Source organism: Paucidesulfovibrio longus DSM 6739 (genome assembly GCF_000420485.1).
Lineage (GTDB): Bacteria > Desulfobacterota > Desulfovibrionia > Desulfovibrionales > Desulfovibrionaceae > Paucidesulfovibrio > Paucidesulfovibrio longus.
This window is the reverse complement of record NZ_ATVA01000012.1, coordinates 282931-398273: the sequence shown is the minus strand read 5'-3', so window position 1 is coordinate 398273 and position 115343 is coordinate 282931. Positions and strand designations below refer to the sequence as shown.

Below are 115343 nucleotides of genomic sequence, written 5' to 3'. Positions count from 1 at the left end.
AAAGGATCGCGGCCAGGGAAAGGGTGCCCAGTCCGTTGTAGACCAGCATCATGCCGATCACGAAGGCCAGGCCGCCCAGGCTGTTCATCCACAGAGCGCGGGTGGCGTTCTTCGTGGCGATCTCCGTGCCGTCGTGCCCGATGAGCATGAAGGAGCAGAAGGTGGTCGCCTCGAAGAAGAAGTAGAGCCAGAGCACGTTGTTGGCCAGGACCAGCCCGTTCATGGCGCCCAGGAAGAGCACCAGGAAGAAGAAGAACTGAGGCTGCTTGGATTTTTCAAGATGCAGATGTTCCTCATGGCTCTTCATGTAGGGCAGGGCGAAAATGCAGATCAGGGAGCCGATGATGGAAATGATCAGCACCATGATCAGTGAAAGGTTGTCCGCCGCAAAGGCGGGGGTCGCGGCGTGCTCGACCATCACGAACTCGAACACCGCCAGCAGCACGATCTGCGCCAGGGTGAAGAGCTGGATGAGCACGTTCTTGAGTTTGAGACCGTAGAAGAAAATCACTCCGAGCAGCGCGAAGTCGAGCACGGTGATGATCAGGTCCCAGCTCAGGCCGAAGAGCGCGCCCGGAGACCACGGTTCGATCGGTCCCTGCATGAGCAGGGCCACCGACGCCGCGGCGAGCACGCCGCCCGTGACGGGCACGACCAGCCGCCTGACGGCGCTCGCGCGCACGACGAAGCAGGCCAGTGCGGCAAGCACGGGCAGGAGGATGAGGATCAAAAGCAGGTTGGACATGGACACCTCGCTTCAGGATGAATGCCTGGGTGCGCGTCCCCTCGGCGACCGTAGCCGATGTTGCGCGCACGTAGCCTCAGCCGTCGTCATTATTCCGTTGCCGTTCGGGGAGTTGGGCCAAGAATGGCCGCGTCTTGCAGTTGCTTCGGGCCTTCAACCGGAGGCGAAAGAGACCTGCCGCCTGCCCCCCGCAGACGGTTCTGGAAACCCTTGCGGCTTTACGTTGTTCCTTTTTTTTTGGCAAGCAAATTGTGAAAATTAGAACAGTGTGGAGACGACATTGTAACACTTCTTCATGCTTGCCGAATTCGATATAAAAAAGTGCGTTCGACTCGTCCTTCCGACTTCCGGAAGGGCCTCTCACCCCCTTTTCCCGCCGCTCGGCTTTCCAAATCAGCGGATTGACAAAGCGCCTTGATCGTGCGTGCCCGTTTCGGCCGCACATCACGAACCCGCCATTGACAGCTGCACGGCTTTGAGGGATGTGCACTGCATGGACCGCCCAGAAAGCTTTCCCATCCTGCCGCCCCACGGCCGCGCCCGGACCGAACACGGCCACCCCGCCTACCCCTGCGGGAACGGCCAGGCCCCGGACCTTCAAAAACTCACCCGCACGCGCACCCCGGCCATGCAGGAGGTCTTCGCCAAGGCGGGACGGGTCGCACCCACGCGGACCACGGTGCTGCTCACCGGCGAGACGGGCGTGGGCAAGAGCACGGTGGCCCGCCTGATCCACGCCCTTTCCAATCGCGCGGGAAAGCCCTTCGTCTCCATCCACTGCGGAGCCATCCCCGAAAATCTCGTGGAGAGCGAGCTCTTCGGCCATGAGAAAGGAGCCTTCACCGGGGCCGTGCGCCAGAAGCCCGGAAAATTCGAGGTCGCGGACGGCGGCACGGTCTTCCTGGACGAGGTGGGCACCCTGCCTCCCTCCTCGCAGATCAAGCTCCTCGAGGTGCTCCAGAGCCGCACCTTCCAGCGCGTGGGCGGCACCCGCGACATCGAGGTGGACATCCGCATCGTGGCCGCCACCAACGACGACCTGGACGCGCTCTGCCGCGAAGGCCGATTCCGCAAGGATCTCTTCTACCGCATCAACGTCTTCACCCTGGACATTCCGCCCCTGCGCGAGCGCCAGGCGGACATGCCCGCCCTGGTGGAGTCGCTGCTGCTCCGGCTCCAGCCGGGCGAAGCCGAGCCCATTCTCGAAGTGGAGCCCGACGTGCTCGAAGCGCTGAGCAGGTACGACTGGCCGGGCAACGTGCGCGAGCTGGAAAACCTGCTGGAGCGCGCCCTGATCCTGGAGACCGGGACGAGCCTGAGCAGCGACAGCTTTCCCGCCGAGATGTTCCAGGCCGAAGGCATGGTACCCGTGGCCCTGCTGGACAGCGACCTGCCCCTGGAGGAGGTTCGCCGCCGGGCCGTGGAAGAGGTGGAACTCGCCTACCTGCGCCAGATTCTGGAGCGCTACAGCGGCCGCATCGACCACAGCGCCACGCACGCGGGCATCACCACCCGCCAGCTGCACAAGCTCATGACCAAGCACGGACTGCACAAGGAAGAATTCAAGGACCGGCGCGAACCAAAGCGCTGAGCCCGGCATCCTACCCATCTTGCGCCGTTGCGCACGATTTTCGTTTTTTCCGCGATTTGACACCATCCGGCTCCAAGGAATGCTCAAGGGCCACGCCCGGTTGTCACGCGCTTAAAGAATTCCGGATTCCTGTTTCCACCCCTTCGGAACCTCCTGTTCCGATCTTGCATCCTTTTGATTTTTCATACTTTATTCTCTAGACTTTTCCGCACGCTTTCCGCCCTTTTCGGTTTCGGAACTCCGCGTTCCGACCCATCTTTTCCCGGCATCGCGGCAACATCTTGAAATAAAGAACTTTTTCAGCATGGCACGCCGTATGCCTTAAGAGGGCAACGATCAAAACAAACGGCGGGACTTCCCGCCAGGGAGTGGTCATGGCTGAAAGCAAAAAGACCGTCACGGTCACGGGCATTCTCTACCCCGTTTACGACGGCGACTATGAGAACATCAGCGGAGTCGTGCTCTCCGGCATCGACGAGAGCGAGTATCTGGTCGTCTCGGACAAGTACATCGACGACCTCGTGAACCTCTGCCAGGAGGAGGTCTCCCTGCGCGGCAAGGTCGGCAGCCAGAACGGCATGAAGACCATCGAGGTGCAGGAATACCGCATCGTCAGCCGCTACTACGACGACGTGGTCGGGGGCGAGGACGACGAATACATGACCTACCTGGATTAGCCGGGGGCGGACATGAAACGCACCCTCGCAGGTCTTGCCGGAGGATTATGCCTCCTGCTGCTGCTCTGCGGCCCGGCCGCGGCCGAACTGGCCACGGCCAGCGGACAGCTCACGGAGCTGGACGGCCGCTACCTGCTCATGGACAAGGCCAAGGGCGCGGTGGAGCTGCGCGGCGAGGCCCTGGAAGACATGGTCGGCAAGCGGATCTGGGTTTCGGGCGACATGGAAGACGGCGAAAAAGGGCTTCCCGTCCTGACGGTGGAAGACATCGAAGTGATCCAGTCCCAGGAATAAGGAACGAACGTCCCTCAACGGGTCGAGACAAGAGCAACTTTCATCACCCGGTACGCGGCGATGGCCGCGCCGGAACCGAGAACGGAGAGAAAACATGAGCAAAACGCACCTGGATCTTGAGGAATCCGTCCCTCCCGACCCTGGAGTAGCTTCCCTGATCGCGCCCACGCTGGCCGGTCCCTGCGACGCGCCCCTGGTCGAAGGCCCCACCCGCCGCCGGCACGTCGTCCCCATCCGCCACGGTGACGTGGCTTCTTTTATGCGCAGGCATTTTCCCGGCGCGGGCCTGAGCCAGTGGAACGACTGGCGCTGGCAGCTCGCCAACCGGATTTCCTCGCCGGAGCGCATCGCCGAAATACTCAATCTTTCCCTGGAGGAACGGCTGGCCCTCTCCGGGCAGGGCGGAGCGCTGCCCTTTGCCGTGACCCCCTACTACGCCTCGCTGCTCGACCCGAACGACGCGGGCCAGGCCCTGCGCCGCTGCGTGATCCCCACCCGGGCCGAGTCGCGCATGTCCGTCGGCGAGTGCGCCGACCCCCTGGGCGAGGACCACGACATGCCCGTGCCGGGCGTGGTGCACCGCTACCCGGACCGGACCCTGTTCCTGGTCACGGACTTCTGCTCCACCTACTGCCGCTACTGCACGCGCTCGCGCGCCGTGGGCCGCAGGGAGGCCAACCAGACCACGCCCCGCCGCTGGCAGGCGGGCCTGGACTACATCGCCGCGACCCCGGCCATCCGCGACGTGCTCCTCTCCGGCGGCGACCCGCTGACCCTGGAGGACTCCGCCCTGGAGTGGCTGCTCTCCCGTCTGCGCGACATCCCGCACGTGGAGATGATCCGCATCGGCACCAAGGTTCCCGCGGTCCTGCCCCAGCGCGTGACCCCGGCCCTGGTGCGCATGCTCAAGCGCTACCACCCGCTCTGGATGAGCCTGCATTTCGCGCATCCGGACGAGCTGACCCCGGAATCGGCCCGCGCCTGCGCGCGCCTGGCCGACGCGGGCATCCCCCTCGGCAGCCAGACCGTGCTGCTCAAGGACGTCAACGACGAGCCCGCCGTGATGACCAAGCTCTTCCAGGGGCTGCTCAAGCAGCGCGTGCGCCCCTATTACCTCTACCAGTGCGACCCGGTTCCGGGTTCGGGCCACTTCCGCACGCCCGTGTCCAAGGGGCTGGAGATCATCGCGGGCCTGCGCGGCCACACTTCGGGCTATGCCGTGCCCCAGTTCGTCATCGACGCGCCCGGCGGCGGCGGCAAGATTCCCCTGCTGCCCGAATACGTGACCGGCAGGGAAGGCGACGACCTGATCCTGACCAACTATCAGGGCCGGACCTTCCGCTATCCCGACTCCGCCTCCAAAGGCGGCCCGACCCAATGAGGAAGAGCGACATGCGCATCGGCATCACCTACGATCTGCGCGACGACTACCTGGCCATGGGCATTTCCCATGAGGATTCGGCGGAGTTCGACTCGCCCGAAACCATCCAGGCCCTGCGCACCACCATCGAGGAACTCGGCCACCAGGCCGAGCTGATCGGCAACGCCCAGCGGCTGGTCCAGCGACTCGCCGCCGGGGAGCGCTGGGACATGGTCTTCAACATCGCCGAAGGCCTCTACGGCAACGGCCGCGAGGCTTTGGTGCCCGCGCTGCTCGACGCCTACGGCGTGCCCTACACCTTCTCGGACCCGCTGGTCATGTGCCTGACCCTGAACAAGGGCATGGCCAAGCACGTCTTCCGCGACCAGGGCGTGCCCACGCCGGACTTCGCCGTGGTGGAGCGCCCCGCGGACCTGGAAGGGCTGGACATGGCCTACCCGCTCTTTGCCAAGCCCATCAGCGAAGGCACGGGCAAGGGCATCGACGGCAAGTCCGTGATCCGCTCCCGCGCCGAGCTGGAGGAGGTCTGCGGCAGGCTGCTGGAGCGCTTCCGCCAGCCCGTGCTCGTGGAAACCTACCTGCCGGGACGCGAGTTCACCGTGGGCATCACCGGGACCGGCGACAAGGCCGAATCCTGCGGCGTCATGGAAGTTCTCCTGCGCGGCGAAGCCGAGCCCGGCGTCTACTCCTTCGTGAACAAGGAAGGCTGGGAGTCGCGCGTGGACTACTTCCTGCGCGACGACGAGGACGCCCGCGCGGCCGAGGCCGTGGCCCTGGCCGCCTGGCGCGGCATCGGCTGCCGGGACGGCGGCCGGGTGGACGTGCGCCTGGACGAAAACGGCGTGGCCAACATCATCGAAATCAACCCACTGGCCGGGCTGCATCCGGGATATTCGGACCTGCCCATCCTCGCGGAAATGAACGGCATATCCTTCAAGGAGCTTATCGGGCGCATCCTGGCCTCGGCCCGCGAGCGCGTCCGGAAGGCCCCGGCGCGCAACGACGCGCTCTGGAGATGCGCATGATCGTCGAGGTGCTCCACGACCTCCTGCCCTCCGGCCCCGGCAACGGGGACGCGCGCGAGGACGAGCTGGACAACCTCGTCCAGGCGCGCGCCGTGGGCGCGGCCCTGCGCTCCCTGGGGCACGAGGTCCGCGAGACGCCTCTGGGCCTGGACCTGGACGCCGTGGCCGAGAGCCTGCGCAGCGCTCCGCCGGATCTGGTCTTCAATCTGGTGGAGTCCTGCGGCGGCCAGGCCCGGCTGGCCCATCTGGCCCCTTCCCTGCTGGAGGCGCTCGGCCTCCCGCTCACGGGCTGCGGCAGCTACCCGGTCTTCGTCGCCGCGGACAAGCTGCGCGTCAAGGAGCTGCTGCGCATCGCGGGCGTGCCCTCCCCGCCCTGGTACACGGCCCGGCGCCTGACCCGCGAGGAGCGCGAGGTCTGCGGCACGTTCATCGTCAAACCCATCTACGAGCACGGCTCGGTGGGCCTGAACGAAGACGCGGTCGTGGAAATCCGCAGCCGGGCGGAGCTGCTGAACCTCCTGCGCCAGCGGCGCAAGGCCTCCGGCCTGGAATACTTCGCCGAAGGGTTCGTCGAAGGGCGGGAATTCAACGTGGCCCTGCTGGAAACGGACGGCCGCCCGCGCGTGCTGCCCCCGGCGGAGATCCTCTTCGAGGGCTTCGCCCCCGGACAGCAGCGCATCCTGGGCTACGAAGCCAAGTGGGACAAGGATTCCTTCGCCTACGGACACACGCCCCGGACCTTCGAGTTCGGCGAGGGGGACGCCGTGCTCCTGCGCGACATCAAGTCCCTGGCCATGGCCTGCTGGGTGCTTTTCGAGATGCGCGGCTATGCGCGCGTCGATCTGCGCGTGGATGCGGGAGGAAGGCCCTTTGTCATCGACGTGAACCCCAATCCCTGCATCGCGCCGGACGCGGGCCTCGCCGCAGCGGCGGAGAGGGTCGGCATGGACTACGAAACCCTGGTGGGCGCCGTGGTCCGGGCCGCGATCCAAGATCCGGCCTGAGCCGGCGGCAAGCGAGAGAACATGAACGAAGCAACGGTTCCCTGTCGGCCCATCGTGGGCCTGACCTTCCGATACGAACCCCGCGAGGCCGACTGCGTTTCCGTGCGCGCGCTCCTGGAGGCCACGGGGGTCTTCACCGCCGAGGAAGTGGGCGTGGGCGTGTCCCTGGTGCGGGAGCGCCTGGAGCGCGGCCTGGAGAGCGGGTATTATTTTCTGTTTGCGGATTCGCCGGAAGGCTTGGTGGGTCTGGGCTGCTACGGTCCCATCGGCTGCGCGCCGGGCCGCTTCGACATCTACTGGGTCGCGGTGACTCCCGAATTTCACGGGCTGGGCATCGGCAGGGAGCTGCTGCGCACCTGCGAGGCCAACATCCGCAGGCTCGGCGGGGTGCGCGCCTATGTCGAAACCTCCTCGCGGGACGAATACGCCCCGGCCAGGGCGCTCTACGAACACAACGGCTACGCCGTGGACGCGCTGCAAAGGGACTTCTACGCGGACGGCGACAACAAGGTCACGCTGGTAAAAGTCCTGATCTAACCGAATCTTTTCGCCATCTACCCAAACCCGACCCGTGCCGAAAGGCACCGGCCCGGTTCCGTCCCTCCGCCGCGAACGGCATTGCCGCAGACGTTGACATCGGGACGGAACCGGGCCAAACCCGTTTCATGCCGAACCCCACCGTTTCTCCACAGGCCCGCGCCGTGATCTTCGACTGCGACGGAGTGCTCATCGACTCCTGGAACGCGGCCCTGCATTTCTTCAACAGCATGCGCCGCGCCGTGGACCTCGGTCCCCTGAATCCGGACGAAGAGCGCGCCTGCTTCGTGCGGACCATCCCGGAAAGCCTGGACCTGATCATTCCCGCGCCGCTGCGGGCCGAGGCGCAGCGCGCCTGGGACGATTTCGACCTGGAGGAAATCCTGGAGCTGGTCCGGCCCCAGCCGGGCATAGGCAGGCTGCTGGAGCGGCTGCGCGCCGCAGGGCGCGGGCTCGCGGTCTGCACCAACGGCGGGGCCGAGCAGCATCCCATCCTGGAACATCTCGACCTGCGCGACCATTTCGACCACATCGTCACGGCCGAGGACACGCCGCGCGGCAAGCCCTGGCCCGACGGCTCCCGCGACATCCTGCGCCGCTTCGGGCTCGGTCCGGAAGAAGCGCTCTTCGTGGGCGACTCCCATGTGGACGAGGAGACCGCGCGCAACGCGGGCATCCCCTTCTGGGCCTACCGCAATCCCGCGCTGAACGCGCAGACGCACGTGCGCGACTTCGACGAGGTCGTGATCCTCGAGCGCGCCTAGCCTTCGCCCAGGGGATCGGCCTTGGTCACCGTGGTGAAGAAGAATTCCTTGTCAAAGGGGCCGACGTGGCCCATCTCGGCCATGTTGGTGAAGTATTCCAGCCGGGAATAGCGGCGCAGCGCCGCCTCGCGCACATGGTTGGCCGCGTAGTACGTTTCGCGGTCGATGGGCCGCCGGGATTCGGTCAGGTCGAAGACGTGGCCCTCCAGCTCGGCCCAGCCGTGCGCGTACCATTCCGTGCCGTTGAAAAGCCAGCCGTGCACCGCCTCGGCGGTTTCGTTCTCGCTGACCACCTCCAGCAGCGCCTCGAAGCTCGCGGGACGGTAATGCTTGTGTCCCTCGTCGCGGTCGTGATGGTCGCGGTCGTGATGGTCGTGGTCGTGATGGTCGTGGCCGTGGCCGCCGCAGCCGCAGTCCGGGCCATGTTCATGATGCCCGGCATGGCCGTGTTCGTGGCCGCCGCAGCCGCACCCGCAGTCCGGGCCGTGCCCGTCGTGTTCGCCAGTGTTGTCGTGATGCCGCGTCATGCGCCCTCCTTGATGTTCCGGACGGCTCGCGCCGCCACCAGTGCCGCGCCGCAGGCGTTGCCCACGGCGTATTCCTCGGGGAAAACCACCTCCGTGCCCAGGCGCTCGGCCAGCCCGGCCAGCAGTGCGGGAGCCGCCGCGCCCAGCGCCACCACCGGGACCGCGGGCCGGATGTCCAGCCGCAGCAGCCGCAGCTCCTTCCGGCGGCGGATCAGCCCCGCCATGTCGTGGCCCAGCTCGCAGCGCAAAAGATGCTCCACCAGGGCCTCCTCCACGCCGTCCAGGACCGTCCCCAGCACGGCCCGGCAAAAATCCTCCACGCCCGTTCCCAGCCGCGCGGCCAGCAGCCGGGCTCCGCGCAGGGAGGCTTCCGCGTCCCCGAAATCGGCCCTGCCGAGCGCGTGCAGGGCGTCCGACGGGGTGAACCCCGCCTCCACGAGCAGCCGCTCCCGCGACAGCTCGGCCAGACGCCGCTCCAGGTCGATCATGTTGCGGCCCAGGGCGCGGGCCAGTTCTTCTGCGGTGGACGGCCCCCGCTCCAGCAACAGGGAGAGCAGCGCGCTGCTTCCGGCCCTTTCCCTCGCCCGCTGCGCGGCGCCGGGAGCCGCGAAGACCACGCGGTCCGCGCCGCCCGCGAAGAAATGCTCCAAAGCCCGGCCGGACGCCCCCGCGTTTTCCCGATCCAGCGCGGCCAGGGCCAAAGGCCGCACCCGGCGCGGTCCGACCCGCAAGGCCAGGGACGACCCGCGCTCCACGCGCACATGGCTGTCTCCGCCGATTCCGACCGTGCGCAGTTCCACGGTGCGGACGTGGGTTTCCCAGCCGCCGATGACCGCCCCGCCGGCACGCACCGGGGCTTCGCCGTCCCGCACGGTAATCAGGTCCGTGGTGGTTCCGCCCATGTCCAGGACCACGGCGTCGGCCGTTCCCCGCAGCGCGGCCTCCCGCGCGCCGTAAAGCGCCGAGGCCGCCGGGCCTGCGGCAAAGGTCGAAAGCGGCTTTTGCCGGGCCTCGTCCGGGGTCAGCGCCCCGCCGCCGCCGCAGACCACGCGCACCGGGGCGGTCACGCCCAGCCGCGCCAGCCCGGCCTGGAGACGCTCCACGAAATATTCCATGACCGGGAGCAGCCCGGCGTTCAGCGCCACGGTGGCCAGCCGTTCCTCGTGGGAAGGCAGCTCGCTGACCTGGTGGGCGCAGGACACGGGCAGCGGGTCGAGCATGGCGATGGCCTTCTGCGCCACCAGCTCGTGCGCGGGGTTGAAGCAGCTCCCGGACGCGGCCACGGCGTAGGAATCCACCCGCCCCTTGAAGCGGCCCACCCCGCCCATCAGGGCCGGAATGTCCAGGGGCGCGTCCTCTGCGCCGCCGACCCCGTGGCCGCCCTGCACGAACTCCACGGACACCACGGGCAGGCGCACGGGCTTGCGCACGCCGATCTGAAAGAGGCCCACGCGGGCGCCGCGTCCCTCCACGACGGAATTGGTGGCCAGGGTGGTGGAAACCCCCACGCAGGCGAGGTCGCCCCCGGACACGCCCGCCGCGGAAAGGGCCGCGCCCAGGGCCTCGACGATTCCCGCCTCCAGGTCGTCGTGGCGCGTGGGCCGCTTGGCCGAGGCCGCAACGCCCCCGTCCGGACCGAGGATCACGGCGTCCGTGAAGGTGCCGCCCGTGTCCACGCCCGCGACGTATCCCTGCTTCAAGACCATGTACCGGAACTCCTGTTCTCCGCCGGACAGTCGGCGGCTGGCAGGAAAATGCGGACTCCTCGGCGCGATGTCAAGAAACCTCCGCACCCGCCCCGCATTGACATTCTATACGCTCTTTGAGATATGCTGATTGAGGATTCCTATATGTTTTCCGACCAGGAGGGATCATGCGCCTTTCCGAATCCGTCCAAAGCCTGACCAGCGCAGTGCCGACACCCTCGCCCGCCCCGGTAGGCGTTTCGACCAGGAGCGCCCCATGAGCGCGGGACTGCCGCAAGACCTATTTGTCCTGATGCACATCCTGTCCGGCCTGAACGACCGCGAACGCATTATTGGAAGCTTTTGCGCCAGCATGGGCGAAATCTTCCCGGAACTCCGGTTCCGCTATCATCCCCCGGAATCCGAACCGCCCGAATGCACCTGGTTTCCGCTGCGCACCGTAAGCGGCGAATACGGCTGCATGGCGGTGGACGGGCCGGTGGAAGAGGCCGTGGCCGAGGAGGAGCTTCCCCTCGTGCGCAACAGCATGGACTTTCTGGCCGTGCTGCTCGAACGCGAGGAGCAGGCGCTGCTCCTGGCCTCGCACAAGGCCGGAACCCTTCTGGAGGAGGAAGCGCGCAACCGCAGCCTCTTCCAGGCCCACGAAAGAATGCAGAAGACCCTCGACGCCCTGGACAGCCACCTCTACGTGGCCGACGCCGACACCCACGAGGTGCTGTTCGTCAACGAGTGCATGGCCCGCGAACTCGGCCCGGACCTGCTGGGCCGCAAATGCTGGGAAGCGGTCGCGAACCGCGAAACAGCCTGTCCCGACTGTCCGCTCCAGCGGGAGGACATCAAGGAAAAGGGTTCCGTGGCCTGGGAAGCGCAAAGCGAGCAGGACGGACGCTGGTATCAGAATCAGGCCCGCTTCCTGGATTGGGGAGACGGCCGCCGCGTGCACATGACCCTGTCCACGGACATTTCCCAGCGCAAGCAATCCGAAAGCGAGCTCAAGCGCTGGGGCCAGATTTTCGAGCATACGGGCTGGGGGGTCGCCGTGAGCAGCAACGGCTTCGAGCTTTCCATGGTCAACCCCGCCTATGCCTCCATGCACGGCTACAAGCCGGAAGAACTCCAGGGCAAGCCCCTGGACGCGGTCTACCCGCCGGGCTACCGCCAGACCCTGGAGGAACACCTCAAGGCGATGGAGAAAAACGACCGCTACGTCTTCGAGATGCCGCACCTGCGCAAGGACGGAAGCATCTTCCCGGCGCAGATCGATGTGACCAACATCCGGGACGACAACGGAGACGTGCTTTACCGGGTGGCCAACGTGCTGGACGTCACCGAGCGCAAGGAACAGGAACAGCAGATTATCGCGGCCAAGGAGCGCGCCGAGCAGGCCAGCAAGGCCAAGGATGAATTCCTGGCGAACATGAGCCACGAAATCCGCACGCCGCTCAACGGCATTTTCGGCATGCTCCAGCTCGCCCAGACCGCCGAACTGGAGCCGGAACTGTCGGAATACGTGACCACGGCCATGTCCACGGCCCGCAATCTCAAGGCCATCCTCGACGACCTGCTCGACCTCTCCCGCATGGAAGCGGGCAAGATTCGCCTGCGCAGCGCCCCCTTCGATCTGCGCGACAGCCTGCGCACCGTGCTCGGAAACTTCTCGGTGCAGGCCCAGATCAAGAACCTGCGCCTCGACTCCGTCGTGAGCCAGGACGTGCCGCCCATCCTCATGGGCGACGACGCGCGCATCCGGCAGGTGCTCTTCAACCTGGTCGGCAACGCCGTGAAATTCACCCCCGAGGGAGAGGTGGAAGTCTCGGCCAAGACGTTGCCCTTCTCCTCCTCTCCCGAGCAGGTCAACGTCCTGATCACGATCCGGGACACGGGCATCGGCATCCCGGAAGAAGAGGTCGGGCGCATCTTCGAGAACTTCACCCAGATGGACGGCTCCATGACCCGGCATTACGGCGGAGCGGGCCTGGGCCTGGGCATTGTCCGGCGCATCGTGAAGATGATGGGCGGCAAGATCGCCGTGGAATCCGAAGTGGGCAAGGGCACCAGCATCCACCTCTCCCTGCCGCTGCTGCGCGAGAAAAAGGACTGCGACATGGGGGAGGAACTCTGCAAGCTGGTCAAGGAAACGCCGCTGCGCATTCTCCTGGCCGAAGACGACAGGGTCAGCGGGCTGGCCATGAAGCGCTTCCTGCGAAAGCTCGGCCACATGCCCCTTTCCGCCTCCAACGGACGCGAGGCGCTGGAGATGCTCCGGAAGCAGCGCTTCGACGCCGTGCTCATGGACATCCAGATGCCCCTGCTCAACGGTTTGGAACTGACGCGGCTGATCCGCGAGGGCCGGGCCGGGAAAAACCAGCAAACCCACATCATCGCCCTCACGGCCCACGCCATGCAGGGCGACAGGGAGGTATTCCTGGACGCGGGCATGGACGACTATCTCGCCAAGCCCGTGGACATGGACAGTCTCTGCTACGCGCTGCTCAAGGCCATGCCCCGGCACTAGCCCCGAACGCGGGGCCGCGCTCCGCAGGTGCTTGCCATCGGGCCGAGGGCCGGGCATAACCCGCGCATGTTCGACGCCTTGCTCGCCAGCATGGCCGCGGGCGGCGTGCTCGGCCTTTCCGCCGGAGCCGCGCCCGGACCGCTCCTGACCCTCGTGATCACCGAGACGCTGACCTCGGGACCACGGGCCGGAATCCGCGTGGCCCTCGCGCCGCTGCTCTCGGATCCGCCCATCATCCTGCTCTGCTCCCTGCTGCTGGCGGAGCTGAGCCGCTTCAGCGCGGTGCTCTCCGCAGTCTCTCTGGTGGGCGGGCTCGTGGTGCTCGGACTGGCCGCCGACACATGGAAAGCCACGGCCCCGCTGCCGGGCGCGAAGCCTGTGCGCAGCTTCTCCCTGCGCAAGGGAGTCGTCACCAACCTGCTCAATCCGCACCCCTACCTCTTCTGGCTCGGCGTTGGCGCGCCCCTGCTCGTGCGCGGCTGGAGGCAGAACGGTCCGGCCGATCCCGCGCTCTTCCTGCTCTGCTTTTATGTCTGCCTCGTGGGCGCCAAGGTGGCCATCGCCCTGCTCACGGCCCGCTCGCGCTCGTTCCTGCGGGGCAGGGCCTATGCCGCGCTGCTCAAATTCCTGGCCGTGGCCCTGGCCGGGTTCGGGCTGCTGCTCCTGCGCGACGCCTGGCGCATCTTCCTGCACGGAGCGCCCTGAATCGCACGGCTCCGCCGTTTTTTCGCCGCCCGCCACTTTCCACGCCGTATCCGCTGTGCTAGATTGAATACATCGCTTTTATTCAGCACAGGAGCGGCATGCGCAACGACGACAATCCCGGCACGGGCTCCCAGGAGGCCCTCCAAAAGCGGCTGAACGAACTGGAACGGGAAAACAGCCTGCTCCGAAAGCGGCTGGACAATTCCCGCGAGTACTTCAAGCTGCTCTTCGAGCGCGCGCCCCTGGGCTACCAGTCCCTCGACGAGGAGGGTCGCTTCCTGGAGGTCAACGAGGCCTGGCTGAAAACCCTCGGCTACGAGCGCCACGAGGTGCTCGGCATGTGGTTCGGCGATTTCCTGGACCCGGAATTCCTGAAAACCTTCGCGACCAATTTTCCGAACTTCAAGGAAGCCGGGGAAGTCCACGGCGTGGAATTCCTCATGCGCCGCAAGGACGGCACCCCGATTCTGGTCTCCTTCGAGGGCAGGATCGGGCTGGACGAGGAAGGCAATTTCCAGCAGACGCACTGCATCCTGCACGACATCACCGAACGCCGGGCCACCGAAGAGCAACTGCGCAAAAGCGAACAGAGCTACCGCGCCTTTTTCGAGCAAAGCCCCAACGGCATCTATTTCTACCGGCTGGAACAGGACGGACGGCTTCTGCTCGTGGACGGCAACGCCGCGGCCGAGGCCGTCACGAAAATCCCGGTCAGCCGCCTCGCGGGACGCACCTTCGACGAAGCCTTTCCCGGCCTGGACGACATCCGCCAACGGCTCGCGGAAGTGGCCCGTTCCGGAAAACCCTGGCGCATGGACCGGCTCGAGTACAAGGGGGCCGACTTTCAGGGGATCTTCTTCGTGGCCGCCTTCCAGACCGCGCCGGACAGCATCGCCGTGATCTTCCACGACGTATCGGACAAGCACCTCCTGGAAGAACGGCTGCGGCATTCCAACGAAATGCTCGGCCACATCATGGACTGCTTCCCTGCGGACGTGTTCGTTTCCGACCTGGAAACGAACGAAATCCTCTTCGTGAACAAGCGCATGCGCGAGCGCTTCGGACAAGACCTGGAAGGCCGCGCCTGCTGGGAGGTCTTCAGGAACGAATCGCGCCCATGCTCCGAGTGTCCCACGCAAAAGCTCCTGCAGGAAGACGGGCCGGAAATCTGCACGTGGGAAAACGTCAACCCGGTCACAGGCCGCCGTCTCCTGAACCTGGACACCCTGATCCAATGGATCGACGGGCGGCGGGCCAAGCTCCAGGTGGCCACGGACATCACGGACCTGCGGCACACGCAGCAGGCCCTGGCCGCTGCGGAGCAGCGCTACCAGCGGCTTTTCGAAACCGCCGTGGTCGGCGTCTTCCGCAGCACGCCCGACGGCCGGTTTCTCAGCGCGAACCCGGCGCTGGCGACCATTCTCGGCTACGCCTCCGCGCACGAACTGATCCAAAACGTCACGGACATCGGATCGCAGCTCTACATCGACCCGGAGCAGCGCAGGAAGTTCAGCTCCCTGGCCATCCTGGAAAAGGACGTCGCCGAGCAGGAAACCCGTATGCGCCGCAAGGACGGCAAGGTCATCTGGGTCAGCGAGGCCATGCGGGCCGCCAAGGAGCCGCCGGACGGACAGATCGTCTTCGAAGGGTTCATCACGGACATCACCGAGCGGCGCAACATGTACCAGCGGCTTGCCCAGGCCAAGGAAAGGGCGGAACAGGCCAGCCGGTCCAAGAGCGAATTCCTGGCCAACATGAGCCACGAGATACGCACGCCCCTGAACGGCGTGCTCGGCATGCTCCAGCTCATCCAGGCCACTCCCCTGGACGGCGAGCAGGCCGAAATGGTGGACGTGGCCCTGGGATCGGGCCGCAGTCTGCTCGCCCTGCTCAACGACATCCTCAACCTCTCCCAGGTGGAGGCCGGGCGGCTGATCCTGCGCGAGGAGGATTTCGACGTGCGCGAGGTCGTCGCCATGGTGGTGGAATCGCTCCGCCCCCAGACCGAGTCCAAGGGATTAACCCTCTCCAGCGACGTGGACGACTCCGTGCCCTGCCAGGTTCGCGCGGACATGGGCCGCCTGCGCCAGGTGCTTTTCAATCTGGTGGGCAACGCCATCAAGTTCACGGACGCCGGCTTCATCCGCGTGCATGCATCGCTGAAGCAGGACGACGACGAGCAGCACCTGCATGTCGAAGTCGAGGACACGGGCATCGGCATTCCGAAAGACCAGCTCGAAAACATCTTCGAGAGCTTCACCCAGGTGGACGGCTCGCACACGCGCCGCTACCAGGGCGCGGGACTGGGCCTGTCCATCGTGCGGCGTCTCGTGCGGCTCATGGGCGGCGACGTCTCCATGGAAAGCGAGCTGGGCCTGGGCACGCAGGCCAGATTCCATGTGGCCGTCAAGCCCGCGGCGGGAGACGACGCCCCCCAAAACGGCGTGTGCCCGCGCCCGGCTCTTTCCGCGAACACGAAAAAGCTCCGCATCCTCCTCGCGGAAGACGACCGCGTGAACAAAATCACGGCCATGCGCCTGCTGGAACGCCTGGGCCACTCGGCGCGCTGCGTGGAAACAGGCCGCGAGGCGCTCCAAGCCCTGGACGAGGAACATTTCGACTGCGTGCTCATGGACGTGCAGATGCCGGAGATGGACGGCGTGGAAACCACGCGCAGGATTCGATCGGGCCAGCGCGGAAAGAACGACGCGAACATTCCGATCATCGCGCTGACCGCGCACGCCATGGAAGGGGACCGGGAGAACTTTTTGAGGGCGGGAATGAACGACTACCTCGCCAAGCCCGTGGAGCTCCAGGAACTGAAGCTGACGCTGCTGCAATCGTGCGGGCTGGAGCCCGATTAAAAATTGGTGATTTCCCGAACCGTGCCGCGCAGCCCGTGGCGCTTGCGCAGCTCCTGGTACTTCTCCAGGCATTCGGTGACGGTGCCGGCCATGGCCTTGTCCAGCCTGGCCCAGTCCGCCTGCCGGGAGCGCGCTTCCAGCCGCGTTCCGTCGCTCAGGACGAGGCATACCGTATAGCGGGCTTCCTTGGGCGCGGCCGCTCCGTAGATTTCTTCCGCGACCTGCCGATTGCTGTCCACGTAAAGTTCCGCGCTGCTCAGGTGCCGGGCCTGCTCGTCAAGGGCCTGCCGGGTCCGCTGCATCTGCTTCAGCTCAAGCGGCTCGCCGCCGGGCCGGACAGCGGGCGCGGTCCATTTCACGCGAATCTGGTTGCCGCTGGAACCCAAGGAGCCGAAATCAAAGCCCCATTTGTAGGTCAGCAGACCCGCCGCGAGCAAAACGCCCCCAAGCAGCAACGCGTAAAACAGTTTCATTTCACATCTACCATCTAGAAAGAGTTATCATCTTCATACGTCAGCATCATGGGGCTGTAAATAGGAATCCTCCCTATACAAAAACCTCTCGGTCCAGAGGTGCAGCGCCTCGTATGCTTCTGCTAACTATCGGTTTGGTAACGGATTGTTCGTAGAGGTTTTTGGAAGTGAATGCCTACATTCCCTACCGTGCGTGTGCTCGAAAGCCGCGCGTCCGGTTGCGTTTCAAGAAAAATGAGGTATCATTTCGGAAAATCCGTCCAACCGCTTGTCGTGGCCGGAACGAATCGGCCCATCAACCCCGGAGCAAACATGAGCGATCCCCGAAAACAACCTGCGAAGACCCCGCCGGAGCAGGGCAAGGACGAGTGGTTCCTGCCCGAAGAGGCCCGCACCCGACTCAAGGAACTGTTCAAGAGCCTCGTGAACGACGTCGAGGTGGCTGTTTTCACCGCGCCCGGCCTGAACGATCCCTACAACGAATACGTGACCAAGCTCGTCTCCGACCTCGCCCGCCTGGACGAGCGCATCCAGCCGAGCTTCCACGGCCTGGACGGCGAGGCCGCCAAGAAGCACGGCGTGGCCGCCTCACCCACGGTGCTGCTCGCGCCGGACAAATACAAGATCCGCTTCAGCGGCGCGCCCGTGGGCGAAGAAGGGCGCTCCTTCCTCTCGGCCATCCTGCACGCCTCGGCCGGGAACAGCGGCCTTTCCGACGTGTCCCGCCAGATTCTCGAAAAGCTCGACCAGCCGCGCAAGGCCCAGGTCTTCGTCACCCCCACCTGCCCCTATTGCCCCGGCCAAGTGCTCAACGCCGTGCGCTGCGCCGTGGAAAAGCCAGGCCTGGTGGCCGCCGAATGCGTGGAAACCGACGAAAATCCCGACCTCGCCGCCGAATACAACGTCGGGTCCGTGCCGCACACGGTCTTCAACGACGGCGCGCACGAGCAGCTCGGACTGATGCCGGAGGAACGATTCGCCCTGGAGCTGTTCGCGCTCAAGGACGCCGAAGAGGTGCTGGGAAGCGGGCAGGCCGACCTGCCCAAGGCCGAACCCGGCGAATACGATCTCGTCATCGCCGGAGCCGGTCCGGCCGGACTCACCGCCGCCATCTACGCCGTGCGCAGCGGCCTGAAAACCGTGGTGCTCGAAAAAAGCGTCATCGGCGGGCAGGTCACGCTCACTCCCGTGGTGGAAAACTACCCCGGCTTCAAGACCGTGCCCGGCAAGGCGCTCATGGAAATCATGACCGACCATGCCCGGCGCTACGCCCCCATCCAGGAAGGCGAAGGCGTGGAATCCGTCACCCGCGAAGGCGACCGCCTGCTCTGCACCACCCCGCGCGGAGCCTACAGAGCCAAGGCCGTGATCCTCTCCACCGGAGCCACCTACCGCAAGCTGGGCATCCCCGGCGAAGAGGAATACTTCGGCGCGGGCGTGAACTACTGCGCCTCCTGCGACGGCTATCTCTACAAAAGCAAGAAGGTCGCGATCGTCGGCGGCGGAAACACCGCCCTCACCGACGCCCTGCACCTCAAGAACCTGGGCATCGAAGTGACCGTGATCCACCGCCGGGATTCCTTCCGCGCCCAGAAGCACCTTCAGGATTCGCTGGAACGCGAAGGCATCCCAGTGATCTGGAATACGGAAGTCACCGAGGTGCGCGGCGAAAACGGCCGCGCCACAGGCATCGCCCTGCGCAACGTCGAATCAGGCGAGACAAGCGAACTGCAGCTCGACGGCATGTTCATCGCCATCGGATACACCCCGCACAACGAGCTGGCCAAGGCGCTCGGCCTGGAGCTTGATGAGGCCGGATTCGTCAAGGTGGACAAGAATATGCGCACCAGCCAGAGACTCGTCTACGCCTGCGGCGACATCACAGGCGGCGTGCAGCAGATCGTCACCGCCATCGGCGAAGGGTCAGTGGCCGCCATCACCGCGTTCGAGGATATCTCGCACCCGTATTGGGTAGAATAAAAGAAGAGAAGGCATGCCTCCGGCGGCCAGAGGGCCCGCGGCCCTCTGGACTCCCACTCTGCGCCGAAGCTCGATGCTTCGCATCCGAGCTTCGGCGCGAAAGGGGCTTCCGATGCCTGGCAGGTCTTCCGACTGTGGTTCTTGCTTTGGTATCCCCTTTCGCGCGGGGGGCGGACGCGCAGCGCCCGCCCCCCGCGCCAAATGGGGTTCCAAGGGGTCGCGGACCCCTTGGCCGCCGGAGGCCCTGGCTTTCTGCCGTTATTCGGCGTCGATGGCCAGCCGCACGCCCAGGCCCACGAGGGCCACGCCGCAGAAGGCGTCCAGGCTGCGGCGCACCGCGCTTTTGGTCAATTGCTTGCGGGCCAGTTCCACGCCCCAGGAGATGAACACGAGCCAGCTCAGGCCCATGCACCAATGTATGCCTGCCAGGAGGATGGACTTGGCGATCACGGGGTCGCCGGGACCGATGAACTGGGGCAGGAAGGCGAGATAGAAGATCACGACCTTGGGGTTGAGCACGTTGCAGAGAAAGCCTTCGAGCAGGCGGCGGCGCACCGAGAGTCCGGGCCGGGAGGCGCATGCGCCGTCGTGGTTTTCGGCTCCGGCGGCCTCGATCTTGCCAGCGCCCCGGACCGCGTCGCGCAGGGCCTGGACGCCCAGCCAGACGATATAGGCCGCGCCCGCCCATTTCACGATGTGGAAAAGTTCGGCGGAATGCATCAGGATCAGTGAAAGTCCCAGGGCCGAGAGCGTGGCGTGCACGAAAAGTCCGGCGCAGATGCCGAACGAGGTGACCATGCCGTCCCGGCTGCCGCCCCGGATGGCGTTGCGCAGAACGAGGATGGTGTCGTTGCCCGGCGTGATGGTCAGGACCAGGGCCACGGCGGCGAAGGCGGCGGTATTGGCGTCGAAAAGCATGGGCGTTCTCCTTGGAATCGTGAAGGCCGCATCATGCTCCGGGCTGAAATCCTTGTCCAGCGCAGAGTTTTCTGGAGTGGCGGGAGACATTGCCTTTCCCTGTCTCATAAGGTATTTTTTGGATATGAAGACATTGAAACAATCTGCCAACGCGACCGGATTCTCCCGTATCAAAGACATGCGCCGTCGCCTTGAATTCGCCAAGGCATCTCTGGCCATCGAAGGAATGCCGTTGACGCACGAGGAAACGGTTGTCTTCAGGACAATGGTGCGTGCCGGATGCGATCTGGAGCAGATGGACGCCTACATCCGAGCCAAGCTGCGGCAGGACGCTCATGCCGGGCCGCTACGCGGATAGCGATCCCTACACATATCAGGACAGCTCGATCCTCATCAACATCCCGGATCTTCGGGCGGAAGAGGAACTCGTCCGCTTTGAACGCATACAAGTCACCAAGCGCTCCTTGACGGACCCTCCTCCTGGCAACTTCGACTACGCGCACTTCAAAACACTGCATCGACATCTCTTTCAGGATGTCTACACCTGGGCTGGAGAGGAACGCAGCGTTCCCATCAGCAAGGGAGGTCATCTATTTGCCACTCCCGCCTTCATCGCCCGCAATGCGGAAAAACTGTTTCAGCAACTGCACGACGAAAATCTGCTTCGCACGCTCGACGCCGCGAGCTTTGCCGAGCGTGCCGCCCATTACGTCACGGAACTCAACGTGCTGCACCCCTTCCGGGATGGAAACGGACGCACGTTGCGATACTTTCTCATGCTGCTCGCCGAGCAGGCGGGATATGATCTCGACCCGGCAGTTCTGCAACGGGGGTGGATGACCGCCTGCGTCAGTGGTTTTGATGGCGAAGAGACCCCCATGCGCCTCCTCCTCTTCGAGGCGCTACGCCCCTTGGCGTTGGCTCCCTAGCCCCTTTCCAGCCTCTTCTCCAGCTCGGCCACGGCCAGGGTGGTCTTGATGACCGTGTCCGGGTTCAGGGACATGGTCTGGATGCCGCACTCGACCACGAACTCCGCGAATTCGGGATAATCGGACGGAGCCTGGCCGCAGATGCCGATGTACTTGCCCTTGCGGTTGGCCACGTCGATGACCTGCCGGACCATGCGCTTCACGGCCTCGTTGCGCTCGTCGTAGACGTGGGCCACGAGGCTGGAATCGCGGTCCACGCCGAGCACGAGCTGGGTCAGGTCGTTGGTGCCGATGGAAAAGCCGTCGAAGACCTCCAGAAACTCCTCGGCCAGGATCACGTTGGCCGGGATTTCGGCCATGCCGATGACCTTGAGCCCGTTCTCGCCCTGCTTGAGTCCGTAGGCCGCCATGGTGTCGATGACCTTCTTGGATTCCTCCACAGTGCGCGGGAAGGGGATCATGATTTCCAGGTTCTCCAGGCCCATGTCCTCGCGGATCTTGCGCATGGCCCGGCATTCCAGGCCGAAGGCTTCGCGGTAGTCTTCGGAATAGTAGCGCGAGGCACCGCGCCAGCCGATCATGGGGTTTTCCTCGTGCGGCTCGAACAGCGCTCCGCCGATGAGGTTGGCGTATTCGTTGGTCTTGAAATCCGAGAGCCGGACGATGACGGGCTTGGGCCAGAACGCGGCCACGAGCATGCCCACGCCTTCGGCCAGCTTGTCCACGAAGTATTCGCCCTTGTCCGCATAGCCGTGGGTCATGTCCGCGATGCGGGTCTTGAGCTGCTCGTCCTCCAGCTCGTCGAAGCGCAGCAGGGCCAGCGGGTGGATCTTGATGTACGAGTTGATGATGAACTCTTCGCGCGCCAGCCCCACTCCGTCGTTGGGGATGAAGCTCTTTTCGAAGGCCTGTTCCGGGCTGGCCAGGTTCATCATGATCTTGGTGCGCGGCCGGGGAATGGAGCCCAGGTCCGTCTCCTCCACCTCGAAGTTGAGCAGCCCGTCGTAGACGAAGCCCGTGCTGCCGGAAGAGCAGTCCACCGTGACCTTGTCTCCGGTGGCGAGCTTTTCCGTGGCGTTGCCCGCGCCCACGATGCAGGGGATGCCCAGCTCACGGCTGACGATGGCCGCATGGCAGGTGCGGCCGCCCCGGTTGGTGACGATGGCCCCGGCGATCTTCATGATCGGCTCCCAGTCCGGGTCGGTCATGTCCGTGACCAGCACCTGCCCGGCCTTGAACTGGGCGATCATGGCCGCGGACTTGATCATGTTCACCTTGCCCTGGCCGATCATCTCGCCCACGGCTTGGCCGCGCACGAGCACCGGCCCCTTCTCGCGCAGCACGTGCTTGCGCAGCACGGCCTGGTCCTTCATGGCGTGCACGGTTTCGGGCCGGGCCTGGACGATGTAGAGCTTTCCGGTCTCCCCGTCCTTGGCCCATTCGATGTCCATGGGCCGCTGCTGTCCCGCCTTTGCCGAGTAGTGGTCCTCGATGGTCGCGGCCATGCGCGCCAGCGCGATGACCTCGTCGTCGTCCAGCACGAGGCGGCGGCGGTCCTCGTCCGGCACGGCCACGTTCTTGGTCGGACTCTTGGAGTCGCGGGTGTAGATCATCTTGATGGCCTTGCCCCCGACCTTCTTCATGATGATGGGCCGGAAGCCCTTGCGCAGCGTGGGCTTGAACACGTACCACTCGTCCGGATTGACCGCGCCCTGGACCACGTTCTCGCCCAGGCCCCAGGCTCCGGTGATGAACACGGCCCCCCGGAAGCCGGATTCCGTGTCGATGGAGAACATGACCCCGGAGGAAGCGAGGTCGGAGCGGACCATCTTCTGCACGCCGATGGAAAGCGCGATGGAGAAGTGGTCGAAGCCCTTGTCGTGGCGGTAGGAAATGGCCCGGTTGGTGAAAAGCGAGGCGAAGCAGCGCTGGCAGGCTTCCAAGAGGTCTTCCAGCCCGCGGATGTTCAGGTAGGTTTCCTGCTGGCCCGCAAAGCTGGCGTCCGGCAGATCCTCGGCCGTGGCCGAGCTGCGCACGGCCACGTCGCAGCCTTCGCCGTACTCCTGTTCCAGCCGCTTGTAGGCTTCGCCGATGGCCTCGCGCAGATCCTGCGGGAACTCCAGCCCGCGAATCAAGCGCCGCACGCGCGCCCCGCGTTCCGAAAGATTGTCCATGTCGTGCGTGTCCAGCCCGGACAGCATCTCGCGGATGCGCTCCATGGCCCCGTGCTCGGCCAGCAGGTGGCGATAGCCTTCGGCCGTGACGGCGAAGCCGTTGGGAATGGTCACGCCCTTGGGCGTCAGGTTGCCGTACATCTCCCCCAGGCTGGCGTTCTTCCCGCCCACATACGGCACGTCGTCGATGCCGAGTTCCTCGAACCAGAGGATATACGCCTTGTCCTTGCCTGCGGCCGCTGTTCCGCTCATGCCCGCCCCCTTGCGCTTGCCGGGGCCGCTCGCGCCTGCACGCGCGACCTCCCCGGATTGTCGGAGATGGCCGCAAGGGTACGCCCGCGCGAGATTCGGCGCAAGGTGGGACAAAAAAATATCACGTTCCCCGACGGGTGGGTACCGACGCGCGCCAAGCAGTCGTGTTACGTATTCCGATTACTTGACACCGTAGGCAAATGAAAATACGTTCCTTCATCGTCGAATCAACCAACGAGGTACGCATGCACATTGCCGAAGGAGTCCTGCCCTGGCCCATCCTGGCCGCAGGAGGAGCCCTGACCGTCGCGGGAACCGCCATCGGGCTGAAAAGCGTCGATTACGACCGGATCATGACCGTGGCCATGCTCTCCGCCGCTTTTTTCGTGGGCTCCCTGGTGCACGTGCCCGTGATGGGCACCAGCGCGCACCTCGTGCTCGGCGGCCTGCTCGGCATCATTCTGGGCTGGGCGGCGTTTCCGGCCATACTCGTGGCCCTGCTGCTCCAGGCCGTGCTCTTCCAGTTCGGCGGGCTGACCACCCTCGGCGTGAACACCTTCAACATGGCCGCGCCCGCCGTGCTTTGCCACTACCTCTTCCGGCCCCTGCTCGCGAGCGAAAGCCCCAAGGTCCGCAATGTCTCGGCCTTTGCCTTCGGCTTTCTGGCCCTGCTGCTCTCGGCCCTGCTCACCGCCGGTTCCCTCGCGCTGACAGAGGGCTTCCTGACCGCTGCGGCGGCCCTGCTCGTCAGCCATGTCGCCGTCATGGTCGTGGAAGGATTCGTGACCATGTTCGCCTTCGGCTTCCTGGCGCGCGTCAAGCCCGAAGTGATCCAGGCCGTCTATCGAACCCAACATTCCTGAGGAGGCATTCATGTTTCGCCCGAACCGTCCGTCCCGCGTCCTGCCCCTGGCGGGACTGATCGTCCTGGCCGCGCTCTGCCTGGCCTCCGCGGCCCAGGCCCACCGCGTCAAGGTCTTCGCCTACAGCGACACCGAGACCATCTACACCGAAAGCAACTTCAGCAAGGCCTCGCCCGCCATGGGCGCGGAAATCGTGGCCACGGACGCCGAGGGCAAGAAAGTCTTCGAAGGCAAGACCGACGACCAGGGCAAGTGCGACTTTCCCGTGCCCAAGGACGCCGAGGGCGACCTGAAGATCGAGGTCATCGCGGGCGAGGGGCACCAGGGCGACTGGGTTCTGACCGAAGCCGAATACAAGTAGAGGAGCCGGACGATGCTGCGCAAGACTCTTTCCGCCATCGCGCTGGGCGCGGCCTTGCTGCTGCCCTGCGCCTTTTCCCCGGCTGCGGCCTTCTCCGCCACCCTGGACCAGGACGACCTCGCGGCCATCGAGCAGATCGTGGAAAAAGGCGTGGCCAAGCGGCTCGCTCCGGTGAACCGGACCCTGGCCATGATGCAGGACGAAGGCGTCACCCCCACGGAAGTGGCGGGCGGCATCGGCTACATCGTGGGCATCGGCGGCCTGCTCGCCTGGGGCGCGAGCCGCCGGAAGCGCGACTAGCCGCCGAAAGGTCCGGACCTGGGCCGGGCGATGTGGCCGGGCGTTCCGGACGGCGTTCAGGATGGTGTTCTGGTCGGGCCGGGCATCGCCAACGCCAAAAGAAAAGCCCCTCGTGCGAGGGGCTTTTTCATTCCGGGCCGCCGGAACGGCCGGGCTAGGTCGTGCGCTAGATGGAGCGGACCATCAGCTTGGACCCGTTGCGGAAGAGCACTTCCATCTTGTCCGGCGCCACGAGCTTCTGAACCACGCCGACTCCGAACTTGGGGTGGTCGATGAGCCCGCCTTCCACTGCGGAATCCGCAGAGCCGAAAGGCTTGGCCGCGCCCATGTCCTTTCCGTTGAGCGCGCCTTCCCATTCTTGGACCTGTTCGGCGGCGCTCTTGAGCGCCTTCACGGTCTTGGCCACGGCGCGCGCGCCGCGCGGCCTTGCAACGGCAGCCTTCTTGGCTTTGGGGTGCTTGTGCAGGCTGCCGCAGGTCTTGCACTGGACCTTGACGATCTCGCCCTCGTCCATGGCCACGATGACGTGCATGCGCACGTCCTTGCAGCGGTTGCACTTGGATTCGATCGCCTCGCCCGCCTGATACGTCTTTTCCACGGTCATCCCCATTCTGATAGGCATTGCAAAAAAAAACAGGGACCGGATCCCTGCGGCTGTAAACGGGAGCCAGCAACTCGGACCGACAGAAACCCTCACGGCCGGAACCTCCCGAAAGCGGGTTCCGCTGCGCGTTTCACCGCGCGAGAAATGCGCTCTCAACAACAGCGCCGACGACGGGAGTATTCAAGTGTCGGACAGGGGCGAAGCCCTGCTGGCTGAACACGAAAGGAAACCTTATCCGCTTCCCAGCCCTCTGGCAACCCCGACTTGACAGAAAGGAACGAATGAGCAACTATTCACGCATGAGGAACGACGAATGACGCCCAATCCGGTCTGCTCGATTGACTGCGTGCACGCCCAGGCCGTGGAAACCGCCCGCCAGGGCATGCTGCCGGACCAGGAAGTGGCCCGCCTCGCGGAGCTGTTCAAGGTGCTGGCCGACCCGACCCGCGTGCGGCTCCTGCGTGCGCTTTTTCCGGGCGAGCTGTGCGTCTGCGACCTGGCCGCCCTGCTGGAGATGACCCCTTCCGCGGTGTCCCACCAGCTCCGGGTGCTGCGGACCTCCCGGCTGGTGCGCTTCCGCAAGCAGGGCAAGGTGGTCTTCTACAGCCTGGACGACGATCACGTGCGCGGGCTCATTGCCGAAGGTCTGGACCACGTGCGCCACGGCTAGCCCTTTTTTTGGGCCTTATTGCATGAACATTTGCTCACACGTAAGAAGGTAAACGTGCCCGACATCATCCTGAACATCCTTGCGGCTTCGTGGGACGTATTTCTGGAATCCGCGCCGTACATGCTCTTCGGCTTCCTGGCCGCGGGGCTTTTGCGGGCGTTTCTGCCCGCCGACCTGGTTTCCCGCCACCTGGGCGGCTCCCGGCTTTCCGGAGTGCTCAAGGCCTCGCTGCTCGGCGCGCCCATCCCCCTTTGCAGCTGCGGCGTGGCTCCGGCCGCTGCGGGACTGCGCAGGCAGGGCGCGAGCCGCGGCTCCACAGCCGCGTTCCTGATCTCCACCCCGGAAACAGGCGTGGATTCCCTGGCCATCACCTGGGCCTTGCTCGACCCGGTCATGACCCTGCTGCGGCCCTTGGCCGCCCTCATCACGGCGACCGTGGCGGGCATCGGCGTGAACGCCCTGGAACGCCCCGGTTCCGGCGAATCCGCCCCGGCAGGGGACAATCCTCTTGAAGCGTCCTGCTCCGGCTGCGGTTGCGACGGTTCCTGCGCCACGGCCAAGCCGGGACTCGCCCACAAGCTGCGCAGCGGCATTCGCTACGCCTTCACGGACCTGCTTCCGGACATCGGCGGCTGGTTCGTGCTCGGCGTGCTCCTGGCCGGAGCGCTCACGGCCCTGATGCCCCCCGGGCTCATCGAACGCTACCTCGGCGACGGGCTGCTGCCGCTCCTGGCCGCGCTGGTCGTGGCCGCTCCGCTCTACGTCTGCGCGACCTCGTCCACGCCCATCGTGGCGGCGCTCGCGCTCAAGGGCCTCTCGCCCGGCGCGGCCCTGGTCTTTCTCCTGGCCGGACCGGCCACGAACCTGGCCTCCTTCGGCATGGTCTCGAAGATCATCGGCAGGCGCGCCGCCCTGGTCTACCTCGGCTCGATACTGATCTGCTCGCTCCTGCTCGGACTGGCAGCCAACGAGCTTTACGCCGCCCTGGGCTTTTCCACCACGGCCTGGGCGCGTCCCCTCCAGGCGGAAACCCAGGGACCGCTGCACTGGATCTCGGCCCTGGTCCTGGCCGCGCTGCTGGCCGCGCCCTTCGCCGGAAATCTCATCAACCGCTGCCGTCGCCGCTGCTTCGGCGGCTCAAGCACTCCCTTCGGAGGATAGACATGCGTCCCGACACCCTCATCGTACTCGTCATCGTGGCCGTAGCCGCATTCTTCGTCATCCGGCGGCTCGTGCGCCAATATCGCGCCTCCGGCTCTGCCTGCGGCTGCTCCGGCGGCTGCGAGGGCTGCAAGAGCGCCCCGACCGGACTCGGAAACTACGACCCCGGCAAGGACGCGAATTGCAGCGGCTGCCCCTCCGAACGGAAGCGCTGAGCCCGCAGCCGGGCCGCGCGCCGGAGGCGGTTTGACATTCGCCGGTTCGTGATTATCTTTTTATATAGAGCAACAAACGGAGGTGCCATATGTCGAACATCACCAAGCAATACAAGGGCTGGACCCTGGAACTGCGCCCGGAAGGCGACTATTGCGCCAGCTTTTCGCTGAAGCTGACCTCCCCCCAGGGGCGGGTCAAGCATCTGAACACCGCAGGCAACACCGAGGAAATGGCCGTGGCCCGCGGCAAGGAAATCGTGGACGCCGAGATCGAACTGGGCGCGTAGCACGGGCGGCCTTGCCCGCCGAACCACATGCCATGCAAGACCAGGGGCGCGATCGCGCCCCTTTTGCATTTCCTGCGCACCGCACAAGATTCTGTCCTCCACCCCCTGGCCTGCCACAAAATCCCGCATGACGCCGCACGATTTTTCATCTCACGGAGATGACACCCTCGCCCGTTCGGGGTATAGCCATTTTAATCGTCTATTCGACCAGCATGACGACATAGCTGATTACAATACAAAACTTCGAATCAGGAGAGGCAAATGACGAACGAGGCAGCCGCAGGGTGCTCCCGACCCGCAAGCGGCCCCACTTCAGCCAAGACCGAGGCCACGAACACCAACTCGACCGTGAACGACGCCCCCAAAGGAGGACGACCCATGATCCGTATCGGACAAAAAGCGCCTGATTTCGTGGCTCCAGCCTATCATCTCGGCAAGCTCACCACGGCGAAACTCTCCGATCATCTCGGGAAATGGGTGGTGCTTTGCTTCTATCCGGGCGACTTCACCTTTGTCTGAGCGACGGAAATCTCGGCGGTCGCCGAGAAGAACGACGAATTCGAAGCCCTTGGCGTGCAGGTGTTCTCCATGAGCACGGACAGCATCTTCGTGCACAAGATGTGGGTGGATCAGGAGCTTTCCAAGATGATCACCGCCGGAACCGTGCCCTTCCCCATGCTTTCGGACGGCGGGGGCAAAGTGGGAGAGGCTTACGGGGTCTACGATGAAAACGCCGGAGTGGACGTGCGCGGCCGTTTCCTGATCGATCCGGACGGCGTGATCCAGGGATTTGAGGTGCTCGCTCCGCCCGTGGGACGCAACGTTTCCGAAACACTGCGCCAGATTCAAGCCTTCCAGCTGGTGCGCAATACCAACGGCGGCGAGGTTGCGCCATCGGGCTGGCGGCCCGGCAAGCAGACGCTGAAGCCCGGCGTGGACCTTGTCGGCAAGGTCTGGGAAAAATGGAAGGTATCCATGGCCTTTGAATAGACCGGATCAGACGCCCTGCAAGCCGGGACCAGGCCCCTGGTCCCGGCTTTATTGTTCTTGTCCTGGAATTGCCCGGCGCTCTAAGGAGCTGTTCTTTCGCCCGGCAAGAGACTAGGCTCGATTGATACGGAGGTGACTTCATGGGCTGGAACGATCTTCTCGGACTCGGCGTAGTCCTGGCGCTCGGCGCGCTCTTTGCCTTGTCCAAGTACCTCAACGACAAGGACCGGGGCGAGGAAGCCCCTTTCGGGTGCGGCTGCTCCGACGCCGACCCCCAGGATCCCGCTGCGGGCTGCAAGGGCTGCCCCATTGCGAAAAAGGCTCAGGAAGAGAACGCGCAGTCCTGCCCTCCGGGCCAGTGCGGAAAGGATCGCGGCTAGCTCCGGGCCGGAAGCCCGGCCCACTATGCCTCCAACGCCTTGCGCAGGGTGGAGACGCCGCAGGAGTGCAGCATCTTCATGGGGATTCCCCTGGACTTGGCATGCGCCGCGACCTCGATGCGGGCCTTGTGCGAAACCTTGTTGGTGAAGACGATGACCAGCCCGCAGCTGCCGATCTGGTCGGCGACCCGGTTCTCCTTGCCCGTGAAGACCTTGAGCTTCACGCCGCCCTTCTTGGCCACGTCGATGTATTCCCTTTTGAGCCGGTCCATTCCGCCCACGAGCGCTGCACACATATCGACCTCCGGGGTTGCGGCAGAGGATCATCCCTTGCCCTTGTATTGTTGATAATGAATTTCAAAATCATTGTCAATCACAAGGTTGCCCAATCCGGTGGCCTTATGTACAAGAAATCTGACGGAGGGGGCGAAAGTCCGCGCCCGCCGTGTCTTGGGAGCCTTTCGATCGTACCGGTCCGCGAGCCGTTTTCCGGCTCCGGCGCCCCAGGCGCCGACAAGGCCGGACCGTTCGCGGAGGCAGGGCGCACACACCGACAGGAACGCATGGACAGGCTGCTGGTCACCACCTCCTCCACGGAGCAGATGGTCAACATCACGGCCCCGACCCAGGGGCTGGTCACGCAGCGCGCATGGCGCGACGGAATCCTTACGCTCTTCTGCCCCCACACCAGCGCATCCATCACCCTCTCCGAAGGGCACGACCCGGAGGTGGGCGGCGACCTGATGCGCAGCCTGAAACGGCTGCTGCCTCCGGACCAGGGCTACCTGCACGAGGGCAATCCCGACGCCCACCTCAAGTCCATCCTGACGGGAAACTCGCTCCAGATCATCGTGGAAAACGGCCAGCTCCAGCTCGGCTCGTGGCAAGGCGTGTTCTTCTGCGAGTTCGACGGCCCCCGGCCCCGCGAAGTCTGGGTCAAATTTCAAGGCTGAGGAGCAGCGCCGTGGGCAAAAAACGCATCCGCTTCATGTGCACGGCCTTCCGGGACGGGTTCCAGTCCGTCTACGGCGCGCGCGTGCTCACCAAGGATTTCCTGCCCGCGGTGCGCGCCGCTGCCGAGGCCGGGATCGACTGGTTCGAGGCGGGCGGCGGAGCGCGCTTCCAGGCGCTTTATTTTTACTGCAACGAAGACGCCTTCGCCATGATGGACGCCTTCCGCGAGGCGGCCGGGCCGGACGCGGATCTCCAGACCCTGGCGCGCGGCGTGAACGTGGTCGGCCTGGAGTCCCAGTCCTCGGACGTGGTCGAGCTGCACGCCAAGCTCTTCGCCCGCCACGGCATCACCTCCATCCGCAATTTCGACGCGCTCAACGACGTGCACAACCTGGATTTTTCCGGGCGCTGCATCAAGAAGCACGGCCTGAACCACCAGATCTGCGTGAGCATGATGGAACTGCCGCCCGGCAGCACGGGCGCGCACGACCCCGACTTCTACGAGATGGTCCTGCGCCGCATCCTGGAGGCGGGCATCCCCTTCGACTCGGTCTGCTTCAAGGACGCCTCGGGCACGTCCACGCCCGGCAAGGTCCACGAAACCATCAAGCGCGCCCGCAAGCTGCTGCCGGAATCCGCGCAGCTGCATTTCCACACCCACGAGACCGCGGGCATCTCCATCGCCTGCTACCTCGCGGCCATCGAGGCGGGCGCGGACGCCGTGGACCTCTCCCTGGCCCCGGTTTCCGGCGGCACCTGCCAGCCCGACGTGGCCACGCTCTGGCATGCGCTGCGCGGCACGGACTACGACCTGGGCGTGGACATCCAAAAGGTGCTCAAGGCCGAGGAGGTCTTCGCCGACTGCATGAGCGCCTATTTCCTGCCGCCCGAAGCCCGCGGGGTGGAGCCGACCCTGCCCTTCAGCCCCATGCCCGGCGGCGCGCTCACGGCCAACACGCAGATGCTCCGGGACAACGGCATCATGCACAAGTACCCGGAAATCATCGCGGCCATGGGCGAGGTGGTCCGCAAGGGCGGCTTCGGCACGTCCGTGACCCCGGTTTCCCAGTTCTACTTCCAGCAGGCCTTCAACAACGTCATGTTCGGCCCGTGGGCCCGCATCGCGGACGGCTACGGCAAGATGGTCCTCGGCTATTTCGGCCGCACCCCCGTCCCGCCCGACCCGGACGTGATCCGGCTGGCCTCGTCCCAGCTCGGCCTCGCGCCCACGGACAAGACCCCGCTGGAGCTGAACGACGCGGACCCGTCCAAGGGGCTGGAAGCCGCGCGCAGGCTGCTGCGCGCCGGGAACATCGCCGAGAGCGAGGAGAACCTCTTCATCGCGGCCACCTGCAAGGACAAGGGCGTGGCCTTCCTCAACGGTTCGGCCAAGCTCGGCGTGCGCTGGAAAAAGGACATGGAATGCGCGCCCGCGCCCGCTCCCAAGGACTTCGGACGGTTCAGCGTCAGCGTCAACGGCCGCGCCCACGAGGTCACGGTGCGGGACGGAATTTTCAGCGTGGACGGCAAGGCCTTCGACGTCACGGTCGCTCCGGGCGCGGCCCGCGCCTCGGACAAGGCGGCCGCCCCCGCGCAGGACGCGCCCAGGGGCCGCGCCGTGAACGCGCCCATGCCCGGCGTGGTGGTGCGCGTGCTGGCCAAGGTGGGCGAGGAGATCTCCAAGGACCAGCCCCTGCTGGTTCTGGAAGCCATGAAGATGGAGGTCGAGGTGCGCGCGCCCGAAGCGGGCAGGCTCGTCTCCCTGACGGCGGACCTGGGACGCCAGGTGGCCGAGGGCGATGAAATGGCCCGGCTGGAGAGCGGCGCATGACCCCGTCCGGCATGGAGAGCGCCCGCATGGGCCTGGACAACGTGCTCGCGTCCGGAGGGCCGTCCCTGGCCCTGGCAGGCATGAGCGTCGTGTTCCTCGCGCTGCTCTGCATCAGCCTGTTCATCGGGCTGCTGCCGAAGCTGCTGGCGGCCTGGGACGCGCTGCGTCCCGGCGCCGAAGCCGGAACGCCCCCGGCGGCGCGGGTCGAGGTGGCGGGCGAGGCGCTCGCCCCGGACGAGGAAGCGCGCGCCGCGCTCATGGCCGTGGCCGTCCTGCATCACGATCCGGGCCTGGCCGCGCTGCTCGGCCTGAACCTGAAACCCGCCCGAACCCCCGAGAACTAGCATGGACGTGCTGGCCGCGTATTTCACGTCCACCGGCTTCGCCGGAATGACCTGGGGCAACGCGGCCATGATCGCCGTGGGCGCGACCTTCATCGCCCTTTCCATCGTCAAGAACTACGAGCCGCTTCTGCTGCTGCCCATCGGCTTCGGCATGATCGTGGGCAACATTCCCACCCCTCCCGGCATGCAGCTCTCGGTCTACGAGCCCGGTTCGGTGCTCTCGTACATCTACTACGGCGTGCGCCAGGGCATCTTCCCGCCCCTGATCTTCCTGGGCATCGGGGCCATGACCGACTTCTCCACCATGCTCTCCAGCCCCAGGCTGGTGCTGCTCGGCGCGGCGGCCCAGGCGGGCATCTTCCTCACGCTGCTGGGCGCGCTCTGGCTGGGATTTCCCGCCGAGGAAGCGGCCAGCATCGCCATCATCGGCGGGGCGGACGGCCCCACGGCCATCTTCCTCTCGGCCAAGCTGGCCCCGCGGCTGCTGGGCGCCATCGCCATTTCCGCCTATTCGTACATGGCCCTGGTCCCGGTGATCCAGCCGCCCGTGATGAAGCTCCTGACCACCCGGGCCGAGCGGCGCATCCGCATGAAGCCCGCGCGCACGGTCTCCCGGCGCGAAAAGATCCTCTTCCCCGTGGGCGGGTTCCTGATCACGTCGCTCATCGCGCCCGGAGCCGTGCCGCTCATGGGCATGCTCTTCTTCGGCAACCTGCTCAAGGAGAGCCTCGTCACGGAGCGGCTCGCGGCCACGGCCCGGACCTCGCTCATCGACATCGTGACCATCCTGCTCGGTTTTTCCGTGGGCGCGAGCACCCAGGCCCAGACCTTCCTGCGGCACGAAAGCGTCCTGATCTTCGCGCTGGGCGCGGCCTCCTTCGTGGTCGCCACCGCCGCGGGGGTGCTCTTCGCAAAATTCATGAATCTTTTCCTCAAAGACAAGATCAACCCGCTCATCGGCGCGGCCGGGGTTTCCGCCGTGCCGGATTCCGCCCGGGTGGTCCAGGCGGTTGGCCGCGAAGAAGATTCGTCAAACCACTTGCTTATGCACGCCATGGCCCCGAACGTGGCCGGGGTGATCGGTTCGGCTGTCGCGGCCGGTATTCTGTGGTCAGTTTTGGCAAAATAGGATATGAGACTTCGCGCGTGGTTACGGAGTCGTAACAATAGAGAGAGAGGACCGGAAAGGAGCAGATGAATGGCGAGTAAATCCAGTTACGAATTCTACAAAGACGACATCAAGAAACTTCCCCCCCTCCGGGCCATTGCGGATACGCTGGTGCTGGACCACAAAATCCGTACGGTCAGCCCGGCCGAGGCCTATGAATTGGCCCGGCGGCAGTGGGACGTCCAGGAAACGGATCTTCCGATCTACGCCCCGGCAGCGGAACGCCTGGGACTGCCCAAGGGCGCCAAGGTGCTCAACAACTGCCACGGGAAGATCGTGGGCCGCACGGCCATGGCCCGCCGCTTCTGGCACGCGCTGAACGCGCCGGAACGCAAGAAGGTGCTCGGCGACCTGCTCGAGGCCGTCTCCGACCTCCAGACCCGCCCCCTGATCAAGGCGCACGCGCTCATCGGCCTGGACAAGGATCTGATGATCAAGGCCACCATCGTGGGCCACGAGAACGACGCGGTCAACGTCTTCAACTGGCTGGTCAACTTCACGCCCTACGCGGAGCTGGCCGAGCAGTATGAAAGCAGCCCCAAGCTGCCCATCCAGGACATCATCGTCATCGCCGACAACGAATGGCGCAACAACGATCCCTTCTACCACAACCAGGGCTTCCCGCAGCTGGCGCTGGTGGATGTGGACGCCAACGTCATCTTCAATTTCGGCATGCGCTACTTCGGCGAGCGCAAGAAAGGCACCCTGACCCTGGCCTGGACCTCCGGCATGCGCCTGGGCATGGCCGCCTGCCACGGCGGCATCAAGGAAATCGACTTCGCCGGCTGCAAGGACGACGCCTGCAAAAAGCTCGGCAAGCGCTCCATCGCCTTTTTCGGCCTCTCCGGCACGGGCAAGAGCTCGCACACCAATTCCTCGGACAACGGCGGCACCATGCCCGAAGGCTTCGACAAGGTCGTGCTGCACGACGACGCCTTCCAGATCGACATCGAGGAAAAGATCTGCCGCGTCTGGGAGCCGACCCTCTTCGACAAGACCGATTCCCGGCCCATCGGCCATCCCGACTGGGAATACATCATCTCGGTCATGAACCACGGCCAGATCATGGTCGACGGCAAGAACCTGCCGCTGGGCCAGGACGTGCGCAACGGCAACGGCCGCGCCCTGCTCGACCGCGCCCTGCTCGGCAAGTACGTGAACCGCTGCTCCTTCCCCTCCACGCTCTGCTGGCTGACCAAGGACACCACCATGCCGCCGATCATGCGCTTCACCGACGTGAAGCTCGCGGTGGCCATGGGCGCGTCCCTGATGACCAAGCGCAACGTGGCGGAAAACGTCTCCGAGGAGGAGCTCAAGAAGCTGGTCTTCGTGCCCTTTGCCAACCCCTTCCGGGTTTACGAGCTTTGGAAGGACGTCGAGGCCTTCATCAAGGTCTTTGAAAACGGCGCCACGGGCTTCATGTTCAACTCCAGCGGATTCTGGAAGACCTCGGCCGACGAGCTGACCGGCATTCCCCTCCAGACCTCGCTGACGCTCCAGACCGCGATCCTCACCGATCAGCTGGAGTGGGAGGACTGGCCCCTGCTGGCGGGATCGCAGATTCCCACCCGCGAAAGCGCGGAAAAGCTGCTGCCCGGTTTTTACGACCGCTACGACCACGCCAAGGTCGAGAACCACGAACAGTACCTGGCGACCCTTCGCGACCGGGTGGAGCAGCGCAAGGCCTTCCTGGAAAGCTCCGACCTCACGGAAAAGCCCGAGCTGCTGAAAGAGCTTCTGGAGTCAATGAATACCGCTCGCTAGCATTGTCGAACGCGACCGAGCTGTGATATGCGGGAACTTCGGGGAGGGCCACTCGATGAAACGGATACTGATCGCCGAAGATGACCGCATATCACAGCGGCTCGCGAAGACCATCGTGGAGTCTTTCGGGCACACAGCGTTCGTGAGCCCCAACGGAAAGCACGCCTACGAGGCGCTCAAGGCGGAAAACTCGTTCGATCTTCTGATCACGGACATCATGATGCCGGAGATGGACGGGCGGCAGCTCATCCAGACGCTGCGCGGAGACACGGAACTGCGGGAAATGCCCGTGATAATCATGTCCGCCGTGGTGGGCGTCAGCGACATTTCCTCGCTGCTGGAACTGGGGGCCACGCGCTTTCTGGCCAAGCCCCTGATCCAGGAGGAACTCCAGGAAAGCATCCGCCGCTGCTTCGCGGCCAAGAGCTGAGCCAGAAGAGAACCTGGGAAACGGTCAGTCCGCAGCCTCGGCTTCTTCCGCGATGGGCGTCATCATCCTTTCCCAGGCGGCGTCGAACTCCGGCCACATCTGCGCGGGAAGGTTCCTCCGGTAGATGCGCTTCAGTTCACCGTTGCGAAGGCTCCTTCTGATGGCCGCGTTGATCTTGCCCACGACCTCCCTGCCCCACTCGCCCTGCGTGCAGGCGATGTAGCCGAAGTTCCACTCCTGCGCCTCGGCAACGCGAATCATTTCCAGATGGTCGAAGAGCCTCTGCTCCCGCAGAGCGTACCACGCCTGTTCCGGCGTGGTTATGAAATACTGGATGCGCCCGGACAGCAGCAACTCCAACTGCCGTCCCAGGGTCTTCATGTCCAGGATCTCGAAGACGTTTTCGCGCCAGTAGTTCTCCTCGATGATCCGATCGAGCGTCTGCCCGTGGCTGAAGCCCTTGATGTGTCCGTAAGTCAGCCGTCCGTCCTGAAGAAGGCTCTTCATGGATACCTGTCCGTCCGCGTTTTTATGCGCGTCGAGCAGGCCCTGGACGGTCACGGCGACCTGGGGGGGAACGAGACGGCAGGGCAGCGAATAGGACAGGATCCGCTCGCGGTCCGGGCGCTTGAGCAATCCCGTCAAGCAGTAGGGCTGCCCCTCCTGCGCCGCCATCATGCTGCGGTTCACCGGGGAATTGATGCGCTCGTGGCGATACTCCGGCAAGGCCTTGGCCATGAGACGCTGAAGCTCGACGCTCGCGCCGGAAAGGGTTCCGTCCGGCTCCACGATCACATGCGGGGGAAAGGAAAAATAGGGCCAGACCACGGTGCCGCTCTCTTGCGCGGCCGCGGTCCGAACCTGGACCGCAAGAACGCACGCGGCCAGCAACAAAAGAGAAACGCATAACCCAGCGATATGGCGACGACTCATCAACATTGCGTGCACCGCGAACACGCCACTGTCAAGTGCAGGTTGACCTGGGCGTCATTGACCTGTATCCATTGCAAGCGTCTGGTTCAGGCGCACCGCGTTCGGCCGCCACGGCAGACGCATTCCTTCAACCCACATCGACATGACAGAATCAAAATACATCCAAAGAGAATCCGACGGCCCGGCCGAGGTGTCTCCCGAAGACGCCCTGCCTGAAATCACCTTTGACGAGCTTCCCGAAGCCCTGCGAGAGGCCTGCGCCCGCGCCGGCTGGTCGGGGCTCATGCCCGTCCAGTCCAAGTCCATGCCCTACATGCTCAAGCGGCAGGACATCATGGTCCAGGCCCGCACGGGCAGCGGCAAGACCGGCGCGTTCGTCCTTCCGCTCATCGAGCGGATCGACCCGAACAAGAACCACTGCCAAGCCCTGGTGCTGCTGCCCACGCGCGAGCTGGCCAAGCAGGTCGCCCACGAAGCCGAGATGCTCTCCGGCGGGAAGATCCGCACCATCGCCGTCTACGGCGGCACGAGCTACGGCCCGCAGATGGAGGCCTTCAAGCAGGGCGCGCATCTCGTGGTCGGAACCCCCGGCCGCGTGCTCGACCACCTGCTCAAGGGCTCCCTTTCCCTGGACAAGCTCGAGACCCTGATCTTCGACGAAGCCGACCGGATGCTCTCCATCGGCTTCTACCCGGACATGAAGCAGGTCCAGCGCTACCTGCCCAAGCGCCGGATCAACGCCCTGATGTTCTCGGCCACCTTCCCGCCCCTGGTTCTGCGGCTCTCCGAGGAGTTCCTCAACGACCCGCTGTTCATCAGCCTTTCCGGCAAGCAGGTCCACGTGGCCGAGGTCACCCACGCCTATTACGAAGTCCCGGCCATGGGCAAGGACCGGGCGCTGATGCGCATCATCGAGGTGGAAAACCCCACCTCGGCCATCATCTTCTGCAACACCAAGGCGAACTGCCATTACGTGTCCGAGGTGCTGCGCCAGTTCGGCTACGACGCCGACGCCCTTTCGTCCGACCTCTCCCAGTCGCGGCGCGAGCAGATCCTGAGCCGCATCCGCGCCGGGTCGCTGCGCTTTTTGGCCGCGACGGACGTTGCCGCACGCGGCATCGACATCCCGGCCCTCTCCCACGTCTTTCTCTACGAGCCGCCCGAAGACCACGAATCCTACATCCACCGCGCCGGAAGAACCGGACGCGCCGGTGCCGCGGGCGAAGTGCTCTCCCTGGTGGACGTGATCCAGAAGCTGGAGCTCAAGCGCATCGCCACGCAATACAGCATCGAGCTGGAGCAGCGCCCCCTTCCGGACGACGAGACCCTGCGCGGGGTTCTGGCCCAGCGGGCCACGGCCCTGCTCGAAGCCAAGGTCCGCGCGCTGCTGCCCATCTCGCGCGAGCGCATGAGCCGCTTCCTGCCCCTGGCCAAGGAGCTGGCCGAGTCGGAAGACGGAGCAACGCTCATCGCCACGCTCCTGGACGAATTCTACCACGACAACGTCCACACCAAGGGCGTTCCCCTGCCGGAAAAGCAGGATTCCAGCGGGCGCATGGGACGCGGCGCCGAGCGCCGCAAGCCCGGTCCCCGCGCCCCCAAGGGCGGACGGGAAGACTCCGTAGGCGAGAGACGCTCCGAACCCCGGGACGAAGCGCCCCGCGCGGACGCCCCGCCCGCGCGCCCGGACGACGCTCCCAAGCCCAAGAAGAAGCGCCGCCGCCGGAGAAAGCCTTCGGGCGGCGGACAAGGCGGTCAGAACGGCGGCAACGCGCAAAGCAACGGCGGCGGCTCCGAGAGCTGATCCCCCTTGGTTCCGCGCCTTGCGGCCATCGCGCTCTGCGCGCATGAAAGGCTCCCGTTTTCGGGAGCCTTTCTGTTTTCCGCAGCCCGGTTTCGTCAGGCAGGAAAAAGGGCGCGCCCGGTTTCCCGGACGCGCCCTGCGTCGTTCTCGTTCGCCGCGGTCTACAGCTCGTCGATCAGGGCCTTGGCCTTCCGGCCGACAGCCCCCTCCGGGTCCAGCTCGACGGCCCGTCCGGCGTATCCCTTGGCCTGGTCGTTGTTGCCCAGGGAGCGCTGCACCTCGGCCAGATGGTAGAGCAGCGTGGGATCGTCGTCCTTTTTCTCTACGGCCTGCATCAGCGAGGCCAGAGCCATCTGCTGGTTGCCGCTCTTGTGGTAGACCCAGCCCAGGGTGTCCAGGGCCTCGGGCGAGCCTTTTCCGGCAGCCTGCAACGCAAGTTCCAGGGCCTTCGAAAGCTTGGCCGGATCCGTGGAGTTCTCCGCGTAGAGGTAGGCGAGGTTGTTCTGGGCGGGAATGAAGGTCGGGTTTTCCGCCAGCACCTTCAAATACATCTTTTCCGCGCCGTCCAGGTCGTTCTGCTCCTGGAGCATCATGCCCAGGACAAAGGCGCTTCCCGTGTCGTCGGGGTTCTTGGACAGGGCCTCCTCGAACCGCGCCTTGGCCAGATCGACCTTGCCCGCGGCCAGATACATGCCGCCGATGCGCTGGTAGGCGTTGAATCCGGGCGCGGCCTCGCCGCCGGCCAGGAACTGCTCCTCCGCCTTGGCGAAATTGCCGCGGGCGGCCTCGATGCGCCCCAGGAGCTGATACGCGCCCGCGCCGGGCAGCACGTCCTTGAGGCTTTCGGCGAAAGCCAGTGCCCCGGCCGCGTCGTTCTTGGCGAGATACGCCGCGACCACGGCCTCGGCCGCCGTGAAGTTCGCGGGGTTGGAATCGTGCAGGGCCTTGAAGTACTTCAGGGCCGTATCGTAATTCTTGCGCGACATCTCCAGCTGGCCGAGCTTGAAGGCTCCGAAACCGGCAGTGCGCGGATTCTCCAGCAGCTTGCGGTATTCCATCTCGGCCACGCCGAGCTTGCCCTGGAGACTGTAGACGTCGCCGATGGCCGCCTGGATCGCGGGATTGCCCGGCTCATGCTTGAGCCCGTTGCGCAGCTGGGCCATGGCCTCGTCGTAGCGTTTTTCGGCCAGGTACATGCTGACCAGGGCACGGCGGGCCGGAGCATAGGTGGGATCCTGCTCCAGGGCCTGCTCCAGGGCCTGCTTGGCCAGTCCGGACTCGTCCGCCGCCATGTGGGCCTGGGCCAGGAAGCCGTAGACCGGAAGCATTTCCGGCGACTCGCGCAGCACCTCCCGATAGAGGATGACGGCCAGCTCCGGCTTGCCCTGGGCCATGCGGATGCGCCCCAGCAGGGCCTTGCTCTCGATGTCCTTGGGCTGCACCGCGAAGACCTTGTCCAGTTCGGCGATGGCCTTGTCGTAGTCCAGGCGGGAGTAATACATCTCGGCCAGGGCGCGGCGCGCCCCCAGTCCGGACTCCCCTTCGGGGTCCGCGGCGGCGGTCTGTTCCGCCAGGGTCATCGCCTCGTCGATGCGCCCCTCGCGGCGCAGGAAGGCGACCAGGGCCATCTTCAGGCTGCCGTTGTCCTGCACCTGGTCGATGCCGTCGCGCAGGGCCTTCTCCTCGGCGGCCGCATCCTTGCGGGCCCGCTGCACCGCGGCCATGGTCAGGCGGTGCTTGGGATCGTCCGGGAAGGAACGGATCAAGTCCTCGGCCACCTTCGCGGCGTCGTCCAACCTTCCGGCCTTGAGGTAGAAGTCGCCGAGCAAGCGGCGCATTTCCGGCGTGTCCTTGTCCTCGGCGGCCAGGGCCTGATACACGGCGGCCGCGTCGTCCCAGCGCTCCATGCGGGTCAGGGTGCCCGCCAGCTGGAGGTGCAGGTTGCGGCTCTTGGGCAGATGGGTCAGGCCCTGGCGCAGCGTCTTGACCGCGCCGTCGTCATCGCCGGCCTGCATCCGCAGCAAGGCCGCAAAGGCCCAGGCTTCCTCCAGTTCCGGCTTCTTCTCGAGCAGGGCCAGCGTCTCGCGCTCGGCAGCTTCCATGTCGCCTTCGCGGGAACGGATCACGGCGGAGAGCAGCAGCGCGTCCGAATTGTCCGGCTGGTCCGCAAGGATTTCGGCCACGAACTTGCGAGCTTCCTCCACGTCGTTGTTCATCAGCTGCAAGCGGGCCAGCCCCAGGCGGGCCTCGTGGAGCGTCTTGTCCTCCTCGAGGGCGCGGGTGAAGTTGTTGAAGGCGCTCCGCCACTGTTCCAGCTTGACGTTGATCTGTCCGAGCAGCAGCTCGGCCTTGGCGTATTCCGGCTCCACCTTGAGCGCGTTCTTCACCTGGACCTTGGCTTCGTCGTAGCGGCCTTCCTCGTAGAGGGATTTGGCGCTGTTGTAGAACTCGTCCCGCCGCTCTTCGGGACTGCCGCAGCCCGCCATAACGAGCAGCAGCGAAGCAATGACCGCGAATACCGTAAACTTGCGCATTTCGCCTTCCATACAGGTCTGAGGGTTGCGAAAAAAACCGTGGAATCAGAGCGCGCCCTTGCGCCTGAGCACCACGAATATTGTCTTCCAGATGATGACCAGATCATAGAAAAAATGCCAATTGTCAATGTAGCTCAAATCAAGCTTCACGACCTCGTCGAAATCGTTGATCTTGTTGCGTCCGGAAATCTGCCAGAGTCCGGTGATGCCGGGCTTCATGCTCATGCGGCGATAATGCCAGTTGTCGTAGCGCTCCACCTCGTCCACGGTGGGCGGCCGCGTGCCCACGAGGCTCATCTCGCCGCGGAGCACGTTGATGAACTGGGGCAGCTCGTCCAGGGAGGTCTTGCGCAGGAAGGCGCCCACCCTGGTCACGCGGGGGTCGCGTTCCATCTTGAACATCAGCCCGTTTTCCCCTCCCATGAGGTTCCCGGCCATGAGTTCCTTCTTGCGCGCCTCCGCGTCCACGAACATGCTCCGGAACTTGTAGATATGAAAGAGGCGGCGGTTCTGGCCCACGCGGGGCTGGCGAAACATCACGGGTCCGGGCGAGTCGAGCTTGATGGCCACGGCCACGAAGGGATAGACGGCCAGGAAGATGCAGAACCCGACGAGTCCGGCAATGTAGTCGAGAATGGTCTTGTAGAGCAGCCCGCTGGCGTCGATGCGCACCGAATTCCAGGCCAGCGTGGGGATGTTCTGGATGCGCTCCACGGACATGGGCGTGGGTTCCTGCGGGTCGTACATGGAGGGCACCACCCGGTAGGAAAGCCCCAGGCGTCGGCATTCCTCGATCATGACGCCGATGTCGCCGTCGCGGGGGAGCGCGAAGATGACCTCGTCCACGCTGTGGGAATGGACCACGTCGATGAAATTCCCGGCCACGCCCAGGTCCGGCACGCCTTGGCAGCAGTTCTCGGCTTCCGCGTCCGGACGCAGGCAGCCCACCACGGCGTGGCCCCAGCTGCGCTGCTCCTTGAGCGCCTCGACCACCTTGGCGGCCCGCTCGTCCGAACCCACGATGAGCACCTGGCGGCGGTTGAAGCCCTTGCTGCTGCGCTGGTTCATGTAGACATCCAGAAAGGCCCGCCCGAAGAGCAGGGACGCGTAGAGCAGCGCCGCGTAGATCAGCAGGAACAGTCGGCCGATGTCGTAATACTTCAGGGAAAAAAGGCCCACGAAAAGCAAGGCGAAGTCGATGAGCACGACGACCGCCAGCCTCCAGGCCACGTTCAGCAGCGATCCGGGCCGCCGGTCGCTGTAAAGGCCCATCCGGCCCATGGAAAAGGAGTTCACGAACATCAGGAAGAGAATGATGCCCACGAGGGCGGTGGGGTCGGGACGCCAGAGATAGCCGCTGACGACCCAGCGCAGGTAGGCGGCCAGATAGCCGCAGCCGATCACGATCAATCCCTCGACCAGGATCATGAAGGTGACGACGATGTGGACCTGCTGTGCGAACATTTCATGCGCTCCTGGTCAGCGTCCCGGAATATGGGCCGTCAGGCGCTCTTGAAGCAGCGCGTCGAAATCGTCGAGCAGGGCCTGCCCCTCGGCGAGGCTCTGGTCCGGATTGAGGTACAGCTCCACGCGCACCAGCGCGCCGTCCGAACGCCCCAGGGAAAGCGAGTCCGCCACGAGCCAGATCTTGTTCATCCATTCGCTGGTGATGATCCGGCCCCGTTGCTGGAACCAGAAATTGGAAAGCACGACCAGGCCCGGCTTCTGGAGCTGGAGCTGCATGACCGGGAATTTCCGGCCTCGCTCCGGCGCGGGCGGCAGGGGCCTCTTGGCCGCGAGATCCCAACCGCCGCCGAGCAGGCAGGAGGTGGGCGCGTGCGCGGTGTGTTCCGTGGTCTGGCGCTCGTAGTAGGAGACGAGCAGATGCAGCACGTTGCCCGTTCTCTCGTTGCGGAAATTGCCGGTCACGTAGTCGTCCGCCCAAAGCTCGTCCAGAATCTCCTGATCGAGGTAGAAGCGCTTGCCGCGCCATTCGCCCAGGTGCATGGAAAAGCTCTCGAAGCTGGCCCGTTCGGGCGCGGCCTGCCGGTGCAGCAGATGCTCCCCGGCACCTGCCGCCAGGAGCATGACCGCGCCGCCGATGACGATGCGCGGCCAGACCGAAGCCTCCAGACGGCAGGACCGAGGCTCCGGTTCGGGCCTCGGCGGGGCGCGGTGCACTTTCTTGAGCCCGAAGCTGGTCGCCCCCAGCAGCAGGATCGAAATCATGTAGACCAGCCAGCCGGAAAAATCGTGCAGGAAGCCCTGGCCGAATTCCGGCGAGACGTAGGCCACGAGCACGCCGGTCATGGCGATGCGGAAGGCGTTGGCCACGATGGTCACGGGCACGCTGAGCACCATCAGGAAAAGGCGCTTCCAGATGCGGGTATGGAAGAAATATCCGAGCAGCAGGCCCATGAGCAGGGAGGGCATCAGGTAGCGCAGGCCGCTACAGGCGTCCACGACCTGAAGCTTGGTCACGCCCATGTCGATGATGTTGCCGTCGGCATAGGCCGGAATGCGCAGCCATTCCAGCAGGCGCACCGAGAGCTCCGTGGAGAACAGCCGCAGCCGGAAGGTCAGCAGCCGGTTCAGGAACGGCGGCAGGGGCACGGCGAAGAGCAGGATCAGCAGCGGAAACCAGAGCCGCTTCAGGCCGCGCCAGCCGCCGAAGGCCGCTGTCAGCCCGGCGACGCCCAGCCAGACGGCGCCATAGACCAGGGTTTCCAGGGAGCCCAGCAGCCCGGCCAGGTAGGAGCAGGCCAGCAGCAGGAAAAGCAGGAGCGAGGGCAGCGCGCTGCCCTTGGGACAGGCGGGAAAGAAAACGGCCCGCCCCTGCCAGACCATGTACCCGAAGACCAGGGGCACCAGGTAGCAATAGGAATTGTCCTCCGCGTTCCAACGTCCGAGCAGTCCGTCCAGGTGGGGACCGAACAGGACGAAGGCGCAGACCAGCCAAAAGAGCAGAGCCGCCGCCAGCGTGCGGTTTTCGCGGGAAATGTCCATAGGCATTGCTTATCCGATTTCCCGCACCATTGCCAGCGTCGCGGGGATCAACGCACGTAGCCCATCTGTTCCAGCAAGAGGAAGACCTTGCGGGCGGCCTCCTCCGGGCTCAGCCCGGACGTGTCCAGGCTCAGGTCCGCGTGCTGCGGCGGCTCGAAGGGGTCGTCCACGCCCGTGACGCCTTTTTTCAGCCCGGCGCGGGCCTTGGCGTACAGCCCCTTGCGGTCGCGCCGTTCGCAGACCTCCAGGGAGGTGGAAACGTGAATCTCGACGTAGCCGCCGTATTGGGAGATCAGCTCGCGGTTGGCGCGGCGGGCCTCCTCATAGGGCGCGATGGGCGCGCAGATGGCAATGCCCCGGTTCTTGACGATCTCCGAGGCCACGAAGCCGATGCGGGTCACGTTGAGCACGCGGTGCTCGCGGGAGAAGCCCAGCTCGCTGGAAAGGTTGCGCCGCACGATGTCGCCGTCGAGCAGCGTGACCGGGCGGGAGCCCTCCTCCATGAAGCGCACGTAGAGGATCTTGGCCAGGGTGGACTTGCCCGCGCCGGAAAGCCCCGTGAAGAACACGCTGAAGCCCTGGCGGTGCCGGGGCGGATGGGCGCGGCGCATCTCTTCGAGCACGTCCGGAAAGACGTACCAGGAGGGAATGTCGCGTCCGAACTCCAGCAGCGTGTCCAGCTCTTCGGGAGTCGGCGGTGCAACGGATTCTTCGGGCCGCACCTGCGCCGCGGGCAAAAAGCACCTGCGCCGGGAATGGTAGCGCAGACTCTCCGCAAGCACGGGCTCGATGCCCAGTTCGTCCGCGTGGCGCTCCAGCAGCTCGAAGGCCGCCCGCGGCGGGTAGGCGTGCGCCCCGTTGCACGGCTGCGGCTCGCCCTGGGACGCGTCCACGAGGAAATGCGTGCAGCCGCAGGACTTGAGCGCCAGCGCCTGAAGCATGGCCTCGCGCGGGCCGGCCCCCCGGGAGGCCAACGGCAGAAGGCCCAGCTGCGCCATGCCTTCGGGCAGGTTGCGGAAAAACGCGCGGTGGCAGCGGACCTTGTGGAAATGGTCGTCGTCCACGAGAAAAGGCTGGTCCGCGGCGGGCATGAGCAGGATGTTCGCGTCGGCCCGGCGGGCCGCGCCGAGCAGCACCTCACGGTCCATGCGGTGCAGCAGTCTGTGGGGATGCGTGCCGAGGACGCGGCTCCAGCCCATGCGCCGAAAGCTTGTCCGCAGTTCGTCCGGAGAACGGCGCAAATCCAGGAAGTCGTGGTGCACGGGCAGGTGCAGGCCCAGGAGCGGCCCGCTGACGTAGTAATCGCAGGGTTCCTCGAAGAAACGTCGCACTCCCGCATGGCCGGAGGGGTCGTCCGTGCCGAAGAGGGCCAGGGCCTCGGCCCGCCGATCCGGACGCCAAAGCTCCTCCACGCGCAACACGGCCAGGGGAAAGCCCTCGCGGTCGTTGAGCGCCAGCTCCGCCCCGGGTTCCAGCGCCCCGGCCACGGCCTCGGGCAGGGCCAGGCAGATCGGCAGCGGCCAGAGCCGCCCGTCCGGCAGCCGCATCCCGGCCAGCACGGACTCGTACTGCTCCCGGCTCATGTAGCCGCCCAGCGGCGCAAAAGCGCCCTGCATCAGCAGTTCGAGATCGCAGAGCCCGCGCCGACCGAGGTCCCAGCCGGGCAGTTCCGGGATTCTGCGCCGAAGCGCCTGCGCTTCCCCGGAGGGAAGCAGCAGGACGCCGGTTTCCTTGTTCATACAGTCTCCGATTCTGAAGGACTCGGCACACATGTGCCCCAGTTCGGAGGTCAGGTCAACGCGCCTCCCCGACTAAAGCTCTTCGGGCAGGGACCAGCGGATTTCCATGTAGGCCTTGCTGCGGTCGTAGTTGGAGGAGTTCACGCGGTCCTCCACGTACTCGTAGCTGCAACCCACCTCCCAGGTCCAGTTCTCGTCGAGGTCGTACTCGTAGCTCGGACGGATGCGGTAGTAGGCGGAGTCGCGCTCGGAGATGGTGCCGTCCGACTCGGAAAGCGTGATCACGGAGTCGAGCTTCAGGCGCTGGCGTTCGGTGAGCAGATAGGTTTCCTTGAGATGGAAGCGGTCGCGGGTCAGGGTTTCGCCGGAGAGGCCGATGGTGTTGTCGCGGCCGTACTCGATGTAGCCGTCGGACCGGGGATAGTCCCAGGTCAGGCGGGTGCTGCCCACGTAGCCGTCGCCTTCCTTGTCCACGTCCAGGCCAGGACGGTCCACCGTGGTCTTGCTCTGGAGCAGGCCGCTCATGACGGACCAGGTCCAAATCTCGTTGATGTCGTAGTCGAAGCCGACCATGAACGAAAGATCCGAGTAGGCGCCGTCGCCGTCGCTGTACTTGTTGTCGTACCAGCTGGCCCCGGTGCTCGCCCGCACGCGGAAACGCTCGGTCCAGATGTAGGTCCAGTCCGCGCTCAGGTTCTGATAGTCGTAATCCACGTATTCGGCGCGGTCATAGTCCGTGCTGCCGTAGGTGTAGGTCAGTCCGACCAGGTTGCGCTCCGTGACCACGTATTCCAGCCGGGGCGACAGCGTCAGGCGGCGGCGGGCCGTCTTGGACGCCGTTTCGGCAAGTTCTTCCGCGATCTTGCTGATGGTGTAGTCGTCCTCGTAGGAGCCGGTCAGGTTGAAGCGGAGCAGCTCGGTCAGCTCGTTGCGCGAGGAGAAGGTGTATTCCTGCTCCGTGCGGTCGAGCTGGTCGAGGTCGTTGTAACGATGCATCGTGACGGCGGCCTCGACGGTGTTCTTGCTGCGCTCGGTGTTCACGTCCACCTGAAGCGCGGGGCGAAGCTGGTGTTCGATGTCCCCGTCCTTGGTGTTGTTGACGTTGTTGTCATAGACGATCCGATAGGCCGCCTTGGGCGTGACGATGACCTGCGCGCTCTGGGCCAGGGCCACGGACGCTGACAGGGCCGTCGCCGCCACGGCAATGATCAAGATGGAAAAGGCTCTGGCGTTCACGGCTGCGCTCCTTTACGGCACCACGATGGTGTCGTTGGGCCTGAGCAGAACGTTCTGATGCATGTTCTTGCCCAGGGAAATGTCCGCGTAGTCGTAGACGTAGACCTTTTGATCCGGTCCGAGGCCGCGCACGAGAAGAATGTTCGCCTCGTCCGCGAACGGGTTGAACCCGCCCGCCAGGGCGAGCGCCTGGGTCACGGTCATGGGGTGCGGCATGATGTAGACGCCCGGCCGGTTGACCTTGCCGATGACATAGACCTTGGGGCTGTTCAGCTCCACGATCATGATGCTCACGGGCGTATCCGAGATGTACTGCTTGTACCGGCGGTCCACCTCCTTGCGGATGTCCTCCACGGTGCGGCCGAGGCAGAGCACTTCGCCGATGAGCGGCAGGGAAATGTATCCGTCGGGACGGACCATGACCTGCTGCGTAAGGGTTTCGTCCCCCCAGACGAAAATCTGCAGCACGTCTTCCGCGCCGACATGATAGCCGCCGGGCGAAACGGATTCGAACATCTTGCGCAGGTCCTGCTGGTCCTCGGCCTGCGCGGCCTGGTCGGCGACCATGCCGACCATGAACAGCGACAACAACATCATCATAGCGATCTTTTTCATGACACCCTCCTCGTCCATTTATCGGGGTCGTAGGCCCTATCGGCCCGAGAGTCGGTTTTCTTTACGTTTTTCCGACGCTGCCGACCCAGACAAGCAAGAAGAGTGCCGGGAGCTGCGCTATAGATTTCTAAAAAAAGTCTAAAACACCCTTTACAGCTTGACCGCTTCGGTTTACTACGACTTCATGGGTAAACAAGGTTCAGCAACGATATCCTGGGCATGTCACCCCCTCCCACGAGGCCTTCGCGCCTCCTCCCTCCGCATCCGGCCAAAAAAGCAGAACCTTTTTGGAACGAACATTGCTATACAAGTTCCGGCACCGCGATGCCGCCACATTGCGGTCGGACCGATGATGTTTCTTCACCTGAAGAACGCAACGGAGCGAAGCGGGCCAAGATTCCTCCGCAACCGTTAAGGAGTGCGGAGAAAGTGCCGAAGAAGCAACAGTGTATCGGCACGCAACGTCATTTCGGACGCACGATGCGCCAAATTAATGACGGAGTTTCCAGGGCGGACCATCATTATGAATGGCACGCCAGGGGGGGCAGGTGAAAAGATCGGGAGCGCCGCGCATGGCTCCCGCCGCCTCGGAGGGAGCACGTCGTAACCGGGCCGGAATTATTTTCCGGTGCAGGGTGGGATGATGGAATTTCAGAACGATCTGCAATTTTACCTTCGCGTTTTCAAACGCAGAAAGTGGCAGTGCATCGTGCCCGCCATCGGCGCGATGGTCATCTGCACGATGTTCGCACTCTTTCTCCCGTCCGTGTATCGGTCCTCGGCACTCGTACTCATCGAGACCCAGGACATCCCTGAAGACCTCGTGCAGAGCACCATCACGGGACTCATCGAGGAACGCCTTCAGGGACTGAACCGGACGGTGCTCAGCCGCTCGCAGCTGCTGGAGATCATCGAGCAGTTCAACCTCTACAGCAGTGAACGCCAGCGCATGACCATGAGCGAGATCATCGACTCCATGCGCAACGACATCAACGTCGACATGGTCACCACGGAGGTCCACGACGCCGCGCAGGCGCGTTCGGGCGTGGCGACGTACGCGTTCACCCTCTCCTTCGACGGCAAGGAACCGGAAAAGGTTCTCCGGGTCGCCAACCGGCTCGTCTCGCTCTACCTCGAAGCCAACATCAAGAACCGCGAAGGCCAGACCCGTTCCGCCTACCAATACCTCGAAGGCCGGCTCGAGGACCTCGGCACCCAGATCAGCGAGGTGGAAAAGCGCATCTCCGAATTCAAGGAGAAAAACAAGTTCTTCCTGCCGGAGCTGGTGCCCATGAACATCCGCCTGCTTGACCGCGTCGAGGGCAACCTCCGCTTCAAGGAGGACGACCTCGAAAAGAGCGACGCCAAGCTCCAGTACTGGCTCGGCGTGCTCGCCTCCCGCCCGCAGTTCATCCAGGTGCGGACCACGGGCGGACAGCGGCTGATCACCCCGGAGGAGGAACTCGACCGCATGCGCCGCGATCTCGTGGCGCTCAAGGCCAACCACTCCGACGACCACCCCGACGTGGTCAACCTGCAGAAGCAGGTGGACGCGCTGGAAGAGCAGGTCAAGTATCGCCAGGATCTGGACGACTATTCCACCGAGCTGGAACAGAAGGAAAACGAGCTCAAGGTGCTGCTGGAGAAGTACACCGACCAGCACCCGGACGTGAGACGCCTCAAGAGCGAGGTCGCCCAGCTGCACAAGGACATCGATTCCATTTCCGAGCGGTTCCTGATCAAGCCCAAGCACAAGGAAATGGAACTCAACCCGCAGTGGGTCCAGGCCAAGAACGAGGTCGAGACCAGCCGGATCAACGTGGAACGCCTCCGGAAGGACGTAGAGGGCCTGCTCAAGCAGCAGACCGAGATCCAGCACCGCATCGATACCGCGCCCCAGGTCGAGGTGGAATACAACATCCTCAACTCCGAGCTGGAAACGCTCAAGACCGAACGCGAGGAACTGCTCAGGCGCATGCTCGCGGCCAAGGAATCCAAGGGTCTTGAAGAATCCGGCCTGGGCGAGAAGTTCACCCTGGTCGATCCGCCGGTGCTGCCGGAAGAGCCCTACAGCCCGAACCGGCCGCTGCTCTTCGCCCTGGGACTGATCCTGTCGGTTTCCCTCGGAGCGGGCGTGGGCTTCACCTCCCATCTGCTGGACCGTACGGTGCACGACGCGGAAGAGCTCTTCTCGGTCTCCCGCGTCCCCGTGCTCGCCGTGATTCCGCAGCTCGGCGACCTGGACAACATGGCAGGAGGCAAGAAGGCGAAACAGCGCCTGCCTGTCGTGATCCTGCTTTCCCTCGCGGCGGCGCTCCTGGCGATCCACTTCTTCGTGGAGCCCTTGGACCTGATCGTCATGAGACTGATCCAGTCCGTCTTCTAGGACCAAACCACAAGGATTCACAGAGAGGACGCCATGAACAAACTCGCAAAGGCCATGCTCAAGGCCATAGATTCATCGGACACGCTGTCGAGCGGCCCCAGGGCTGGCGGCAAGGACGGGGGAAGCTCCAAGACCATCAAGCTGAACAAGGCCCACATGGCCAAGCACATGGTCATCGGCGGCATCACCGACCCGCGCATCCTGGACTACTACAACCTGCTGCGCACCCAGGTGCTCCAGCGCACCCGCGGCGAGCAGAAGAACGTCATCATGGTCACCTCGGCCATTCCCGGCGAGGGGGCCTCGCTCACGGCCATCAACCTGGCCATCAGCATCGCGCGGGAGCTGAACCAGTTCGCCCTGCTCGTGGACACGCACCTGCGCAACCCGGTCATCGACAAGTACTTCGGCATCAGCACCAAACGCGGGCTGTCCGACTACCTCGTCAGCGAGGTGCCCATCTTCGACCTGATGATCCGCACGGACCTGGACAAGCTCGCCCTGCTTCCCGTGGGCCGGACCATCACCGGCTCGACGGAAATCCTGGGATCTCCCAAGATGCGCACCCTGGTGCGCGAGATGAAGGAACGCTACCCGGACCGATACGTGATCTTCAACTGCCCGCCCCTGCTCCGCGTTCCCGACGCCCTGGTCTTCTCCTCCTACGTGGACCAGATCCTGCTGGTCAACGAAGCCGGCAGGACCACCCGCCGACAGATTCGCCAGGCCGTGGACCTGGTCGACAGAAGCAAATTGCTCGGCATGGTCCTGAACAAGGCCAAGGAAACAGTGTAGCCAAGGACAGGCAAGACCATGTACAATCAATTCTTCGGACTCGCGGAAAAGCCGTTCTCCCTGGCGGCCAGCCCAAGGTATCTCTACCTCGGGAAAAGCCACAAGGCGGCCTTGACCTTCCTCAAGTACGGGCTGGTGGACCGCAGCGGGATCATCCTCATGACCGGGGAGATCGGCGCGGGCAAGACCACCCTGACACGCTACCTGCTGGATAAGCTGAGGCGCTTGAACGCCTTGGACGTCATCGAGATTCCCAACACCTCCCTGGTGGAGGACACGCTCGTGAGCGCGATCCTCCAGGAGCTCGGCGTCCAGCTCGAAGGCACCGAGACCTCGGCCATGCAGGTGCGCATCCTCAACGAATACCTCCTGCGGCAGCAAAAGCGCGACAAGCGCGTGCTGCTCGTGCTGGACGAGGCCCAGAGCCTGCCCGACCGGACCCTGGAAGAGATCCGCATGCTCTCCAACCTCCAGTCCGGGGAGGACATCCTCCTCCAGGTGCTGCTCATCGGCCAGCCCGAACTGCGCAGGCGGATCATGGAGCGCAGCAAGACCTATCTCGCCCAGCGCATCGCGGTTTCCTGCCACCTGACCTCGCTGGACATCTCCGAGGCCGGCCCCTACATCGAGCACCGCCTCTCCGTGGCGGGCCACAAGTCCCCGGCAGGACTCTTCACGGACGAGGCCGTGGCCCTGATCCACGAAGCCTCGGCAGGCGTTCCCAGGGTCATGAACATTCTCTGCAACCTCGCCCTGATCTATGCCTTCGCCGACGAGAAGACCGTCATCGACGGCCGCATCGCCCAGGAGATCATCAAGGACAAGGCCAAGGACGGCATCCTGCTCACGCCGAGCGGCAAGCTCATCAGCCCGGAGGCGCCTCCGCAGCCGGAGGAACTCTCCGAACTGCGCGGCAGGGTGGCCCGCCTGGAACAGACCGTGCGCCAACTCGCCCGGCAGCTGACCCGGCAGAAGGCCGCGCTCAGCGATGCCTAGGACCGGAACCACGGGCGCGGAGCACCGCAGGCGTTCCGCGCGCGAAACGGAGGACAGACGCCCATGATGCGCAGCGTGGTGGTGGCCTACCTTTTCGGGCTGCTCTTGCTCATCGGCGGAATGATGTATTCCGTTTGGGGGCTGGAGGGCTTCCGCGAGCACATCGCGCTGGTCGGCCCGCTTTTCGGCGTTCTCGGCCTGGGAACGGTACTGGTCAACCCGCTGCTGATGCTCTCCCTGGTCTTCACCTACTTCCCGTTCAGCTGGGGCGGCCCCAGCGTGGAACTGGGCATCGTCACCTTCAACCCCTATTCGCTGGGCCTGCTCTTCTTCGCGTTCGTGGGCCTGCTCCGCTTCGTCCTGCGCCGCGTCCAGCTCCCCCTCAGCTTCACGGACCTGCTGCTCATGGGAGTCAGCGCCGTGTACCTGCTCGGCACCCTGCGCAGCGCCGACGTGGCCGACAGCGGCTTTCTGGCCTACAACTTCATCTTTCTGCCCGTCCTTTCGTTCTACATCATCCGCCTGCTGATCGACGACCAAGCCGAATACCGCACCCTGACGCGCTTCATGATCGTCGGGCTGGTCGTCTTCGCGGGCATGGCCGTGGCCTCCTGGGCGCAGACGGGCATGCGCGCCACCCCGCTGGACACCCCGCCCATCGGAACGGCGACCCTGATGGTCTTCGCCATCTGCCTGATCATGGGCAGCGACAGCGTGCCCAAGGGATTTCGCACCGGCCTCGCGCTCTTCTGCCTCCTGGCCATGTTTCTGACCTTCTCGCGCGTGTTCCTGGTCATCCTGGCGGTCGCGCCCCTCTGTCACGTCCTCATCCGCAAGGGCAAGAGCGTGACGCTCTATCTCGGCTTTTTCATCGCCACCCTGCTGCTGACCCTGGCCCTGCTCCTCTATGCCCACTACGTCCAGCCGGACCGGACCATCTTCACCCCCGAGGAACGCCGCACCGAGGAGCGCCTGACCAGCGTGGAAAACTGGAAGAAATCCATCTACGGACGTGTTTCCCAGTTCAGCGCGGGCCTGAACAGCTTCCTGCAACGCCCCTTCCTCGGCGTCGGCCTCTACCGAGGCGAGCAGGTCATCACCCAGCACAACTTCCACGTGGAATGGCTCGAATACAGCGGCGTCATAGGCTACATGTTCTACATGCTCTTCATCCTCAGCCATGCCGCGCGCATGACCGATCTGGCGCGCACGGACGGCCCGATCCGCTGGCAGATGCTGCTGATCCTGCTCGTGCTCAACAACTGCCTCTTCAACGGCATCATGCACGGCTACATGCCCCACGTCATTTTCATCAGCATGGGACTGAACGAGGCCAGGGCGGCATTTCTGCGGCGCCAGGCCGAGCAGGGCCTCGACGCGGAGCCCGCGCAGCAGGGCAAGAACGGAACGCCCGATTCCGCCGCCACGGGAAAGGGCGACGAGCCCGCAGCCCCGCAGGACCGGACTCCGGGCCACTCCACCCCGGAACGGCTGGTCATCGTCAAGGAATCCGGCTCCTCGCTCTACAACCGCTATTTCCGGTCCTGAGCCCCTGGAACTGCCGAGGCAGGCGGCGGCGGAGCCCATATGCGCGCCCGCGCGATTGCCCCTTGCCGTGCGGGGCGACGCTCGCGTAAGCTGGAAGGAGTGATCTGATATTTCTCCTCCTTTCCGGCGACAAGGCAGCTTTGCCGAGGACCAGAGCATGACCAACACACCCGACAACCCACGCGGACCGCGCTCCCTGTTCCTGGCACCGAACCGCTACCCGCCCAACCGGGTGGACGTCTCCATCCTCTTCTGCCGCGAGATGGCCGCGCGCGGCCACGACATCGACTTTCTGCTCCAGTCCGCGCCGGACGAATCCCGTTTCCGCGTCGTCGAACTCGTTCCCGGACCGGGCCGGGTGCTGCTCGGCCCCACGGACAACGGCACGGGCTTCATCCACCGCCTGCGCAAGCGCTGCCTCGATTTCTGCAACGACTGCCGCGTGCTCTGGCTGCCCTTCCGCAACCGCTACGACTTCATCCAGGTCCGCGACAAATTTCTCAGCGGACTCCTGGGGCTTTTGGCCGCGAGGCTGACCCGGACCCGCTTCTTCTTCTGGATGTCCTTCCCCATGCCGGACGAGGATCTGGAAAAGGTCCGACAGGGTACGGCCCGATACCCGCTGCTCTACGCGCTGCGCGGCCGCTTCAACGGCTTTCTGCTCTACCGCGTGCTGCTGCGCGCCGCGGACCACGTCTTCGTGCAGAGCGAGCAGATGCGACGCGACGTGGCCGCCAGGGGCATCGCCCCGGAAAAGTGCACGCCCGTGCCCATGGGCGTGGCCGACGACATGGTTCCGGCCGAGCCGGACCAGGGCGAAGCCGACGAGGAATGCGTGGCCTACCTCGGCTCGCTTTCCCGCGTGCGGCGGATGGATTTCCTGGTGCGCTCCTTCGCGCTGGTGGCGGCGAAACGCCCCGGCGCACGGCTGCTCGTGGTCGGGGAGGGCGACTCCCCGGACGACCGCGAAAGCCTCGTCGGCCTGGCCCGCGAGCTGGGCGTGGCCGAGCGCTGCGAGTTCACGGGCTTCCTGCCCCCCAGCGAAGCCTGGAAACGGCTGAACCGCGCCCTGGTCTGCCTCTCTCCGTTCTACCCCGCGCCCATCCTCAACTCCACCTCGCCCACCAAGCTCGTGGAATACATGGCCCTGGCCCGGCCCGTGGTGGCCACGGACCATCCGGAGCAGCGCCTCGTCATCGAGCAAAGCGGCGCGGGACTCTGCACGCCCTACGACGAGGCCGCCTTTGCCGAGGCCATGCTGCGGCTCCTGGCCGATCCGGGCGAGGCCCGGCGCATGGGCCTGCGGGGCCGCGAATACGTGCTCGCCAACCGCACCTACTCGTCCATCGCGGACCGGGTGGACGCGGTCTATCGGCGGCTCCTGGGCCTGCCCCCGCGCACGCGGGCCAGGGAGGCGGCGGCATGAGCGCGGGCATGTTCTTCCTCATCGGGGCGCAGCGCTCCGGCACCACCCTGCTGCGGCTGATGCTCAACGCCCATCCGGAACTGGCCGTGCCCGAGGAGGGCACGTTCTGGATGCCGCTGCTGCGTTCCCACGGAAACCGGCCCGAAGCGGTTCTCCAGGGGCGGGAGCTGGCCAACCTGCTCGACTACGTGCGCGCCAACTCGCAGTTCCGCCTCTGGGGGCTGGACGACGCCGAGGCGCGCGCCCAGGCCCTGGCCGAACCGAACCTGACCCCGGCCCGGCTGATGGAGATCTTCTACGCGGCCTACGCCCGCTCGCGCGGCAAGACCCGCGCCGGGGACAAGACTCCCAGCTTCTTCCGGATGGTCCCGGCGCTCGCGACGCTCTTTCCGCAGGCGCGGTTCATCCACATCCTGCGCGACGGACGCGACATCCACCTGAGCCTGAAAAGCATGGGCGTCAGCTCCGGGCTGGCCGTGGACGCCCTGGAATGGACGCACAAGGTGACCCGCGCGCGCCGCGACCTGGCCGCACTGCCGCCGGAACGGGTCTGCGAGCTGCGCTACGAGGATCTCCTGGCCGCGCCCGAGGAGCGCCTGCGCGCGATCTGCGCGCTGCTGGAGCTGCCCTTCGACCCGGCCATGCTCGACTTCTGGAAGACCAGCGGCAAGTACATCGGCTCGCACCATTCCGAACGCATCTTTCAACCCATCGCCCCGGACAACGTCCGCAAGTGGGAACGGCGCATGGCCCCGGCGGACATCCGCGCATTCCAGGCCGTTGCCGGGCGGACCCTGGCGGAGCTGGGCTACGACCCCGGACCGCCCCCCGGCCCCCTGGACCGGCTGCGCGCCGGGCTGGCCCTTTCCTGGGGCGTGCCCGCGCGGCTTTCGCGCGTGGCCTCCACGGCCCTGCGCCTGGGGCTCGCCTCGCGCCTGGGACTGGCCACGGACGCCGCGGGCAAGGGCGAGGCCGCCAAGAACCTGGACCCCTGACCGGAGCACCGCATGCTGGAAACGTTTCGAGAGGATCTGCGCGCCCACCGCGAAGGGCTGCTGGCCCAGGGCTTCTGGGCGCTCACGGTGTACCGTTTCGGCCACCGCCGCTTCCGCTACTCGTCCTGGTGGGTCCGCAAGCCCTGGGGCGCGCTGCATCTCGTGCTGCACAAGCTCTGCGAGATATTTTTCGGCATCAGTCTGCACTGCCGCGCCGAAATCGGCCGCCGCGTGCAGATCGAGCATTTCGGCGGCATCATCGTGCACGGCAACGCGGTCATCGGGGACGACTGCCTGCTGCGCCAGGGCGTGAGCATCGGCAACAAGCGGCCGGACCGCCCCCTGGACGCGCCGCGCCTGGGCAACGGGGTCAACGTGGGCGCCGGAGCCAAGATTCTCGGCGCGGTCAGCGTGGGCGACGGCGCGGTCGTCGGGGCCAACGCCGTGGTCCTGCGCGACGTGCCGCCCCGCTGCCTGGCCGTGGGCGTGCCCGCGCAGGTGCGCCCCCTGGACCGGACCGAGGAGGCCGAGGGGGCCGAGGAACCGGAGGCAGGAGAGCACGACGCCGCCACGCGCAAAGCAGGTCCGGCATGAGCGTGGCCTACGTCAAATCCGGCGACGTGCTGACCGAATACATGAAAATCCGCACGTCCGGCGGCGACCGCGACGGCGGGCCCCTGGTCTACCTGACCCAGTTCCTGGAGGCCACCGAGGGCCGCGCCCGCCTCGTGCTCGGCACGGCCTCGGCCCGCGCGCTCCCGCCCATCGAGGACGGAGCCACCCGGCTCAGAGGCGTGGCCGGAGGAGGCAGCGCGCGCCGCAGCCTGCGCATTTTCGCGGCCCTGCTGCGCGCACGCCCGAAAACAATCGTCTGCGGCGAACGCAACCTGCCCCTGCTGGCGACCCTGCTGGCCGCGAAACTCACGGGCGCGCGCACGATTTTTTCCAGCCACAACACCCTGGAACCCGCGAGCCCGCGCCTGCGCCACAGGCTCATGGTCCGGCTGAACGCCTTCTGCCTGCGGCGCATGCACGCCTGCATCTGCCACGGCCCGTTCCTGACGCGGCAGATGGCCGAAATCCGGGGCGGGGACGCGGGAATCCTGACCTTTGACCGGGGCATGGACGACCTGCCCGAGCCCTCCTACGCCCCTCCGGCGGAGCAGCCCCGCAGCGTGCTTTTCGTGGGCCGCGTGGAGCGGGAAAAAGGCGTCTTCGACCTGCTGCGGGCCATGCGCCCCCTGCTGGAGCACGACCCGGACCTGCGTCTGGTCTACGTGGGCGACGGCCCGGCCCTGGAGGAATTGCGCGCGGAAGTCGTCGCCCTGGGACTCGGCGCACGCGTGGAGCTGGCGGGCCGGGTGCCCCACCGGGAAATCGCGGCGCGGCTGGAAACCGCCTGGGCCGCGGCCACCCCGACCCGATCGACCTTTCCGGAAGGGCGGCCCATGGCCGCCACCGAGGCCCTGCATTTCGGCATCCCGGTCATCGCGCCCGACCTCGGCCCCTTTGCATTTTTCGTCAAGCACGGGGAAAACGGCCTGCTCTTCCGCTCCGACTGCGAATCCGAGCTGCACGAGCGGCTCAAGGCCGTACTTTCCGATCCCGGCCTGCGCGCACGGCTCTCCGAAGGCGCGCGGCGCACGCCCTCGCGCATGGCCGGTCACGACGATTTCGCCGGAGCCCTGGCCAAGGCCCTGCGCCTCGTGGAAGGCGGCAGGCCGGAGGCGCGCGCATGAGCGCGGCCAAGGACAAGGGCTTCGTGGGCTCGGTGCTCACGCTCATGAGCGGGAACATCCTGGCCCAGGCCGTGACCGTGGGCTGCACCCCGATCCTGACCCGGCTCTTTCCGCCCGAAGCCTACGGCGAATTCGCCCTGGCCTTCTCCTGCATCACGGTCCTGGCCTCGATCTCGCACCTGCGCTACAACTCGCCCATCATGCTGCCCAAGGACGAGGAGGACTCCCACGCCCTGACCCTGCTGGCCCTCTGCCTCGTGGCCGGGTTCAGCGCGCTGGCCCTGGCTGTCGTGCTGCTCCTGCCGGAAACCCTGCGCGGGCTGCTCGGCGTGGCCTCGCCCACGACCCTGAAGCTGATCCCGCTCGGCTGCCTGTTCAGCGGGGGCATTCTGGTTCTGCAAATCCGCAACCTGCGCCTGAAGCAGTTTCGCCGCCAGGCCGCGGCCCAGTTCGCCGGAGCCGCGACCAGCCGGACCCTGGTCATCCTGGCCGGGCTTTCCGGGCTGACCGCGCCCGTGGTTCTGGTGGCCATGAAGCCGCTGAACGACCTCTTCCTGCTCGTGACCCTGGTGGCAGGGGATTTCCGCAGCTTCCTGCGGCAGGTCTTCGGCGCGCCGACCTGGAAGCGCGTTCCGGCCGTGGCCCGCGCCTATGCGGGCTTTCCCAAATATTGCGGCACGGACCTCGTGCTGATGCTGAACATGGAGCTGCCCACCTTTCTGCTGGCCTTCTACTACGATCCGGTCAAGGTCGGGCTCTACAACCTCGCGGTGCGCATGCTCAAGCAGCCGAGCATGGTCATCGGCCAGGCCATCGGCCGCAGCTTCTTCCAGCACACCGCGGACCAGCTGAACAAGGGCCGCCCCATCGGCAAGTTCGTGCTCCGGGTGCTGGAATTCAACCTGATCCTCTATCTTTTTCCGGCCGTGATTCTCTGGGCCTTCGCCCCGGAGCTGTTCGGGCTGGTCTTCGGCGGGGAATGGCAGGAATCCGGCAGCTACGTGCGCATCCTCCTGCCCGTGTTCCTGCTGACCTTCATCTCGCTGTTCACGGGCACCCTGCTGGACACCCTGGGATTGCAGCGCGAGCGCTTCCTCTTCAGTCTGCTGCAACTCGCGGTCTCCCTGGCCGCCTTCGCCCTCGGAGCGGCCCAGGGCGACGCGGCCACCGCGCTGATATTCCTTTCCGCAGGCAGTTCCCTGGTGCTTGCGGCCCGGATTTTCTGGGTCACGGGCAAGGCCGGGGTCGCCCCCGGCGACCTGCTGCGCCGCACTCTCGCCCCGCTGGGGGCGGCCGCCGTGCTCGGCGCGGTATTTTTCGGGGCGCGGCCCCTTCTGGGCAGTCTCGCCGGGAACCTCGACCGCCACTGGCTGGAGCTTCCCCTGGCCGGGCTGCTGCTCGCCGCGTATTTCGCGTTCTTCTACCTCACGCGCATCCGGCGGCTGCTCGCCGAGCGCGGGCAGGCCTAGGGCCAAGAATCCTGATGGAGGAAAGACCATGACCGGAACCGTCACCATTCACATCGGCCTGCACAAGACCGGAACCACGACCCTGCAAAACCGCGTCTTTCCGGCCTGTCCGGAACTGAACTTCCTCTGCACGGACAACGACGGCTTCCTGCCGTTCTATCGCTACGCCGCCTACAGCGACCCCATCTATTTCGAGCCGCAAAAGGCCCACGCCCTGCTCGCGGGCATGCTCCGACCGGACAAGCCCAACCTGCTCAGCAACGAAGGCTTTTCCGGCCCGCTGCACTCCGGCGACCTGGAATACGGCCTGGACCACCGCGACGCGGTCCTGCGCAACCTCGCGGCCGCGTTTCCCGACGCCCGCGTGATCCTGACCCTGCGGCGGCAGGACGGACTGGCCCGCAGCCTCTACCGCCAATATCTGCGCAGCGGCGGCACGCGTGGCGTGGAGCGCTACTACGGCTTCGCCGCGAACACCCCGCACCAGCCGCTCTTCAACCGCGACCGCTTCCGCTATCTGCCCTACGTCCGGCGGGTGGAGGAGCTGTTCCCCCAAGGCCTGCTCCTGCTGGCCTACGAAGAGCTGGTCCGCGACCCGGACGCCTACCTGGGCCGGATTTCCGAATTTCTGGACGTGACCCTGCCGCCCCTGCCGAAGCGCAAGGACAACGCCACCCGGCTCGGCCCCTTCGGCCTGGGCGTTACCCGCGTGCTGAACCACTTCTTCCGCAGCTACCTCAACCCGGCCGGGCTCGTGCCGGGCGTGCCGCGCCTGAAGAACGGCAAATTCTCCCTGGTCAGTCCGGTGACCTTGTTGCACGAATATTGGCCCTTCGGGTACAAGGGAGGGAAAACGGGCAAGCCCGGCGTCCTGGCCGCGCGCATCCTTGAGGAATGCCGCGAGGACAACCGCGCCCTCGACGAGCGCTACGCCCTGAACCTCAAGGAATACGGGTATTACTGATGACGCAGCGACACCCAAGCCCACGGTCCCGGCCCGGAGCCTCCCGGCCCGAATCTTCCCGGCCTGTAGCCCCCTGGCACGCTTCCCTGCACCGTATTTCCGCGCTTGCGGCGGCCCTTTTCCTGGCCCTGGCCGCTTTGGCCCCGGTCCACGCGGCCGAGAGACTCTCCTCCATGATCGCGCCGCCGGTCATGAAACCCTACCAGGACGGCCCCCTGGCCTTGGACGCGCCCGCGCCCGACGTGCAGACCGACCTGACCCGGCTGGGCTATCTCGACGTGACCCGCGCGCCCTTCCTGGCCGACCCCACGGGCAAGCAGGACAGCACCCAGGCCCTGCAGAAAGCCATCAACTACGCCCGCGACCACCAGCTGGTCTGCTTTCTGCCTTCCGGCACCTACCGCGTCTCCGACACCCTGGACTGCATCCAGCAATACTACCTGCGCAGCAACGGACAGGTTTTCGGAGCGCGCTACTTCCCCTGCGTGATCCAGGGCAGCGGCAAAGGCCCCCGGCCCGTGATCGAGCTGGCGCCCTTTGCCGACGGCTTCGACAATCCGCGCAAGCCCAAGGCCGTGATCCGCTTCCTGGCGCGCAAGCGCTCCAAGGAAGGGCCCGTGCCCAGCCAGTTCTCGTCGAGCATCAACTTCAACCAGATGCTCATGAACGTGGACGTGCGCATCGGCGAGGGCGACACCGGGGCCATCGGCGTGGTTCTCTGGGCCGCGCAGGGCTCCGGCGTGCAGGACTGCGCCATCGACGCCGGACCGGGCCACATCGGCTTGCAAGGCGGCACGGGCGCGGGCGGCAGCCACTACGGCGTCACGGTCACGGGTGGCGACATCGGCCTGGACCTGCGGCTCACGGACCCCGTGCCCCTGGTCGCGGGAATGCGTCTTCTGGACCAGCGCAAGCACGCCATCCTCTACAGCGGCATGAACACCCTGGTGGCCGTCGGGCTGGAGGTGCGCAGCAGGGCCAGCGGCCCGCTGATCAAGAGCAACGCCGAGCAATGGGGGCCCATGATCGGCCCCATGGACATCATCGACGCACGCATCGAGATGCCGCGCGGCGGCACGGCCATCGAGGCGGAGCGCTCGCTCTATCTGAAAAACGTGGTTTTCGACGGAGCCACCATCCCGGTGCAGCACCCGGACGCCATCGGCTTTCCCGCGGCTGCGGGCGGCAGGCTGACCGTGCGCGAATACGCCCACGGCATCAATCCCGTGACCAAGAAGCTCTTTTTCCTCAAGTGCCCCGTCTACCTGAACGGCAAGGCCCAGCCCAGGGCGAACTACGCCGAGGCCGACCCGATGGAGCTCGCCGGACCGGCCTCCGGCCCGGCGCTGACCGAAGACCTGGTGGGCCGTCATCTCTGGCCGCATCAAGTCCCGCCCATCGAAATTCCCGGCATCGCCAACGTCTTCGACTACGGGGCCAAGGGGGACGGCCGAACCGACGACACGGCCGCCATCCAGAAGGCCATCGACGAGCACGACGACGTGTTCCTGCCCAAGGGCTATTTCCGGCTGACGCGCCCCCTTGTTCTGCGGCCTGAAACGCGGCTCCTGGGCGCGGCCAAGAACCTCTCCTTCCTCTGCGTGGACAAGAACGAGCCCGGCATCGTCAACGGCCCCGGTCCCCACGCCATGGTCGTGACAGCGGACGCCCAGGACTGCCGGACCAGCATCGTGCACGTGGGCTTCTACCTGCCCGTGGAGGCGGACAAGACCATCGCCCTGGACTGGCGCTCGGGCGGCCGGAGCATGGTCAAGGACATCCTCATCCACAACCGTTCGCTCAAGGGCTTCAAGGTCAACGACAAGAACTTCCCGGACCGGCAACTGCCCCTGTTCCTCGTGGAGGGGCACGGCGGCGGGGCGATCTACAACTACTTCCATGAAGGGCACTCCGGCCACGGCAAGGACTATCGCCACCTGCTCGTGCGCGGCACGCCCGGACCGCTGCGCTTCTACCAGCTCGACATCGAGCACGCCAAAGGCACGTATCAGAGCGAAATCCGCGACGCGGGCAAGGTCGAGATCTACGGACTCAAGGGCGAGGGACACCTGCCCATCCTCCGGGCCGAGAACGTGCGCGAGCTGAACCTGTTCGGCACGGGCGGCAATGCGGCCGCGCCTCCGGGCGAGGTGCTGCTCTCGTTCAAGAACGTGCAGCGGCTGACCCTGGCCAACGGCAATTTCTGGCCGCGCGTCACGGAAAAGGAATTCCTGGGCAGCCGGGGCTACGACCCCGGAGTCTGGTCCCTGCTCGAAGACGAGATGCCGGACGGCACCCGCGTGGTCACGCCCCCGCGCGACATGCCGGTGCTCTACAAGCGCTGAGCCCCACAAACCCGAACGCCGCGCGCCCCCAAGCCGCGCAGCGCAAAGCACAGCAAGGACGCGGACCGGACCCGATGAAAATCCTTCAGGCCAACAAGTTCTTCTACAACAAGGGAGGCTCCGAGCGGGTTCTTTTCCAGGAACGCGCCTGGCTCCTGGAGCACGGGCACGAGGTCGTGGACTTCTCCATGAGCGACCCGCGCAACGAGCCCTCGCCCTACGCGGACGACTTCCTCTCCCACCGCGATTTCGGCGCGCCCCCTGGCTCCCTCGGCGAGAAGCTGCGCCTGGGCGCGAATTTCGTGCACTGCGCCGAGGCCGTCCGCAGGATCACGGCCCTGGCCGAGCGGGAAAAGCCGGACATCGCGCACCTGCACAACATCTACCACCACCTGACCCCGTCCATCATCCCGGCCCTGAAGCGGCTCGGAATCAAGGTCGTCATGACCCTGCACGACTACAAGACGGTCTGCCCGGCCTACGTGATGCTGGACAAGGACGGGAACATCTGCCGCAAGTGCGAGCCGCACCGCTTCTACAAGCCCCTGACCGCCAACTGCCAGGGCTCGCGCTTCAAGGGCCTGCTCCTGGCCGCGGAGCGCTCCCTGCACCACTGGCTCGGAAGCTACGACGGCGTGGACGCCTTCATCGCGCCGAGCCGCTTCCTGCGCGACACCGTGACCCGCCACGTCCTGCCCCGACGCAAGGTCCGGGTGATCCCCAACGGCATCGAGGTGGAACGCTTCTCCCCCTCCTGCACGGACGCGGCCTACGCCCTCTACATCGGCCGCCTCTCGCGGGAAAAGGGCATCCCCACCCTGCTGGAGGCCCACAACCGCATGGGCGCGTCCATTCCGCTCAAGGTCGTGGGTTCCGGCCCGGAGGAGGACGCCCTGCGCACCCGCTATCCCTTCGCCGAATATCTGGGCCAGCGCTCCTGGGACGAGGTCGTGGCGCTCATGGACTGCGCCTCATACGTGGCCGTGCCCTCGGAGTGGTACGAAAACTGCCCCATGGTCGTGCTCGAGGCCATGAGCCTGGCCAAGCCCGTGCTCGGCGCGAACATCGGCGGGATTCCCGAGCTGGTGGAGGACGGCGTGAGCGGGCTGCTCTTCCGGCCCGGAGACGCGGACGACCTCTGCCGCAAGATGGAACGTCTCTGGGTCACGCCCTCGCTCCGCAGGGAGATGGGCCTCGCGGCCCGCGCCCGCGCCGAGGAGCGCTACACCCTGGAGCGGCACATGCGGCAGGTCGTGGAGCTCTACGAAGAGCTGCTGGCCCAGCCCGCGCCCGCGCCCAACCGCACGCGCATCACCTTTTCACGCAAGGAAACGAACATGCCCGCCGATCCCGCCGCCTCCGCGCCCCAGGCAAGGCCCCTGCCCAGGGAGGGCCTCGTCTGCCTGACCTATCGCTGCAACGCCCACTGCCACATGTGCAACATCTGGGACTTCCCCAGCGATCCCAAGGACGAGATCGGACCGGCGGACCTGGAAAAGCTGCCCGGCGGGTTCAAGTTCATCAACCTCACCGGCGGCGAACCCTTCCTGCGCAAGGACATCGCCGAAGTGGTCGAAACCGTGCTGCCCAAGACCGAGCGCGTGGTCATCAGCACCAACGGCTGGTTCACGGACCGCATCACCGGGCTGATGGAGCGCTTCCCCGAAAAGGTCGGCGTGCGCGTCAGCCTGGAGGGCCTGCCCGCCACCAACGACAAGCTGCGCGGACTTAAGGACGGCTTCGACCACGGGCTGCGCACCCTGCTCCGGCTGCGGGCCATGGGCGTCTGCGACATCGGCTTCGGCATCACCGTCTCGGACAAGAACGCCCTGGACATGCTCGACCTCTACGAGCTTTCCGAGGCCATGGGCCTGGAGTTCGCCACGGCGGCCATGCACAACAACTATTATTTCCACAAATTCGACAACAGCTTCGCCGACACCGACCTGATCTCGGAGCAGTTCCGGCGGCTGGCCGTGCGGCTGCTGAAGACCCGGCGGCCCAAGAACTGGTTCCGGGCCTGGTTCAACTACGGCCTGGCCAACTACGTGCGCGGGGGCAAGCGCCTTCTGCCCTGCGAGGTGGGCTCGGACCTCTTTTTCCTCGACCCCTTCGGCGAAGTGCGGCCCTGCAACGGCATGGAGGCCAGCATGGGCAGCATCCGCAACGCCTCCTTCGAGGAAATCTGGAATTCGCCCGAAGCGGACGCCGTGCGCGCGCGGGTCCGCTGCTGCGACGCCCAGTGCTGGATGATCGGCTCCGTGGCTCCGGCCATGAAGAAACGCCTCTCCGTGCCCGCGACCTGGATAGCGCGCAACAAGCTGCGCCTGCTGCGCGGACAGGAGATCGACTGGACCTTCCCCGTCGCCGCCCCGCGCGGCACGGGCGGAAGCTGCGGCGGCGACGGGGGTTCCTGCGGCGGGAGCTGCGGATGCGAATAGCCTTCCTCGGCCTGCGCGGCATCGCCGAAGGCGTGTCCGGCGGCATCGAGCGCCACGCGCGCGAGCTTTCCGTGCGCATGGCCGCGCTGGGCCACGAGGTCACCGTGTTCTGCCGCTCGTATTGGGAAACCCACCCCGAAGAGCGCTACCGGGGCGTGCGCCTGAAAAAACTCCCCGCGATCCGCTCCAAACACCTGGAAGCCATCAGCCACACCGCGCTCTGCCAGCCCTTCGTGCTCGCGGGGTACGACGTGGTCCACTTCCACGCCACAGGCCCTTCCCTGCTCTCCTGGGTTCCGCGCCTCGCGGGGCGCAAGGTGGCGGTCACGGTGCACGGCCTGGACTGGCGCAGGGCCAAGTGGGGCGGGCTGGCGTCCTTGATTCTGCGCGCCGGAGCCTGGACTTCCGCCCATTGCCCCAACGCCACCATCGTGGTTTCACGCGAGCTGCGGGAGCATTATCGGCAAGTGTACGATCGCCCCACGACCTACATTCCCAACGGGGTGAACCCGCCTGAGCAACGGGAGCTGGACCGGCTGCGACGCTTCGGGCTGGAACCGGGAGCGTACCTGCTCTCCCTGGGCCGCCTCGTGCCGGAAAAGGGGCTGCACACCCTCGTCGAAGCCTTTCGCGGCCTGGATACGAACCTGCGCCTCGTCATCGCCGGGGATCCTGCCCTGGCCGGGGACTATCCGGCGCGGCTGCGCGCCCTGGCCGGGGACGACCCGCGCATCGTCTTTCCCGGTCCGCTCTTCGGCGAGGACAAGGACGAGGCCTTCAGCAACGCCCGGCTGTTCTGCCTGCCCTCGGAGCTGGAAGGCATGCCCATCGCCCTGCTGGAGGCCATGAGCTACGGCTGCCCGGCCCTGGTCAGCGACATTCCCGAATGCCTGGAGGTCGTCCGGCCCGACGGTGAAGAGCCCCTGGCTCTGGACTTTCCCTGCGGGAACGCCCCGGCGCTGAACCTCGCCTTGGACCGCGCTCTGCACGCCCTTGCGCCGCACGACCTGAAACGCCTGGGCGAACGCGCCCGGCAACACGTGCTGGCCGAATACGACTGGGACCGCATCACGCGCGAAACCCTGCACGTTTACGAAACCATGCTCCGGTCCCGCTAGTGCGGTTCCGCTAATCCGGTTTCGAAAGCCCCCACCCGCAAGACCTGCCCGCACCTCTTGACCGGGCCGCAGGGCCGGGCATAGGTTGCGGCCATGTTCCGTTTCATCGAGCTTCAGGCCGAAGAGGCCATCCGCAAGGCCCAGCGCGAAGGGGCCTTCGAGAACCTGGAAGGCGCGGGCCGTCCCCTGGCCCTGGAAGACGATTCCATGATCCCGGCCGACCTGCGCATGGCCTACAAGATCCTCAAGAACGCGAACTGCCTGCCTCCCGCTCTGGCCACGCAAAAGGAAATCGTCACCGCCCTGGACCTGCTCGACGAGATGCGGGACGAACAGGAACGCTACCGACAGATCCAGAAGCTGAACCTGCTGGTCTCCAAGCTCAACGCCCAGCGGGGCCGCAGCATGGAGCTGGAAAAGGACGACGACTACTACCGCCGGCTCGTGGAGCGCATTTCCGTTCGCAGCGGCGTCTTGCGAAATCCTGCGAAATAATCGCGGGGCGTTGCCTTCGCCGCACGAATCCCCTATTCTCAGCCATACCCGCTTTCCCGCCCTCTGGGCGGCGGCAGGAGCGCTGCGGACGCGAAGGAGGGTCGCTTCCGCAACAGCTCGCCATGAAAGCGCTTTTCGCAGCCTGAGGGAGGGAACCTTGCGACTCGTCACCCGCGCCGACTTCGACGGTCTGGCCTGCGCCGTGCTGCTCACGGAACTGGGTCTCATGGACAACTGGCTCTTCGTGCACCCCAAAGACGTTCAGGACGGCAAATATCCGGGCCTGCCCGACGACGTGGTCTGCAACGTGCCGTACATTCCCGGATGCGGGTATTGGTTCGACCACCACTCCTCGGAAGAGCAGCGGCTGGCCGGAGGGGCGGACTTCAAGGGCGCGGCGCGCCCCGCGCCGAGCTGCGCGCGGCTGGTCTGGGAATACCACGGCGGGGAGCAGCGCTTCGGCTCCCGCTTCAACGAGATGCTCCACTACGTGGACAAGGTCGATTCCGGCGACCTGAACCTGACGGAAGTCCTGCACCCCGAGGGCTGGGTGCTGCTCGGATTCATCATGGACCCGCGCACCGGCCTGGGCCGCTACCGCTACTTCACCATCTCGAACTATCGGCTCATGGAAGACCTCATCGGCTACATCCGGACCATGCCGGTGGACGAAATCCTGGAGCAGCCCGACGTGGCCGAGCGCGTGGAACGCTATTTCATGCAGGAGACGCATTTCCGCAACATGCTCCTGGAGCGCATCACGATCCACGGCAACGTGATCGTGCTGGACACGCGGGGCATGGACGAGGTGCCGCCGGGCAACCGCTTCACCATGTATTCGCTCTTCCCGGAGTGCAACGCCTCCATCCAGGTGCTGCGGGGCCGCTCGCAGCAGAACACCGTGCTCTCCGTGGGCCACTCCATCCTCAACCGCACCTGCCGCTCCAACGTGGGCAGGCTGATGCTGCGCTACGGCGGCGGCGGCCATTTCCAGGTGGGCACATGCCAGGTGGCGAACCACTTGGCCGACGAAGTGATCGCAGAACTGCTCGAAGAGCTGGACGAATACGGCGAGCCCTCCTCGGAAGAGGCGGCGGCCCTGGCCTGAACCCCGCCCGCGCGCTCCGGCCTCCCCCACTTCCCAAGCGGGCCTTTGGTCTGCTATGTGGCTGCCTTCACCTACCCGAAGGAGCCCCATGAAACTCGCCACGCTCAAATCCGACTCCCTGCTCCTGCTCACGGCCCTGATCTGGGGCACGGCCTTCGTTTTCCAGAAGACCGGCATGGAGCACCTCGGTCCCTTCTCCTTCAACGGCATCCGTTTCGTGCTCGGCTCCCTGGCCCTGACCCCGCTGGTGGTCTTCTCGCTGCGGCGCACGGCCCCGGCGGAATACCAGCAGCCGCACGGCTTCGGCACCTACCTCAAGGGCGGGCTCATCGCGGGCTGCGTGCTCTTCGGCGGAGCCGCGCTCCAGCAGCTCGGCATCGTGACCACCACCGCAGCCAACGCGGGCTTCATCACCGGGCTGTACGTGATCCTGACGCCGCTCCTGGGCCTTTTCTTCCGCCAGCGGCCCGGCTGGGGCACCTGGGCGGGCGGCGCGCTGGCCGTGGCCGGGCTCTACCTGCTTTCCATCCACGGCGACCTGACCATTTCCCGGGGCGACCTCTACGTGCTCGTGGGCGCGCTCTTCTGGGCCACGCACATGCTCGTGATCGGCTGGCTCGCTCCGCGCATGAACCCCCTGGCCCTGGCCCAGGCCCAGTTCATGGTCTGCGGCCTGCTCAGCCTGGCCGTGGGCCTCGTCTTCGAGGAAATCACCTGGTCCGGCATGCTCGGCGCGGCGGACGCCATCCTCTACTGCGGGCTGATGTCCACGGGCGTGGCCTACACGCTCCAGGTCGTGGCCCAGCGCCAGGCCGACCCGGCCCACGCCTCCATCATCCTCAGCCTGGAAGCGCTCTTCGCGGCCGTGGCGGGCTGGATGCTGCTCGGCGAGCTGCTCGGCGTGCGCGAGCTGACGGGCTGCGGGCTGATGCTCGCTGGCATGGTCCTCTCCCAACTGCGGCCCTGATCCCGCTTCGCATCCTGTTTTTTTATCCGCGTGCCGGTTCATTCCGACCCGCGCGGTTCCGCACGCATCGCGCCGGACGCTCTTTCAGACGGCGCGGATTCCCTTTGCCTGAACAAACCCGCTCGTCTCCCCCATCTGCCTTGACCACGTTCAGTATTTTCTCCAAGACTCCGGGGTTCTCTCGCGAATGAATGAAAAAATTTGACAACTTGCGTGATTCTGTACCATAACGGCCACTGGCGTTCTCCTGCTGGGAGGACGCAGGGCGCAGTTGCCAAACGGGCCGGAAAGCCCGACCGAGTCGATACAAAACGGAGGGATTGAGATGAAAAACTGGATGAAACTGTTTGTCGTCATGGCTGCCCTGGGCATGATGTTCATGCTGGGTTGCAGCAAGGCCGAGGAAAAGAAGGCCGAAGAGGCTCCCAAGGCCGAAGCGCCCGCCGCCGAGCAGGCCGCCGCGCCCGCTCCCGCGCCGGAGATGGTCGAAATCACCTTCGCCAGCGACTGCACCTGGCCGCCCATGGAATTCCTGGACGCCGACAAGAACATCGTGGGCTTCAGCCCCGACCTGCTCGAAGCCATGGGCAAGGCCGGCAACTTCAAGCCCGTGATCCAGAACACCGCCTGGGACGGCATCTTCGCCGGCCTGGCCGCCGGAAAGTACCAGGCCATCAGCTCCTCCGTGTCCATCACCGAGGAACGCAAGGCCACCATGGACTTCTCCGACCCCTATTTCGAAGTCAAGCAGGGCGTGCTGGTCCAGAAGGACTCCGGCATCGCCACTGTTGAAGACCTGAAGGGCAAGGTCATCGGCGCGCAGATCGGCACCACCGGCTACTTCGCCGCCGGGCAGATCGACGGCGCCGAGGCCAAGAGCTACGACGAAGTCGGCCTGGCCGTGGAAGACCTCTACAACGGACGCATCGACGCCGCCATCTGCGACGACGCCGTGGCCTACGACTACGCCCTGCAGAACGAGAAGTACAAGGACACCCTGAGCCTGGCCTTCGTCCTGGAGACCGACCAGAAGGAATACCTGGGCTTCGCCGTGCAAAAGGGCGACACCGAAACCGTGAAGATCCTCAACGAGGCCCTGGCCAAGGTCAAGGCTTCCGGCGAGTACGACACGATCTACGCCAAGTGGTTCAAATAGCCGCTGATCGGCGCTGAATTCCAAACGACAATACCGGGGCCGCGTTCATCGCGGCCCCGGCCTGTTGAAGACGACCCCCAAGGGGCAGCAAAGCATGAAAGACAACAAGTTCGTCAATATCAACGTGGGCGACGGCGCGGCCATTCCCGACAAGAAGGACCGCGGCCTGTTCAACGCCTGGTGGATCTCACTCATCGGGGGACTGGGCATCATCCTGTTCCTCATCACCACCAAGCCCGACCCCTACCTGGACATTCTCAAATTTTTGCCCGACGGCGTGCTCGTGACCTTCGAGGTCACCATCCTTTCCATCATCGGCGCGCTCATCCTCGGCCTGATCACCGGACTGGGACGCATCTCCCGCGTCCGGCCCATCAACCTGATCGCCTCGACCTACGTCGAGGTCGTGCGCGGCATCCCGCTGCTCGTGCAGCTCTTCTACATCTATTTCGCCCTGGGCCAGCTCTTCCGCGAACTGCCGGAGACGAACTTCGTCTTCATCTTCCTGAAGAACATGCCGCCCCTGGTGGCCGCTGTCTCGGCCATGAGCATCTGCTACGGCGCCTACATGGGCGAGGTTTTCCGAGCGGGCATCGAGTCCATCGACAGGGGCCAGTCCGAAGCGTCCCGCTCCCTGGGCTTCAACCGCTCGCAGACCATGCGCTACGTGATCCTGCCCCAGGCCTGGCGCACCATCCTGCCTCCGGTGGGCAACGAATTCATCGCCCTGCTCAAGGACAGCTCCCTGGTCTCCATCCTGGCGGTCGCCGACCTTTTGCGGCGCGGGCGCGAGTTCGCCAGCGTCTCCTTCAACTACTTCGAGGCCTACACCATGGTCGCCCTGGTGTACCTCATCATCACGCTGATCCTTTCCAAGGGCGTGAGCTACATGGAATCGAGGTTGAATTACTATGTCCGAGACTAAGCCCATCATCGAGATCAAGAACGTTCACAAGTTCTTCGGCCAGCTGCGCGCCCTGACGGACGTGTCGCTGGAAATCGGGCGCGGCCAGAAATTCGTCATCATCGGACCTTCGGGTTCGGGCAAGAGCACCCTGCTGCGCTCCATCAACCGCCTGGAAGACATCGACTTGGGCCAGATCATTGTGGACGGCAAGGATGTCATGGATCCCAAGAACGACATCAACAAGATCCGCATGGAACTGGGCATGGTCTTCCAGAACTTCAACCTCTTCCCGCACAAGACCGTGCTCCAGAACCTGACCATGGCCCCCATCAAGCTCAAGGGCATGTCCAAGGCCGAAGCGGAAAAGACCGCCATGAGCCTCCTGAACAAGGTCGGGATCGAGGAAAAGGCCGACGTCTACCCGACCATGCTCTCGGGAGGCCAGCAGCAGCGCGTGGCCATTGCCCGCGCCCTGGCCATGAACCCCAAGATCATGCTTTTCGACGAGCCCACCAGCGCGCTCGACCCGGAAATGATCGGCGAGGTGCTCGAGGTCATGGTCACCCTGGCCAAAGAGGGCATGACCATGGTCGTGGTCACGCACGAAATGGGCTTCGCCCGCGAGGTGGCCGACCAGATCGTGTTCATGGACCAGGGACAGATCATCGAGCAGGGCACGCCCCGCCACTTCTTCGAAAACCCCGAACACCCCCGGCTGAAGCAGTTCCTGGAGCAGATTCTCTAGGCACGCCCCGCCCCGCGGCAGGTGTTTTTTACGAACGGCCCGGAGACTTCGGTTTCCGGACCGTTCGCGCTGGTTGACCTGCCTGCCGAAATGTGTTCCGAATCAACGGGATGACCCCCTGACAGCGGGGCAAGGAGTGCGCCATGAACATGAAGGAAGCCGCCCGCGCGGCCAAGGAAAAGTCCGCAGAACTGATGGACAGGTTCCGCTCCAAGGGCAGCCACATGCTGCACGAGGAGAAGATTTTCTTCGAGACGCTGGATGATCCCGAAACCGTGAAGCAGCTCCTGCTGCACGTGGTGGAAGGCATCGACCGGGGCCGCGTCATCCTCGCCGACGAGGAGGACGAGATGGTCTTCTATCCCGGCAGCCTGCTCAAGCTGACCATCCGCGGCAAGCGCGCCCAGAGCACCAGCAGCATCAAGATGACCGTGTCCTGGTCGCGCCTGGACGAGGACCACGCCACCCTGGACGACGAGCCGGTCTACCGGGGCGCGCCCGAGGCGGACATCGCCGCCGACACCAGGGACGAACCCGAACCCAAAGCCGACCATGCGCCCAAGGCCGGGAGCTGCGCCGAGACGAGCACCTCGGAGCCGCATTCCTGCGGCGAAGCCGCCGGAACCAAGGCCGCCCAGCGCGACAAGGGCGAGGCCGCGACCCCGGAATCCTGACCCGCCGCGACCTGAACCGGCCCAAGCCACTCCGAGACAAACGGACAGGCCCGGCGGAGCATTCCACTCCGCCGGGCCTGTCCGCTTTTGAGCCCCTGTTCCAAAGCTTGAAAATCAGTTGCGCGCGGGGTCTTCGCTCCGCCCGCCGCCGTGCCCCGCCAGGAGCAGCGCGCCCGCAGCGGCCGTAAACGGCGCCACCAGCACCAGCCCGAAGCTGCCCACCAGGGTCTTGAGCACTTCCGCGGCCACGTAGATCAGGTTGAACGTGTTGGCCAGAGGCACGCCCTGGGCCATGAAGGCCATGAGCAGCGTGACGTAGCCGCCGGAATAGGCCAGCAGCAGCGTGGTGGTCATGGTCCCGACCACGGCCCGGCCCACCCGGACGCCCGAGACGAAAGCCTCCCCGCGGCCGATGCCGGGCTTCTTGTCCACGACCTCGGCCATGCTCGCGGCCACGTCCATGGCCAGATCCATGACCGCGCCGCTGGAGGCCAGGAATACCGCCGAGATGAAGATGGCCGTCAGGTCGAGGTGCGCATACCCCGAATAGAGCAGCGTTTCCGCAAAGGGCAGGATGGCGCCGTGCAGGTGGAAGGCGGAGGTGAAGACCTCGGCCAGGACGCAGCTCGCCAGGACGCCGAGAAACGCGCCCAGAAAGGCCGTCAGCCCCTTGCGGGTCAGCCCGGCCACCAGGAAGATGATCGCCGCGCAGAGCAGCGCCGTGATCCCCAGGGACAGGGGCACGGGATCGACCCCGACCAGCAGCAGCGGCACGAGCACCTTCCAGATCATCAGCGCGGCAAAGGCGAAGGAGAGCAGCGCCTTGGCGCCTGTCCAGCCGCCGAAGGCCAGCAGCAGCACGGCGAACATGCCCAGCAGGAGCAGCTCCAGGTCCAGCCGATAGTGCTCCTGCGGGTTGACGTAGCGTATGGACCCGTCCTGGTTCAGCGTGAAGACGACCAGCGCCGAGTCTCCAGGACGGAAGACCTTGTCCCGGTCCATCTGGCCGAGCAGCGGGTTGACGCCGCGCAGAACCCGCCCCTGGAAGGGACCGTCCAGCACGCGCAGGGTCACTCCCTGCTCGCCCGCCAGGACCATGCCCAGGCGTTGCAGGTCGTGGTCGTCCGTGTCCAGAACCTCGGCCTTGCAGCGCACGGCCTCGTTGTCCACGCGGGCCTCGAAGCCCGTGGGCACGAACCAGAGCGCAAGGCAAAGGCCGATGAAGATCAGGGAAAGAAGCTTGTCGGCGTCCCGTAACGACGTGCCCCGCATGGCGTTCCTTGGGGTAGACGGGGAGGGACGGACGGTCCGCCCCTCCCCTGGTGGAGGATGGAGAGGGAAAAGACTCTAGTTGGACACGACGAGGTACTGCGGCTGGTCGGGCAGGCCCATGCTCCGCATGATCTTCTTGGCCACGTCCGTGTTGTCGTAGAAGCCGTTGAACAGCTCCTGGCCAGCGCCCATGGCGGACGTGCTCACAGGCACGCCGGTGTGCTTGTAGGAGGTCCAGCCCAGACCAGCCTTGCGGTTGAGCAGGTGGGTCAGGGTCACGGAAAGGGGATCGTATTCGCCGTAGAGCAGGTACTCGTCGCCCTCGGCCTTTTCCGTATCGCCCGCCAGGGAACGCGCATAGGCTTCCTGGAGCATGGCGACCTCGTAGTCGGCCAGGAGCATGTGATCCCCGGCGTCGCCCTCGAACCTGAGCCCGAAGTTCTCGGTGATGGCGGGCTTGACGGCCTCGAAATCCGCACCGGAAGCCTTCAGGGCGGGCAGGATCTCGTCGGTGAATTTCTGGAAGGAAACCTCCTGCTTGCCGAGCACGTCGAAGTAGCTCTCGTAGTGGGTTCCGGCGAATCCCAGGGTCAGGCCGCCGCACTCGTGGTCGCCCGTGACCACGATGAGCGTCTCGTCCGGGTGCTGCTTGGCGAAGTCCACGGCCACGCGCACGGCGTCGTCAAAGGCCGCGTTGTTGGTCACGGCCGCAGCCGCGTCGTTGGCGTGGCAGGCCCAGTCGATCTTGCCGCCCTCGACCATGAGGAAGAAGCCCTTGTCGTTGTCGAGCATCTCCACGGCCTTCTTCGTGAATTCGGGCAGGGTGATGTCGCTTTCGCTCTGGTCCAGGCTGTAGGGCATGGCCTCGTCGTCCTGGAGCCAGGCGTTCACGGCGATGACCTTGCCGTCCGCAGGGGTCAGGGCCTCGAAGGAAGCCTTGTCGTTGACGTACTTGTACCCGCTCTCGGCGGCCTTCTGCAGAGCGTCGCCCAGGATCGGGGCTTCGGGATCCTTCTTGCGCTTCTTGGCGCCGTCCGGATCCTTGAGCCCGCCGCCGCCGAAGAAATCGAAGCCGGAAGCCACCAGGGCGTGATCGATCTCATGGTACATCTTGCGGGTCTTGACGTGGGCGTAGAAGGCGGCCGGAGTGGCGTGGTCGATGGAGACGCTGGAAATGATGCCGACCTTCATGCCCTTGTCGCGCGCCATCTCGGCGACGGTCTTCAGGGGCTTCAGGTCCGGATCCACGCCGATGTAGTTGATGTTGGTCTTCACGCCGGTGCAGAGCGCCGTGGCCGAGGCGGCCGAGCCCGTGATGAAGCGGTTGGCGGCCGAGGTGGTGGTGATGCCCTGGGCCGGGAAGCCGTCCATGACCAGGCTGCGGCCGAGGTACTGGGTGGTGGCGGCGCGCTGGGGCAGGCCCATGCCGTCGCCGATGAAGAAGAAGACGTACTTGGCCTTGGGAGCCTCGGCAGTGGCAACCGCGACGGGCGCTTCGGCCTCGGCCTTTTTCTCCTCCTGCTTGCAGGCGCTCAAAGCCAGCATGGCCGCCAACGCGACCAGCAGTGCCAGCGTGAAGTTCCGGGCTTGTTTCCGCATGTATCGACCCTCCTTATGGCTTGGAAAGATGTGAAATACTTGCCCGTTGATACTCCAGAACCGTGACGAGTCCGCGTCGGACTGCGTCGGAGGGGTTAAACTCCTGTTTCAAGGCGGTTACGCGGGGCGCGCTTTACGCTCCCAGGCCCTTCTGCTATGAATCGAAAAGGCTTGGGAATTCCGGGAGGTGTCCATGCGCGCAGCCTTGCGCCCGTCCGGCTTCACCATAATCGAACTCGTGGTCGTACTCATCGTGCTGGCCATCGTGTCCGCAGTGATCGTCTCCAGGGTCAGCTCGCTGGACATCCGCGCCGCAGGCCAGGCCGATGCCCTGCGCTCCCACCTGCTCCACGCCCAGTCCCGCGCGCTCAAATCCGGCAGCCCCTGGGGCCTGAGCTGTTCCGGAACCGAATACTGGATGTTCACGGGAACCAATCCCAATGATGCGACCAAGGAAAGGCCGCTCCCCGGCGAGGAGGCCATGCACGTGGTTCTTGCGAACAAGGGAGTGGGCATCACAGCCTTCACGGTGATCTACGACGCCTACGGCAGGCCGGAAACAGCAGGCGGCGTCCTGCTGAACGCGAACCTGGACATCACGGTCCAGTCCGCGGGCAACGCCGGCTCCACGGCGAGCCTCTCCGTCATCCCCGAAACAGGATACGTCCAATGAACAAGCACTGCGGCGGCTTCACCCTGCTGGAAACCATTCTCCTCGTGGTGCTCGTGGGCATTCTGGGCGCGTTTCTCGTGACCATGATCGGCCCCCGGCTGGCAGCCACGCCCGAAGTCGTGACCAATGCGCGCAACGAGGGGCTCGTGCAGCGGACCATGGAGCGGGTTCAGGCGGATTATCTGGAAGAGATCAACGGCGCGGCTCCGGACAACGCCCTGGCCGCCATCGTGCAGAACGAGGCCAACGGCGACTACGATCAGGACGGCGTTTCCACGGATGTCCAGTACATCACCTTCAGCGCGGCCGGGGCGGTACAGAATTCCGCAAGCCCGACGGACACGCTCAGGATCACCGTCTACATCGACGACGGCGCGGGCCACCAGCATTACCGCATGATCAGCCTGCTGGCGCACAGCCGCGTCACGGCCCAGAGCAACGCCGCGGTGAACTACTGATGCGCGGCGCACCGCGGGATAACGCCCATGAGCGCGGGGTGACGCTCATCGAACTGGTCGTCTCGCTGCTGATCTTCTCGATCATCGCCATCGCCGGAACCATGTTCATCTCCCTGGCCATGAACAGCTATCTCATCACCGACGCGGCAGTCCGATCGGCCCAGGGAGCGGACAACGCCCTGATCCGCCTGGGCATCGAACTCAAATCGGCCCAAGGCATCGGCGGTTCGAATACCGTGATCCTCGCGGCGAACACCTCGCTGCGATACACCAGCTCCGACGCCAACCTCTCCGGCACCCGGCAGGTGCTCCTTTCCGGCGGCAATCTGTACATAGCGGTGGACGGCACGGACTACCTGCTCCTGGAAGACGTGACCGACTTCACCCTCCAGGTGGAGCAGAACGATACGGACGGCGACGCCGCCAACCAGGAAATCTCCTCCATCAACATCGGCTTCCGCATCGGCGGAACCGGCGCAACCTACGAACTCAACGTCACGCCCCGCGAGTTCATCCGGCTGTAGCGGGAAGCGCCCTGCCGCTCCCGCATTTCCGCGAAACGGGAAACACCGCCGAACCTCGCAGCGCATTCGCTGCGAGGCAAGCCGCATTTCAGCAAAACCGTGCTGCTCGTGGGGGGGAAGAGAGCGAGCCTTCCGGGCGGGCTGCCGCAGGGCGGAGCCTTTGCCGGCGCACCGTGCGCCGCGACAAGAGGGGCATTCGGCCCCCTTGGTCAGGGCCAGAAAGCCCCGATGTAGTCTGAAGCGACAAACCGCGAGGAGAACCAACTGTTGCCGGGGTTCAGCTCCCCGTTGGCGTACAGTCCGCCGATGTAGCTCCCGCCGCTGCCGGGCCGGATGTCGCCGCCGGCGTAAATGGTGCCGAACCAGCTCACCCCGCCGCCGAAGCTCACGTTCCCCTTCACGTCCATGTACACGCGGCTTGCCTCTGCGTATTCCGCGAAGCTGGTGCTGGAGACCCTGTTCGACGCCGAGAAGCAGGGAACGCTCGACGAGGTGCGCACATAGAGTTCGCCGTGGAAGGACATGTCGCCGCTGCAGAAGATGTTGATGTAGGTGCCGGGCGTGGAGAGATCGAAACATATCTTGTGCCAGCCGGACGAGGTGATGGAGGTATAGGCGTTGGAGGTGTCGCCCAGGTCGGCCACGCCGGTGAAGACCTTGTCCGCGTTGATGACGAGGGCCTGGGTGCTGGCCACGGTCTTGTGCTCAGGGAACGTATAGCTCTGGCAGATTTCGGGAAGGGCGATCTCGGCCTTGTCGTAGCCCGTTGTCACGCTGCCGCGGAAGCCGCCCGGAGACGTGGCCGTGCCGGTGCAGTAGATGTCGCCGGTCACCGTGCCGCCCCACCCGATGAAGACGTCGCCGCCGGAGTAGACGTCGCCGTGCACCGTGCCGGTGATGCTCACGGAGTCCTGCGCGTAGATGGATCCGTTCACGGTGCCGTTCGAGTTGGTCACGCCGCCTGCGGAGCGGATGTCGCCGTTCACGGTGCCGCTGTTTATGGAGACATCGCCCTGCGCGTTCAGGTCGCCGTTCACGGTTGCGCCGCCCTTGACGACGACGCAGGTAAGCGAGCAGAGGGTGTTGTTCTCGCCAAGCGTCCCCACCCGCGCGCCGCCGGAAATCGAGAGGCAGGTGGACGTTCCGAGGAACGTGAGCGAGCCGCTGATGCTGCTGCCGCCCCTGATGGTGACCGATTGCGTGATGACGTCCCCGATGACGTCGCCGGAGATGGTTGCGGCCGTGCCGCCGTATATGCCGCCGAGGACGGCGGCTCCGTCGCCGCCTTCCGACCCGCCGCCGGAAGCGGCCGGCAGGTTGAAGGTCAGGTTGCCCGTGGACGCTGTGGCCGGTTCAGCCGTGGAGCAGCTTGTTCCGGTGGAGTTTACTGTTGCGGCCCCGCTCGAGTAGGTGACGGCGAGCGTGAAGGACATCCCCGTGCCATCGTCCACGACGTAGGTCTTCCCGTTCATGTCCAGCACGGCATCCGTGACGGCGCTCTCGCTCGCGCAGGCCCGCAGGCGCGCCATTGCGTAGCGCATGCCGGATTCCGCCATGTACTCGGCTTGCAGGGCGCAGTTCGGACGCATGACCGCGGACGTCGTGGTTGCATAGCGCGTCGCGCTGACCGATGCGATGACGCCGAAGGCAACGAGCGCCACCACGATGTAGATGAGGGTGTTTCCGCGTTCGCCGGATCGGCGGTCTATGGCCTGGGTGTCGTACACGCAGCAAACATACATAAATAGGAACTGCCGCGCAATCAGGCGCAAAAGTTCTCCCGTCTGATCCTGGCCGTTGCAGGTCGCCCGGTCGGCCTACTTCATCGGTCTTTTCGACCTTTCGGCCCCTGGGTTACAATTTCTTATTCGTGAATCTAACCTATTGACGGGATTCATCACCTAAGCCTATATTTAAAATAGAAGACTTTCAGCTACAGAGGCGCTGCATCGCGACAACGACGATTTGCGGCCCCCCCGGCGGCTTCGCCGCCTTTCCTGAACAAGCTGGGTTCCATGCTGCCGGAAGCGGCAAGCATCAAGAGCGACTGAATGCAACTGCTGATCATCGACGATTCCGAAACCTCCCGGCTGCTTCTGGAAACAGTGCTGCGCGGAGAGGGCTTCAAGGATCTCGCGGGAGCCTCCTCCTGGGCGCAGGCCCTGGACATGCTCCTGGCCCTGCCCGACGACAAGCTCCCGGACGTGCTGCTCATGGATCTGGAGATGCCCGGCATCAACGGCATCGAAGCCACCAAGCTGTTCAAGTCGGCTCCGCGCTTTGCGGACATTCCAGTGATCATGATCACGGCCAGCGACCGCTTGGAGGATCTCGAAGAGGCTTTTCGCGCCGGGGCCGGAGACTTCATCACCAAGCCCGTGCACCGCGTGGAGCTGCGGGCGCGCGTCGGCTCGGCTCTCCGGCTCAAGCTGGAGATGGACAGCCGCAAGGCGCGGGAGCACGAGCTGGAACGCATGACCCGCGAGCTGGAGACGCTCTCCAGTCAGGACGGGCTCACGGGCGTGGCCAACCGCCGCCAGTTCGACAAGGTGCTCGAACAGGAATGGCAGCGTTGCGCGCGCGACTCCATGCCCCTGACCCTGCTGATGATCGACATCGATTTCTTCAAACGCTACAACGACGCCCTCGGCCACATCGAAGGCGACAAGTGCCTCAAGAAGGTGGCCCAGGCCATCCAGACGGCCTTCCGCAGGCCCGGCGACTTCCTGGCACGCTACGGCGGCGAGGAATTCGCGGCGCTGCTGCCGGACACCTCGCCGGAAGGCGGCTTGAAGGTGGCCCAGAGCATCCGCCAGGAACTGCTCGACCTGGCCCTGCCCCACCCCGATTCCTCGGTGTCCGACCTCGTGACCGTCAGCATGGGCAAGGCCACCCTGGTTCCCCGGCCGGACGGCGACTCCTCGGTCCTGGTGGCCGCGAGCGACGAATCGCTCTACCAGGCCAAGGAGGCCGGACGCGACCGCATCTGCTGCTTCAGCCACAAGAACGCGGACTGACCCCGCGACAAAGGGCCGATCCTGTCCAGTTCCGGCTCGTTGCCGGACTTATTCCATTCTGAATTGTGTTCGGGCGCGGCAAGGGCCGCAGCGGCGAACTGGACGGCCTGACTGCGATTTCAGCGCAGGTCCGCGTCCAGGTCTTCTTCAATGCCGGAAAGGCGAAGGTCGCTGACAGACTCGCCCCGGCTGCTCTTGAGGCGGTCGAGCAGGCGCACGAGCCGCGCGCGGTCGCTGGCGGAAAGCAGCGCGGTGTTCTCCTCGATGAATCCCTGCTCGAAGAGCGCGAACAGGCTTTGGTCGAAGGTGTTCATGCCGTGCGTCCCGCCCTCTTCCAAAACCTCGTAGAAGCTTTTCCCGCCCTGCTCGCCCTGGAGCACCAGCTCGCGCACCCGCAGCGTATTGCGCAGGACTTCGAAGGCGGCGATGCGCCCGCCGCCGACGCGCGGCAAGAGCCGCTGCGAAATCACGAACCGCAGGCTTTCGGCCAGCTGCATGCGCACCAGCCGCTCCTCGTGCCGCTCGAACAGGCCCAGAATGCGGCTGATGGTCGTTCCCGCGTCCGAGGTGTGCAGGGTGGCCAGCACGAGATGCCCCGTGCCTGCGGCCTGGAGTGCGATCTCCATGGTTTCGCGGTCGCGGATCTCGCCGACCATGATGACCTTGGGCGCTTGGCGCAGGGCCGCGCGCAGGCCCGAGGCGAAGGAGTCGAAATCCGTGTGCAGCTCGCGCTGGCTGACCACGCCCTTCTTGTGCGCGTGCACGAATTCCACGGGGTCTTCCAGGGTGACGATGTGCACGGCGCGCTCGGCGTTGACCGCGTCCACGAGCGCGGCCAGGGAGTTGGACTTGCCCGTGCCCGTGCCGCCCGTGATCAGGACCAGCCCGTGCCGCTCGCGGACGATTTCGCGGAAAACCGGAGGCAGGCCCAGGTCCGCCATGCCGGGGATGACCTGGGGCAGGCGGCGCATGACCACCGCGAGATTGCCGCGCTGCTTGAAGACGTTGACCCGGAAACGGGCCTCGCTGGAAAGGGCGTGGGAAAGGTCGCAGGAGCCGCGCTCGGCCAGGGCGCGCCGGTGCACGAGATGGTCGCCGAGCACGCATTCGGCCACGGCGCGGGTGTTCTCCGGGGTGAGCGTTTCCAGTCCGCGCACGCGCACCGGGACGAGTTCGCCGTCCACCTCGGCCTGCACGCTCGCGCCCACGGTGAAAAGAATGTCGGAAAGCCGGGGATGGCGTTTCAGGACTGCCGCCGCCATGGCGTTGAACTGCTCTGGCCGCATCTGGCGAACCCTCCTCGAATCCTAGAGCGCGTCCCTGCCGCCGTCCTCGAATTTGCTGCGGTCCAGGGCATGTCTGCGGGCGGTTTCCCGATCGATGAGCCCCTTTTCCAGCAGCTCGCGGATGTGGTCGTCCAGAGGCTGCATGCCGAGATGCCTGTTGGTCTGCATCACGGAAGGGATCTGATGGTTCTCGCCCTTGCGGATCAGGTTGCGCACGGCCGGGGTTCCGCGCAGGATCTCCAGCCCGGCCACGCGGCCCTTGCCGTCCGCGCGCTTCATCAGGGTCTGGGAAACCACGGCCTTGAAGGAGTCCGCAAAGCTGGAGCGGACCTGGGCCTGCATGTCTTCCGGGAAGACCTCGATGATCCGGTCGATGGTCTTGACCGCCGAGACGGTGTGCAGCGTCGAAAGCACGAGGTGGCCCGTCTCCGCCGCTTCCAGGGCCAGGGCGATGGTTTCGTAGTCGCGCATTTCGCCCACGAGGATGATGTCCGGATCCTCGCGCAGAGCGCCGCGCAGGGCCGCCTTGAAGCCCCGCGTATGCCGCCCGATTTCGCGCTGGTTCACGAGGCAGCCCTGGGACTTGTGCACGAACTCGATGGGATCTTCGATGGTCAGGATGTGGTCGCGGCGGTTGCGGTTGGCGTGGTCGATCATGGCCGCCAGGGTCGTGGACTTGCCGCTGCCCGTGGGGCCGGTCACGAGCACGATGCCCTTGTCGAGCATGGCCAGGTCCGCGAGCTGCGGAGGCAGGCCCAACTGCTCCATGCTCAGGATGAACTGGGGAATCTCGCGGAAGACCGCGCCCACCCCGCGATGCTGGCGAAAGAAATTCACGCGGTAGCGGGCCAGACCCGGCACCTCGTGGGCGAAGTCGATGTCCCCGCTCTCCTCGAATTCCTTGATCTTGGCTTCCGGCGTGATCTCGTAGATCAGCTTCTTCAATTCTTCGTCGCTGAAGGGCTTGTGCTTGATGCGCTGGAGATCGCCGCGCAGCCGGAGCATGGGCGGCGCGCCCGTGCTCAGGTGCAGGTCCGAGCCGCCGAGTTCGTGGAGCATCTTGAAAAAAGCGTTGATCTGGGCCATCTGCGATCTCTTTGCCGAGCGTGATTCAGGTTCAGGAACCGGGCCAGGGAACCGTGGCCGAGGCGGCGTCCACCTCGCTCCAGCCGCCGTCGCCGCCCCGGTCCTCCACGTCGATGGTCACGTCCGCGCCGTCCGCGCCGCCGCCGTAGGTCAGGCGAAAGTCCCCCACCACCAGACGGTTGCCGCCGTCGAGGCCGAGGTAGGCGGCTCCGGAGATGTCCGAGAGCCCTGCGGGCGTGGTATGGGAATTATTCAGCGTGTAGTCCGCGAAGGTCATGTAGAACCGGGACGCGCCCTCGGCCACGGCGCCGCGCGCGGCGGCGACGCGCGCATCGTCCACCATGCTGAAATAGCGGGGGGTGACCACCGCGGCCAGAATGCCGAGGATGATGATCACGGTGATGAGCTCGATGAGCGTGAAGCCCTGCTGACTCCGGCCATGCGGATAGGGGAAGCTGCCCACGCCGTTTCACTCTCCTGCCGAGAAATTTCCGGGGGGAGCCGAAGCTCCCCCGTTTCGACGCGCGATCAGAGGATCGCCGCGTGTGTCAGCCAATGGCTAGGAGCCGGGCCAGGGCACGACCTTGGTTGCGGCACCGCCGGCCGCCCAGTTTACGGCCGTAGTGCCGTCGTCTTCAAACAAGGAAATGGTGACACTGGTACCAGTCTGCGAGTAGGAAACCTGGTAGTCGCCGATGTCCACGGGGTTGGCTCCCAGAGTGCCGCCAGCGGCATTGATGACGCCGAGGTTCGCCGGAGGCGTTCCGGCATTGTTCATGATGTGCTGCGCAAAGGCCAGATTCAGGCGGGCCGCGCCTTCGGCCAGGGCACCATTGGCTGCGGCGTCGTTGGCGTCGCCGACCATGCTGAAGTACCGGGGCGTGACCACGGCGGCCAGAATGCCGAGGATGATGATGACGGTGATCAGCTCGATGAGCGTGAAGCCGCCTTCCCTGCGCTGTCTTTTCCTGATTTCCATGTTTCTCCCCCCCTCACGGAACCGCTTTTCCCGGCTCCGCTCGGTAGACGTTGATGAAGTATTCGCTGCTCCAGGCATACCACACGCGCTTTCGCAGCCCAAGTCCTTATTGCCGTAATCCACACGAATGCCGCATTGCTAGGCCCCTGCCAGGGCGGAACTCATCAGGTCGAGCATGGGCAGCATCACGGCCAGGGCGAAGAAGCCGACCACGCACGCGAGGCAGGCCACGAGCACCGGACCGAGCAGTTCGCTCATCTTGGCCACCGAGTACTCGACCTCGTAGTCGTAGTGCTGGGCGACTTCCTTGAGCATTTCCTCCAGCTGACCGGACTCCTCGCCGATGGCGACCATGGTCACAAGCATCGGCGTAAAATATTTCGCTTTCTTGAGCGGATACGCCAGGCCGCGCCCCTGTTCCAGCAGCTCGCGCACGCCCTCGAACTGCTTGGACACGGCGGCGTTGCCGATGGTGCCGGAAATGATGTCCACGCTTTCCAGCACGGTGATGCCGCTGGACTGGAGTATGGCGAAGATGCTGCCGAAGCGGGACATGGCGGCCTTGACGAACACGGGGCCGAGTATGGGCAGGTTGAGCAGGAGCGTGTCGAAGAAAAGCCTGCCGCGGTCGGTCTTGCTCCAATACCAGAGGGCGAACAGCGTGCCGAGGATCGCAGGCACGATGATGGGCCAGTATCCCGAAATGATCTCGTGCAGCCGCACGCAGACCTGGGTCGGCCAGGGCAGGGCCACGCCCTGGTCCTTGAAGAGCTTGATGAAGTTCGGGAGCACGAAGACGATCAGCACCACGAAGGCCGCCACAAGGGCCACGACCACGATGATCGGGTAGGTCAGGGCGCTCTGGATGTCCTTGCGGACCTTGTTTTCGTGCTCGATGATGTAGATCAGCCTGTCGAGCACCTGGATCAGCGTACCGGAAATTTCGCCGGCGCGGAGCATGTTGCAGTAGAGCGGGCTGAAGATCTTCTTGTGCTTGCCGAAGGCGCGGTACATGGACTGGCCGCCCGTGATGTCCTTGGCGATTTCTTCCACGGCGGCCTTGAGCCTGGGATTCTCGATCTGCGCGAGCAGGGTCTGCATCGACTGGAGCACGGGAATGCCCGCGTTGAGCATGGTCCTGAGCTGCTTGGTGAAGAGGATGACGTCCTGGGCCTTGACCTTGGTGAAGAGCATGGTCAGCCCGCCCGCATCGGTCTCCGTGCGGGTCTTCACCTTCCCGCCCTGCTTCACGCTCGAAGGCAGGTAGCCCAGGTTGAGCACCTTTTCATAGGCCAGTTCCAGGGATTCCGCTTCCAGCGTACCGGAAACTTTGGACCCTTCCCCGGTCATGGCCTTGTAGCTGAATACGGGCATGGCAACGACCTAGAGCATGATGGAGGAGGCGGCCTCCTCCAGGGTGATCAGTCCGGCCGCGATCTTGCGCGCGGCGTCCATCTTCAGGGTGCGCATGGTCTTGCCGCGCACGGCCGCGCGGGACATTTCCTGGGACGAGGCGCGCCGCAGGATCATGTCCTGGATCATCTCGTCCACCTGGAGAATCTCGAACAGCGCGAGACGGCCCTTGTATCCGGACTGGCCGCACTGGGGGCAGCCCTTGCCGCGCATGAAGGTCACGCGGTCGCGCACGTTCCAGAGGCCGAAGGATTTGATGAGATATTCGGGCGGATCGTAGGGCTCCTGGCAAAACGGGCAGACCTTGCGCACGAGCCGCTGGCTCACGGAGAGCAGCAGCACCGAAGCCACGAGGAACGGCTCCAGGCCCATCTCCACGAGACGGGTGATGGCTCCGGCGGCCTCGTTGGTGTGCAGCGTCGAGAGCACGCGGTGGCCCGTGAGCGCCGCCTGGGTTGCGATGGCCGCTGTTTCCTGGTCGCGTATCTCGCCCACGAGCACCACGTCCGGATCCTGGCGCAGGATGGAGCGCAGGCCCGAGGCGAAGGTCATGCCCGCCTTGGTGTTCAGCTGCACCTGCCGGATCTTGTCGATGCGGTATTCGACCGGGTCTTCCAGGGTCAGGATGTTGATCTCGTCGTTCTTGATGGCCCGCAGGAACGAATAGAGCGTGGTGGTCTTGCCGCTGCCCGTGGGGCCTGCCGCCAGGATCATGCCGTAGGGCTGGCGGATGGCCAGGTCCACCTTGGGGCGGTCGTGCACGGAGAAGCCCAGCTCGTCCAGGGTCAGGCCGTGGGCGTTGCGGTCGAGCAGGCGGAGCACGAGGTTCTCGCCGTAGATGGTCGGCAGGGAGGACACGCGCACGTTGAACTCATGGTTCTGGGTATGGAAGGAAAATCGCCCGTCCTGGGGAATCTTGCTGATGGCGATGTCCATGTTGGCCATGATCTTCAGGCGCGAGACCAGGGGCAGAAAGATGGATTTCGGCGGGGCGGGCACGGAGCGGAGCTTGCCGTCCACGCGGTAGCGCACGGTCACGAAGTCGCGTTCCGGGCTGATGTGGATGTCGCTGGCCTTTTCGCGCACGGCCTGGTTGAGGATGGAGTTGACCATGCGGATGACCGGGGCCTGCTCGGCCATGTCCGTAAGCGCGTCCACATTGACTTCGGCGTCGCGCCTGATTTCGCCCTCGTCCTGGACTCCGGCCTCCTCGGCGATGCCCTCGTAGGCCGCGTCGGGCACGATGCCCCGGCCGTAGATGGACGAAAAGAGCATCTCGAAGTCGTTCTCCGAGCAGATGACGGGCTCCACTTCCATGTTCGAGGCGATTTCGACCGTGTCCAGGGCGTTGATGTCCATGGGGTCGGGCATGGCCACGATGAGCAGGGAGCCCTTGCGCTGGAGGGGAACGATGCGGTTCTTGCGGGCGATCTGCTCCGAGACGAGGCTGCTCACGCCTTCCTCGAAGGGATGCTTGTCCGGCTGGTATTTGGGGATGCGCAGCTGGGCCGAAAGCGTCGTGAGCATGACCTCTTCCTTGATCATGCCCGTCTGGATCATGTACTGGCCGAGCTTCAGGCCGGACTGCTTCTGTCCGGTCAAAGCCTCCTTGAGCTGGGCCTGGGTGATGACGCCCGCTTCGATGAGCAGGTCGCCCAGCCGTTTGCGCTCGCGTTTCGGCACCTGATCCGACTCCCCAGCCCGGCTAGCGGACGGCTTCTTCCGCCCGCGCCAGAGCCTTGCGCGCGGCGGCGTTGGTTTGGCCGAGCAGCACCACCCCTTCCAGGGGGCGATACGCATCAGCGGTCTTCTGCAGGGCCAGGGGCAGCTTTTCGAGCCGCGACAGCGCTTCCTGCTCGCTCGTTTCCGGCTCTTCCAGCACGATCTGGAAGCGCAGCCCGCCCACGCGGGAGAACTGCGGGAGCAGCCGGAGGTCCAGCCCGAAAAAGGCGAATTGACGCAGCTTGGCGTGGGCCTCCTCCAGGCTCGACGAGGAACCCAGGCGAACCCAGATCAAGCCGCCGGGCAACGCGTCCCCGCGCGGAACAACGAGCGGGAAGCGCAGTTCCGTCGCCCCCGGCACGTTGTCCGGGTCGCGCAGGCCCGGATTCGCGGCCAGCACGCGCTTGAGGTTGTCCTTGTCGTAGACGCCGTAGACCAGCCGCACCGCCTCGGAAAGGCTCTCGCCCTTGGCCAGGTGCATGCCCCCGAAATATTCCGGCATTTCGCTGGACGGGATGAAGGGTTCCACGGCTCCGCCGTCGCCCACGGTCAGGCCGGAGCCGAGACGCAGGCTCTGCGGCCCATTCTCCGGCAGGACGAGCACGTCCCCGGAGTCGGACATGGACGCGAGCGCGGATTCGAGTCCGGGGATCAGCGCGCGGAATTCCGGCACGTAGCGCACGGCCGCCAGCCCGCTCGCCAGGACCACGGCGGCCGTTCCCGCCGCGACCCAGCCCCAGCGCGACGGACGGCGAAGCTGCGCCTCCTCGCGCAGGACGCGGCGGACCGTCCCCCGCGTGACCACGCTCTTGTCTGCGATGAGCATCTGCAGCAGGCTCTTGTGGCAAAGGCGCACCACCTTGCGCGGGTACCCGCCCGTGGCCCGGTGAATGGTCCAGAGGGCCGGGCCGCTGAAGAGCGAAGGCGGGAAGCAGCCTTCGCCCACGGCCTTGCCCACGCGGTACTCGATCATGGAGCGCATCTCGCGGAAGCTCAGCGGGCTGAGCTTGTGGTAGAAATTCACGCGGTCAAGGAAGTTGGGCATTCCCGCGACCACGGGTTCCAGCTCCCGCTGGCCGAAAATCACGATCTGGAGCAGCTTGGCGTCGTTGGTTTCGTAGTTGAGCAGCTCGCGCAGGATTTCCAGGCACTCGCGGCTCATCTTCTGGCCCTCGTCGATGATCAGGACGATGGTCTTGTCCTCGCGCATGCCCATGCGCAACAGCGCCTTCTTGATCATCTCCTTCAGCGACCAGAGGCTCAGGCGGCTGTCCGGAAGCTCGCCGCAGAGCTGGGTGCAGAGCACGCGCAAAAAGGCGCGGGCCGAGGAAAAGCCGGGGTCCAGCAGCAGGTGCACGGAAATGGACTTGTTCCGGCTCAGGTTGCGCACGAAGCGCCGGCAGAGCGTGGTCTTGCCCGTGCCGATGTCGCCGATGACCATGTTCAGCCCGCGGCGCAGGCGCACCGCGATCTCCAGCTCCTGAAGGCAGGTGATGTGCTGCCTGGAATAGAACAGAAAGCCCGGATCCGGCGAACTGGAAAAGGGTTCCCGGACCAGGCCGAGCCGCTCGAAATACTTCATTGCCCGGCTCCTTCGGCGGGCGCGCCCGCCTCCTGCTGCGTGTCCGTGCCTCCGGCCTCTTTGCCCTCCTGCGCCGCCGCTTCCGCCTTGCGCCTTTCTTCCAGCTCCTTCTCGATCTCGTCCAGGGTCTTCTGGCGCTCGCCCGGACGCCACTTGGAAAGCACGTCCGGGGTGATGAAGATCATGAACTCGTCCATGGTGTCCTGCTTGCTCTCGCTGCCGAAGAGGCGGTTGCCGCCCGGCAGATCCTTGAGGTAGGGCACGCCGTTCTCGTTGCGGTAGGAGCGCTGCTTGCTCAGGCCGGAGATGACCACTGTCTCGCCGTCGCGGGCGATGAGCGTGGTCTCGGTCTTCTTCTTGAGAATGAAGTAGTTGCCGTCCACATCGCGGGATTCGTCCACCTCGTCCTTCTGGATCAGGATGTTCAGCTTGATGTACTGGTCGTCGATGATGTGCGGGGTGATCTCCAGACGCAGGACCACCTCCTCGAACTTGACCGTGGTGGTGACCACGCCGCCGCTCGTCTCGGTGGTGGCGTAGGGCACGCGCTCGCCGGATTCCGTGTAGGCCTTCTGGTTGTCCATGGTGGTGATGGACGGCGAGGAGATGATGCGCAGCTTGTTGTCCTGTTCCAGGGCCTTGAGCTGCATCTCGAGCAGGTTTTCACCCACGGTGCCGAAGCCCAGCCCCAGGGAAAGGCCCGTGCCCGCCGAGTCGAATCCGCTCGGCGTCAGGTTGATGCCGACGCCCTTGCCGCTGGAAGAGGTTCCCAGCGTTGGATTGTAGGTTCCCGCCCGTCCCTCGTTGGTGGAGGCGCTGGTGGTGGAGCCCGTGGTGCCGCCGGGGGAGATGTACAGGTTGGAGCCGTCGTAGACGTTGCCCTGGTAGGAACCGCCCCACTGGATGCCGAGGGCGCGGGCCGTGTCCTGGGTGGTTTCCACGATGTGGGCCTTGAGCTTGATCTGGGCGCGCGGAGCGTCCAGCCGGGTGATCATGCGCACGAGCCGGTCGATGTCCGAACGGATGCTGTTCACGATCAGGGAGTTGGTGTGCACGTCCACCTCGATGGAGCCCAGGGGCTTGCCCTCGGCGTCCTTGGCCAGGAAAGGCGCCAGGCTCTCCTTGAGCGCGGAGGCGTCCGCGAACTTGATCTTGACGATGCTGGTGACCAGAGGCTCGGCCCGGTTCTGGGCCAGAATCTCGGTTTTCTGCTGGGTGCGGAGCTGGTCCAGCTCCAGGTCGAACTTCATGTCGTCGGCGGTCATGACCCGGAGGATGTCGCCCTCCCAGGCGTAGGTCAGGCGGTTGGCGCTGAGCACGCCCTGGAAGACCTCGGACCAGGGGGTCTGGACGATGTTGATGTTGACCACGCCCTGCACGCTGGGGCTGACCACGATGCTCTGCTTGGCCGCGCGCGAGAGCGCCTGGAGCACGGCGATGAGGTCCGCGTTGTGCATGCGCAGGGTGATCTTGAACTGGGGCAGCTCCTTGGGTTCCGCTTTCACTTCAGGATCAATGGTGTCCGCATCGATGACCATGTCCTCGATGCGCTCGACCTCCTCGGCCCGCGCGGAAGGCGAATGTCCCTGGGACTGTTCGGCCATGATCCGCCACTTCTCCAGTTCGTCGTCCGTGCGGTCCTTTTCCGAGGTGGAAGCGCAACCGACGACGAGCGCCGAGAGGAAAAGCAGCAGAAGCAGATTCTTGGCGCAGGGTCTCATCTCAATAGACCGCCTTTAGAGTTACGTCCTCCACCTGGTCGTCGACCAGGGGAAGCTGTCGCTTGAAGACCCGGCCGGTGGACGGCTCGCGACGTTCCAGGACCACGTAGCCCTGCGATATCTGCGAAAGGCGATACCCGCCCACTGCGATTTCGTCGCCCACCGCGTACTCGACCCCGTTGATGATCGCGTAGGACCTGTCCCCGGCCTGAAGATATCCGCTGTAGACGAGGCCCTCGCCCTCGGCATCGCCCTCCCCCCCGGCGAAGTAGAACTGGGCCGAGGAGGTGTAGAACGGGCCGTTGCCGAGTTCATGTCCGGCAAGTGAAATTCTGTATTTTTCCAGGTCGGTGAGCATGGATTTGTCCAGGCCCGCGCGGAGGGACTCCACCACGGCCTGATACGTTTCCGGCTCGGCAGCGGGCGGGGCCGCGTCGGGCTTGTCCTCCAGCAGCAGGATGTACCCCGCCCAAAGCAGAACCACCGCCAGCACGGCCAGAAGGATTTTTTCGCTTTTCTTCATGTCCGCTCCACCGCCTAGCTCCGGGACTCGTCCAGGAGCACCCAATACTCGACGAAAAATTCTATGCCGCCCGGAACGGCCTGCATCTCGACCTTGTCCACGCTCTCCACGTAGGGCAGCGCGCCCATGGCGTGATAGAACTTCTGGAAGCGGGCCATGTCGCCGAAGACGACGCACTGCATCTTGATGCGCCCGCCGCCCACGTGCAGCGATCCAGGACTGACGACCACGTCCAGCACCTCCATTCCGGCGTCCAGGGCAACGCGGACAAAGCGCGGAGGAAGCACGTTGATCTCGCTGATCTTGACCGGCTCCGGCTTCGGCAGGGCGAAGCCCTCGGCCATTTCCTTGCCGAGCAGCGCGTCCAGCTTCATCTGCTCCGGAAGAAACACGGCCTGCCTGCGAATCTGGACTTCCAGCTCCTGTATCTTTTCGTGCAGCCCGTAGTTGCGCTCGAAGACAGGAAGCAGGAAAATCCAGGCGACCACCACTGCGGCCACGAGGGCCGTCACGACCTTGGCCGTGACGATCTTGTATTCTTCCTGCCAGGACGCCATGGATTCCCCTAGGCCAGCTGAAGGTGCAAAATCACGTGAAACACTTCACCCTCCGGGGTGAAATCCTGGACCGTGCTCTCCTGCACGACCACGTCGCCGAAGAGCTGCGACGACTTCAAACCGATCAAATACCGGGTCAGGTCCGTCTCGAAATTCGCCTTGTCGCCGAGGATGATCGCCTCGACGACCACCAGCCTCACCTGCGATTCCGCTGGCCGGGCCGCGTTGGCGGGCTTTGCCCCGCCCGCTTCGGCGGGTTCGGTCCGCGCCAGCTCCATGCTCAGCTTCAGCAGGCGGACCTTCTCCGGGGTAAGCCGCTCCAGTTCCGCCAGCACGGCGAGCCCTTCGTAGCGTTGCGATATCGCCCGCAGCCGCGACTGCCTGGCCTGGACCTCGGCCACGCTTCTCGCCAGGGTCGTCTCGTCCACCACCTGCTCCTGCACGAGGCGGCTTTGCAGCGACGTTGCCTCGGATTGCAGATCCTTGACCCGCTCCTTGCCCCAGATGAACAGCCCGGCCATGCCCATGGCCAGGAAGATGACCAGCAGGCTCGCAACGTTGCTGACCCTGGTCTTGATCACGTCCCGCTGGCGCGCGAGATAGTTGTGGATCAGGTTGATGCTCTGTTCCGGATCGGAAAGGGCCGTGGCCACGGCCTCGTTCATGCCCATGCGCTCGCTGAGCGAGCTGAAGGCCGCGCTTCCCGGCAACTCGAGCTGACCCAGCGGATCGAAAATGCTCATTTCCAGGCTGAGTTCCCCGGAAATGTAATCCGCGACGAGCTTGCTGCCGAAGATGCGTCCGCTGAGGTGCAGCCGCTCGCAGCGCTGCTGGTAGTTCTGGGCGTAGTAGCCCAGGGTGCGCTCCGCCTGCCGGGCGACGCGCTCCAGGGAATCGCTCACGGCCTCGAACACCTGCGCCGCGGACAGCTCCGCGCCGGGGGAGGCGCGGTCCAGCGGCTGGTCGAGCAGCTTGCCGAGGATGACGTGCCGCCCCGTGGCCACGTCCATGTGCCCGGAATCGATTTCCGAAGCACCGGGGATGTGGACCTGGTTGTAGCTCTCGGCCAGTTCCTCGGCCATGGAGTCCAGGCCGAACTTGATGGACCGGCTGAAGCGGATGTCCGGGCCGTCGTAGATGGTGATGCAGGAGAAGGTCGCGCCGACGTGGAGGCTGGCGGTAAGGCCGTCACCGGAAGGCGCCCATCCGGTGCGGTAGATGTTCTGGAAGGCGGCGGGAATGACCGTGGCGCCCGCGGGACGGAATCCTGCGGAGCCAAGAATGCTTTTGAGGCGCTCCACGTCCTTTCGACGCGCCAGACAGGTCAGGACTTCGGTCTTGGGAATCTCCCCGTCCTTGAACTGGCGCTGCACTCGATAGTCGAGAATGAATTCCTCGTCACTGAACTTGCGCTCCTTCTGGAGCTGCCAGTAGACGGCGTTGGACAACTTGCCGCCCGTAAGGCGGGGAACCTGCACGGTGCCGATATCCACGTCCGCCGCCCGGTAGAGAACCCAGATCAAGGCCGACGAGCCGGAGACGCGCCGCATCAGCTGGCGCAGCACCTCCGGCAGTTCCGGGGCGTCGATGCCCGTGCCGGAATCGAGATTGGCGGTCTGGATGTCGAGAAGTCTGCGCGGCTGGCTTTCGGTCATCTTGACCACGGTGACGCGCTCAAGCCCGATATCCACGCCCACGACCGCGCTTCTGGCCACGTTGAAGAGCCGCGCGCGCCTTCCGGTGGAACGGGGCTTGCTCTTGCTCTTCCTGGGCCGGGATCGGAGCGCGGCGCCGGTACTGGCCGGAGCGCGGGAATCACGGAAATTCAGCTGCTGCTCGCCGTCCTCCCGGATGACGTCCAGCAGGGCTTCCGTGGAATCCGCTCTGCTCTTCCTGGCCACGCGTCCCCCCAACCAACAATGGATTGGCGCTTGATCCCAAAACCGCACGTATTGCTCACCGCCAAGGCGGATCGGTGCAATCGCATGCGATTTCCGCAAGTTGTTCTACACGTTTCATCCCAAAAGTCCGTTTGGAGCAGCGAAATTCCCCTCGGAAACCCGCGCCGCAAGCTCGCTTTTTGGAATTTTTCTAGAAAAATTGTAGCCTTTCTCCCAATTATCCAGAATGGAATACCCTGTCAACCGGGCTTTTTCATTGTCATGCGCCCATTTTACGAAATAAATCTGTCGTATTCGGTTTTCCACGGCATGTTTGATCCCCTTCAACCTTACGGCATCACATATAAATCGCTACGACACCTCCCAAGTCGGACACTTCGCGGCGTTCGTGAATGGTTCTCGAAAGGAGAACTGCGGCAATATTTTTTTTTGCATAATCCCAGACGCAGCCCGGACGCTTTCCGTATCCAGGCAGGAGCGGCAGAAAGCAAACTTGCCGTAGCGCGTACAACGTTCAAACGATGTCGCAGCCCGGCACAACTCTCGCAGGGCCGTGCGAAAGAGCGGAATGCCGAAAGAATGGAAGAATTGGAACATGGTCCAAAGAGAGAGCGGAGCATGGAAAATGAGAAACATGGAAGAGTGCAAGAATGCAGAATGCAAAGGCAAACAGTGGAAGCAAAGCTTCTGCGGTGAGCCTCGGCATGAACCCGGGCAACAAATCCGAGAGGCCGGAAGCCTACTTGTCAATGCATGCGGAGATGCCGCGACTCAAGCGGATACGCGGCTTCCTTCACTTAAATAATTCAAGACGAAACGCCAGGGGGGGCGGTCCCGAAGAAGCCTTGCGCGTTCGTTCCTGAAGCCGGGCCGCCCTGAGGGGCATGGCGGCCCGGCAGAGCCAGGGAACGGAGACACCCGCTTGCGCGGGCCGAGGGAAGGCAGGCCGGGGAAAGCCTACCGGAGAGAATTGATATCGACCTGCTGGCCGCAGCAAGGGCAACGATGCACGCTCAGAATGCCTTGCTTGCTGGAAGCCAGGATCAAGGCCCGCAGCGACGCTGCGCCGCCGGGAAGATAGGCCACCATGAACGCCGCGCCGCACTGGCAGTAACGCTGCTGCATTGCATTGCTCCTTGTCTGGGCCGTCCCGTATCCCGGATGCGAACGGATCGAGGCGGCGGTGTTTCTTTTCGTATACTTATGTTGGTCTAAACTAAACATTGTCGTCAAAAAAAAGGGACCGGATCTAGTTGTATTCCCTGGAAATCCAAAGCACCTTGCCGATGATGCGCACGTTCATCAGCTCGTCGCCGGAAAGGCGCACCGGGCTGTAATCGGTATTGTCGCTGTGCAGCACGAGCTGGCCGGGCAGTTTTTCGATGCGCTTGACGAGGACCGTGTCCTCCACGCCCACGGCGTAGATGCCGCCCGCGTACACGTCGGTCTTGGATTCGTCGATGAGGACCATGTCTCCGTCCTGAAGCTCCGGCTCCATGCTGTTGCCGACGACCTGCATGAGCACCATGCGCTTGGGGTCGCCCTTGCGCCGCACCCAGTCCGAGCGGAAGGCATAGTACCCTTCCACACGCCCCTCGGTCTCGAAGGAGCCGGCTCCGGCGCAGAGCCGCGCCCGGACCTTGGGAATGCGCTCGAAATCGTCCTCGGCCGAAATCGGTTCCGGTTCGCGGCGCGGCCGTCCCTTTCCGGTTTCCAGCCAGGCGGGGTCAAGTCCGTAGCGCGAGGCGATATCCAGAATCCAGCGAGCCGGAATCATGTCCTTTTTCTTGGCCAGGGACACGGCAGCGCGCCCCACTCCAAGCTCGCGGGCAAGATCCGACTGGCTTTTCAGCGCGGTCTGGCTCTTGACCCGTTCAAAGAATTCCGAAAACGCCTTTGCCTGCAAGATTCCGCCTCCAAGTTGACTTTCTGCCCGAATGTATATACGAACGAAACAAGCGTGTCAACCATCGGCGTGCACTTTTTCCTTTTTCTTGACCTCGCCGGAGCCCCCTCCTATGAATGTCGCATGTCGCAAAGCAGCATTCTCCTCGAAGCAGGCACCAACGAGCTTGAACTCGTTGAATTCTACATAGACGAACGCTTCCCCGACACCGAGCAGCCCTACCGGGGCCACTACGGGGTCAATGTCGCCAAGGTGCTGGAGATCATCCGCACGCCCAAGATCTCGCCCATGCCCGACCAGCCGCATGACTGCGTGCTCGGCGCATTCGACCTGCGCAATCACATCATCCCTCTTGTGGACTTGGCGCTGCTTCTGGGCATGGACCGCGTCGAGGATGCGGAACCCCGCGTCATCGTGGCCGAATTCAACAACGTCCAGACCGCGTTTCTCGTTTCCGGCGTGACGCGCATCCACCGCATCTCCTGGAAGGAAATCGAACCTCCGGGCGAGCATGTGGCGCATTTCTCCTCGGAGAACATCACCGGCGTGGTGCGCCAGCCCGACCATCTCATGCTCATCCTGGACATGGAAAAGATCGTTGCCGAACTGAGTCCGGCAACGGCCATGCGCGTGGAAGAGGATGCACTCGAAGAATTGGCCCTGCACGAGGAATGCTACAAGGCCCTGGTGGCGGACGACTCCGACGCCATCCGCAAGCTCATGGTCACGGTTCTGAGCAAGGCGGGATTCGAGGTCACGGCCACGCACAACGGGCGCGAAGCCTGGGACACGCTGCTCGCGGCCAAGGCCCGCGGCCTGAGCCAGGGGCAGACCGTTTCCGATTGGTTCGACGTGGTGGTTTCGGACATCGAGATGCCCTCCATGGACGGCCACACCCTCTGCCGCCGCATCAAGGAGGACGCCTACCTGCGGGACGTGCCCGTGGTGCTGTTCTCCTCCCTGATCACGGACAAGCTGCGCCACAAGGGCGACAGCGTGGGCGCGGACGAGCAGATCGCCAAGCCGGAGATCGGCAGGCTGGCCGAGGTGGCCCTGGGGCTCATCGCTTCGCGGCGTTCCCGGAAAGCCTGAGATCCACTTCGAGGATGTCCAGCCGGACCTCCTCCAGGACCACTTCCACTTCCTGTCCCAGACGGAACATCCGTCCCGTGCGCTCGCCCACCAGAATCTCCCGGTCGCGCCAGTAGGCGTAATAGTCGTCGTTGAGCGTGGAAAGCCGCACCGTTCCCTCGGTCAGACCGCCCAGCAGCTCCACCCGGAAGCCGTAGTCCGTCACGGACGAAATCAGGCCCTTGAAGAGCTCCCCTTCGTGCTCGCGCAGGTAGAGCGCGGCAGCCCGGCGGTTGATCTCCCGCTCGGCGTTGACGCTGCGCCGCTCGCGGGCGTTGACCTGGTCCGCGGCGTCGCGCAGGCGCTTGCGGTTCGGCACGGGCTGTCTGCCGTCGCCCAGGGCGGACTTGAGCAGCCGGTGCACCACGAGGTCCGCATAGCGCCGGATGGGCGAGGTGAAGTGGCAGTAGCTTTCCGAGGCCAGTCCGTAATGGCCCTCGTTTTCCGGGGAATACTGGGCCTGCATCATGGAGCGCAGCAGGAGCCGGTTGACCAGGAAGCTCCAGTCCGTTTCCTCGGCCTTGACCAGCAGCGCCTGGAGATCCTTGGGGCCGGGACGGGCGGGAAGCTTCAGTTCGGGCGACGTGCGCACCAGGATCTTGCCGAGCCGTTCCAGCTTTTCCGCGTCCGGGCGGGGGTGGATGCGGTAGAGGCAGCCTGGCCCGGCGCTCTCCAGGAAGCGGGCCACAGCCTCGTTGGCCGCGACCATGAATTCCTCGATGAGCTGGTGGGCGAAGTGGCGCTCGCGCGCCCGCAATTCCACGATGCGGCCCTGCTCGTCCGTGCGAACGTCCGCTTCGGGCAGGTCGAAGTCCAGGCTGCCGCGTTCGGAGCGGCGGGATTTGATCTTCCGGGCCAGTTCCTCGGCCACCTCCAGCATGGGCACGACATGGGCGATCTTTTCCCGCTCCTCCGGCTGCTTGTCGAGCACGGCGAGCTTGACCTGATCGTATGTCAGCCGGGCCTTGCTGTGGATCACGCCCGGAAAGTACTCGGCCTCGGCAGGTTCGCCCCGCGCCGAGAAGTCGATGCTCACGGCCATGACCAGCCGGGGCACGTCCGGGTTCAGCGAGCAGAGTCCGTTGGAGAGCTTCTCCGGAAACATGGGCTCCACGGAAAGCGGGAAGTAGTAGGAGTTGCCCCGCTCGTAGGCTTCGGCGTCCAGGGCCGAGCCGGGGCGGACGTAATGGCTCACGTCCGCGATGGCCACCCAGAGGCGGTAGCCCTTGCCGCGCCTTTCCACGAAGATCGCGTCGTCGAAGTCGCGGGCAGTGGCTCCGTCGATGGTCACGAAATCCAGCTTCCGCAGGTCGCGCCGGCCCTCGAAGTCCTGCCTGGTCGGGGCGGCAGGCAGGGCCGCGGCCTCGTCCAGGGCGTCCGGCGGGAAATGCGTGGGCACCTGATGCGTGGCCTTGACCAGGGCCTCCTGCACGCTGAGGTCGTCCTCGCGGCCGAGCACTTCCTTGAATTCCGCCTCCCAGAGATGGGATTCCACACGCTCGCCGGGCACCACGAGCACGATCTGGCCGGGCTTGAGCTTGACCTTGGCCTTCATGGCCAGGCCGAAGCCCAGGAGCGGGTCCGTGGGGCGGCAGATGTACGCTCCCCCGCCCAGATGCCTGCTGACGCGCGCGGTCAGGGTCTTGCGCCCCCGCTCCAGCACGCGCACGATGCGGCCTTCGTTGTTCTTGGTGCGGTTCTCGCGGGTCACGGCGGCCACGACCCGGTCCCCGTCCCAGGCGTCGCCCAGATCCTTCTCCGCGACGAAGAGATCCTTGCGCCGCGAATCCTCCGGGATGACGAAGCCCACGCCGGAGCGCTTCACGTCCAGCCGCCCCGTGATCAGGCGCATCTTGTCCACGAGGCCGTAGGCGCCGCGCGTCTTGATCAGCCTGCCCTTTTCCAGCAGCGCGTGCAGCACGTCGCGCAGCACGGGCCTGTCCCGCTTGTAGAGTTGCAGTGCGCGGGAAATCTCCGCCTGGGTCAGGGGGCGCGCGCCCTGGCGGAAAACCGCCAAAACGCTCTTCTCGTCCACGACCTGTCCTTGCGGATTCTTGTTCTTATTTTTCTTTGCCAAAATTTTCGCTCTCTTCCGCGCCTTGGCGCGCTGTTTCGCTGTTGTCGGGCGTTTTCCGATGCTTTTCCAGCCCGGCCCGAACCTTCTCGAACCGGGCCTCCCACCAGGCGTCGAATCGCGCCCCCTCCAGGCCGTGCCCGCGCCACGCCGGGCCGAAGCGCACGTCCAGGTCAAAGGTCCAGAAGTTGTCCCGGGCCATGGGCCCCAGCTTGACCGCGTCCTTGGGCGTGCAGAGCACATGGGCGCAGTGCCGTTTTTCCGCGGTCTGCTCGATGATCTTCACGTCCGTGCGCGTATAGGCGTGGTGGTCCGGATAGATGAGATGTTCGCGGGGGCCGTGGCCGAGGTAGCGGGACGCCGTGCGCTCCACCTGGGCCGGGTCGCCCACCCCCGTGACCAGCAGGTAGGGCTGCTGGCTGAAATTCGGACGCTGCTCGCCGTCCAGCACGCGCACGAGGCCCTGCGGCGCAATCTCGAAGCTGAACACGGGCCTGCCCAGCGGGCGCAGACGGCGCTCCAGCCGGGGCAGCAGCGCTTCGAAGCTCCGCTCGGAAATCTTGATCAGGAAGGCGTCGGCCTGCTCAAGCGCGCTGCCTCCCTCCCGCCAGCTTCCCGCGGGGATGACGCGGTTCCAGCCCGCTCCCAGGTCCGCGGGCTTGAGCAGGACGAGGTTGACGTCGCGCCGGACCGCGAGGTGCTGGAATCCGTCGTCCAGGATGACCACGCCGGGCTTGAGCCTTTCCTCGGCCCAGCGCCCCGCCCGGCTGCGGGCAGGATCGACCACGATGGCCGCGCCGGGATGGCGGCGGCAGAGCATCAGGGGCTCGTCCCCGGCCTCCTCCGCGAGATGGCCGGGCCGGACCAGGTGGGGATAGGATGCGGGACGCGCGCCGTAGCCGCGCGTGAGCACCAGGGGCGCGAGCCCGCGCTGCTCGGCCCAGCCCAGAAGCCAGTCCGTGATGGGGGTCTTGCCCGTGCCGCCCCAGCCGATGTTGCCCACGCTCACAGTGGGCGCGGCCGCCCGCCAGGACGGCAGCAGGCCGGAAGCGTAGGCGGCGCGGCGCAGGCGCATGGCCCCGGAATAAAGCGCGCCCAAGGGGGCCAGCAAAGGATGGAGGGCATCCTGGTAGCGTTCGATGTTCATATGCTGCTTCGGTTGTATCCGCTCCCGGCGGCGCTGGAAACCTTTTCCTTGTTTCAAAGCCGGTCCGGCAAGAAAAAGGGGGCCCGCAGGCCCCCTCGTGAATGCGTGCGGCCTCTTCGGCCTTAGTCGCGGCTGACGCCCATGAAGCGCAGCAGGAACAGGAAGAGGTTGATGAAGTCCAGGTAGAGCTGGAGCGCGCCCATGATGGCCATCTTGCGCAGGGCTCCCACGTCGCCGGCCGGAGCGGTCTCGCCCATGACCTTGAGGCGCTGGGTGTCGTAGGCGGTCAGGCCCAGGAAGATGAGCACCCCGATGCCGGAAATCACGAAGCCCAGGGTGCCGCTCTGCATGAAGATGTTCACCACCGAGGCCAGGATGATTCCGATCAGGCCCATGAACAGCAGGCTGCCCCAGGAGGTCAGATCCTTCTTGGTCAGCAGGCCGTAGAGGCTCATGGCGCCGAACATGCCCGCGGCGACCACGAAGGTCGCGGCCACGGACTGCTGCGTGTAGAGCATCAGGATCGGGGCCAGGGTCAGGCCGTTCAGGGCGCTGTAGCCCAAAAACGCTCCGGTGGCGGTGCTCGGCGACATCTGGCGGATGCGCATGGACAGGAAGAAGACCAGGCCGAGTTCCGCGAGAATCAGGAAAATCATCGCATTGACTGCGAAGGCGAACAGCGGCTGGATGGTCACCGTGGCCCAGGCAACGCCTGCCGTCAGCAGCAATCCGCCGCTCATCCAGGCGTAAACGCCGCGCAGGAAATCGTTGACCACTTCCGCGCGCGGGCGGGAAGCGCTGGTGGGCATGCCATACTGCGTCATCGTCGTATTCCTCCTCGAAAGGGTGTCGTCTGTGTTCGGACCCGGCCCGCTCCCTACGCGCGGAAAACCGCTTTCCGCATCCGGGAGTCCGTCTTGGGCGTGAAGTCCGTGCGCCGCAGGCTCAACCATGATAAGGGAGAGCTGAGAGAGCGCTTTTGTGGTTCCATCGTCAAACTTCGCAGACTTAGAAACTAAGTCCTTTATTTGCCCGTGGCAAGAGTAATCGGCAGAAACTTAATAGGAACGATTACTATTTTGTTGACAGGAAAACCGAGATGTTGTTTAGTGCCTCCTGTCGGACGGACAGGTCCGCATCTTTCGAAATTCAAACATCAAAACATACAAGGAGCGATCATGAGCAAGACCACCGAGAACCTGAAAGCCGCCTTTGCCGGCGAGTCCCAGGCCAACCGCAAATACCTCGCCTACGCCGCCAAGGCCGACCAGGAGGGCCTGCCCCAGATTGCGAAGCTCTTCCGCGCCGCCGCCGCGGCCGAAACCATCCACGCCCACGCGCACCTGCGCCTGCTCAAGGGCGTCGGCTCCACGGCCGAGAACCTCAAGGACGCCATTTCCGGCGAAAGCTACGAATTTCAGACCATGTATCCGGAAATGATCAAGGACGCCCAGGCCGAGGACGAACGCGCCGCCGAGCGCTACTTCGGATTCGCCAACGCCGCCGAGGAGGTCCACGCCAATCTCTACACGGAAGCCGCCGAAAAGATGGGCGAGCTGGAAAGCGGCGACTACTATGTCTGTTCGGTCTGCGGCCACATCCACCCCGGCAAGCCCGAAGACAAGTGCCCCATCTGCGGGGCCGCGCCCAAGGCCTACTTCAAGGTCGATTAGTCCTCCGCTTCGTGACAGTCGTTCGCAAGCCCCGGTCCGCCGGGGCTTTTTCACGGCAGGCGGGTTGACGAAGCCCTTGTCATGATACATCTTCCCGTATCGGATTCGCACCCCCCGACAAGGAGAACGCATGCATTTTCTGGGCAACCTCATCTGGATCATCTTCGGCGGGCTGTTTATGGCCCTGGGCTGGCTCCTGGCCGGGCTGCTCATGTTCCTGACCATCATCGGCATCCCCTGGGCAGGCTCGTGCTTCACCCTGGCCCAGTTTTCCCTGGCGCCCTTCGGCAAGACCATCGTCCTGCGCCGCGACCTGACCGGGCGGGAAGACATCGGCACCGGCGACCTCGGACTCGCGGGCAACATCGTCTGGTTCCTCTTCGCGGGGCTTTGGCTGGCGATCGGCCATGTCTTCGCGGCCGTTGCCACGGCCCTGACCATCATCGGCATCCCCTTTGCCTGGCAGCACCTCAAGCTGGCCCGCGTGGCCCTCGCGCCCATCGGCAAGACCGTGGTGACCACGCGGGAAGCGCGCATGCTTTCGGAAAAGCTCGGACGCCCCGTGAACCTGATCTAGATTTCGCTTCTTTCGGCAAAGAAAAAGGGAGGACCGGACGGCCCTCCCTTTTTTCTTTGCCGTGCGGCGCGGCTCAGCCCATGAAGTCCAGGCCCCAGCGCAGCAGGTTGATGCCCACCAGCAGCGCGCCTTCCCAGCGGCTCACGCGCCAGCCCGTACGGATCAGCACCAGCACGAGGAAGACCATGCTCACCAGGGCGATCAGCCCCGGCAGGGCGTGGGGGGAGACGTTCAACGGGCGCAGCACGCAGGTCAGCCCGAGCACCCCGGCGAAGTTGAAGAAATCCGAGCCGATCAGGTTGCCGAGCAGCATGTCGTTGCGGCCCTTGGCCGAGGCGGCCAGGCAGGTGACCAGCTCCGGCAGGGAGGTGCCCGCGGCCACGATGGTCACGCCGATGACCCAGGAGCTGACGCCCAGGGACACGGCGATGCTGGACGCGGATTCGACCATGAACTCGCCGCCCAGGGACACCGCGGCGAAACCGGCCAGGAGCAGCGGATAGTCCCACCAGCGGGCCTTGCGGATTTCCTCTTCCTCCTCCACCACGAGCGGGCTGCCCCGGAAGAAAAGATAGAGCAGATACGCCGCCAGGATGGAAAGCAGGACGATTCCGGCGAGATGGCCCAGGTTGCCCGTCAGCGCCAGGAGCAGGATCAACGCGGTGGTGAAGAGCAGCAGCCCGCCGTCGCGCCAGAGAATGGTCGGGTTGGTGCGGATCGGCTTGATCATGGCCATGAGGCCGAGGATGAAGCCGAGATTGAAGATGTTGGAGCCGACCACGTTGGAGAGGGAGATGTCCTCCAGGCCCTTGAACGCGGCCGTGGCCGTGACCAGGAATTCGGGCGCGGAGGTTCCCATGGCCACGATGGTCAGGCCGATGACCAGCTCCGAGACCTTGAAGGTCCGCGCGATGGCCGAGGCCGAGTTCACGATCCAGTTCGCGCCCACCCAGAGCAGGCCCGCAGCCACAAGGAAAAAGAAAATGTCGTGCAGCATGGTGGAGAAAGTATGCCCGATGTCGGGGGTCAGGACAATGGATTCCGGAGCCCGGCCCGTTCGACCTTCCATTCCTTGAGACCTTCCGTGTCCGGCTCGGCCCAGCCCAGAGGGGTCTCGCGGCAGGGCGCGACCACGATCTCGCGGCGGTTCGGCCCGCGCATGGCGGCCACGCGCACCGGCCTGCCCGAGGCCACGGCCTTGGGCGAATAGGAGGCCACGAAGGCGGCCGCGTCGCTCACGGCCTCCGGGCTCCAGGCCCGGCCCGGCATGGGTCGGCCCAGGCCCACGGGCCCGGGAAAGCCGACCACGTCGAAGAGGTAGTCCGCGGGCGCGGCCAGCTCGCGCAGCCGATCGTTGTCGTCCTTGTTGCGGCCCACGGCCAGCCAGTGGTCCCCGGCCCAGAGCTGGCGGCCCTGATTGGAGAGGCGGAAGTCGGACAGCCCGGGCGCGGGATGGTGCTTGAGCACCTGGAAGAAGCGTCCGGCGGACTCCGTCTCCGTGAGCAGGCAGCCGCCGCCAGGGGTGGGAATCTCCTTGAAGCCGTACTTGCCGCGCGCGAGCTCCAGCTGGCGCTTGCGCCCCCGGCCTCCGATGTCGAGCAGCCGCTCGCGGTCCACGAGGCCGCTCTCCTCCACGGGGGTCGGCTCAAGCTTCAGCGCGCAGAGCGGGCGCAGAAGCACGTCCTTGACCTCCGCGGTGTTGCGGATCTGGTTCAGGGTGTCCCGGCGCTGGGACATGGGCCGCTGGCCCACGACCTCGCCGGAGATCAGGAACTTCGCCCCGTATTGGGGCAGCAGGGTCCGCGCATGGGAGAGCATCAGGATCTTGCAGTCGATGCAGGGGTTGACCTGCTTGCCGTAGCCGTTGGCCGGATCGCGGAGCATCTCCACGTATTTTTCCGACACGTCCACGGGCACGATCTCCACGCCGTAGACGCGGCTCCAACGCTCCAGCAGATGCGGCTTGCCGAAGAAGGGCGAGATGAAGTGCAGGCCGAGAACCGAAAGTCCCTGATCCTGAATGGTCTTGCAGGCGAGAACGGAATCCAGCCCTCCGGAGAAGAGGGCCAGGGCGTCATAGTGCTTGTTCATGGCCGGGCACTCATACGTGAGCGCGAGCAGGAGCGCAAGGGCGCGCCATGGGCCCGCCCCGAGCCGAAAAGCGGGAAACGGACCGGGAACTAGACGGCCTCGGACGCCGGGAGCGGCGCCAGGGCGCGCGGATCGGCCACCGCCTCCGGGCGCAGCTCCGCCGCGATATGCAGCCCCGCGTCTCCACGCCGTCCCCTGTCGAGGGCGAGGTTCACGCAGGCGGTCTCCATGGGACGGGCCTGCGCGTCCAGAACCACGTTCACCAGCGGGGCCAGGGGATTCTCGGGGTCGTGCCGCCAGACCATGGCGGTGCGCCCATCCGAGAGGCGCACCAGGGACCCCAGGGGATAGACGCCCATGAAGCGCACGAAGCGCTCCACGTCTCCGGGCTCGTGCGCTGCGCCGCGCTCGGCGAAGAGCAGGGTCATGGCCCGGGACGGGGAATCGGAACGGGGATCGTACCCGGGCCGGGAAAGCAGATCGAACTGATCGGCCAGCGCCAGAATGCGGCCCTGCGGACAGCGGGCAGCGCCGGAAAGCCCAGCGGGTCGCCCCTTGCCGTCGTGGCGTTCGTGGTGCTCGGCCACGGCGCGGATTATCCCCTCGGGCACCCCGCCCTGCCGCCGCAGGATGACTTCCCCGTCGTGCGCATGGCGGTCGAAGAGCGCCTGCTCCGCTGCGGAAAGCCTGCCCCGCCGGGTGGTCAGCTCCAGAGGCAGCCGCGTCTGGCCCAGGTCGTGCAACAACCCGGCGAGACCGATCCGCAGCGCGTCCTCGCGATCCAGGCCGAGGTGCAGGGCAAAGGCCATGGAAATGAGGGAGACATTCACGGAGTGGATATGCAGCCGGGCGCGGTTCTCGGCGAGCCGAGCGGCCCAGAGCGTGGCCGCCGGATCCGCGGTCAGTTCCTCCAGAGTCCGCTCCAGGCCCTGCCGCGCCTCGGCCAGGGACAGGGTCCGGCCCTGGGCCGCCTCGGCGAAAAGTCTGCGCGCCAGCCGCAGGTTGTCCTCATAGAGTTCCCGGGCCCGGGCCAGATCAAGGCGCAGGCGCTCCCCGTCGGGGTCGGCGAAGGCATGCGCCGCTTCGTGGGGACGGGACGCACTCAACCGCCCCAGTTCCTGCTCGACCTCCTCGGGCAGGCCGGCCCAGCGGCTCCCCGAAGGGTCCCGACTGCGGTCCGAAAGGGCCGAACGCAGGTCCACGAAGACCTCGCGGAAGCCCTGGCGCACGATCTCCAGAACCTCCTCGGCGGAGCGCACGTAGCCCTCCACCGCGTAGACGCGCTGGGCGTCCAGGAGCGCATGGTTCGGGACACCCGCCACGAGCATGCCCGGTTTGAGATCGCGAACGGAAATTCTGCGGATCACGACAAGGTTTCCTTCCACGGTCGGAAGCGCTGGGGTGCGCCCCCGGTTCCTGCGGGTTGGGAGCCGATCGAGTGCAATCCGGCAATCCTATACATAGAGCGGGACGATTTGTCGAGCGGAACCTGGGAACCGGCTGCGGCGTCCCGAAGCGGGACCGCAGCGGGCAGTTGCCGCTGGCCCTCCGATCTGCTATCCCTCGTCTGCCCACCAATTGAACGTACTTCGGAGGAGAGGCATGGCCGCCAAGAAACCGAATCCCGAAGAGCTCCGCAAGGAAGCCCTGGGAACCGCCATAACCACCATTGAGCGCAAGTTCGGCAAAGGGTCGATCATGCGCATGGACGAAGCCGCGCACCAGGCCATCCCGGTCATCCCTACGGGCTCCATCGCCCTGGACATGGCCCTGGGCGTTGGCGGCATCCCGCGCGGACGCGTCTCGGAAATCTACGGCCCGGAATCCTCGGGCAAAACCACTCTCGCCCTGCACCTCATCGCCGAGGCCCAGAAGCTGGGCGGAACCGCAGCCTTCGTGGACGCCGAGCACGCCCTGGACATCAATTACGCCAAGCGCCTCGGCGTGAAGACCGACGAGCTGCTCATCTCCCAGCCGGACTATGGCGAACAGGCGCTCGAAATCGCGGACCTGCTCGTGCGCTCCGGCGCCGTGGACGTTGTGGTCATCGACTCCGTGGCCGCCCTGATCCCCCAGAGCGAGCTCGAAGGCAACATGGGCGAGACCCAGGTGGGCGGCCAGGCGCGGCTGATGTCCCACGCGCTGCGCAAGCTCACCGGCACCATCCACAAGTCCCGCACGGTCGTGCTCTTCATCAACCAGATCCGCATGAAGATCGGCATGACCGGCTACGGCAACCCCGAGACCACCTCCGGCGGCAACGCCCTCAAGTTCTACGCCTCGGTGCGCATGGACATCCGCCGCATCCAGACCCTCAAGGACAAGGACGAGGTCTTCGGCATCCGCGCCCGGGTCAAGGTCGTCAAGAACAAGGTCGCCCCGCCCTTCCGCGAGGCCCTCTTCGACGTGCTCTACGGCACGGGCATCTCCCACGAGGGCGAGCTGCTCGACATGGGCGTGGAAGCGGGCATCGTGGACAAGTCCGGCGCCTGGTTCGCCTTCGGCAGCGAGCGCCTCGGCCAGGGCAAGGAGAACGTGCGCCAGTACCTGCAGGAAAATCCCGATCTCGCCGCACAGATCCGCGACAAGCTCGTGGAGCACCTGGGCATCAACGGCCTGCCGCTGCCCAAAGGCTCCCCGGACGAGCCCGAGGCGGACCTCCCGGGCGACTTCGACGAATAACCGAACCAAGAACCCGACGACAGGACGCGGTCGCACCCCACGCGGCCGCGCCTTTTCGACTCTGCCATTTTTTTGGAGCAACAAGATATGAACGCCGCTGAAATCCGAAAACGCTTCCTCGAATTCTTCGAGAAGAACGCCCACACCCGGGTCCACTCCTCCTCCCTCGTGCCCAAGGACGACCCGTCCCTGCTCTTCACCAACGCGGGCATGGTCCAGTTCAAGAAGACCTTCCTCGGCCAGGAGAAGCGCGACTACAAGCGCGCCACTTCCTCCCAGAAGTGTCTGCGCGTGGGCGGCAAGCACAACGACCTCGAAAACGTGGGCCGCACCGCGCGCCACCACACCTTCTTCGAGATGCTCGGCAACTTCTCCTTCGGCGACTATTTCAAGGAGGACGCCATCCGTTTCTGCTGGCAGTTCCTCACCGACGAGCTCAAGCTGCCCAAGGACAAGCTCTACATCACCATCTACAAGGACGATGACGAGGCCGGAAAGCTCTGGCAGAAGGTCGCGGGCGTGGAGCCCGAGCGCATCTACCGCCTCGGCGAAAAGGACAACTTCTGGTCCATGGGCGACACCGGTCCCTGCGGCCCCTGCTCCGAGGTGCACATCGACCAGGGCGAGGAGATGTGCTGCGGCCCCAACTGTGGCATCGGCCAGTGCGACTGCGACCGCTTCCTCGAAATCTGGAACCTCGTGTTCATGCAGTACGACCAGGCCGAGGACGGCACCCGCACCAACCTGCCCCGCCCCTCCATCGACACGGGCATGGGCCTGGAGCGCATCGCCGCGGTCTGCCAGGGCGTGCAGTCCAACTACGAATCCGACCTCTTCACCCCGATCATCGACTACGCGGCCGCGCTCGCGGGAAAGAAGTACCGCGAGGACCACGAAACCGACACCGCCCTCCAGGTCATCGCCGACCACAGCCGGGCCATCGCCTTTCTCATCCCGGACCAGGTCATGCCCTCCAACGAGGGGCGCGGCTACGTCCTGCGTAGGCTGATCCGCCGCGCCTACCGTTTCGGCAGGCTCATCGGCCTCCAGGGAGCCTTCCTCTGGAAGACCGCCGGAAAGGTTGTGGACGAAATGGGCCACGCCTTCCCGGAAGTCGTCAAGACCAGGGATTTCATGGAAAAGGTCGTGCGCGAGGAAGAGGAGCGCTTCTCCCAGACCCTGGACAAGGGCCTGGCCATGCTCGAAGACGAAATGGCCGCCGTGAAGCAGGCGGGCGGAAGCGTCATTTCCGGCGAGGCCGCCTTCAAGCTTTACGACACCTACGGATTCCCCATCGACATCGTCAACGACGTGGCCGAGAAGCAGAGCCTTACCGTTGACGAGCCCGCGTACAACGCCTGCATGAAGGAACAGAAGGTCCGCGCCAAGAAAGCCTGGAAAGGCTCCGGCGAAAAGGACGTGGCCACCCTCTTCCACTCCCTGCTGGAAAAGAGCGTCAGCTCGAAGTTCACCGGCTACGACAGCCTCACCGAGGAAACCCGCGTCAAGGCGTTGCTCAGCGAGCAGGGCGAGCGCGTGGAAAAGCTCTCCGCCGGGGAAAACGGCTGGCTCGTCACCGTGGAGACCCCCTTCTACGGCGAATCCGGCGGACAGGTCGGCGATGCGGGCAAGGCCGAATCCCTGACGGGCAAAGCCGAAGTGCTCGACACGGTCAAGCCCTCCCCGGAACTGACCGTCCACAAGATCACCGTGGTCGAAGGCGTCGTCGAAGACCGCAAGGACATCAAGCTCCGCGTGGACAAGGACGCCCGCATGGCCACCCAGCGCAACCACACCGCCACGCACCTGCTGCACGCGGCCCTGCGCAACGTGCTCGGCGCCCACGTCAACCAGTCCGGCTCCCTCGTGGCCCCGGACAGGCTGCGCTTCGACTTCACGCACATCAGCGCCATGAGCCCCGAAGAGATCCGCAAGGTCGAGGACGAGGTCAACCGCGCCATCCTCGCCAACGAGAAGGTCCACACCGAGGTCATGAGCAACGAGGACGCCGTGAAGAAAGGCGCCACCGCGCTCTTCGGCGAGAAATACGGCGACGAGGTCCGCGTCGTCCAGGTTCCGGGCGTGTCCATGGAACTCTGCGGCGGCACGCACCTCTCCTACACCGGCCAGACCGGACCCTTCGTGATCCTTTCCGAGTCCGGCGTGGCCGCGGGCATCCGCCGCATCGAGGCCGCCACGGGCTGGAACGCCCTGAACCACCTACAGGACGAGCGCAGCGCCTGCCGCGACGCCGCCAGCCTGCTCAAGTCCGGCTCCGGCTCCATCGCCGAGCGCATCCAGGCGCTCCAGGCCGAGGTCAAGGCCGCGAACAAGGAAATGGAACGCCTCCAGGCCAAGCTCGCCTCCGGCGCGGGCCGCGACCTCCTGGCCGACCTCGCCGAGGTCAACGGCGTCAAGGTGCTGGCCGCGGAAATCGAAGCGCCCAATCCCAAGATCATGCGCGAGCAGATGGACGCCCTGCGCTCCAAGGTCGATTCCGGCGTGCTGGCCCTGGCCGCCAGGCAGGAGGACGGCAAGGTCTCCCTGATCGTGGCCGTGACCAAGGATCTCGTCGGACGCTTCAAGGCGGGCGACATCGTCAAGCAGGCCGCTGCGGAAGTGGGCGGAGGCGGAGGCGGACGGCCCGACATGGCCCAGGCCGGCGGCACCAACCCCGACGGCATCCCCGCTGCCCTGGAAAAAGTCAGGCAGATCGTGGCCGCGGGTTAGGCCCAAGCCGAACATCGCAATGCAAAGCGCCCTGGTCCGCACGGATCAGGGCGCTTTTGCGTGGCCGGGATCGGGAAGAAAAGGCAGGCCTCCGGCGGCCAGAGGGCCCGCGGCCCTCTGGACTCCCTTTCTGCGCCGAAGCTCGATGCTGCGCATCCGCGCTTCGGCGCGTAAGGGGCTCCCCAGGTCAGATTCGTTTGCGCTGATCCTTCCCAGCGCGTGTTCGTTTTTGATCCTGCCAATCACGAGAGCGTTTTCTCCACTGGCTGCGCAGCTGGTTCCAGTGCGAAGGACACCCGCGGAAGCGCCGCAAGGCGCTTCGCCGACGAACGGTCTTTGGGAGGGGGGTACGGGGGAACCCTTTCTGCAGAAAGGGTTCCCACCGATTGATTCGCTCAGAAAAACAGCCGGGCAAGCACGAGCGAGCCGGTGACGAGTTCCGCCAGGGCCAGGGCCATGAGCGTGAAGCCCGCAAAGCCGTGCAGCCTGGGCAGGGTGGTACGCTTCTTCTTGACCTTGTCCATGACCGTGCCGGAAATGAAGGAAAAGAGGATCAACGCGCCCATGGCGAGGCCGAGCCAGAAATGCGCGCCCGTGACGCCGTAGCCGCGCCAGGTCCAGCGCGCGGCCCAGATGCCGAGGGTGAGCCCGCCGAGCCAGAAGCCTTCGGCAAGCTGGCCCCACTGGACGTGTTCTTTCCAGGGAAACATGCACTTGCGGCCCAGGTGCACGGCGCAGTATCGCTTCCAGCCCAGACGCAGGGCCAGGATCGCGAAGAGTATTCCCAAGAGCTGTATGACGGGATGTATCCAGAGCATGGATTCGTGCCCCCTGGCGATCTTGGTGTTTTCTAGTCCGTCGTATCAGTGCAGGGCGTCGAGGCAGATCAGGCCCAGAAAGGCGAGCATGGCCGCGTCCGCGAGCCGAAAACCTCCCGGTGCGCCGCTCCGCCGCGCTCCCGGCAAGACATCGGCCACGGCGGCCAGCCCGGAAATCAAGGCCAGCGCGAGCAGAGCATAGCGCAACGGTCCGCTTTCCACCACCCCCAGCACGGCGCTGGCCGCCAGGCCCAGCAGGAAGGCGGCCGTCCAGAAGGCGTGCACGAGCGGGTAGCGCCCCGGCCGCAGCGCCAGGGGGGCCACGGCCAGCCCGGCGCGGGCGTAGTCGTCGCGTCGGCGCTCGGCCAGCGTCCAGAAATGGGGAGCCTGCCAGAGGTAATAGACCGCGAAGAGCGCCCAGATGCTCGGCGACCGGGCCGGATGGATCGGGCCGTTCGCCAGCAGCCAGCCGAACACGGGAGGCAGCGCGCCCGGCACGGCCCCCAGCAGCACGGCATGGGGCGAGACGCGCTTCAGCGGCGTGTACAGCCCGTTGTAGAGCAGCGCCGTCAGCAGGGGCACCAGGGCTGCGGCAAGCCCGCCCATGCGGAAGGAAACCCACACGGCCAGGGCCAGAAGCGCGAAGCCCAGGGCCAGGCCCCATCCGGGCGCCAGCGCGCCAGAGGCCAGGGGGCGGGAAGCGGTGCGGGCCATGCGCGCATCGATGCGGCGCTCCTGGACCTGGTTGAGCACGGAGCAGGCCGCGCAGAGCAGAAAGCCCGCGCCTGCGGCGGCCATGGCCGTGGGCGCGTCCGCCTTGGCCAGGAGCGCGCCGATGCCCGTGGAAAGCCCGGCCATGATCCCGATGCGGGGCCGCAGCAATTGCCCCGCAGCCGAGAGAACCCCGAAAGCCACTATTCGCTCCCCAGGCTTTCGATGTATTCCACCAGGGCGTCCACGTCCTTGGGGTCCAGGTAGTCGTAGGCGGGCATCATGGGATCGAAGCCTTTGCGGATCATCTCTTCCGGCTTGACGATGGATTCCTTGAGATATTCCGCGTCCGCCTTGATCTGCTTCTCCTTTCCGTCTTCGAGCACGTCCACGTCGCTCCCGGCCAGCCCCTTGAAGCTCGGCCCGGCGATGACGGTGCCGTCCGTGGAGTGGCAGGAGAGGCAGCCTTCGTTCTCGGCGACGTCCCTGCCGCGCGGCGGGGCCGGAGCGGCAGCGCCCTTCATCCAATTGAGCATGGCACGCAGCTCGTCGTCGGAAACCTGTCCTTCATAGGACGGCATGATGTCGTCGTAGCCCTCGACCACCTCGGCACCCGGCTCCAGGATGGCTCGCCGCAGATAGGCTTCGTCCGCCACCATCTGCCGCTTCTTGCCGTCCGCTTCCACGACCTCCACCTCGCGGTGCCAGATGTTCTTCAGGGTGGGGCCGACCTGATCGGAGCCGTCCAGGCTGTGGCAGCCCGTGCAGCCCTGTCCCTCGAACACGGCCACGGGATCGGGACCGCCCTGGGCGGCTGCTGGGGCCGCGCCCGCATACCACTTCTCGAACTCGTCGTGGGACACGGAGCGGACCACGGAAAGCATGTTCGCGTGCTTCAGCCCGCAATATTCCGCGCAGAGGATGTCGAATTCGCCTTCTTCCTCAGGCCGGAACCAGGCGTAGGTCATCATGCCCGGCACGGTGTCCACCTTGATGCGGAACGCTGGCACGTAGAAGCTGTGGATCACGTCCGTGGAGGTCATCTCCAGCTTCACGGCCTGGCCCACGGGCACGACCAGCTCGGCGGAACGCTTGCCGTTGGGATATTCGAAGGCCCAGGACCACATCCGGCCCGTGACCTCCACCTGCATGGCGTCCGCCGGGACCGAGCGCAGCGCCTCATAGCTGGTCCAGCCGAAGTAGAACATGCCCAGGACGATGAACGTGGGCAGCACGAACCAGACCGCTTCCAGCAGCCCGTTGCCCTTGATGTCCGCCGCCTGCGGGTGCTTTTTCCGCTGGTAGCGCCAGACGAACCAGAGCATGGCCCCGACGATGCCCACGAGCAGGACGATGGAAATGCCGAAAATGATCATGAAGGCCTGGTCGACCTGCTGAACCGCGTTGATTACCTGTGGATACATGTTCGCCTACCTGTACGCCACGTCGAAGAAGGTGAAGCCCATGAAGATGGCCAGGACCACGAAGGCGGCAAGCACCATCATCTTCAGACCGAACGCCTCGTACTTGAGATGCATGAAGAAAAAGACCACGAGCGCGGCCTTGGTGCTGGCGATGGTCATGGCCACCACCACGTTGAGAAATCCGAAATTGATGCCGGAGATCCAGACCGTAAGCCCGGTCAGGACCAGAAGCGCGGCCAGAACCAGCGCCAGGGCCTTGTAGCTGGAGATATGCTCGTCGGATGTATGCATGTTCTTGCTCCCTGCCGCGGGGCTTTCCCGCGTGCGGTCGTGGTTCCCGATGGTTCCGCCCTCGTCCGTCCCCTAGGTCACGAGATAGAAGAGCGGGAAGAGATAAATCCAGATCAGGTCCACGAGATGCCAGTAGAGCCCGGCGTTTTCCAGGGCCACGGGCTCGCCCGGCAGGATCTTCTTGCCCGTGAGGCTGTAGACCCAGCCGAGCACGCTCATGCCGATGACCACATGCAGGCCGTGCAGCCCGGTCATGGCGAAATAGAGCGCGAAAAAGACCTGCTGCCCCAGTTCGCGTTCGGCCAGTTCGTGCCCGCCCGGATAGAGGCCATGCTCGAATTTGATGCTCCACTCGAAGAACTTGTTCACCAGGAAGACCAGGGCCAGGGCCATGGTCAGCAATATCAGCCGCCGCGCGAGCACGACTTTGCCGTATCGCAGCGCCGAGACCGACGCGGCCACGCAGAAGCTGGAGATCAGCAGCACGGCGGTGTTGGCCGTGCCGAACACGCGGGAAAGCTCCTTGGCCGCATGGTGAAACTCCAGCGGGTAGCGGTGCAGGTAGGCCGAATAGAGCACGAAGAGCCCGCCGAAGAGCAGCAGCTCCGTGAACAGGAAGAGCCACATGCCCATGCGGGCGCCGACCGGATCCTTGTGCGGCGCGTTCATGGCCTGCCCTCCCCCGGCGCGACGGGCGCGCGCATGCTCGCCTCTTCCGGCTCGATGCCCTCGTAGTCGTAGGGTCCGTGCGTGACCACGGGTTCCTCGAGGAAGTTCTCCGTGGGCGGCGGCGAGGGAATCGTCCACTCCAGGGACGCTCCGCCCCAGGGGTTGTCGCCGACGCGGCGGCCCTTGCGCATCCCCGCCACGAGGTTCGCGACCATGAGGACCAGGCCCACGGCCACGATCCAGGAACCCACGGTGGAGAGCACGTGCAGGTCCGTGTACTGCGGCAGGTAGTCGTAGTAGCGGCGCGGCATGCCGTTCAGGCCGAGCAGGAACATGGGGAAATAGAGCAGATGGAAGCCCGCGAAAAGGATGAAGCAGGCCACGTTGGCCCAGAACTTGTTGTACATCCTGCCGTAGACCTTGGGCAGCCAGTAGTGCAGGGCCGCGAACATGCCGAAGCCCGTGCCGCCGAAGATGACGTAATGGAAATGCGCGACCACGAAATAGGTGTCGTGCACGTGGATGTCCGTTCCGGCCGAGCCGAGCACGAGGCCCGTGAGCCCGCCCATGGAAAAGAGCACGATGAAGGCCATGGCGTACCAGAGCGGCGGCTCCGGGGCGATGGAGCCCTTGTACATGGTCGCCACCCAGTTGAAGACCTTCACCGCCGAGGGGATGGCCACGATGAAGGTCAGCAGCGAAAAGACCATCACGGCGGTGTCGCTCATGCCGGAGGTGAACATGTGGTGCGCCCAGACCAGGGAGCCCGCCATGGCGATGCCCAGGCTGGAGAAGGCGATGGCGTTGTAGCCGAAGATGTGCTTGCGGCAGAACACGGGCAGGATGTCGGAAATCGCGCCCATGGCCGGAAGGATCATGATGTAGACCGCCGGATGCGAATAGATCCAGAAAAGGTGCTGGTAGAGGATCGGGTCGCCGCCGCGCGCCGGGTCGAACAGGCCCATGCCCAGGAAGCGCTCGGCCACGATGAGCAGGGCCGTGATGCCCAGCACGGGAGTGGCCAGGAGCTGAATCCAGGCCGTGGCGTAGAGCGACCAGACGAACAGGGTCAGCCGTCCCCAGGTCATGCCCTCGGCCCGCAGCCGATGGATGGTGATGATGAAGTTCAGGCCCGTGAGAATTGAGGAGAAGCCGAGAATGAACACGGCCAGCACCGCGAGGTTCACGTTGGTGGTCGTGACCTGGGAAAAGGGCACGTAGAACGTCCAGCCCGTGTCCGGCGGCCCGTCTCCGGTGAAGAGCGACATCACGGCCAGGGCTGCCCCGGCGATGTAGAGCCACCAGGAGAAAAGGTTCAGCCGGGGAAAGGCGACGTCTTCCGCGCCGATCTGTATGGGCATGAAGATGTTGCCCAGGGAGGCGGGAATGCTGGGGATCACGACCATGAAGATCATGACCACGCCGTGCAGCGTGAATACGGCGTTGTAGGTCTGCTGGCCCATGATGGTCGCGCCCGGAGCGATCAGCTCCAGGCGGATGAGCAGGCCGAGCACGACTCCCACCGCGAACATGGCCGCGATGCAGTAGAAATAGAGCAGTCCGATGCGCTTATGGTCCGTGGAGAAGATCCACGCGGCCACCCGGCCGGCGAATCCGGCTCCGGCGGGCGGGTCGAGAAAGGACGTGGTTGCCTGGGTCATCGCGTTCTCCGAAAAAATCCGCTTGTCCGGTTCTAGTTTCGCTTCCGCTTCTTGCCGCCGAAGAACAGGGCCAGCGCCAGGATGCCCAGCCCTATGAGCACGGCGCTGCCGGCCACGCGCATGATGTTGAAGGTGTATTGCCTGCCTTCGGGGTCGTAGGAGAAGCAGAAGGAGAGCACGCGCTTCACGGAAAGGCCCACCTTGCCCTCGGCGGCTTCCGTCGCGGCCATGGCCAGGTCGAAGGGCATGAAGGCGTTGCCGTAGAGGTAGCGCACGATGCGGCCCTGGGGCGAGACAGCCACCAGGATCACGGGATGGGCGAAATCGCGGTCCAGCCGCCGGAATCCGAAGCCGATGGCGTCGGTGAAGGCGCGGATGTTCTGCATGTCGCCCACGAGGAACCGCCAGGCCTGGTCCGGGAAATTGCCCTGCATGGCGGCCATGTACTGCTTCTTCTTGCGCGCGGCGATTTCCGGCGTGTCCAGCTCGTCGAAGCTGACGGAGAGCACCTGATACTCCGTGCCGGGCTTCAGGCCGACCTGCGGCAGGGAGCGGGCCAGCGAGCTTTGCAGCAGGTTGCAGACCGTGGGACAATTGAAATACACGGGCGCGATGATGGTGGGCTTGTCGATGACGTGGCGCAGATCCACCTGGTTGCCGTGGCTGTCCGTGAAGAGGATGCCCTCGGGCAGAAATTCGCCGAGGTGCTCGGTCACGCCCACATCCGCTGGCGATTCGGTCGGGTGCACGTGGGCGGGCATCTGCCCGTCCATCTCGGGCATGCTCTCGTGCCCGTCCATGCCTTCGTGCGCTTCCATGCCTTGAGGCTGCGCATCCGTGCCGGGAGCGGCCACTTCGCCGTGCCCGTCGGCGGCCGACGTCTGCCCCATGTCCATGGTTCCGGGGGATTCGGAAGATCCGGGCGCGGCGGCGTGACCGGACTCCATGCCCTCGTGCCGCTCCATGGCCGGAGCGGTGTCCTGCGCCAGGGCGGGAGAGCCCCCGGCGAACGCTGCGAGTGTCAGCGCGGCGGCTGCGACAAACGCCGCAACCGCCGCTTTTCCGTTTCCGTACACGATTCTAGAATCCGGCCATGTAGTCGGCCAGGGTCTTGATGTCCGCATCGGAAAGGCGGCTCATCTGGGAGACCATGATGGCCTTCTTTTCCCCGCCGAAGGTGCCGGCCTTGTAGCCGAGCATGGCCTTTTCCAGTTCCTCGGAACTCTTGCCCTTGATGACCATTCCGTCCTGAGGCTTGGAGCCGTCCGCGCCGTGGCAGCCCTTGCAGCGGGTGTACAGGGTCTCGCCGTCAGCGGCAAAGGCCGCCATGCCGGCTCCCAAAAACACAGCCAACGAAAGCACGATAAGGATACGTTTCATAAAATCCTCCTATTAGGACCAGGGATAACAGAAACTTGCCTTTGCAGACAAGTCCTGATTTCTTTTTCATCCTTCTACCCCCTATTCACAATGCCGATAGGTACACCGCCTCGCCTATCGATGCTCAGGCCACGAGCCAGGGTTCGCCGGGCTTCCCGGCGGGCCTGGCCGTTCCCGAATTCCCTCCCGATCCGGCTGTTATTTTTTCCCCGGACCCTTTTCGGAGGGGAGCGGGCCGGACTGATTTCGTTTTCATGTTCGGTTCCGCGTGACATTTTCCCCGGATAATGGCATCAGTGCCTCCGGCGCGCGCAGGAGTCCCCGTCTCCTGCCTGCTCCATATATATAATGACCCAACCGGGGAGTTTTTACGTGGCCACGCTTGACAGCGGACATGAAAGCCCGTAAGTATCCCCTTCCGGTTTCACGAGAAGGAGCTTTAAGCAATGAAGACATACACCCCGACTCCTGCAGATATCAGTAACGACTGGATCGTGGTCGACGCCACGGACAAGATCCTCGGTCGCCTCGCCACCGAGAT

General features: G+C 65.2%; 106 protein-coding genes (2 of these 106 only partly in view). 61 read left to right on the top strand and 45 right to left on the bottom strand.

Going from position 1 to position 115343, the window contains the following annotated elements; genetic code table 11:
* Positions 1-745: the start of an NADH-quinone oxidoreductase subunit 5 family protein gene (locus G452_RS0106485; protein WP_022661455.1), read on the bottom strand. The gene continues 1145 nt to the left of window position 1, outside the view; 745 of the gene's 1890 nt are visible here — the first part of the coding sequence; the start codon lies at positions 743-745; its stop codon lies off the left edge, out of view.
* 493 nt (positions 746-1238) lie between these two features.
* On the opposite strand from G452_RS0106485, the gene G452_RS18415 reads away from it, so the two are divergent.
* The 8 genes from G452_RS18415 (at position 1239) to G452_RS0106445 (ending at position 8018) form a co-directional block, all read left to right on the top strand.
* Entirely contained in the window at positions 1239-2336 is a 1098-nt protein-coding gene (locus tag G452_RS18415; protein WP_022661454.1) for a sigma-54 interaction domain-containing protein, read from the top strand.
* Between the two features lie 374 nt (positions 2337-2710).
* Positions 2711-3013: a hypothetical protein gene (locus tag G452_RS0106475; protein ID WP_022661453.1), complete on the top strand. Its 303-nt coding sequence runs from the start codon at positions 2711-2713 to the stop codon at positions 3011-3013.
* A gap of 12 nt (positions 3014-3025) precedes the next feature.
* The gene (locus G452_RS0106470) at positions 3026-3307 is read left to right on the top strand and encodes a hypothetical protein (RefSeq protein ID WP_022661452.1); all 282 of its coding nucleotides are present in this window, start codon (positions 3026-3028) and stop codon (positions 3305-3307) included.
* Positions 3308-3401: 94 nt separating this feature from the next.
* Entirely contained in the window at positions 3402-4688 is a 1287-nt protein-coding gene (locus tag G452_RS18410; protein ID WP_022661451.1) for a KamA family radical SAM protein, read from the top strand.
* Positions 4685-5713 carry a D-alanine--D-alanine ligase family protein gene (locus G452_RS0106460; protein ID WP_022661450.1) on the top strand — a complete coding sequence of 343 codons (1029 nt, stop codon included), beginning with the start codon at positions 4685-4687 and terminating at the stop codon, positions 5711-5713. The genes G452_RS18410 and G452_RS0106460 overlap by 4 nt, the downstream gene beginning before the upstream one ends.
* On the top strand, positions 5710-6717 hold the full coding sequence (locus tag G452_RS0106455; protein WP_040368294.1) for a D-alanine--D-alanine ligase family protein: 1008 nt from the start codon (positions 5710-5712) through the stop codon (positions 6715-6717). Before G452_RS0106460 ends, G452_RS0106455 begins: the two co-directional genes overlap by 4 nt.
* 21 nt (positions 6718-6738) lie before the next feature.
* Positions 6739-7254 carry a GNAT family N-acetyltransferase gene (locus G452_RS0106450; protein ID WP_022661448.1) on the top strand — a complete coding sequence of 172 codons (516 nt, stop codon included), beginning with the start codon at positions 6739-6741 and terminating at the stop codon, positions 7252-7254.
* Between the two features lie 128 nt (positions 7255-7382).
* Entirely contained in the window at positions 7383-8018 is a 636-nt protein-coding gene (locus tag G452_RS0106445; protein ID WP_022661447.1) for an HAD family hydrolase, read from the top strand.
* On the opposite strand, the gene G452_RS21835 is transcribed toward G452_RS0106445, so the two are convergent.
* Both G452_RS21835 and G452_RS0106435 read right to left on the bottom strand, forming a co-directional pair.
* Positions 8015-8545, bottom strand: coding sequence for a hypothetical protein (locus G452_RS21835; protein ID WP_022661446.1), 531 nt, complete (start codon positions 8543-8545; stop codon positions 8015-8017). The two genes, G452_RS0106445 and G452_RS21835, sit on opposite strands and share 4 nt — an antisense overlap.
* Complete coding sequence (locus G452_RS0106435; RefSeq protein WP_022661445.1) at positions 8542-10251, bottom strand: hydantoinase/oxoprolinase family protein; 1710 nt, start codon at positions 10249-10251, stop codon at positions 8542-8544. The genes G452_RS21835 and G452_RS0106435 overlap by 4 nt, the downstream gene beginning before the upstream one ends.
* A gap of 256 nt (positions 10252-10507) precedes the next feature.
* On the opposite strand from G452_RS0106435, the gene G452_RS20490 reads away from it, so the two are divergent.
* The 3 genes from G452_RS20490 (at position 10508) to G452_RS20485 (ending at position 16335) form a co-directional block, all read left to right on the top strand.
* The gene (locus tag G452_RS20490; protein WP_022661444.1) at positions 10508-12766 is read left to right on the top strand and encodes an ATP-binding protein; all 2259 of its coding nucleotides are present in this window, start codon (positions 10508-10510) and stop codon (positions 12764-12766) included.
* Between the two features lie 66 nt (positions 12767-12832).
* Positions 12833-13471, top strand: a complete 639-nt coding sequence (locus G452_RS0106425; RefSeq protein WP_022661443.1) for a LysE family transporter — start codon at positions 12833-12835, stop codon at positions 13469-13471.
* Positions 13472-13569: 98 nt separating this feature from the next.
* A complete protein-coding gene (locus tag G452_RS20485) occupies positions 13570-16335 on the top strand; it encodes a PAS domain-containing hybrid sensor histidine kinase/response regulator (protein WP_022661442.1) in 2766 nt (921 codons plus the stop codon).
* On the opposite strand, the gene G452_RS0106415 is transcribed toward G452_RS20485, so the two are convergent.
* A complete protein-coding gene (locus G452_RS0106415; RefSeq protein ID WP_022661441.1) occupies positions 16332-16808 on the bottom strand; it encodes a hypothetical protein in 477 nt (158 codons plus the stop codon). The two genes, G452_RS20485 and G452_RS0106415, sit on opposite strands and share 4 nt — an antisense overlap.
* A gap of 312 nt (positions 16809-17120) precedes the next feature.
* On the opposite strand from G452_RS0106415, the gene G452_RS0106410 reads away from it, so the two are divergent.
* The gene (locus tag G452_RS0106410; RefSeq protein WP_022661440.1) at positions 17121-18788 is read left to right on the top strand and encodes an FAD-dependent oxidoreductase; all 1668 of its coding nucleotides are present in this window, start codon (positions 17121-17123) and stop codon (positions 18786-18788) included.
* Positions 18789-19046: 258 nt separating this feature from the next.
* Here G452_RS0106410 and G452_RS0106405 read toward each other — a convergent pair whose 3' ends face one another.
* Positions 19047-19706, bottom strand: a complete 660-nt coding sequence (locus G452_RS0106405) for a LysE family translocator (RefSeq protein WP_022661439.1) — start codon at positions 19704-19706, stop codon at positions 19047-19049.
* Between G452_RS0106405 and G452_RS21665 the strand changes: the two genes are divergently transcribed.
* Together G452_RS21665 and G452_RS0106395 are read left to right on the top strand one after the other, a co-directional pair.
* Positions 19690-20064 carry a hypothetical protein gene (locus G452_RS21665; protein WP_162141283.1) on the top strand — a complete coding sequence of 125 codons (375 nt, stop codon included), beginning with the start codon at positions 19690-19692 and terminating at the stop codon, positions 20062-20064. The two genes, G452_RS0106405 and G452_RS21665, sit on opposite strands and share 17 nt — an antisense overlap.
* Positions 20042-20635, top strand: coding sequence for a Fic/DOC family protein (locus G452_RS0106395; protein WP_022661437.1), 594 nt, complete (start codon positions 20042-20044; stop codon positions 20633-20635). Before G452_RS21665 ends, G452_RS0106395 begins: the two co-directional genes overlap by 23 nt.
* Here G452_RS0106395 and ppsA read toward each other — a convergent pair.
* Complete coding sequence (ppsA, locus tag G452_RS0106390; RefSeq protein WP_022661436.1) at positions 20632-23061, bottom strand: phosphoenolpyruvate synthase; 2430 nt, start codon at positions 23059-23061, stop codon at positions 20632-20634. The two genes, G452_RS0106395 and ppsA, sit on opposite strands and share 4 nt — an antisense overlap.
* Positions 23062-23306: 245 nt before the next feature.
* On the opposite strand from ppsA, the gene cbiM reads away from it, so the two are divergent.
* The 3 genes from cbiM to G452_RS0106375 are packed head-to-tail and all read left to right on the top strand — an operon-like array spanning position 23307 to position 24585.
* A complete protein-coding gene (gene cbiM, locus G452_RS0106385; protein ID WP_022661435.1) occupies positions 23307-23924 on the top strand; it encodes a cobalt transporter CbiM in 618 nt (205 codons plus the stop codon).
* A gap of 10 nt (positions 23925-23934) precedes the next feature.
* Positions 23935-24285, top strand: coding sequence for a hypothetical protein (locus G452_RS0106380; protein WP_022661434.1), 351 nt, complete (start codon positions 23935-23937; stop codon positions 24283-24285).
* A gap of 12 nt (positions 24286-24297) precedes the next feature.
* Positions 24298-24585, top strand: coding sequence for a hypothetical protein (locus G452_RS0106375; protein WP_022661433.1), 288 nt, complete (start codon positions 24298-24300; stop codon positions 24583-24585).
* Positions 24586-24751: 166 nt separating this feature from the next.
* Here G452_RS0106375 and G452_RS18390 read toward each other — a convergent pair whose 3' ends face one another.
* Positions 24752-25183 (bottom strand): hypothetical protein, encoded by a 432-nt coding sequence (locus G452_RS18390; RefSeq protein ID WP_162141282.1) that lies wholly within the window; start codon positions 25181-25183, stop codon positions 24752-24754.
* Between the two features lie 319 nt (positions 25184-25502).
* Here G452_RS18390 and G452_RS0106365 point away from each other — a divergent pair, with 319 nt between their 5' ends.
* The 6 genes from G452_RS0106365 (at position 25503) to G452_RS0106335 (ending at position 28892) form a co-directional block, all read left to right on the top strand.
* Positions 25503-25859 carry an ArsR/SmtB family transcription factor gene (locus G452_RS0106365; protein ID WP_022661431.1) on the top strand — a complete coding sequence of 119 codons (357 nt, stop codon included), beginning with the start codon at positions 25503-25505 and terminating at the stop codon, positions 25857-25859.
* A 54-nt stretch (positions 25860-25913) separates the two neighbouring features.
* Positions 25914-27020, top strand: coding sequence for an SO_0444 family Cu/Zn efflux transporter (locus tag G452_RS18385; RefSeq protein WP_022661430.1), 1107 nt, complete (start codon positions 25914-25916; stop codon positions 27018-27020).
* A 2-nt stretch (positions 27021-27022) separates the two neighbouring features.
* Positions 27023-27235, top strand: coding sequence for a FeoB-associated Cys-rich membrane protein (locus tag G452_RS0106355; RefSeq protein ID WP_022661429.1), 213 nt, complete (start codon positions 27023-27025; stop codon positions 27233-27235).
* A gap of 89 nt (positions 27236-27324) precedes the next feature.
* Positions 27325-27522, top strand: a complete 198-nt coding sequence (locus tag G452_RS0106350) for a hypothetical protein (protein ID WP_022661428.1) — start codon at positions 27325-27327, stop codon at positions 27520-27522.
* 261 nt (positions 27523-27783) lie between these two features.
* Positions 27784-28512, top strand: a complete 729-nt coding sequence (gene prxU, locus G452_RS21070; protein WP_081650513.1) for a thioredoxin-dependent peroxiredoxin — start codon at positions 27784-27786, stop codon at positions 28510-28512.
* A gap of 140 nt (positions 28513-28652) precedes the next feature.
* Positions 28653-28892, top strand: coding sequence for a hypothetical protein (locus G452_RS0106335; protein ID WP_022661427.1), 240 nt, complete (start codon positions 28653-28655; stop codon positions 28890-28892).
* A gap of 23 nt (positions 28893-28915) precedes the next feature.
* On the opposite strand, the gene G452_RS0106330 is transcribed toward G452_RS0106335, so the two are convergent.
* The gene (locus G452_RS0106330; RefSeq protein WP_022661426.1) at positions 28916-29188 is read right to left on the bottom strand and encodes a DUF2325 domain-containing protein; all 273 of its coding nucleotides are present in this window, start codon (positions 29186-29188) and stop codon (positions 28916-28918) included.
* Between the two features lie 267 nt (positions 29189-29455).
* On the opposite strand from G452_RS0106330, the gene G452_RS0106325 reads away from it, so the two are divergent.
* The 6 genes from G452_RS0106325 to G452_RS0106300 all read left to right on the top strand — a co-directional run bounded on the left by G452_RS0106325 (position 29456) and on the right by G452_RS0106300 (position 35383).
* Positions 29456-29845: a secondary thiamine-phosphate synthase enzyme YjbQ gene (locus G452_RS0106325; protein WP_022661425.1), complete on the top strand. Its 390-nt coding sequence runs from the start codon at positions 29456-29458 to the stop codon at positions 29843-29845.
* A gap of 11 nt (positions 29846-29856) precedes the next feature.
* Positions 29857-31677, top strand: coding sequence for a biotin/lipoyl-containing protein (locus G452_RS0106320; RefSeq protein WP_022661424.1), 1821 nt, complete (start codon positions 29857-29859; stop codon positions 31675-31677).
* Positions 31674-32021 (top strand): OadG family protein, encoded by a 348-nt coding sequence (locus G452_RS18375; RefSeq protein WP_022661423.1) that lies wholly within the window; start codon positions 31674-31676, stop codon positions 32019-32021. Before G452_RS0106320 ends, G452_RS18375 begins: the two co-directional genes overlap by 4 nt.
* A gap of 1 nt (position 32022) precedes the next feature.
* Positions 32023-33150 (top strand): sodium ion-translocating decarboxylase subunit beta, encoded by a 1128-nt coding sequence (locus tag G452_RS0106310; protein ID WP_022661422.1) that lies wholly within the window; start codon positions 32023-32025, stop codon positions 33148-33150.
* A 69-nt stretch (positions 33151-33219) separates the two neighbouring features.
* Positions 33220-34953, top strand: coding sequence for a phosphoenolpyruvate carboxykinase (ATP) (locus G452_RS0106305; RefSeq protein ID WP_022661421.1), 1734 nt, complete (start codon positions 33220-33222; stop codon positions 34951-34953).
* A gap of 55 nt (positions 34954-35008) precedes the next feature.
* On the top strand, positions 35009-35383 hold the full coding sequence (locus G452_RS0106300; protein WP_022661420.1) for a response regulator: 375 nt from the start codon (positions 35009-35011) through the stop codon (positions 35381-35383).
* Between the two features lie 24 nt (positions 35384-35407).
* Here G452_RS0106300 and G452_RS0106295 read toward each other — a convergent pair whose 3' ends face one another.
* Complete coding sequence (locus G452_RS0106295) at positions 35408-36211, bottom strand: transporter substrate-binding domain-containing protein (RefSeq protein ID WP_162141281.1); 804 nt, start codon at positions 36209-36211, stop codon at positions 35408-35410.
* 247 nt (positions 36212-36458) lie between these two features.
* Between G452_RS0106295 and G452_RS18370 the strand changes: the two genes are divergently transcribed.
* The gene (locus G452_RS18370; protein ID WP_022661418.1) at positions 36459-38120 is read left to right on the top strand and encodes a DEAD/DEAH box helicase; all 1662 of its coding nucleotides are present in this window, start codon (positions 36459-36461) and stop codon (positions 38118-38120) included.
* 161 nt (positions 38121-38281) lie between these two features.
* Here G452_RS18370 and G452_RS0106285 read toward each other — a convergent pair whose 3' ends face one another.
* From G452_RS0106285 to G452_RS0106260, 6 genes are all read right to left on the bottom strand, one after another.
* Positions 38282-40654, bottom strand: coding sequence for a tetratricopeptide repeat protein (locus G452_RS0106285; protein ID WP_022661417.1), 2373 nt, complete (start codon positions 40652-40654; stop codon positions 38282-38284).
* A gap of 45 nt (positions 40655-40699) precedes the next feature.
* A complete protein-coding gene (locus tag G452_RS18365; protein ID WP_022661416.1) occupies positions 40700-42118 on the bottom strand; it encodes a sugar transferase in 1419 nt (472 codons plus the stop codon).
* Positions 42119-42133: 15 nt separating this feature from the next.
* Entirely contained in the window at positions 42134-43666 is a 1533-nt protein-coding gene (gene xrtD / locus G452_RS18360) for a VPLPA-CTERM-specific exosortase XrtD (protein ID WP_081650510.1), read from the bottom strand.
* Positions 43667-43707: 41 nt separating this feature from the next.
* A complete protein-coding gene (locus G452_RS0106270) occupies positions 43708-45399 on the bottom strand; it encodes a bifunctional sulfate adenylyltransferase/adenylylsulfate kinase (protein WP_022661414.1) in 1692 nt (563 codons plus the stop codon).
* A gap of 72 nt (positions 45400-45471) precedes the next feature.
* Positions 45472-46635, bottom strand: a complete 1164-nt coding sequence (locus G452_RS0106265) for a hypothetical protein (protein ID WP_022661413.1) — start codon at positions 46633-46635, stop codon at positions 45472-45474.
* A gap of 12 nt (positions 46636-46647) precedes the next feature.
* The gene (locus tag G452_RS0106260) at positions 46648-47250 is read right to left on the bottom strand and encodes a polysaccharide biosynthesis/export family protein (protein WP_022661412.1); all 603 of its coding nucleotides are present in this window, start codon (positions 47248-47250) and stop codon (positions 46648-46650) included.
* Between the two features lie 643 nt (positions 47251-47893).
* Here G452_RS0106260 and G452_RS0106255 point away from each other — a divergent pair.
* The 20 genes from G452_RS0106255 to G452_RS0106160 all read left to right on the top strand — a co-directional run bounded on the left by G452_RS0106255 (position 47894) and on the right by G452_RS0106160 (position 71524).
* The gene (locus tag G452_RS0106255; protein ID WP_162141280.1) at positions 47894-49636 is read left to right on the top strand and encodes a GumC family protein; all 1743 of its coding nucleotides are present in this window, start codon (positions 47894-47896) and stop codon (positions 49634-49636) included.
* Positions 49637-49669: 33 nt separating this feature from the next.
* Complete coding sequence (locus tag G452_RS0106250) at positions 49670-50431, top strand: polysaccharide biosynthesis tyrosine autokinase (protein ID WP_022661410.1); 762 nt, start codon at positions 49670-49672, stop codon at positions 50429-50431.
* Positions 50432-50449: 18 nt separating this feature from the next.
* Positions 50450-51427 carry an ExeA family protein gene (locus tag G452_RS18355; protein ID WP_022661409.1) on the top strand — a complete coding sequence of 326 codons (978 nt, stop codon included), beginning with the start codon at positions 50450-50452 and terminating at the stop codon, positions 51425-51427.
* Between the two features lie 63 nt (positions 51428-51490).
* Entirely contained in the window at positions 51491-52975 is a 1485-nt protein-coding gene (locus tag G452_RS0106240) for an O-antigen ligase family protein (protein WP_022661408.1), read from the top strand.
* 157 nt (positions 52976-53132) lie between these two features.
* A complete protein-coding gene (locus tag G452_RS18350) occupies positions 53133-54401 on the top strand; it encodes a glycosyltransferase family 4 protein (protein WP_022661407.1) in 1269 nt (422 codons plus the stop codon).
* Positions 54398-55396 carry a sulfotransferase family protein gene (locus tag G452_RS0106230; protein ID WP_022661406.1) on the top strand — a complete coding sequence of 333 codons (999 nt, stop codon included), beginning with the start codon at positions 54398-54400 and terminating at the stop codon, positions 55394-55396. The genes G452_RS18350 and G452_RS0106230 overlap by 4 nt, the downstream gene beginning before the upstream one ends.
* A gap of 12 nt (positions 55397-55408) precedes the next feature.
* A complete protein-coding gene (locus G452_RS21830) occupies positions 55409-55990 on the top strand; it encodes a serine O-acetyltransferase (protein WP_022661405.1) in 582 nt (193 codons plus the stop codon).
* Positions 55987-57135, top strand: coding sequence for a glycosyltransferase (locus G452_RS0106220; protein WP_022661404.1), 1149 nt, complete (start codon positions 55987-55989; stop codon positions 57133-57135). Before G452_RS21830 ends, G452_RS0106220 begins: the two co-directional genes overlap by 4 nt.
* Positions 57132-58604, top strand: coding sequence for a lipopolysaccharide biosynthesis protein (locus tag G452_RS0106215; RefSeq protein ID WP_022661403.1), 1473 nt, complete (start codon positions 57132-57134; stop codon positions 58602-58604). Before G452_RS0106220 ends, G452_RS0106215 begins: the two co-directional genes overlap by 4 nt.
* Positions 58605-58632: 28 nt before the next feature.
* On the top strand, positions 58633-59568 hold the full coding sequence (locus G452_RS0106210) for a sulfotransferase (protein WP_022661402.1): 936 nt from the start codon (positions 58633-58635) through the stop codon (positions 59566-59568).
* The gene (locus G452_RS0106205; protein WP_162141279.1) at positions 59568-61913 is read left to right on the top strand and encodes a glycosyl hydrolase family 28-related protein; all 2346 of its coding nucleotides are present in this window, start codon (positions 59568-59570) and stop codon (positions 61911-61913) included. The genes G452_RS0106210 and G452_RS0106205 overlap by 1 nt, the downstream gene beginning before the upstream one ends.
* A 74-nt stretch (positions 61914-61987) precedes the next feature.
* A complete protein-coding gene (locus G452_RS21065) occupies positions 61988-64354 on the top strand; it encodes a glycosyltransferase (RefSeq protein WP_022661400.1) in 2367 nt (788 codons plus the stop codon).
* On the top strand, positions 64345-65472 hold the full coding sequence (locus G452_RS0106195) for a glycosyltransferase family 4 protein (protein ID WP_022661399.1): 1128 nt from the start codon (positions 64345-64347) through the stop codon (positions 65470-65472). The genes G452_RS21065 and G452_RS0106195 overlap by 10 nt, the downstream gene beginning before the upstream one ends.
* 93 nt (positions 65473-65565) lie before the next feature.
* The gene (locus G452_RS0106190; protein ID WP_022661398.1) at positions 65566-65967 is read left to right on the top strand and encodes a DnaJ family domain-containing protein; all 402 of its coding nucleotides are present in this window, start codon (positions 65566-65568) and stop codon (positions 65965-65967) included.
* A 157-nt stretch (positions 65968-66124) separates the two neighbouring features.
* Positions 66125-67075, top strand: coding sequence for an exopolyphosphatase (locus G452_RS0106185; RefSeq protein ID WP_022661397.1), 951 nt, complete (start codon positions 66125-66127; stop codon positions 67073-67075).
* 88 nt (positions 67076-67163) lie between these two features.
* Entirely contained in the window at positions 67164-68042 is an 879-nt protein-coding gene (locus G452_RS0106180) for a DMT family transporter (RefSeq protein ID WP_022661396.1), read from the top strand.
* Positions 68043-68379: 337 nt separating this feature from the next.
* Positions 68380-69198 carry a basic amino acid ABC transporter substrate-binding protein gene (locus G452_RS18335; protein WP_235619590.1) on the top strand — a complete coding sequence of 273 codons (819 nt, stop codon included), beginning with the start codon at positions 68380-68382 and terminating at the stop codon, positions 69196-69198.
* Between the two features lie 94 nt (positions 69199-69292).
* Positions 69293-70123, top strand: coding sequence for an amino acid ABC transporter permease (locus G452_RS0106170; protein WP_022661394.1), 831 nt, complete (start codon positions 69293-69295; stop codon positions 70121-70123).
* A complete protein-coding gene (locus G452_RS0106165; RefSeq protein ID WP_022661393.1) occupies positions 70110-70850 on the top strand; it encodes an amino acid ABC transporter ATP-binding protein in 741 nt (246 codons plus the stop codon). The genes G452_RS0106170 and G452_RS0106165 overlap by 14 nt, the downstream gene beginning before the upstream one ends.
* A 143-nt stretch (positions 70851-70993) precedes the next feature.
* Complete coding sequence (locus G452_RS0106160; protein ID WP_022661392.1) at positions 70994-71524, top strand: amphi-Trp domain-containing protein; 531 nt, start codon at positions 70994-70996, stop codon at positions 71522-71524.
* A 114-nt stretch (positions 71525-71638) separates the two neighbouring features.
* On the opposite strand, the gene G452_RS18330 is transcribed toward G452_RS0106160, so the two are convergent.
* Together G452_RS18330 and G452_RS0106150 are read right to left on the bottom strand one after the other, a co-directional pair.
* A complete protein-coding gene (locus G452_RS18330) occupies positions 71639-72796 on the bottom strand; it encodes a YibE/F family protein (RefSeq protein ID WP_022661391.1) in 1158 nt (385 codons plus the stop codon).
* Between the two features lie 75 nt (positions 72797-72871).
* On the bottom strand, positions 72872-74395 hold the full coding sequence (locus G452_RS0106150) for an alkaline phosphatase (protein ID WP_022661390.1): 1524 nt from the start codon (positions 74393-74395) through the stop codon (positions 72872-72874).
* Positions 74396-74588: 193 nt separating this feature from the next.
* Between G452_RS0106150 and G452_RS0106145 the strand changes: the two genes are divergently transcribed.
* From G452_RS0106145 to G452_RS0106135, 3 genes are read left to right on the top strand one after another with little or no spacing between them, the layout of a single operon-like run.
* On the top strand, positions 74589-75068 hold the full coding sequence (locus tag G452_RS0106145; protein WP_022661389.1) for a GspH/FimT family pseudopilin: 480 nt from the start codon (positions 74589-74591) through the stop codon (positions 75066-75068).
* Positions 75065-75526, top strand: coding sequence for a type II secretion system protein (locus G452_RS0106140; RefSeq protein WP_022661388.1), 462 nt, complete (start codon positions 75065-75067; stop codon positions 75524-75526). The genes G452_RS0106145 and G452_RS0106140 overlap by 4 nt, the downstream gene beginning before the upstream one ends.
* Positions 75526-76050: a PulJ/GspJ family protein gene (locus G452_RS0106135; RefSeq protein ID WP_081650507.1), complete on the top strand. Its 525-nt coding sequence runs from the start codon at positions 75526-75528 to the stop codon at positions 76048-76050. Before G452_RS0106140 ends, G452_RS0106135 begins: the two co-directional genes overlap by 1 nt.
* 209 nt (positions 76051-76259) lie before the next feature.
* Here G452_RS0106135 and G452_RS0106130 read toward each other — a convergent pair whose 3' ends face one another.
* Positions 76260-77792, bottom strand: a complete 1533-nt coding sequence (locus tag G452_RS0106130; protein WP_022661386.1) for a bactofilin family protein — start codon at positions 77790-77792, stop codon at positions 76260-76262.
* A gap of 309 nt (positions 77793-78101) precedes the next feature.
* Here G452_RS0106130 and G452_RS0106125 point away from each other — a divergent pair, with 309 nt between their 5' ends.
* Complete coding sequence (locus G452_RS0106125) at positions 78102-79067, top strand: GGDEF domain-containing response regulator (protein WP_022661385.1); 966 nt, start codon at positions 78102-78104, stop codon at positions 79065-79067.
* A 119-nt stretch (positions 79068-79186) separates the two neighbouring features.
* On the opposite strand, the gene G452_RS0106120 is transcribed toward G452_RS0106125, so the two are convergent.
* The 11 genes from G452_RS0106120 to G452_RS0106070 all read right to left on the bottom strand — a co-directional run bounded on the left by G452_RS0106120 (position 79187) and on the right by G452_RS0106070 (position 91837).
* Positions 79187-80353 (bottom strand): type IV pilus twitching motility protein PilT, encoded by a 1167-nt coding sequence (locus G452_RS0106120; RefSeq protein WP_022661384.1) that lies wholly within the window; start codon positions 80351-80353, stop codon positions 79187-79189.
* Between the two features lie 21 nt (positions 80354-80374).
* Positions 80375-81439 carry a type IV pilus twitching motility protein PilT gene (locus G452_RS0106115; RefSeq protein ID WP_022661383.1) on the bottom strand — a complete coding sequence of 355 codons (1065 nt, stop codon included), beginning with the start codon at positions 81437-81439 and terminating at the stop codon, positions 80375-80377.
* Positions 81440-81470: 31 nt separating this feature from the next.
* Positions 81471-81902: a type II secretion system protein gene (locus G452_RS21900; RefSeq protein ID WP_022661382.1), complete on the bottom strand. Its 432-nt coding sequence runs from the start codon at positions 81900-81902 to the stop codon at positions 81471-81473.
* Positions 81903-81998: 96 nt separating this feature from the next.
* On the bottom strand, positions 81999-82418 hold the full coding sequence (locus G452_RS20475; protein ID WP_022661381.1) for a type II secretion system protein: 420 nt from the start codon (positions 82416-82418) through the stop codon (positions 81999-82001).
* Between the two features lie 138 nt (positions 82419-82556).
* Positions 82557-83792 (bottom strand): type II secretion system F family protein, encoded by a 1236-nt coding sequence (locus G452_RS0106100; protein ID WP_022661380.1) that lies wholly within the window; start codon positions 83790-83792, stop codon positions 82557-82559.
* A 9-nt stretch (positions 83793-83801) separates the two neighbouring features.
* The gene (locus G452_RS0106095) at positions 83802-85514 is read right to left on the bottom strand and encodes a GspE/PulE family protein (protein WP_022661379.1); all 1713 of its coding nucleotides are present in this window, start codon (positions 85512-85514) and stop codon (positions 83802-83804) included.
* Positions 85515-85536: 22 nt separating this feature from the next.
* Positions 85537-87135: an ExeA family protein gene (locus G452_RS20470; RefSeq protein WP_022661378.1), complete on the bottom strand. Its 1599-nt coding sequence runs from the start codon at positions 87133-87135 to the stop codon at positions 85537-85539.
* Positions 87132-88856, bottom strand: coding sequence for a type IV pilus secretin PilQ (gene pilQ, locus G452_RS18310; RefSeq protein WP_022661377.1), 1725 nt, complete (start codon positions 88854-88856; stop codon positions 87132-87134). The genes G452_RS20470 and pilQ overlap by 4 nt, the downstream gene beginning before the upstream one ends.
* A 1-nt stretch (position 88857) precedes the next feature.
* Positions 88858-89379: a hypothetical protein gene (locus tag G452_RS0106080; RefSeq protein ID WP_022661376.1), complete on the bottom strand. Its 522-nt coding sequence runs from the start codon at positions 89377-89379 to the stop codon at positions 88858-88860.
* A 14-nt stretch (positions 89380-89393) separates the two neighbouring features.
* Complete coding sequence (locus tag G452_RS0106075; protein ID WP_022661375.1) at positions 89394-89936, bottom strand: hypothetical protein; 543 nt, start codon at positions 89934-89936, stop codon at positions 89394-89396.
* Positions 89937-89944: 8 nt separating this feature from the next.
* Entirely contained in the window at positions 89945-91837 is a 1893-nt protein-coding gene (locus tag G452_RS0106070) for a type IV pilus biogenesis protein PilM (RefSeq protein ID WP_022661374.1), read from the bottom strand.
* Between the two features lie 84 nt (positions 91838-91921).
* Between G452_RS0106070 and G452_RS21405 the strand changes: the two genes are divergently transcribed.
* Positions 91922-92533 carry a hypothetical protein gene (locus tag G452_RS21405; RefSeq protein ID WP_162141278.1) on the top strand — a complete coding sequence of 204 codons (612 nt, stop codon included), beginning with the start codon at positions 91922-91924 and terminating at the stop codon, positions 92531-92533.
* Between the two features lie 261 nt (positions 92534-92794).
* On the opposite strand, the gene G452_RS21730 is transcribed toward G452_RS21405, so the two are convergent.
* Both G452_RS21730 and G452_RS0106060 read right to left on the bottom strand, forming a co-directional pair.
* Positions 92795-92962, bottom strand: coding sequence for a hypothetical protein (locus G452_RS21730; protein ID WP_022661373.1), 168 nt, complete (start codon positions 92960-92962; stop codon positions 92795-92797).
* Positions 92963-93086: 124 nt separating this feature from the next.
* Positions 93087-93743, bottom strand: a complete 657-nt coding sequence (locus tag G452_RS0106060) for a LexA family transcriptional regulator (protein WP_022661372.1) — start codon at positions 93741-93743, stop codon at positions 93087-93089.
* A 123-nt stretch (positions 93744-93866) separates the two neighbouring features.
* Between G452_RS0106060 and G452_RS0106055 the strand changes: the two genes are divergently transcribed.
* Positions 93867-94835, top strand: coding sequence for a chemotaxis protein (locus G452_RS0106055; RefSeq protein WP_027189060.1), 969 nt, complete (start codon positions 93867-93869; stop codon positions 94833-94835).
* On the opposite strand, the gene rnr is transcribed toward G452_RS0106055, so the two are convergent.
* From rnr to G452_RS0106040, 3 genes are all read right to left on the bottom strand, one after another.
* Positions 94804-96951, bottom strand: a complete 2148-nt coding sequence (gene rnr / locus G452_RS0106050) for a ribonuclease R (protein WP_027189059.1) — start codon at positions 96949-96951, stop codon at positions 94804-94806. The genes G452_RS0106055 and rnr overlap by 32 nt on opposite strands.
* Positions 96935-98095 carry a tetraacyldisaccharide 4'-kinase gene (lpxK, locus tag G452_RS18305; protein WP_022661369.1) on the bottom strand — a complete coding sequence of 387 codons (1161 nt, stop codon included), beginning with the start codon at positions 98093-98095 and terminating at the stop codon, positions 96935-96937. Before lpxK ends, rnr begins: the two co-directional genes overlap by 17 nt.
* A 122-nt stretch (positions 98096-98217) precedes the next feature.
* A complete protein-coding gene (locus G452_RS0106040) occupies positions 98218-98919 on the bottom strand; it encodes a Bax inhibitor-1/YccA family protein (protein WP_022661367.1) in 702 nt (233 codons plus the stop codon).
* 354 nt (positions 98920-99273) lie between these two features.
* Here G452_RS0106040 and G452_RS0106035 point away from each other — a divergent pair, with 354 nt between their 5' ends.
* Together G452_RS0106035 and G452_RS0106030 are read left to right on the top strand one after the other, a co-directional pair.
* Complete coding sequence (locus G452_RS0106035) at positions 99274-99768, top strand: rubrerythrin family protein (RefSeq protein WP_022661365.1); 495 nt, start codon at positions 99274-99276, stop codon at positions 99766-99768.
* A gap of 130 nt (positions 99769-99898) precedes the next feature.
* Positions 99899-100345, top strand: a complete 447-nt coding sequence (locus G452_RS0106030) for a YccF domain-containing protein (RefSeq protein WP_022661364.1) — start codon at positions 99899-99901, stop codon at positions 100343-100345.
* Positions 100346-100418: 73 nt separating this feature from the next.
* Here G452_RS0106030 and G452_RS0106025 read toward each other — a convergent pair whose 3' ends face one another.
* From G452_RS0106025 to G452_RS0106015, 3 genes are all read right to left on the bottom strand, one after another.
* Positions 100419-101342 (bottom strand): calcium/sodium antiporter, encoded by a 924-nt coding sequence (locus tag G452_RS0106025; protein ID WP_027189058.1) that lies wholly within the window; start codon positions 101340-101342, stop codon positions 100419-100421.
* A gap of 29 nt (positions 101343-101371) precedes the next feature.
* The gene (locus G452_RS0106020) at positions 101372-102436 is read right to left on the bottom strand and encodes an adenine nucleotide alpha hydrolase family protein (RefSeq protein WP_022661362.1); all 1065 of its coding nucleotides are present in this window, start codon (positions 102434-102436) and stop codon (positions 101372-101374) included.
* A gap of 89 nt (positions 102437-102525) precedes the next feature.
* Positions 102526-103803, bottom strand: coding sequence for an HD-GYP domain-containing protein (locus G452_RS0106015; RefSeq protein ID WP_022661361.1), 1278 nt, complete (start codon positions 103801-103803; stop codon positions 102526-102528).
* A 235-nt stretch (positions 103804-104038) separates the two neighbouring features.
* On the opposite strand from G452_RS0106015, the gene recA reads away from it, so the two are divergent.
* Both recA and alaS read left to right on the top strand, forming a co-directional pair.
* Entirely contained in the window at positions 104039-105118 is a 1080-nt protein-coding gene (gene recA / locus G452_RS0106010) for a recombinase RecA (protein ID WP_022661360.1), read from the top strand.
* Positions 105119-105205: 87 nt separating this feature from the next.
* Entirely contained in the window at positions 105206-107848 is a 2643-nt protein-coding gene (gene alaS, locus G452_RS0106005) for an alanine--tRNA ligase (protein WP_022661359.1), read from the top strand.
* A 395-nt stretch (positions 107849-108243) separates the two neighbouring features.
* On the opposite strand, the gene G452_RS0106000 is transcribed toward alaS, so the two are convergent.
* The 8 genes from G452_RS0106000 to G452_RS0105965 form a co-directional block, all read right to left on the bottom strand.
* Positions 108244-108666 (bottom strand): DUF4079 family protein, encoded by a 423-nt coding sequence (locus G452_RS0106000; protein ID WP_022661358.1) that lies wholly within the window; start codon positions 108664-108666, stop codon positions 108244-108246.
* A gap of 45 nt (positions 108667-108711) precedes the next feature.
* Positions 108712-109581, bottom strand: a complete 870-nt coding sequence (locus G452_RS18300) for a protoheme IX farnesyltransferase (protein ID WP_022661357.1) — start codon at positions 109579-109581, stop codon at positions 108712-108714.
* Positions 109581-110801: a cytochrome c oxidase subunit II gene (coxB, locus tag G452_RS0105990; RefSeq protein WP_022661356.1), complete on the bottom strand. Its 1221-nt coding sequence runs from the start codon at positions 110799-110801 to the stop codon at positions 109581-109583. Before coxB ends, G452_RS18300 begins: the two co-directional genes overlap by 1 nt.
* Before the next feature lie 6 nt (positions 110802-110807).
* On the bottom strand, positions 110808-111092 hold the full coding sequence (locus G452_RS0105985) for a cytochrome C oxidase subunit IV family protein (protein ID WP_022661355.1): 285 nt from the start codon (positions 111090-111092) through the stop codon (positions 110808-110810).
* 72 nt (positions 111093-111164) lie between these two features.
* Positions 111165-111761, bottom strand: coding sequence for a cytochrome c oxidase subunit 3 (locus tag G452_RS0105980; RefSeq protein WP_022661354.1), 597 nt, complete (start codon positions 111759-111761; stop codon positions 111165-111167).
* Positions 111758-113422, bottom strand: coding sequence for a cytochrome c oxidase subunit I (gene ctaD, locus G452_RS18295; protein ID WP_022661353.1), 1665 nt, complete (start codon positions 113420-113422; stop codon positions 111758-111760). The genes G452_RS0105980 and ctaD overlap by 4 nt, the downstream gene beginning before the upstream one ends.
* A 32-nt stretch (positions 113423-113454) precedes the next feature.
* Positions 113455-114498 carry an SCO family protein gene (locus G452_RS18290; protein WP_051141996.1) on the bottom strand — a complete coding sequence of 348 codons (1044 nt, stop codon included), beginning with the start codon at positions 114496-114498 and terminating at the stop codon, positions 113455-113457.
* A gap of 4 nt (positions 114499-114502) precedes the next feature.
* Positions 114503-114802, bottom strand: a complete 300-nt coding sequence (locus G452_RS0105965) for a c-type cytochrome (RefSeq protein WP_022661351.1) — start codon at positions 114800-114802, stop codon at positions 114503-114505.
* A 446-nt stretch (positions 114803-115248) separates the two neighbouring features.
* Between G452_RS0105965 and rplM the strand changes: the two genes are divergently transcribed.
* Positions 115249-115343: the beginning of a 50S ribosomal protein L13 gene (rplM, locus tag G452_RS0105960; protein ID WP_022661350.1), read on the top strand. Its footprint extends 334 nt past the window's final position; 95 of the gene's 429 nt are visible here — the first part of the coding sequence; it begins with the start codon at positions 115249-115251; the stop codon falls past the right edge of the window.

Coding starts and splice junctions, on each gene's coding strand:
- G452_RS18415 (WP_022661454.1), top strand. CDS start 1,239: ATGGACCGCCCAGAAAGCTTTCCCATCCTGCCGCCCCACGGCCGCGCC.
- G452_RS0106475 (WP_022661453.1), top strand. CDS start 2,711: ATGGCTGAAAGCAAAAAGACCGTCACGGTCACGGGCATTCTCTACCCC.
- G452_RS0106470 (WP_022661452.1), top strand. CDS start 3,026: ATGAAACGCACCCTCGCAGGTCTTGCCGGAGGATTATGCCTCCTGCTG.
- G452_RS18410 (WP_022661451.1), top strand. CDS start 3,402: ATGAGCAAAACGCACCTGGATCTTGAGGAATCCGTCCCTCCCGACCCT.
- G452_RS0106460 (WP_022661450.1), top strand. CDS start 4,685: ATGAGGAAGAGCGACATGCGCATCGGCATCACCTACGATCTGCGCGAC.
- G452_RS0106455 (WP_040368294.1), top strand. CDS start 5,710: ATGATCGTCGAGGTGCTCCACGACCTCCTGCCCTCCGGCCCCGGCAAC.
- G452_RS0106450 (WP_022661448.1), top strand. CDS start 6,739: ATGAACGAAGCAACGGTTCCCTGTCGGCCCATCGTGGGCCTGACCTTC.
- G452_RS0106445 (WP_022661447.1), top strand. CDS start 7,383: ATGCCGAACCCCACCGTTTCTCCACAGGCCCGCGCCGTGATCTTCGAC.
- G452_RS21835 (WP_022661446.1), bottom strand. CDS start 8,545: ATGACGCGGCATCACGACAACACTGGCGAACACGACGGGCACGGCCCG.
- G452_RS0106435 (WP_022661445.1), bottom strand. CDS start 10,251: ATGGTCTTGAAGCAGGGATACGTCGCGGGCGTGGACACGGGCGGCACC.
- G452_RS20490 (WP_022661444.1), top strand. CDS start 10,508: ATGAGCGCGGGACTGCCGCAAGACCTATTTGTCCTGATGCACATCCTG.
- G452_RS0106425 (WP_022661443.1), top strand. CDS start 12,833: ATGTTCGACGCCTTGCTCGCCAGCATGGCCGCGGGCGGCGTGCTCGGC.
- G452_RS20485 (WP_022661442.1), top strand. CDS start 13,570: ATGCGCAACGACGACAATCCCGGCACGGGCTCCCAGGAGGCCCTCCAA.
- G452_RS0106415 (WP_022661441.1), bottom strand. CDS start 16,808: ATGAAACTGTTTTACGCGTTGCTGCTTGGGGGCGTTTTGCTCGCGGCG.
- G452_RS0106410 (WP_022661440.1), top strand. CDS start 17,121: ATGAGCGATCCCCGAAAACAACCTGCGAAGACCCCGCCGGAGCAGGGC.
- G452_RS0106405 (WP_022661439.1), bottom strand. CDS start 19,706: ATGCTTTTCGACGCCAATACCGCCGCCTTCGCCGCCGTGGCCCTGGTC.
- G452_RS0106395 (WP_022661437.1), top strand. CDS start 20,042: ATGCCGGGCCGCTACGCGGATAGCGATCCCTACACATATCAGGACAGC.
- ppsA (WP_022661436.1), bottom strand. CDS start 23,061: ATGAGCGGAACAGCGGCCGCAGGCAAGGACAAGGCGTATATCCTCTGG.
- cbiM (WP_022661435.1), top strand. CDS start 23,307: ATGCACATTGCCGAAGGAGTCCTGCCCTGGCCCATCCTGGCCGCAGGA.
- G452_RS0106380 (WP_022661434.1), top strand. CDS start 23,935: ATGTTTCGCCCGAACCGTCCGTCCCGCGTCCTGCCCCTGGCGGGACTG.
- G452_RS0106375 (WP_022661433.1), top strand. CDS start 24,298: ATGCTGCGCAAGACTCTTTCCGCCATCGCGCTGGGCGCGGCCTTGCTG.
- G452_RS0106365 (WP_022661431.1), top strand. CDS start 25,503: ATGACGCCCAATCCGGTCTGCTCGATTGACTGCGTGCACGCCCAGGCC.
- G452_RS0106355 (WP_022661429.1), top strand. CDS start 27,023: ATGCGTCCCGACACCCTCATCGTACTCGTCATCGTGGCCGTAGCCGCA.
- G452_RS0106350 (WP_022661428.1), top strand. CDS start 27,325: ATGTCGAACATCACCAAGCAATACAAGGGCTGGACCCTGGAACTGCGC.
- G452_RS0106335 (WP_022661427.1), top strand. CDS start 28,653: ATGGGCTGGAACGATCTTCTCGGACTCGGCGTAGTCCTGGCGCTCGGC.
- G452_RS0106330 (WP_022661426.1), bottom strand. CDS start 29,188: ATGTGTGCAGCGCTCGTGGGCGGAATGGACCGGCTCAAAAGGGAATAC.
- G452_RS0106325 (WP_022661425.1), top strand. CDS start 29,456: ATGGACAGGCTGCTGGTCACCACCTCCTCCACGGAGCAGATGGTCAAC.
- G452_RS18375 (WP_022661423.1), top strand. CDS start 31,674: ATGACCCCGTCCGGCATGGAGAGCGCCCGCATGGGCCTGGACAACGTG.
- G452_RS0106310 (WP_022661422.1), top strand. CDS start 32,023: ATGGACGTGCTGGCCGCGTATTTCACGTCCACCGGCTTCGCCGGAATG.
- G452_RS0106305 (WP_022661421.1), top strand. CDS start 33,220: ATGGCGAGTAAATCCAGTTACGAATTCTACAAAGACGACATCAAGAAA.
- G452_RS0106300 (WP_022661420.1), top strand. CDS start 35,009: ATGAAACGGATACTGATCGCCGAAGATGACCGCATATCACAGCGGCTC.
- G452_RS18370 (WP_022661418.1), top strand. CDS start 36,459: ATGACAGAATCAAAATACATCCAAAGAGAATCCGACGGCCCGGCCGAG.
- G452_RS0106285 (WP_022661417.1), bottom strand. CDS start 40,654: ATGCGCAAGTTTACGGTATTCGCGGTCATTGCTTCGCTGCTGCTCGTT.
- G452_RS18365 (WP_022661416.1), bottom strand. CDS start 42,118: ATGTTCGCACAGCAGGTCCACATCGTCGTCACCTTCATGATCCTGGTC.
- xrtD (WP_081650510.1), bottom strand. CDS start 43,666: ATGCCTATGGACATTTCCCGCGAAAACCGCACGCTGGCGGCGGCTCTG.
- G452_RS0106270 (WP_022661414.1), bottom strand. CDS start 45,399: ATGAACAAGGAAACCGGCGTCCTGCTGCTTCCCTCCGGGGAAGCGCAG.
- G452_RS0106260 (WP_022661412.1), bottom strand. CDS start 47,250: ATGAAAAAGATCGCTATGATGATGTTGTTGTCGCTGTTCATGGTCGGC.
- G452_RS0106255 (WP_162141280.1), top strand. CDS start 47,894: ATGGAATTTCAGAACGATCTGCAATTTTACCTTCGCGTTTTCAAACGC.
- G452_RS0106250 (WP_022661410.1), top strand. CDS start 49,670: ATGAACAAACTCGCAAAGGCCATGCTCAAGGCCATAGATTCATCGGAC.
- G452_RS18355 (WP_022661409.1), top strand. CDS start 50,450: ATGTACAATCAATTCTTCGGACTCGCGGAAAAGCCGTTCTCCCTGGCG.
- G452_RS0106240 (WP_022661408.1), top strand. CDS start 51,491: ATGATGCGCAGCGTGGTGGTGGCCTACCTTTTCGGGCTGCTCTTGCTC.
- G452_RS18350 (WP_022661407.1), top strand. CDS start 53,133: ATGACCAACACACCCGACAACCCACGCGGACCGCGCTCCCTGTTCCTG.
- G452_RS0106230 (WP_022661406.1), top strand. CDS start 54,398: ATGAGCGCGGGCATGTTCTTCCTCATCGGGGCGCAGCGCTCCGGCACC.
- G452_RS21830 (WP_022661405.1), top strand. CDS start 55,409: ATGCTGGAAACGTTTCGAGAGGATCTGCGCGCCCACCGCGAAGGGCTG.
- G452_RS0106220 (WP_022661404.1), top strand. CDS start 55,987: ATGAGCGTGGCCTACGTCAAATCCGGCGACGTGCTGACCGAATACATG.
- G452_RS0106215 (WP_022661403.1), top strand. CDS start 57,132: ATGAGCGCGGCCAAGGACAAGGGCTTCGTGGGCTCGGTGCTCACGCTC.
- G452_RS0106210 (WP_022661402.1), top strand. CDS start 58,633: ATGACCGGAACCGTCACCATTCACATCGGCCTGCACAAGACCGGAACC.
- G452_RS0106205 (WP_162141279.1), top strand. CDS start 59,568: ATGACGCAGCGACACCCAAGCCCACGGTCCCGGCCCGGAGCCTCCCGG.
- G452_RS21065 (WP_022661400.1), top strand. CDS start 61,988: ATGAAAATCCTTCAGGCCAACAAGTTCTTCTACAACAAGGGAGGCTCC.
- G452_RS0106195 (WP_022661399.1), top strand. CDS start 64,345: ATGCGAATAGCCTTCCTCGGCCTGCGCGGCATCGCCGAAGGCGTGTCC.
- G452_RS0106190 (WP_022661398.1), top strand. CDS start 65,566: ATGTTCCGTTTCATCGAGCTTCAGGCCGAAGAGGCCATCCGCAAGGCC.
- G452_RS0106180 (WP_022661396.1), top strand. CDS start 67,164: ATGAAACTCGCCACGCTCAAATCCGACTCCCTGCTCCTGCTCACGGCC.
- G452_RS18335 (WP_235619590.1), top strand. CDS start 68,380: ATGAAACTGTTTGTCGTCATGGCTGCCCTGGGCATGATGTTCATGCTG.
- G452_RS0106170 (WP_022661394.1), top strand. CDS start 69,293: ATGAAAGACAACAAGTTCGTCAATATCAACGTGGGCGACGGCGCGGCC.
- G452_RS0106165 (WP_022661393.1), top strand. CDS start 70,110: ATGTCCGAGACTAAGCCCATCATCGAGATCAAGAACGTTCACAAGTTC.
- G452_RS0106160 (WP_022661392.1), top strand. CDS start 70,994: ATGAACATGAAGGAAGCCGCCCGCGCGGCCAAGGAAAAGTCCGCAGAA.
- G452_RS18330 (WP_022661391.1), bottom strand. CDS start 72,796: ATGCGGGGCACGTCGTTACGGGACGCCGACAAGCTTCTTTCCCTGATC.
- G452_RS0106150 (WP_022661390.1), bottom strand. CDS start 74,395: ATGCGGAAACAAGCCCGGAACTTCACGCTGGCACTGCTGGTCGCGTTG.
- G452_RS0106145 (WP_022661389.1), top strand. CDS start 74,589: ATGCGCGCAGCCTTGCGCCCGTCCGGCTTCACCATAATCGAACTCGTG.
- G452_RS0106140 (WP_022661388.1), top strand. CDS start 75,065: ATGAACAAGCACTGCGGCGGCTTCACCCTGCTGGAAACCATTCTCCTC.
- G452_RS0106135 (WP_081650507.1), top strand. CDS start 75,526: ATGCGCGGCGCACCGCGGGATAACGCCCATGAGCGCGGGGTGACGCTC.
- G452_RS0106130 (WP_022661386.1), bottom strand. CDS start 77,792: ATGTATGTTTGCTGCGTGTACGACACCCAGGCCATAGACCGCCGATCC.
- G452_RS0106125 (WP_022661385.1), top strand. CDS start 78,102: ATGCAACTGCTGATCATCGACGATTCCGAAACCTCCCGGCTGCTTCTG.
- G452_RS0106120 (WP_022661384.1), bottom strand. CDS start 80,353: ATGCGGCCAGAGCAGTTCAACGCCATGGCGGCGGCAGTCCTGAAACGC.
- G452_RS0106115 (WP_022661383.1), bottom strand. CDS start 81,439: ATGGCCCAGATCAACGCTTTTTTCAAGATGCTCCACGAACTCGGCGGC.
- G452_RS20475 (WP_022661381.1), bottom strand. CDS start 82,418: ATGGAAATCAGGAAAAGACAGCGCAGGGAAGGCGGCTTCACGCTCATC.
- G452_RS0106100 (WP_022661380.1), bottom strand. CDS start 83,792: ATGCCCGTATTCAGCTACAAGGCCATGACCGGGGAAGGGTCCAAAGTT.
- G452_RS20470 (WP_022661378.1), bottom strand. CDS start 87,135: ATGAAGTATTTCGAGCGGCTCGGCCTGGTCCGGGAACCCTTTTCCAGT.
- pilQ (WP_022661377.1), bottom strand. CDS start 88,856: ATGAGACCCTGCGCCAAGAATCTGCTTCTGCTGCTTTTCCTCTCGGCG.
- G452_RS0106080 (WP_022661376.1), bottom strand. CDS start 89,379: ATGAAGAAAAGCGAAAAAATCCTTCTGGCCGTGCTGGCGGTGGTTCTG.
- G452_RS0106075 (WP_022661375.1), bottom strand. CDS start 89,936: ATGGCGTCCTGGCAGGAAGAATACAAGATCGTCACGGCCAAGGTCGTG.
- G452_RS21405 (WP_162141278.1), top strand. CDS start 91,922: ATGCGATTTCCGCAAGTTGTTCTACACGTTTCATCCCAAAAGTCCGTT.
- G452_RS21730 (WP_022661373.1), bottom strand. CDS start 92,962: ATGCAGCAGCGTTACTGCCAGTGCGGCGCGGCGTTCATGGTGGCCTAT.
- G452_RS0106055 (WP_027189060.1), top strand. CDS start 93,867: ATGTCGCAAAGCAGCATTCTCCTCGAAGCAGGCACCAACGAGCTTGAA.
- lpxK (WP_022661369.1), bottom strand. CDS start 98,095: ATGAACATCGAACGCTACCAGGATGCCCTCCATCCTTTGCTGGCCCCC.
- G452_RS0106040 (WP_022661367.1), bottom strand. CDS start 98,919: ATGACGCAGTATGGCATGCCCACCAGCGCTTCCCGCCCGCGCGCGGAA.
- G452_RS0106035 (WP_022661365.1), top strand. CDS start 99,274: ATGAGCAAGACCACCGAGAACCTGAAAGCCGCCTTTGCCGGCGAGTCC.
- G452_RS0106030 (WP_022661364.1), top strand. CDS start 99,899: ATGCATTTTCTGGGCAACCTCATCTGGATCATCTTCGGCGGGCTGTTT.
- G452_RS0106025 (WP_027189058.1), bottom strand. CDS start 101,342: ATGCTGCACGACATTTTCTTTTTCCTTGTGGCTGCGGGCCTGCTCTGG.
- G452_RS0106020 (WP_022661362.1), bottom strand. CDS start 102,436: ATGAACAAGCACTATGACGCCCTGGCCCTCTTCTCCGGAGGGCTGGAT.
- recA (WP_022661360.1), top strand. CDS start 104,039: ATGGCCGCCAAGAAACCGAATCCCGAAGAGCTCCGCAAGGAAGCCCTG.
- alaS (WP_022661359.1), top strand. CDS start 105,206: ATGAACGCCGCTGAAATCCGAAAACGCTTCCTCGAATTCTTCGAGAAG.
- G452_RS0106000 (WP_022661358.1), bottom strand. CDS start 108,666: ATGCTCTGGATACATCCCGTCATACAGCTCTTGGGAATACTCTTCGCG.
- coxB (WP_022661356.1), bottom strand. CDS start 110,801: ATGTATCCACAGGTAATCAACGCGGTTCAGCAGGTCGACCAGGCCTTC.
- G452_RS0105985 (WP_022661355.1), bottom strand. CDS start 111,092: ATGCATACATCCGACGAGCATATCTCCAGCTACAAGGCCCTGGCGCTG.
- G452_RS0105980 (WP_022661354.1), bottom strand. CDS start 111,761: ATGAACGCGCCGCACAAGGATCCGGTCGGCGCCCGCATGGGCATGTGG.
- ctaD (WP_022661353.1), bottom strand. CDS start 113,422: ATGACCCAGGCAACCACGTCCTTTCTCGACCCGCCCGCCGGAGCCGGA.
- G452_RS0105965 (WP_022661351.1), bottom strand. CDS start 114,802: ATGAAACGTATCCTTATCGTGCTTTCGTTGGCTGTGTTTTTGGGAGCC.